The 115,343-nt window shown below is 70.0% G+C and carries 87 protein-coding genes and 1 other RNA gene (2 of these 88 only partly in view); 44 read left to right on the forward strand and 44 right to left on the reverse strand.

Annotation, left to right across the window (positions count from 1 at the left end; genetic code table 11):
- The 4 genes in view from ACYQ78_RS24605 to ACYQ78_RS24620 are tightly spaced (each overlapping or abutting the next) and all read right to left on the reverse strand, a layout consistent with a single transcriptional unit that may run on beyond the window.
- Positions 1-367, reverse strand: partial view of a non-ribosomal peptide synthetase gene (locus ACYQ78_RS24605; RefSeq protein WP_459803255.1) — the start only. Its footprint begins 2,669 nt before the window's first position; only the first 367 of its 3,036 coding nucleotides appear in the window; the start codon lies at positions 365-367; its stop codon lies off the left edge, out of view.
- Positions 364-1,602 carry a glycosyltransferase gene (locus ACYQ78_RS24610; RefSeq protein ID WP_459803256.1) on the reverse strand — a complete coding sequence of 413 codons (1,239 nt, stop codon included), beginning with the start codon at positions 1,600-1,602 and terminating at the stop codon, positions 364-366. The genes ACYQ78_RS24605 and ACYQ78_RS24610 overlap by 4 nt, the downstream gene beginning before the upstream one ends.
- A complete protein-coding gene (locus tag ACYQ78_RS24615; protein WP_459803257.1) occupies positions 1,590-1,910 on the reverse strand; it encodes an acyl carrier protein in 321 nt (106 codons plus the stop codon). The genes ACYQ78_RS24610 and ACYQ78_RS24615 overlap by 13 nt, the downstream gene beginning before the upstream one ends.
- A complete protein-coding gene (locus ACYQ78_RS24620; RefSeq protein ID WP_459803258.1) occupies positions 1,907-7,234 on the reverse strand; it encodes a non-ribosomal peptide synthetase/MFS transporter in 5,328 nt (1,775 codons plus the stop codon). The genes ACYQ78_RS24615 and ACYQ78_RS24620 overlap by 4 nt, the downstream gene beginning before the upstream one ends.
- A 517-nt stretch (positions 7,235-7,751) precedes the next feature.
- Here ACYQ78_RS24620 and ACYQ78_RS24625 point away from each other — a divergent pair.
- Positions 7,752-11,141, forward strand: coding sequence for a discoidin domain-containing protein (locus tag ACYQ78_RS24625; protein WP_459803259.1), 3,390 nt, complete (start codon positions 7,752-7,754; stop codon positions 11,139-11,141).
- 282 nt (positions 11,142-11,423) lie between these two features.
- The gene (gene ppgK, locus ACYQ78_RS24630; protein WP_459803260.1) at positions 11,424-12,692 is read left to right on the forward strand and encodes a polyphosphate--glucose phosphotransferase; all 1,269 of its coding nucleotides are present in this window, start codon (positions 11,424-11,426) and stop codon (positions 12,690-12,692) included.
- Positions 12,693-12,766: 74 nt separating this feature from the next.
- On the opposite strand, the gene ACYQ78_RS24635 is transcribed toward ppgK, so the two are convergent.
- Complete coding sequence (locus ACYQ78_RS24635) at positions 12,767-13,666, reverse strand: diacylglycerol/lipid kinase family protein (protein ID WP_459803261.1); 900 nt, start codon at positions 13,664-13,666, stop codon at positions 12,767-12,769.
- A gap of 102 nt (positions 13,667-13,768) precedes the next feature.
- On the opposite strand from ACYQ78_RS24635, the gene ACYQ78_RS24640 reads away from it, so the two are divergent.
- The 5 genes from ACYQ78_RS24640 (at position 13,769) to ACYQ78_RS24660 (ending at position 20,739) form a co-directional block, all read left to right on the forward strand.
- Positions 13,769-14,224, forward strand: a complete 456-nt coding sequence (locus tag ACYQ78_RS24640; protein WP_459803262.1) for a winged helix-turn-helix domain-containing protein — start codon at positions 13,769-13,771, stop codon at positions 14,222-14,224.
- A gap of 47 nt (positions 14,225-14,271) precedes the next feature.
- The gene (hrpA, locus tag ACYQ78_RS24645; protein ID WP_459803263.1) at positions 14,272-18,105 is read left to right on the forward strand and encodes an ATP-dependent RNA helicase HrpA; all 3,834 of its coding nucleotides are present in this window, start codon (positions 14,272-14,274) and stop codon (positions 18,103-18,105) included.
- Entirely contained in the window at positions 18,102-18,752 is a 651-nt protein-coding gene (locus tag ACYQ78_RS24650) for an HAD family hydrolase (protein WP_459803264.1), read from the forward strand. The genes hrpA and ACYQ78_RS24650 overlap by 4 nt, the downstream gene beginning before the upstream one ends.
- Before the next feature lie 66 nt (positions 18,753-18,818).
- Complete coding sequence (locus ACYQ78_RS24655; protein WP_459803265.1) at positions 18,819-20,057, forward strand: AAA family ATPase; 1,239 nt, start codon at positions 18,819-18,821, stop codon at positions 20,055-20,057.
- A 58-nt stretch (positions 20,058-20,115) separates the two neighbouring features.
- A complete protein-coding gene (locus ACYQ78_RS24660; protein WP_459803266.1) occupies positions 20,116-20,739 on the forward strand; it encodes an RloB family protein in 624 nt (207 codons plus the stop codon).
- 1 nt (position 20,740) lies between these two features.
- Here the strand turns inward: ACYQ78_RS24660 and ACYQ78_RS24665 are convergent, their stop codons facing one another.
- From ACYQ78_RS24665 to ACYQ78_RS24675, 3 genes are all read right to left on the reverse strand, one after another.
- Positions 20,741-22,276 (reverse strand): serine/threonine protein kinase, encoded by a 1,536-nt coding sequence (locus ACYQ78_RS24665; RefSeq protein WP_459803267.1) that lies wholly within the window; start codon positions 22,274-22,276, stop codon positions 20,741-20,743.
- Positions 22,277-22,294: 18 nt separating this feature from the next.
- On the reverse strand, positions 22,295-23,827 hold the full coding sequence (locus ACYQ78_RS24670) for a choice-of-anchor I family protein (protein WP_459803268.1): 1,533 nt from the start codon (positions 23,825-23,827) through the stop codon (positions 22,295-22,297).
- Between the two features lie 70 nt (positions 23,828-23,897).
- Positions 23,898-25,052 carry an SGNH/GDSL hydrolase family protein gene (locus ACYQ78_RS24675; protein ID WP_459803269.1) on the reverse strand — a complete coding sequence of 385 codons (1,155 nt, stop codon included), beginning with the start codon at positions 25,050-25,052 and terminating at the stop codon, positions 23,898-23,900.
- Positions 25,053-25,207: 155 nt separating this feature from the next.
- Here ACYQ78_RS24675 and ACYQ78_RS24680 point away from each other — a divergent pair, with 155 nt between their 5' ends.
- Together ACYQ78_RS24680 and ACYQ78_RS24685 are read left to right on the forward strand one after the other, a co-directional pair.
- Positions 25,208-27,748, forward strand: coding sequence for a tetratricopeptide repeat protein (locus ACYQ78_RS24680; protein WP_459803270.1), 2,541 nt, complete (start codon positions 25,208-25,210; stop codon positions 27,746-27,748).
- A gap of 66 nt (positions 27,749-27,814) precedes the next feature.
- The gene (locus ACYQ78_RS24685; protein WP_459803271.1) at positions 27,815-28,624 is read left to right on the forward strand and encodes a tyrosine-protein phosphatase; all 810 of its coding nucleotides are present in this window, start codon (positions 27,815-27,817) and stop codon (positions 28,622-28,624) included.
- A gap of 7 nt (positions 28,625-28,631) precedes the next feature.
- Here ACYQ78_RS24685 and ACYQ78_RS24690 read toward each other — a convergent pair whose 3' ends face one another.
- The 3 genes from ACYQ78_RS24690 to ACYQ78_RS24700 form a co-directional block, all read right to left on the reverse strand.
- On the reverse strand, positions 28,632-29,321 hold the full coding sequence (locus ACYQ78_RS24690) for an alpha/beta fold hydrolase (RefSeq protein WP_459803272.1): 690 nt from the start codon (positions 29,319-29,321) through the stop codon (positions 28,632-28,634).
- Positions 29,322-29,409: 88 nt separating this feature from the next.
- A complete protein-coding gene (locus ACYQ78_RS24695) occupies positions 29,410-30,420 on the reverse strand; it encodes a Gfo/Idh/MocA family oxidoreductase (protein WP_459803273.1) in 1,011 nt (336 codons plus the stop codon).
- A complete protein-coding gene (locus ACYQ78_RS24700) occupies positions 30,413-31,312 on the reverse strand; it encodes a proteasome assembly chaperone family protein (RefSeq protein WP_459803274.1) in 900 nt (299 codons plus the stop codon). The genes ACYQ78_RS24695 and ACYQ78_RS24700 overlap by 8 nt, the downstream gene beginning before the upstream one ends.
- Before the next feature lie 102 nt (positions 31,313-31,414).
- On the opposite strand from ACYQ78_RS24700, the gene ACYQ78_RS24705 reads away from it, so the two are divergent.
- The gene (locus ACYQ78_RS24705) at positions 31,415-31,813 is read left to right on the forward strand and encodes an ankyrin repeat domain-containing protein (protein ID WP_459803275.1); all 399 of its coding nucleotides are present in this window, start codon (positions 31,415-31,417) and stop codon (positions 31,811-31,813) included.
- On the opposite strand, the gene ACYQ78_RS24710 is transcribed toward ACYQ78_RS24705, so the two are convergent.
- Positions 31,810-33,918, reverse strand: coding sequence for an ATP-binding protein (locus ACYQ78_RS24710; protein WP_459803276.1), 2,109 nt, complete (start codon positions 33,916-33,918; stop codon positions 31,810-31,812). The two genes, ACYQ78_RS24705 and ACYQ78_RS24710, sit on opposite strands and share 4 nt — an antisense overlap.
- A gap of 124 nt (positions 33,919-34,042) precedes the next feature.
- Between ACYQ78_RS24710 and ACYQ78_RS24715 the strand changes: the two genes are divergently transcribed.
- Complete coding sequence (locus ACYQ78_RS24715; protein WP_459803277.1) at positions 34,043-34,207, forward strand: hypothetical protein; 165 nt, start codon at positions 34,043-34,045, stop codon at positions 34,205-34,207.
- A 3-nt stretch (positions 34,208-34,210) separates the two neighbouring features.
- On the opposite strand, the gene ACYQ78_RS24720 is transcribed toward ACYQ78_RS24715, so the two are convergent.
- From ACYQ78_RS24720 to ACYQ78_RS24735, 4 genes are all read right to left on the reverse strand, one after another.
- Positions 34,211-35,320, reverse strand: coding sequence for a terpene synthase family protein (locus ACYQ78_RS24720; protein ID WP_459803278.1), 1,110 nt, complete (start codon positions 35,318-35,320; stop codon positions 34,211-34,213).
- 188 nt (positions 35,321-35,508) lie between these two features.
- Entirely contained in the window at positions 35,509-36,354 is an 846-nt protein-coding gene (locus ACYQ78_RS24725; RefSeq protein ID WP_459803279.1) for an ABC transporter permease, read from the reverse strand.
- Complete coding sequence (locus tag ACYQ78_RS24730; protein WP_459803280.1) at positions 36,351-38,918, reverse strand: alpha/beta fold hydrolase; 2,568 nt, start codon at positions 38,916-38,918, stop codon at positions 36,351-36,353. The genes ACYQ78_RS24725 and ACYQ78_RS24730 overlap by 4 nt, the downstream gene beginning before the upstream one ends.
- Entirely contained in the window at positions 38,915-41,215 is a 2,301-nt protein-coding gene (locus ACYQ78_RS24735) for a beta-glucosidase family protein (protein ID WP_459803281.1), read from the reverse strand. Before ACYQ78_RS24735 ends, ACYQ78_RS24730 begins: the two co-directional genes overlap by 4 nt.
- Positions 41,216-41,271: 56 nt before the next feature.
- On the opposite strand from ACYQ78_RS24735, the gene ACYQ78_RS24740 reads away from it, so the two are divergent.
- Positions 41,272-42,393: a hypothetical protein gene (locus ACYQ78_RS24740; RefSeq protein ID WP_459803282.1), complete on the forward strand. Its 1,122-nt coding sequence runs from the start codon at positions 41,272-41,274 to the stop codon at positions 42,391-42,393.
- Here ACYQ78_RS24740 and ACYQ78_RS24745 read toward each other — a convergent pair.
- From ACYQ78_RS24745 to ACYQ78_RS24770, 6 genes are all read right to left on the reverse strand, one after another.
- Positions 42,374-43,396 (reverse strand): copper resistance D family protein, encoded by a 1,023-nt coding sequence (locus ACYQ78_RS24745; protein ID WP_459803283.1) that lies wholly within the window; start codon positions 43,394-43,396, stop codon positions 42,374-42,376. The genes ACYQ78_RS24740 and ACYQ78_RS24745 overlap by 20 nt on opposite strands.
- Complete coding sequence (locus ACYQ78_RS24750) at positions 43,393-43,956, reverse strand: copper resistance CopC family protein (protein ID WP_459803284.1); 564 nt, start codon at positions 43,954-43,956, stop codon at positions 43,393-43,395. The genes ACYQ78_RS24745 and ACYQ78_RS24750 overlap by 4 nt, the downstream gene beginning before the upstream one ends.
- A gap of 181 nt (positions 43,957-44,137) precedes the next feature.
- Positions 44,138-44,776, reverse strand: a complete 639-nt coding sequence (locus tag ACYQ78_RS24755; protein WP_459803285.1) for a cupin domain-containing protein — start codon at positions 44,774-44,776, stop codon at positions 44,138-44,140.
- Positions 44,764-45,603: a DUF6807 domain-containing protein gene (locus ACYQ78_RS24760; protein WP_459803286.1), complete on the reverse strand. Its 840-nt coding sequence runs from the start codon at positions 45,601-45,603 to the stop codon at positions 44,764-44,766. The genes ACYQ78_RS24755 and ACYQ78_RS24760 overlap by 13 nt, the downstream gene beginning before the upstream one ends.
- A complete protein-coding gene (locus ACYQ78_RS24765) occupies positions 45,591-46,616 on the reverse strand; it encodes a Gfo/Idh/MocA family protein (RefSeq protein ID WP_459803287.1) in 1,026 nt (341 codons plus the stop codon). Before ACYQ78_RS24765 ends, ACYQ78_RS24760 begins: the two co-directional genes overlap by 13 nt.
- A gap of 215 nt (positions 46,617-46,831) precedes the next feature.
- Positions 46,832-48,571 carry an alpha/beta fold hydrolase gene (locus tag ACYQ78_RS24770; RefSeq protein ID WP_459803288.1) on the reverse strand — a complete coding sequence of 580 codons (1,740 nt, stop codon included), beginning with the start codon at positions 48,569-48,571 and terminating at the stop codon, positions 46,832-46,834.
- 229 nt (positions 48,572-48,800) lie between these two features.
- On the opposite strand from ACYQ78_RS24770, the gene ACYQ78_RS24775 reads away from it, so the two are divergent.
- From ACYQ78_RS24775 to ACYQ78_RS24785, 3 genes are all read left to right on the forward strand, one after another.
- Positions 48,801-50,096: an extracellular solute-binding protein gene (locus ACYQ78_RS24775; RefSeq protein WP_459803289.1), complete on the forward strand. Its 1,296-nt coding sequence runs from the start codon at positions 48,801-48,803 to the stop codon at positions 50,094-50,096.
- Between the two features lie 64 nt (positions 50,097-50,160).
- Complete coding sequence (locus ACYQ78_RS24780; RefSeq protein WP_459803290.1) at positions 50,161-51,105, forward strand: carbohydrate ABC transporter permease; 945 nt, start codon at positions 50,161-50,163, stop codon at positions 51,103-51,105.
- A complete protein-coding gene (locus ACYQ78_RS24785) occupies positions 51,102-51,959 on the forward strand; it encodes a carbohydrate ABC transporter permease (protein ID WP_459803291.1) in 858 nt (285 codons plus the stop codon). The genes ACYQ78_RS24780 and ACYQ78_RS24785 overlap by 4 nt, the downstream gene beginning before the upstream one ends.
- Here the strand turns inward: ACYQ78_RS24785 and ACYQ78_RS24790 are convergent.
- Complete coding sequence (locus ACYQ78_RS24790; RefSeq protein WP_459803292.1) at positions 51,949-52,962, reverse strand: LacI family DNA-binding transcriptional regulator; 1,014 nt, start codon at positions 52,960-52,962, stop codon at positions 51,949-51,951. The two genes, ACYQ78_RS24785 and ACYQ78_RS24790, sit on opposite strands and share 11 nt — an antisense overlap.
- A 157-nt stretch (positions 52,963-53,119) precedes the next feature.
- Here ACYQ78_RS24790 and ACYQ78_RS24795 point away from each other — a divergent pair, with 157 nt between their 5' ends.
- The 5 genes from ACYQ78_RS24795 (at position 53,120) to ACYQ78_RS24815 (ending at position 60,204) form a co-directional block, all read left to right on the forward strand.
- Positions 53,120-54,490, forward strand: coding sequence for a glycoside hydrolase family 5 protein (locus ACYQ78_RS24795; protein ID WP_459803293.1), 1,371 nt, complete (start codon positions 53,120-53,122; stop codon positions 54,488-54,490).
- Between the two features lie 12 nt (positions 54,491-54,502).
- Positions 54,503-57,379: an endo-1,4-beta-xylanase gene (locus tag ACYQ78_RS24800; RefSeq protein WP_459803294.1), complete on the forward strand. Its 2,877-nt coding sequence runs from the start codon at positions 54,503-54,505 to the stop codon at positions 57,377-57,379.
- An 85-nt stretch (positions 57,380-57,464) separates the two neighbouring features.
- Complete coding sequence (locus ACYQ78_RS24805) at positions 57,465-58,997, forward strand: glycoside hydrolase family 43 protein (RefSeq protein ID WP_459803295.1); 1,533 nt, start codon at positions 57,465-57,467, stop codon at positions 58,995-58,997.
- Positions 58,998-59,155: 158 nt separating this feature from the next.
- Positions 59,156-59,905, forward strand: coding sequence for a hypothetical protein (locus ACYQ78_RS24810; RefSeq protein ID WP_459803296.1), 750 nt, complete (start codon positions 59,156-59,158; stop codon positions 59,903-59,905).
- On the forward strand, positions 59,902-60,204 hold the full coding sequence (locus ACYQ78_RS24815) for a hypothetical protein (protein ID WP_459803297.1): 303 nt from the start codon (positions 59,902-59,904) through the stop codon (positions 60,202-60,204). The genes ACYQ78_RS24810 and ACYQ78_RS24815 overlap by 4 nt, the downstream gene beginning before the upstream one ends.
- Here ACYQ78_RS24815 and ACYQ78_RS24820 read toward each other — a convergent pair.
- The gene (locus ACYQ78_RS24820) at positions 60,201-61,979 is read right to left on the reverse strand and encodes a S9 family peptidase (RefSeq protein WP_459803298.1); all 1,779 of its coding nucleotides are present in this window, start codon (positions 61,977-61,979) and stop codon (positions 60,201-60,203) included. The two genes, ACYQ78_RS24815 and ACYQ78_RS24820, sit on opposite strands and share 4 nt — an antisense overlap.
- 75 nt (positions 61,980-62,054) lie before the next feature.
- Here ACYQ78_RS24820 and ACYQ78_RS24825 point away from each other — a divergent pair, with 75 nt between their 5' ends.
- From ACYQ78_RS24825 to ACYQ78_RS24850, 6 genes are all read left to right on the forward strand, one after another.
- On the forward strand, positions 62,055-63,278 hold the full coding sequence (locus ACYQ78_RS24825) for a metal-dependent hydrolase family protein (RefSeq protein WP_459803299.1): 1,224 nt from the start codon (positions 62,055-62,057) through the stop codon (positions 63,276-63,278).
- 116 nt (positions 63,279-63,394) lie between these two features.
- Positions 63,395-64,270 carry a DMT family transporter gene (locus tag ACYQ78_RS24830; protein WP_459803300.1) on the forward strand — a complete coding sequence of 292 codons (876 nt, stop codon included), beginning with the start codon at positions 63,395-63,397 and terminating at the stop codon, positions 64,268-64,270.
- Positions 64,237-65,403: an acyl-CoA dehydrogenase family protein gene (locus tag ACYQ78_RS24835; protein ID WP_459803301.1), complete on the forward strand. Its 1,167-nt coding sequence runs from the start codon at positions 64,237-64,239 to the stop codon at positions 65,401-65,403. Before ACYQ78_RS24830 ends, ACYQ78_RS24835 begins: the two co-directional genes overlap by 34 nt.
- Complete coding sequence (locus ACYQ78_RS24840) at positions 65,400-67,199, forward strand: thiamine pyrophosphate-binding protein (protein WP_459803302.1); 1,800 nt, start codon at positions 65,400-65,402, stop codon at positions 67,197-67,199. Before ACYQ78_RS24835 ends, ACYQ78_RS24840 begins: the two co-directional genes overlap by 4 nt.
- Entirely contained in the window at positions 67,196-68,314 is a 1,119-nt protein-coding gene (locus tag ACYQ78_RS24845; protein ID WP_459803303.1) for a Glu/Leu/Phe/Val dehydrogenase dimerization domain-containing protein, read from the forward strand. The genes ACYQ78_RS24840 and ACYQ78_RS24845 overlap by 4 nt, the downstream gene beginning before the upstream one ends.
- Entirely contained in the window at positions 68,311-70,305 is a 1,995-nt protein-coding gene (locus ACYQ78_RS24850; protein ID WP_459803304.1) for an acetate--CoA ligase family protein, read from the forward strand. The genes ACYQ78_RS24845 and ACYQ78_RS24850 overlap by 4 nt, the downstream gene beginning before the upstream one ends.
- On the opposite strand, the gene ACYQ78_RS24855 is transcribed toward ACYQ78_RS24850, so the two are convergent.
- Positions 70,293-70,895, reverse strand: a complete 603-nt coding sequence (locus tag ACYQ78_RS24855) for a TetR/AcrR family transcriptional regulator (RefSeq protein ID WP_459803305.1) — start codon at positions 70,893-70,895, stop codon at positions 70,293-70,295. The two genes, ACYQ78_RS24850 and ACYQ78_RS24855, sit on opposite strands and share 13 nt — an antisense overlap.
- A 9-nt stretch (positions 70,896-70,904) precedes the next feature.
- Positions 70,905-72,248: a sensor histidine kinase gene (locus ACYQ78_RS24860; RefSeq protein ID WP_459803306.1), complete on the reverse strand. Its 1,344-nt coding sequence runs from the start codon at positions 72,246-72,248 to the stop codon at positions 70,905-70,907.
- A gap of 102 nt (positions 72,249-72,350) precedes the next feature.
- On the opposite strand from ACYQ78_RS24860, the gene ACYQ78_RS24865 reads away from it, so the two are divergent.
- Positions 72,351-73,793: an AMP-binding protein gene (locus tag ACYQ78_RS24865; RefSeq protein ID WP_459803307.1), complete on the forward strand. Its 1,443-nt coding sequence runs from the start codon at positions 72,351-72,353 to the stop codon at positions 73,791-73,793.
- A 28-nt stretch (positions 73,794-73,821) separates the two neighbouring features.
- Here the strand turns inward: ACYQ78_RS24865 and ACYQ78_RS24870 are convergent, their stop codons facing one another.
- Genes ACYQ78_RS24870 through ACYQ78_RS24885 form a run of 4 tightly spaced genes read right to left on the reverse strand, consistent with a single transcriptional unit; the run spans position 73,822 to position 78,114 of the window.
- Positions 73,822-74,559: a GNAT family N-acetyltransferase gene (locus ACYQ78_RS24870; protein ID WP_459803308.1), complete on the reverse strand. Its 738-nt coding sequence runs from the start codon at positions 74,557-74,559 to the stop codon at positions 73,822-73,824.
- Positions 74,556-75,659: a M20 family metallopeptidase gene (locus ACYQ78_RS24875; protein WP_459803309.1), complete on the reverse strand. Its 1,104-nt coding sequence runs from the start codon at positions 75,657-75,659 to the stop codon at positions 74,556-74,558. Before ACYQ78_RS24875 ends, ACYQ78_RS24870 begins: the two co-directional genes overlap by 4 nt.
- Complete coding sequence (locus tag ACYQ78_RS24880) at positions 75,656-76,681, reverse strand: dipeptidase (RefSeq protein WP_459803310.1); 1,026 nt, start codon at positions 76,679-76,681, stop codon at positions 75,656-75,658. Before ACYQ78_RS24880 ends, ACYQ78_RS24875 begins: the two co-directional genes overlap by 4 nt.
- Positions 76,682-76,692: 11 nt before the next feature.
- The gene (locus ACYQ78_RS24885) at positions 76,693-78,114 is read right to left on the reverse strand and encodes a flavin-containing monooxygenase (protein WP_459803311.1); all 1,422 of its coding nucleotides are present in this window, start codon (positions 78,112-78,114) and stop codon (positions 76,693-76,695) included.
- A gap of 38 nt (positions 78,115-78,152) precedes the next feature.
- Here ACYQ78_RS24885 and ACYQ78_RS24890 point away from each other — a divergent pair, with 38 nt between their 5' ends.
- From ACYQ78_RS24890 to ACYQ78_RS24900, 3 genes are read left to right on the forward strand one after another with little or no spacing between them, the layout of a single operon-like run.
- Complete coding sequence (locus ACYQ78_RS24890; RefSeq protein ID WP_459803312.1) at positions 78,153-78,983, forward strand: Nif3-like dinuclear metal center hexameric protein; 831 nt, start codon at positions 78,153-78,155, stop codon at positions 78,981-78,983.
- 2 nt (positions 78,984-78,985) lie between these two features.
- Positions 78,986-79,726 carry a zinc ribbon domain-containing protein gene (locus ACYQ78_RS24895; protein WP_459803313.1) on the forward strand — a complete coding sequence of 247 codons (741 nt, stop codon included), beginning with the start codon at positions 78,986-78,988 and terminating at the stop codon, positions 79,724-79,726.
- The gene (locus tag ACYQ78_RS24900; RefSeq protein WP_459803314.1) at positions 79,723-80,994 is read left to right on the forward strand and encodes a bifunctional RNase H/acid phosphatase; all 1,272 of its coding nucleotides are present in this window, start codon (positions 79,723-79,725) and stop codon (positions 80,992-80,994) included. The genes ACYQ78_RS24895 and ACYQ78_RS24900 overlap by 4 nt, the downstream gene beginning before the upstream one ends.
- Here the strand turns inward: ACYQ78_RS24900 and ACYQ78_RS24905 are convergent.
- Entirely contained in the window at positions 80,960-81,538 is a 579-nt protein-coding gene (locus tag ACYQ78_RS24905; protein ID WP_459803315.1) for an N-acetyltransferase family protein, read from the reverse strand. The two genes, ACYQ78_RS24900 and ACYQ78_RS24905, sit on opposite strands and share 35 nt — an antisense overlap.
- A 238-nt stretch (positions 81,539-81,776) precedes the next feature.
- On the opposite strand from ACYQ78_RS24905, the gene rnpB reads away from it, so the two are divergent.
- The 3 genes from rnpB to ACYQ78_RS24920 all read left to right on the forward strand — a co-directional run bounded on the left by rnpB (position 81,777) and on the right by ACYQ78_RS24920 (position 84,396).
- An RNA gene (gene rnpB, locus ACYQ78_RS24910) (RNase P RNA component class A) lies at positions 81,777-82,166 on the forward strand.
- 536 nt (positions 82,167-82,702) lie between these two features.
- Positions 82,703-83,407 (forward strand): TauD/TfdA family dioxygenase, encoded by a 705-nt coding sequence (locus ACYQ78_RS24915; RefSeq protein WP_459803316.1) that lies wholly within the window; start codon positions 82,703-82,705, stop codon positions 83,405-83,407.
- Between the two features lie 104 nt (positions 83,408-83,511).
- Complete coding sequence (locus ACYQ78_RS24920) at positions 83,512-84,396, forward strand: hypothetical protein (protein WP_459803317.1); 885 nt, start codon at positions 83,512-83,514, stop codon at positions 84,394-84,396.
- On the opposite strand, the gene ACYQ78_RS24925 is transcribed toward ACYQ78_RS24920, so the two are convergent.
- Positions 84,393-86,588, reverse strand: coding sequence for a hypothetical protein (locus tag ACYQ78_RS24925; RefSeq protein ID WP_459803318.1), 2,196 nt, complete (start codon positions 86,586-86,588; stop codon positions 84,393-84,395). The genes ACYQ78_RS24920 and ACYQ78_RS24925 overlap by 4 nt on opposite strands.
- A gap of 72 nt (positions 86,589-86,660) precedes the next feature.
- On the reverse strand, positions 86,661-87,041 hold the full coding sequence (locus tag ACYQ78_RS24930; RefSeq protein WP_459803319.1) for a hypothetical protein: 381 nt from the start codon (positions 87,039-87,041) through the stop codon (positions 86,661-86,663).
- A 660-nt stretch (positions 87,042-87,701) separates the two neighbouring features.
- Between ACYQ78_RS24930 and ACYQ78_RS24935 the strand changes: the two genes are divergently transcribed.
- Positions 87,702-88,889: an MFS transporter gene (locus ACYQ78_RS24935; RefSeq protein ID WP_459803320.1), complete on the forward strand. Its 1,188-nt coding sequence runs from the start codon at positions 87,702-87,704 to the stop codon at positions 88,887-88,889.
- Position 88,890: 1 nt separating this feature from the next.
- Here ACYQ78_RS24935 and ACYQ78_RS24940 read toward each other — a convergent pair whose 3' ends face one another.
- Entirely contained in the window at positions 88,891-89,091 is a 201-nt protein-coding gene (locus ACYQ78_RS24940) for a hypothetical protein (RefSeq protein ID WP_459803321.1), read from the reverse strand.
- 345 nt (positions 89,092-89,436) lie between these two features.
- On the opposite strand from ACYQ78_RS24940, the gene ACYQ78_RS24945 reads away from it, so the two are divergent.
- The 3 genes from ACYQ78_RS24945 (at position 89,437) to ACYQ78_RS24955 (ending at position 94,928) form a co-directional block, all read left to right on the forward strand.
- The gene (locus ACYQ78_RS24945; RefSeq protein ID WP_459803322.1) at positions 89,437-92,787 is read left to right on the forward strand and encodes a beta-L-arabinofuranosidase domain-containing protein; all 3,351 of its coding nucleotides are present in this window, start codon (positions 89,437-89,439) and stop codon (positions 92,785-92,787) included.
- A 35-nt stretch (positions 92,788-92,822) separates the two neighbouring features.
- Positions 92,823-94,019, forward strand: a complete 1,197-nt coding sequence (locus ACYQ78_RS24950) for a cytochrome P450 (RefSeq protein WP_459803323.1) — start codon at positions 92,823-92,825, stop codon at positions 94,017-94,019.
- A 126-nt stretch (positions 94,020-94,145) separates the two neighbouring features.
- Positions 94,146-94,928 (forward strand): hypothetical protein, encoded by a 783-nt coding sequence (locus tag ACYQ78_RS24955; protein ID WP_459803324.1) that lies wholly within the window; start codon positions 94,146-94,148, stop codon positions 94,926-94,928.
- Here ACYQ78_RS24955 and ACYQ78_RS24960 read toward each other — a convergent pair.
- Positions 94,925-95,380 carry a MarR family winged helix-turn-helix transcriptional regulator gene (locus ACYQ78_RS24960; protein ID WP_459803325.1) on the reverse strand — a complete coding sequence of 152 codons (456 nt, stop codon included), beginning with the start codon at positions 95,378-95,380 and terminating at the stop codon, positions 94,925-94,927. The two genes, ACYQ78_RS24955 and ACYQ78_RS24960, sit on opposite strands and share 4 nt — an antisense overlap.
- A 58-nt stretch (positions 95,381-95,438) precedes the next feature.
- On the opposite strand from ACYQ78_RS24960, the gene ACYQ78_RS24965 reads away from it, so the two are divergent.
- Positions 95,439-95,813 (forward strand): cupin domain-containing protein, encoded by a 375-nt coding sequence (locus ACYQ78_RS24965; RefSeq protein WP_459803326.1) that lies wholly within the window; start codon positions 95,439-95,441, stop codon positions 95,811-95,813.
- 8 nt (positions 95,814-95,821) lie between these two features.
- Here the strand turns inward: ACYQ78_RS24965 and ACYQ78_RS24970 are convergent, their stop codons facing one another.
- The 5 genes from ACYQ78_RS24970 to ACYQ78_RS24990 all read right to left on the reverse strand — a co-directional run bounded on the left by ACYQ78_RS24970 (position 95,822) and on the right by ACYQ78_RS24990 (position 103,234).
- Complete coding sequence (locus tag ACYQ78_RS24970; protein WP_459803327.1) at positions 95,822-97,573, reverse strand: hypothetical protein; 1,752 nt, start codon at positions 97,571-97,573, stop codon at positions 95,822-95,824.
- A 103-nt stretch (positions 97,574-97,676) separates the two neighbouring features.
- Positions 97,677-98,678 (reverse strand): NAD-dependent epimerase/dehydratase family protein, encoded by a 1,002-nt coding sequence (locus tag ACYQ78_RS24975; protein ID WP_459803328.1) that lies wholly within the window; start codon positions 98,676-98,678, stop codon positions 97,677-97,679.
- Between the two features lie 73 nt (positions 98,679-98,751).
- A complete protein-coding gene (locus ACYQ78_RS24980; protein ID WP_459803329.1) occupies positions 98,752-100,926 on the reverse strand; it encodes a SulP family inorganic anion transporter in 2,175 nt (724 codons plus the stop codon).
- A gap of 50 nt (positions 100,927-100,976) precedes the next feature.
- Entirely contained in the window at positions 100,977-102,449 is a 1,473-nt protein-coding gene (locus ACYQ78_RS24985) for a DNA polymerase III subunit gamma/tau domain-containing protein (protein ID WP_459803330.1), read from the reverse strand.
- Between the two features lie 227 nt (positions 102,450-102,676).
- Positions 102,677-103,234 (reverse strand): YbhB/YbcL family Raf kinase inhibitor-like protein, encoded by a 558-nt coding sequence (locus tag ACYQ78_RS24990; protein ID WP_459803331.1) that lies wholly within the window; start codon positions 103,232-103,234, stop codon positions 102,677-102,679.
- Positions 103,235-103,473: 239 nt separating this feature from the next.
- Here ACYQ78_RS24990 and ACYQ78_RS24995 point away from each other — a divergent pair, with 239 nt between their 5' ends.
- A complete protein-coding gene (locus ACYQ78_RS24995) occupies positions 103,474-103,983 on the forward strand; it encodes a PH domain-containing protein (RefSeq protein ID WP_459803332.1) in 510 nt (169 codons plus the stop codon).
- Entirely contained in the window at positions 103,980-105,437 is a 1,458-nt protein-coding gene (locus ACYQ78_RS25000; RefSeq protein ID WP_459803333.1) for a PH domain-containing protein, read from the forward strand. The genes ACYQ78_RS24995 and ACYQ78_RS25000 overlap by 4 nt, the downstream gene beginning before the upstream one ends.
- On the opposite strand, the gene sepH is transcribed toward ACYQ78_RS25000, so the two are convergent.
- The 3 genes from sepH to ACYQ78_RS25015 form a co-directional block, all read right to left on the reverse strand.
- A complete protein-coding gene (gene sepH, locus ACYQ78_RS25005; RefSeq protein WP_459803334.1) occupies positions 105,434-106,996 on the reverse strand; it encodes a septation protein SepH in 1,563 nt (520 codons plus the stop codon). The genes ACYQ78_RS25000 and sepH overlap by 4 nt on opposite strands.
- Positions 106,997-107,252: 256 nt before the next feature.
- The gene (locus tag ACYQ78_RS25010) at positions 107,253-108,530 is read right to left on the reverse strand and encodes a D-arabinono-1,4-lactone oxidase (protein WP_459803335.1); all 1,278 of its coding nucleotides are present in this window, start codon (positions 108,528-108,530) and stop codon (positions 107,253-107,255) included.
- Entirely contained in the window at positions 108,527-109,729 is a 1,203-nt protein-coding gene (locus tag ACYQ78_RS25015; RefSeq protein WP_459803336.1) for an MFS transporter, read from the reverse strand. Before ACYQ78_RS25015 ends, ACYQ78_RS25010 begins: the two co-directional genes overlap by 4 nt.
- Before the next feature lie 173 nt (positions 109,730-109,902).
- Here ACYQ78_RS25015 and ACYQ78_RS25020 point away from each other — a divergent pair, with 173 nt between their 5' ends.
- Positions 109,903-111,045 (forward strand): lytic transglycosylase domain-containing protein, encoded by a 1,143-nt coding sequence (locus ACYQ78_RS25020; RefSeq protein ID WP_459803337.1) that lies wholly within the window; start codon positions 109,903-109,905, stop codon positions 111,043-111,045.
- Here the strand turns inward: ACYQ78_RS25020 and ACYQ78_RS25025 are convergent.
- Entirely contained in the window at positions 111,007-111,999 is a 993-nt protein-coding gene (locus ACYQ78_RS25025) for a ferrochelatase (RefSeq protein WP_459803338.1), read from the reverse strand. The two genes, ACYQ78_RS25020 and ACYQ78_RS25025, sit on opposite strands and share 39 nt — an antisense overlap.
- 30 nt (positions 112,000-112,029) lie before the next feature.
- Between ACYQ78_RS25025 and ACYQ78_RS25030 the strand changes: the two genes are divergently transcribed.
- From ACYQ78_RS25030 to ACYQ78_RS25040, 3 genes are all read left to right on the forward strand, one after another.
- On the forward strand, positions 112,030-113,955 hold the full coding sequence (locus ACYQ78_RS25030) for a S9 family peptidase (RefSeq protein WP_459803339.1): 1,926 nt from the start codon (positions 112,030-112,032) through the stop codon (positions 113,953-113,955).
- Positions 113,956-114,147: 192 nt separating this feature from the next.
- Positions 114,148-115,212: a DNA methyltransferase gene (locus ACYQ78_RS25035; protein ID WP_459803340.1), complete on the forward strand. Its 1,065-nt coding sequence runs from the start codon at positions 114,148-114,150 to the stop codon at positions 115,210-115,212.
- Positions 115,213-115,215: 3 nt separating this feature from the next.
- A protein-coding gene (locus ACYQ78_RS25040; RefSeq protein ID WP_459803341.1) for a hypothetical protein crosses the window boundary here: on the forward strand, positions 115,216-115,343 show its 5' end (the start). 1,000 nt of this gene lie beyond the right edge of the window; 128 of the gene's 1,128 nt are visible here — the first part of the coding sequence; its start codon is at positions 115,216-115,218; its stop codon lies off the right edge, out of view.

Below are 115,343 nucleotides of genomic sequence, written 5' to 3' on the forward strand. Positions count from 1 at the left end.
CCAGCACCAGCACGTGGCGCTCGGGCGCGAGCCCGACCACCGCCACCCGGAACGGCAGGTCGGAGACGAGGTCGAACGGCCGGTTGGTCCGCTCGGCGACCAGCCTCTCCGCCTCTTCCGTGGACGACGCCCGCAGCCACTCCACCTCGACCGGCGCGGCCGGTTCGACGACGAGCGCGGGCCGCCCGTCGACGGCGGGGAAGCGGGTCCGCAGCGTCTCGTGCCGCCGGGCCAGCGCGGTCAGCGCCCCTTCGAGCGCGACCGGGTCGAGCGGCCCGGTCAGCAGCCGCACCCGGTGCAGGTTGAAGGCGGCGTCCTCGGGGTCGAACTGCTGGAGGAACCAGGTGCGTAACTGGGCCGGCGTCATGCCGCATCTCCTGAACGCAGTCGGCGGGCGAGCGCCAGGCGCTCCTCCCGGGTGAGCAGATGTCGGGCCGAATAGGGCGTCGTGCTCCCGGCCAGCCTCTCGATGGCCTCGGCCGCCGAGGCGAGCCCGCCGTCTTCTTCGACGGTGACGCGTGGCCCGGTGAGCGCGGTCTTGAGCAGCGTCGCGGCCTCGTCGGCGGACCACCGCTGCTCGGGCAGCCACGACCCGAGCCCGGCCGCCGCGACGCGGGCCCCGTTCTCGGCCCGGTCGAACCCGTGGGCCAGCACGACCTGGGGCGTCCCCGAGGTGGCCGCCCTGATCAGGGTGCCGATGCCGCCGTGGTGCAGAATCGCCCCCACTCTCGGTACGACCCGGGCGAACGGCAGCCCCGGGAACCAGCGCATGCCGTCGGGCAATGTCTCCGGCACGAGATCGCGGTGCCGCACGGCCAGCAGCGCGGGCCGCCCGACCGCCCGGCACGCCTCGATCGCGACCTCGTAGAACCGGCCGTGCAGCATCCGCCCGGTGCCGCCGGTGACCAGGACGGTGCCCCGGTCGAGCAGCTCCTCCGCCTCCGGCGGCAGATCATGATCACTGGACGAGTCCCCGAGCGGCGCCCCGGTGAGCGTCACCCGCTTGGGCGCCGGAGTCCCCGCCTTGTCGAACCACGACGGCCAGAGCGCCACGTCGAGGTGGGCCGAGGCGAACCAGGCGGCCCAGTCCCGCACGGGCGGCAGCCCGATCCCCGCGCGGACCCCGTCGAGGGGATCGGCCATCGTCTTCGCGTACGTGTGCGCGATGCCGCGCTCCGACATGTACTGGATCGGCGTCACCGCGACCCACGCCGCCGGGGCGTCGAGCGCCTCGGCCGCGAACAGTGTCGAGATCGCGGTCGTGTGCCGCCCGACCAGGATGGTCTCGCCCGGAACGTAGCGTTCCATCGTGTGCCGGGTCTCGAACGCGATCTGCTCGAACAGCCCGTTGGCCTCGTAGTAGGCCCGCCACCGGTCGAGGCCCGCGCCCAGCAGCGGGGGAGTGTCCGCCAGGTTCGCGTCGTACGCCTCGGCCGTGTCGATCGCCGTGAACTCCAGGCCCTCGCGTTCGGCCAGGTCGCGGAACGGCGCGTGGGTGAGCAGCTCGACCGCGTGACCACGGTCGCGCAGCGCCCGCCCGAGGGCCACGAACGGCAGCACGTCACCATGGCTGCCGTGCGTGGACATGATCACTCGTGCCACGAGCGGTCTCCCATGAGCGCCTTGATCTCGCCGCTCGGCAGGGCGTCGACCTCGGCGAGCAGCGCGTCGACGTCCTCGCCCTCCTCGTCGAGGACCTCCTGGATGGCCCGTGCCGCCCCGGACGCGGTCAGGTCGCCCGCGAACAGCACCTCGATCGGCAGCACGACGCCGAACTCGCTCTCCACCCGGGCTAAGAACTGCACCATCGAGAGCGACTGACCGCCGAGGTCGAAGAAGTCGTCGTCCGGTGAGGTGACCGGAACTCCGAGAATCTCGCCCCAGAGCCGCATGACCCGCTCTTCGTTCACTTTTCCTCCGTGCTGTGTGCTTTTGCATGAAGTGCTGCGAATCCCAGGACATCGTCAGGGATGGCGTCCGGAACCTCCAGATCGAAATTCCATATCCGCCGCATCCGTGTACCGACGATGACCGTCGCCGCCATGACCAGCGCGAACAGGACGTACATGAGAGCGATCCCACGCCCGTCGCCGGTCCCGATGATCACTCCAATTGTGCTGGCCAAAGCACCGTCATCCGCCATCAGCGGCTCGAAGACCGCAGTTCCATACGGGGCGAGAAGCCCATAACCGATCGGCAGTGTCGAAAAGGCCACAAGCTGGTTCAGCGCGAAGACCCGGCCGTGGAACCGCTGCGGAACCTTGACCTGGATGATCGTGTTGTAGATCCCGTTCAGCACGGTCAGCGAGGCGAACATCCCGAACACGCCGATCGCGATCACGACCAGGTTCTCGCGCACCCCGATCACCAGCGCGAAGCACGACAGCGCCAGCGTCGCGAGCAGCTGACCCCGCAGCCTGAGCCGGCGCGGCCCGCCCCAGAACGTCATGGCCAGGCCGCCGAGGAACACCCCGAGCCCGCCGAAGAACGTCACCCGGCCCACGTCGCCCATCCCGGCGAAGCTGAGCACCAGCGGCGAGACCAGCAGGAACAGCGGCGACATGAACAGGTTGACCACCGCGAAGAACAGCAGCATCCGCCGGATGCCCAGGTGCCCCCACGTGTAGCGGAACCCCTCGGCCATCTCCTTGAGCACGCTCTCGCGCCGCTTCCACGCCATCGTCTTCGGGAACCGGATGATCGCCAGGATCAGGATCGCCACGGCGTAGCTGACGACGTCGATGAGCAGGATCCCGCCGAGCCCGACCACGGCCAGCAACCCGGCCGCGACCAGCGGAACCACGAGCTGGGCGACCCCGGTGGCCATCCCGACGACGCCGTTGGCATGCCCGAGGAACCGTTTCGGCACGAGCTGCGGAATGGCCGAGGCGTAGGCGACCCGCTGGAGGGTGAGCGCGATCGAGAGCGTGACGAGCAACGGGTAGATATGCCAGATCTGTATGGTTCCAGTCCAGACCAGGATCCCGAGCCCGAGCTGCGTGCTCCCCGCCGCGACGTCGGCGCACAGCAGCACGGTCCGCCGGTTGAACCGGTCGACGACCGCCCCCGCGAGAGGCGCCGCGAGCAGCCCCGGGACGAGCGCCAGCACCGAGAACAGCGCGAAGTTCGCGAGCGACCCGGTCTCCAGGTAGATCCAGAGCGGGATGGCGAACTCGGTCAGCGCCGACCCGGTCATCGACACGAGCTGCCCGGCCGCGAGCACGAGGAACCGCCGCAGGCTGGGCGCGGGCCCGATCGAACCGGGCATCCCCGCCGACCGATCCGGCGGAGTGCCGTCGGTACCCATGTGGGAGACACCCTCCACCCACCAGGTCCCCGACTTCTCCGACGGCTCCAGGTCGGTGTGGACGGTGGTCACGATGGTGGCGAGTTCTTCGGCCCGATATTTCAGGAAATAGTGCGCCGCCTCGTCCAAGACCACACAGGCGGTCGTCGCGGACAGGCAGTGCCATTCGCGGAAGCGTTCCTGGTAGAACTCCATGACCGGGTCGCGTTCCCCGGCCACCGCGATCACCGGGGCCGACAGCGGGGCCGCGCCCTCCTCGAAGAGGCGGGCGAAGTAGCGTTCCGCCTCGCGGGTGCCGTGGCGCCGGTTCCTGACGATGAGCTCCAGTTCGGCCTGGTCGAACTCGGCGACGTCGAGGCCCGCGGCCACCAGGCCGTTGATGCGCGACTGGTCGCTGCCGTGCTCCTCCAGCCACTCGCCGACCTTGGCGAACAGGCTTCTTGGACGGGTGAAGGGGAACGTCCCGCCGAGGTAGATCGCCTCGGCCGGGCGCCCGGCCTCCTCGAGTCTGCGGGCGATGGAGGAGACGATCGTGGTGCCCGCGCCGCAGTGGCCGTACAGGACCATGGGGCCCTCGACGGTGGCGAGGATCTCGGCGGCGGCGCGCTCGGCGACCTCCTCGAAGGGCTGGGTGTCCTCGCCGAGCTCGTTGCCCGGGACGGCGAGTGAGTGGAGCGCCCAGTCGGCCGGCATCGCGTCGGCGAGCGGCTTGAACACGACCGCGCTGCCACCGCCGTAGGGCACGCAGACCAGCGACTTCGTCACCGCGCGGGCGGGGGTCAGCCGGTGCAGCAGGCCGCCGGAGCCCGGCGCCGAGCGGGCCAGGTCGCGCACGGTCGGATGGGTGAACAGCTGCATCAGCGTGATCGGGTGGCCCGCCTTGCGCATCCGGGCCACGACCTGCATGGCGAGTAGCGAATGGCCGCCGAGGTCGAAGAAGTCGTCGGTCACGCCGACCCGCTCCAGCCCCAGCACGGCGGCCCAGATCGCCGCGATCGTGCTCTCGGCCTCCGTCTCGGGCTCGGCCAGGCCGGTCGCCGGCGGCTCGTCGGCGGCCGGGAGCGCCGCGCGGTCGACCTTGCCGTGCGACTTGAACGGCAGCGCGTCGAGCCACACCCACCGCGCCGGGACCATGTAGTCGGGCAGCCGCTCCTTCGCCCAGGCCCGCAGGTCGGCGCCCTGGACCCCGACCAGGTAGGCGACCAGCCGCTGGTCGCGCAGCTCCACCACCGCCTGGGTGACGTCGGGGTGCTCGGCGAGCACCGTCTCGACCTCGCTCAGCTCGACCCGGTAGCCCCGGATCTTGACCTGGAGGTCCCGCCGGCCGAGGAACTGGAGCACCCCGTCGCGGGTCCATCGGCCCAGGTCACCGGTCTGGTAGACGCGGGAGCCGGGCGGCCCGTAGGGGTCGGGCAGGAACTTCTCCGCCGTGAGGCCGGGCTTGCCGAGATAGCCCCGCGCGAGCCGGTCGCCACCCAGATAGATCTCCCCGGTCACCCCGGCGGGCACCGGCCGCATGTGCTCGTCGAGGACATAGACCCGCGCGCCTGGCAGAGGGCGGCCGATAGGGGTGGTCGTCTGCGCGGCCTGAACGGTCGAGGCCCCGGAAGCGCCACCCGACGATGGGGAGGCCGGCCGTGAAGGGGCGGGGACCTCGAAGGTGGTCATGCCCACCGTGGCCTCGGTGGGGCCGTAGTGGTTGATCACCCGGCAGTGTCCGGCCAGCTCACTCGCCCAGCCGAGGGTCGAGGCCTCGCCGCCCAGGATGAGCAGCTCCTTCGGGAGTTCGACGTCGAGGGCGGCCAGATGGGAGGGCGTCATCTTCAGGTAGTCGGGGCGGACCGGCCACGGGTCGGTCGACTTCGGCGGGATCAGGTGCAGTGTGCCGCCGGTCATCAGCGACAGGTAGAAGATCGTCACCCCGAAGTCGAAGGCCAGCGACTGCGGCAGCGCGAAGACCTTCCCCTCCTCGATCCCGAACCGCTCCCGCACCCCGGACAGGTAGGTCAGCACCTCCCGGTGCTGCACCGCCACGCCCTTGGGCCGCCCGGTCGTCCCCGAGGTGTAGATCACGTAGGCGAGGTCCTCGGGTGTGACCTCGGTATCCGGAGGCCGCAGAGAGAAGGCATCCTCGGCCGGAAGATCGACGTGGCCGGAGTCCGAACCGGCCGCCTCCAGCTGGAATCCGCCAAGTCCGGAAAAGTCGGTGTGAGTGCGGACTTCTATGGTTCCGCCGGGCAGCGGGCGGCCGGTGATCGAGACGCGGACACCCGAGTCGCGGAGCAGGTAGGCCAGCCGGTCGTCCGGCTGCTCCGGGTCCAGCGGCACATAGGCGGCCCCGGCCTTCAGCACCCCGAGGAGCGCGACCGCCAGCCCCGTCGACTGTTCCAGGCAGACCGCCACGCGGTCGCCGGGGCGTACACCCAAGGACCGGAGCCCGTGGGCCAGGCGGTTGGAGCGGCGGTCCAGTTCCGTGTACGACACCACATCGCCCCCGAACACCACCGCCGGGGCGTCGACGACCGGCAGGAGTTCGTGCAGCAGCCGGGCGGAGAGAGGCAGGGCCGGGGCGGCGACACCGAGGGCCAGCACCTCGGCGGCGTCCGGGACCCAGGCCACCTGCGACAGCGGAGTCCCGGGCGCGGAGTGCAGGACCGTCGTCAGCGATTCGGTCAGCCGGGCGACCGTGTCGAGGTGGAACAGGTCGGGGTTGTAGATGACCAGCCCGTCGTCCTCCCACAGGTAGAAGGCCAGGTCGAAGCGGCTGACCGTCACCTCGGGGTGGAAGGCCGACACCTCCAGGCCGCGCCCGACCGGCGGCGCGTAGTTCTGCACCGCCAGCAGCACCTGGAACACCGCCGAGCGGCTCACGTCACGCTCGACCTTGAGCTCGCCGACCAGCAGGTCGAACGGCACCTGCTGGTGGGCGTAGGCGTCGAGGCAGGAGTCGCGGACCCGGACCAGGAACTCCTCGAACGTCAGGTCCCCCGACAGGTCGGCCCGCATCGCCAGCGTGTTGACGAACATCCCCGCCAGCGGTTCGAGCTCCGGCAGGTCCCGCCCGCCGACCGGGGAGCCGATCGCGAAGTCGCGCTGGCCCGACCACTTGCCGAGGGTGATCTGGAGCGCGGCCAGCAGCGCCATGTAGGGCGTCACGCCCAGGTCGGCGAAGCGCGCCAGCAGATCGGGGTCGAGCGAGAAGCGGTGGCCGCGCCCGGTGGTCGTCTGCTCGGCCGGGCGGGGCAGGTCGAGCGGGAGCTCCAGCGGCGGCACCCCGGCCAGGTGGGTGCGCCAGTAGGCGAGGTCGCCGGTGTGGTCGCGGGTGCGTTCCCACAGGGCGTAGTCGCCGTACTGGATCGGCAGCGGGTCGAGCGCGTCGCCCGCGTGCAGGGTCAGCAGCTCGCGCAGCAGGATCTCGCCCGACCAGCCGTCGGTGACCGCGTGGTGGGCGGCCATCAGCAGCACGTGGTCGCCGGGGGCGAGCCGGACGAGCAGGACCCGGAGCAGCCCTCCGGCCGACAGGTCGAACGGCCGGGCCAGGGTCGCGGTGAACAGCTCCCGGGCGGTCCGCTCGTCGGGCGCCGACGTGAACGTGAACTCGGTCGACGGCTCCTCGTCGACGACCACCTCGGGGATCCCGTCGTCGGAGGCGAGGAAGCGCATGCGCAGGCTCTCGTGCCGCCGGGACACCTCGGTCACCGCGTCGGCGAACGCCCTCTCGTCGAGGTCGCCGGTGAGGCGGGCGGTGAAGGGGATCGTGTACGCCGTCGTCCCGGCCCGGTAGTGCTCCAGGAACCAGAGGCGCTCCTGCGCGTGGGACAGCGGCGGGGTCGTGCCGGGAGATCGTGGAGCGATGGTCTCGGCGACCGTCCGGCGCTGCAGCCGGCGGGCGAGAAGTGCCTGTTTGGCCGGGGAGAGACTGGTCAACAGATGGCTCCGGATTCGTAGGCCTGTCTTGGCGGCGGATTCACAGCGCGAACCACGACCGGCCTCCGGCCGTCCGCGTCTCGCTTCGCGGACAGCACGAGCCAACGCGCCCCGCGACCGCTTGGGAGCGCTCCCACTACGCCCTCCTGTGAGGCTATGGACGCGTTTTCTGAGGGGTCAAGGAAAAGGCGATATTTCATTACGTTTCATGACATCGCGGTAACGGCCTGCAGTTTCACCCCCGATTCCCGCCCGGCACTTGACAGCCCGAAGCCGGTGCGCAGGTCGTCAGATCCGGTCTTACCGCAGGTCAATGTGGGTGTTTCCGGTACGCGCCCCATGCGATGGAGAGCGCTCTCCACCTGCGTGGATCCACCCTCGCGACCCCGTCAGGTGTTTCCGGGGTGTTTCCCCGAGGGGGATTGGGCCCTTGACACCTGTCAGCACCCCAAGCGAGTCTCTTGTTTTGGAGAGCGCTCTCCAACCGTGAAGCCCCTTCACCCCCCAAGGAGCGGCCGTGTCCCGCTTAGGCCTGTTCATCGCCACCCTGGTCGCGCTCCTCGCGACCGGGCTGGCCGTCACCCCACCGGCGGCGGCCGCCGACCCGCCGATCTCGCAGGGCAAGCCCGCGACCGCCTCCTCATCGGAAGGCGCGTTCCTCCCCGGCGCGGCCTTCGACGGCGACCTCACCACCCGGTGGGCGTCCAACTTCAGTGACCCGCAGTGGATCCAGGCCGACCTCGGCACCACGCAGCAGATCACCCAGGTCGTCCTCCACTGGGAGGCCGCCTACGGCCGCGCCTTCACCATCCAGACCAGCGACAACGGCACGACCTGGACCAATGTCTACTCGACCACCACCGGCACCGGCGGCGTGCAGACCCTCGCGGTGACCGGCTCGGGGCGCTACGTGCGGCTGAACGGCACCCAGCGCGGCACCGGTTACGGCTACTCGCTCTGGGAGTTCCAGGTCTTCGGCCCCGGGGGAACCACCAACCCGGGTGGCACCTGCGGAACCACGAACGTCGCCCAGGGCAAGACCGCCACCGCCTCCAGCCTGGAGAACGCCGGCACTCCGGCGAGCGCCGCGTTCGACGGCTCGGCGACCACCCGGTGGTCCAGCGCCTACAGCGACCCGCAGTGGCTCCAGGTCGACCTGGGCTCGGCACTGCCGGTCTGCAAGGTGACGCTGACCTGGGAGGGGGCCTACGCGACCGCGTACAAGATCCAGTCGAGCACCAACGGCACGACCTGGGCCGACCTCCACAGCACCACGACCGGCACCGGCGGCACCCAGACGATCAACGTCAGCGGCACCGGCCGCTACCTCCGCATGTACGGCACCGCGCGCAACTCCGGCTGGGGCTACAGCCTCTGGGAGATGGCCGTCTACTCCGGCGGCGGCACCCAGGAACCGGAGGAGCCCGAGGAGCCGGGCGACTGGACCGAGGTCTGGCGTGACGACTTCACCGGCGGCGCCGGAACCTCCCCGAGCGCGGCCAACTGGCTGCTGCGCACCGGCACCCAGTACCCCGGCGGCGCCGCCAACTGGGGCACCGGCGAGGTCGAGACGATGAGCGCCTCCACCGCGAACGTCGCCCTCAACGGCCAGGGCTTCCTGGAGATCAAGGCCCTGCGCGACGGCGCCGGAGCCTGGACCTCCGGCCGGGTCGAGACCCAGCGCACCGACTTCGCCCCGCTGCCCGGCCAGATGCTCCGCTTCAGCGCCCGCCTCAAGCAGCCCGACGTCGCCAACGCCCTCGGCTACTGGCCCGGCTTCCGTGCCACCGGAGCCGCATACCGGGGCAACTACAACAACTGGCCCGGTGTCGGCGAGACCGACATCATGACCAACGTCAACGGCCGCAGCCAGCTCGCCCAGACCCTCCACTGCGGCACCGCGCCGCAGGGCGTCTGCAACGAGTACGACGGCCGGACCAGCGGTTTCGCCTCGTGTACGGGCTGCCAGACCGGCTACCACGACTACGCGCAGGTCATCGACCGCACCAAGACCGACGAGGAGATCCGGTTCTACCTCGACGGCCGGCAGACCTGGGTCATCAGGGAGTCCCAGGTCGGTGTGGCGGCCTGGCAGGCGGCCCTTCATCACGGGTTCTACCTGCGCTTCGACCTGGCCATCGGCGGTTCGCTGCCGAACGCGCTGGCCGGTCAGACGACCCCGACGGCCGCGACCACGCCGGGGGGCGTGCTGAGCGTCGACTGGGTCCAGGTCGCCCGCCAGACCGGTACGACCCCGCCCGCCATGACCGACCCCGCGACCCCGGCGGGCCCCTCGGTCGTGCGGGTCACCGGCACCCAGGGCAACTGGCAGCTCCAGGTGAACGGCCAGCCGTGGGAGGTCAAGGGCCTCACCTACGGCCCGCCGCAGGGCGCCGGTGACGGCTACATGCGCGACCTGAAGAACATGGGCGTCAACACGATCCGCATCTGGGGCGTCGACGACGCCACCCCGGCGCTGCTCGACAAGGCCGCCCAGCACGGCATGAAGGTGATCGTCGGCCACTGGCTCAACCAGGGCGCCGACTACGTGAACGACACGGCCTACAAGACCGCGGTGAAGGCCGAGATCGTGGCCCGGGTGAACGCGCTGAAGGGCCGCCAGGGCGTTCTGATGTGGGACGTCGGCAACGAGGTCATCCTCACCATGCAGGACCACGGCCTGCCGGCCGCGACCGTCGAGGCGCGCCGGATCGCCTACGCCCAGTTCGTGAACGAGGTCGCGGTGGCCATCAAGGCGGCCGACCCGAACCACCCGGTGACCTCGACCGACGCGTACACCTTCGCGTGGACCTACTACAAGGCCCACTCGCCCGCCCTCGACCTGCTGGCGGTCAACTCCTACGGCGCCATCCACACCGTCCGCACCGACTGGATCGCCGGCAACTACACCAAGCCCTACATCGTCACCGAGGCCGGACCCGACGGCGAGTGGGAGGTCCCCAACGACGTCAACGGGGTGCCGACCGAGCCGACCGACCTGCAGAAACGCGACATGTACACGGCCAGCTACAACGCCATCCACGGCCACACCGGCGTCGCCCTGGGCGCCACCCAGTTCCACTACGGCCTGGAGAACGACTTCGGCGGCGTCTGGCTCAACACCCTCACGGGCGGCTGGCGGCGGCACGGCTACCACTCGCTGAAGAAGGCGTACACGGGCGTGGCCTCGGCGAACACCCCGCCGGAGATCAACTCGATGACCGTGCAGAACCAGACGGCGGTGCCCGCCGGTTCGCAGTTCGTCGTCGAGACCAACACGACCGACCCGAACGGCGACCTGATCCGCTACAACCTGATGTTCTCCAACAAGCACGTCAACGGGAACCGCGGCTTCGACCACGTGCGCTTCACCGAGACGGCCCCCGGCCGGTTCTCGGTGACGGCGCCGCAGGCCATGGGCGTCTGGAAGGTGTACGTGTACGCCTACGACGGCCACGGCAACGTCGGCATCGAGACGAAGTCGTTCCGCGTCACCCCGCCCACCGCGCCCGGCACCAACGTGGCCGTCGGCAAGACCACCACCGCGTCGACCTTCCAGGCGACCGGCGACGGCGGCCCGTTCAACGCCGCGCGGGCGACCGACGGCAGCTACACGAGCCGCTGGGCCAGTGAGTGGGCCGACCCGCAGTGGATCCAGGTCGACCTGGGCTCCAACCAGGCGGTCAAGCACGTGCAGCTGGCCTGGGAGGGGGCGTTCGGGAAGTCGTACCGGATCCTGACCAGCACCAACGGAACCACGTGGACCGAGTCGTACGCGACCACCACGGGTGACGGCGGCTTCGACAGCCTGAACCTGACGGCGACCGCCCGGTACGTGCGGGTGGAGATGACGCAGCGCGGCACACCGTGGGGCTACTCACTCTGGGAGTTCGGGGTGTACGTCTAGGCCCCGCCCCGAGGGGAACCGCCGGGTCGGCGCCCGGCGGTTTCCCCCGGGAATGGTCAAGCCCGTTCCCGGAATCGATCGACCCCGGATCGGGGGGAGCGGCGCTGAGGGAAGGTGAACCGACCGACCGCGCCGTCACCGGAAACCTCGTGCCCGACGAGAAAACCACGCTTCCCGCGTCTTCGCGGAAAAGTGCGTGACCGGCCGCGCGGTGTCCGTTACCCGAGACGGAGGCGCTGGTATGGGGGAATGACGGTGTTACTTCCGGGTAACGCTCCGAGTATGAACGTTCTCGGCATCGACATCGGCGGCTCCGGAATCAAGGGCGCGCCCGTTGACACGAAAACGGGCGAACTCATGGCGGAGCGCCTGCGAATCCCGACCCCGCAGCCGGCCACGCCGAAGGCGATCGCGGAGGTCGTATCCCTGGTCGTCGACCACTTCAAGTGGACCGGCCCGGTGGGAATCACCTTCCCGGGGGTGGTGGTCGACGGAGAGATCCGTTCGGCCGCGAACGTCGACAAGTCGTGGATCGGCGTCAACGCCCAGAAGCTCTTCGGCAAGAAACTCAAGAGCGTCATGGTCATCAACGACGCCGACGCCGCCGGCATGGCGGAGATGGCGTTCGGCGCCGGAAAGAACAACCAGGGCGTCGTCCTGGTCCTCACCATCGGCACCGGCATCGGCAGCGCCCTGTTCATGGGCGGAAAGCTGGTGCCCAACACCGAGTTCGGCCACCTCGAACTCAAGGGTAAGGAAGCCGAGTCGAGGGCGTCCGACGCCGCCCGCGACAAACGCGACATGTCATGGGACAAATACGCCAAGCGCATCGGTCAGTACCTGCGCCACATGGAAATGCTCTTCAGCCCGGCCCTGATGGTCCTCGGCGGTGGCATCAGCAAGAAGAGCGACAAGTACCTGCCGATGATCGACCTGCGGACCAAGGTCGTCCCGGCCAAGCTCCTGAACGAGGCCGGCATCATCGGCGCCGCGCTGGCCGCCGACTCGATGGGTGCGCCCACCCGTTCCCGCACCACCACGCGCCGTTCCACCACTGCCTCATCGCGGCCCCGCACCGCCCGCGCCACCACGGGTGCCACCCGCAGCGCCGCCCGCAGGACCACCACGAAGACCACCCCGAACCGGCGCTCGACCACGACCGGTGGCCGCAAGGCGGCGACGTCCGGCACGTCCCGCAGGACCGCCGCGACCGCCTCGACCCGCCGCACGCCGGCGAAGAGCCGGATCGCCACGTCGACCACCTACGGCACGTCCAAGAGCACGACGGGCCGCTCGACCACCGGCTCGACGGGGACCTCACGGACGCCGCGGACGTCGACGACCCGCTCGACGGGGACCTCTCGGACCTCGGCGGCACGCTCGAACGGATCCTCGCGGACCTCGTCGAGCCGCTCGACCGGGGCGTCGAAGTCCGGCGGCACCACGCGGTCGAACGCGCGCCGCACCGCCGGTTCCGCGGGCGGGACCACGCGGCGGACGGCGACGCCGTCGCGGCGGACGACCGGAGGTTCCCGCCGTATGAAGGGCTGACCTGGGGCCCGGGTCAACCGGCCGGGCCCTTATTACCCCAGGTCCCGGCCGCCCGGCCGGGACCTTTCCATTGTTCAGGCCGACTTCGCGTAGGGCGCCGCGTCCGGAACGCAGAAGGTGATCGCCTTGGGGACGACCTTCACCTTGAGCTTGGTGGCCCGTCCCCGGGCGCCGCCGTCCATCTCGTACGTGGTGGGCGCCGCGAACCGGACCGTCACCTTCTTCGCCCGGGTGATGCGCAGGAACGGCGACTCGTCGGAGCGTCCCGACGACATCTGGCCGAGGGTCCGCGCCCACTCGATCGGCCCCTTGGCCGTCGACACGCCGACCTCCAGCCACCCGTCGTCGGGTTTGGCGTCGTCGAAGGCCTCGATGCCGCCGCCGACCGTGCCGACGTTCCCGAACAGCACGCAGCTCGCGTCGCCCTCGAACCAGCGCTCGCCGTCGAGGTCGACGCGGGTGGCGACCACGCTGGAACCGGCGTGCCGCAGGCCCGTCCACCAGTAGGCGAACTTGCCCATCCGCTCCTTCAGCCCCCGGTCGGCGTCGGCGATCATCTCGGCGTCGAACCCGGCCCCGGCCATCACGGCGAAGTGCTCGCCGTTGAGTTTGCCGAGGTCGAGCCGCTCGCGCCGCCCGTGGAACCCGATGCGGACGGCCTCGTCGAGGTCGGTGGGGACGCCCAGGTTGTGGGCGAGCAGGTTGGCCGTCCCGGCGGGCAGGATGGCGACCGCGGCCTTCGATCCGGCCAGCACGTCGACGCAGCGCTGCACGGTCCCGTCGCCGCCCCAGACGAAGACCAGTTCGGCCCCGTTCTTCAGGGCCTTCCTGGCCGCCTTGGGCGCCTTCTTGCTCTTCGGGACCTCGTACCAGAGCAGTTCACCGTCGTGGTGCTCGGCCAACAGCGACCGGAGCCGGTCGAGACCCCCGCCGAGCGTCTTCTTCTGATGCGCGACAACAGCGATCGTCTTCACGGAGGCCCGTGCTACCCCGCAGAAAGAGGGTCAGTCTTAACCCTTAATTCCTACTGGGATAGGTGGTATTGTTTCCTCCAACTACTAGGAAAGGGGACGACCATGACCCATGCGACTGTCATCGATCTCATGGCTCGCCAGCGCGACATCGCAGGAGCCGGAGCCGAGCCCGGCGAGGGCGCCGTGCTGGGTGTCATCCCCCTGCCCGAGACGGGAGCCTCGCTCGTGGTCGTCGGATACATCGTCGGCGCGACGGGCAAGCCGTCGCAGTCCACCGGTCAGCGTGAGGTCCAGATCGACCGCGAGAGCCGCACCGTCGTGGCCGACGGCGCCGAGATCGACCTGACCTACCGGGAGTTCGAGCTGCTCGACTACCTGGCCGCCGCGCCGGGCCGGGTCTACAACCGGCGCCAGCTGCTCGCCGCCGTGTGGGACCGCTACGACGACGCGGGGGCGCGGACGGTCGACGTCCACATCCTGAGACTGCGCCGCAAGCTGGGCCGGCACGCCGCGCGGATCGTCACGGTACGCAACGTGGGGTACAAGTACGCCGGTTAAAACCAGTGGCCGGAGGCCTGGGCGGGCTGCCTATCCTTGAGGATGGGATGAACACGCTCTCCGATCTCCAGACCCGCCTGTCCGGCCTCATGCTGCGCGACCAGCGCCGGTTGCGCCGTCGCGTCGACGGCGTGCGCAAGGTACGCGACCCGAAGGCACGCCAGAAGATTCTCACCGAGCTGTCGGGCGAGGTCGAGGCCGCGGAAACGCGGGTCGCGGCCCGCCGGGCGGCGCTGCCCGCGATCACCTACCCCGAGCAGCTGCCCGTCAGCCAGCGGCGCGACGACCTGCTCGAAGCCGTCCGCGACCACCAGGTCGTGATCGTCGCGGGCGAGACGGGGTCGGGCAAGACCACCCAGCTCCCCAAGATCTGCCTCGAACTCGGGCGGGGCGTGCAGGGCCAGATCGGCCACACGCAGCCGCGCCGCCTGGCCGCCCGCACCGTCGCCGAGCGCATCGCCGAAGAGCTGAACATCGAGCTCGGCGAGGCGGTCGGCTACAAGGTCAGGTTCACCGACAAGTCGAGCGACCACACCCTGGTCAAACTGATGACCGACGGCATCCTGCTGGCCGAGATGCAGACCGACCGCTTCCTGAGCCAGTACGACACCCTCATCATCGACGAGGCCCACGAGCGCAGCCTCAACATCGACTTCATCCTCGGCTACCTGAAACAGCTCCTGCCGAAGCGCCCCGACCTCAAGGTCATCATCACCTCGGCCACCATCGACCCCGAGCGCTTCTCGCGCCATTTCGGCGACGCCCCGATCGTCGAGGTCAGCGGCCGCACCTATCCGGTCGAGGTCCGCTACCGCCCCATCGACGACGATCAGGACGACCAGACCCAGGCCATCGTCGACGCCGTCGACGAGCTGGTGGCCGAGGGCCCCGGCGACATCCTGGTCTTCCTCAGCGGCGAACGCGAGATCCGCGACACCGCCGACGCGTTGAAGGGCCGCCGAGAGGAGGTGCTGCCGCTCTACGCCCGCCTGTCGGCCGCCGAGCAGCACCTGGTCTTCCAGCGGGGGTCGCGGCGCCGGATCGTCCTGTCGACCAACGTCGCCGAGACCTCGCTGACCGTGCCGGGCATCAAATACGTCATCGACCCCGGCAACGCCCGCATCTCCCGCTACAGCCACCGCCTGAAGGTGCAGCGGCTGCCGATCGAGGCGATCTCCCAGGCGTCGGCGAACCAGCGGAAGGGGCGGTGCGGCCGTACGAGCGACGGCATCTGCATCCGCCTCTACAGCGAAGAGGATTTCATCGGGCGCCCGGAGTTCACCGACCCCGAGATCCTGCGCACCAACCTGGCCAGCGTCATCCTCCAGATGACGAGCCTGGGCCTCGGCGACATCTCGGCGTTCCCGTTCGTCGAGCCGCCCGACCAGCGCCAGGTCAAAGACGGCGTGAACCTGCTCCAGGAGCTCGGCGCCCTCGACTCCGGCGGCCTCACCTCGATGGGCCGCAAGCTGGCCCAGCTCCCGGTCGACCCCCGCCTGGCCCGCATGATCCTGGAGGCGCAGACCAACGGCTGCGCCCGCGAAGTGATGATCATCACCGCCGCGCTGTCGATCCAGGACCCGCGCGAGAGACCCGCCGAGAAGCAGCAGGCCGCAGACGAGAAGCACCGTCGGTTCTCCGACAAGGAGTCCGACTTCATGACCTACCTGAACCTGTGGCGCTACCTGCGCGAACAGCAGAAGGAACTGTCGTCGGGCGCGTTCCGGAGATTGTGCAAGGCGGAATACCTCAACTACCTGCGCGTCCGCGAATGGCAGGACATCGACGCGCAGCTCCGCTCGGTCGCCCGCACTCTGGGCGTGGTGCTCAACACGGCCGACGCCGACCCGCAGCGGGTGCACCTGTCGCTGCTGTCGGGCCTGCTGTCCCACATCGGCGTGAAGGACGTCGCGAAGAAAGACCAGCCCGGCGGCCGCCGCCCGATGACCGAGTACATCGGCGCCAGGAACGCCCGCTTCGCCATCTTCCCCGGCTCGGCCCTGGCCCGGCAGCAGCCGCAGTGGGTCATGTCGGCCGAACTGGTGGAGACCTCCCGCCTGTGGGCGCGGGTCAACGCCAAGATCGAACCGGCCTGGGTCGAACCGCTCGCCCAGCACTTGGTCAAACGCACCTACAGCGAGCCCCACTGGGAAAAAGACCAGGCCGCCGTGGTCGCCTACGAGAAGGTCACCCTCTACGGCGTCCCGATCGTCACCGAGCGCAAGGTCAACTACGGCCGCATCGACCCCGAGCTCTCCCGCGAGCTGTTCATCCGCAACGCCCTGGTCGAGGGCGACTGGCGCACCCACCACCGCTTCTTCCACGAGAACCGCAAACTCCTCGCCGAAGCGGCCGAGCTGGAGGAGAAGGCCCGCCGCCGCGACATCGTCGTCGACGACGAGACCCTGTTCGACTTCTACGACCAGCGCATCCCCTCCGACGTGGTCTCGGGCGCCCACTTCGACGCGTGGTGGAAGAAGGAACCCGACAAGTCGTCGCTGACCTTCACCCCCGAGATGCTCGTCAACGAGAACTCGGGCGTCTCGGCCCGCGACTATCCCGACGCCGTCCGCCAGGGCGGCCACCGGATGAAGCTGACCTACCAGTTCGAACCCGGCACCGAGGCCGACGGCGTGACGGTGCACGTGCCGCTGTCGGTCCTCAACCAGGTGACCGACACGGGCCTCGACTGGCAGATCCCCGGCCTGCGCGAGGAGCTCGTGACGGCCCTGATCCGCTCGCTGCCCAAGCACATCCGCCGCAACTTCGTCCCCGCCCCGAACTACGCGAAGGCGGTGTTGGCCGAGGTCAAGCCGGGCAGCGAACCGCTGCTCGACGCCCTCGAGCGCGAGCTCTACCGGCAGACCGGCGTGAGCGTCCCCCGCGAGGCGTGGAACATCGACGCCCTGCCCGACCACCTGCGGGTCACCTACCGGGTCGTCGACGACAAACGCCACACGGTCGCCGAAGACAAGGACCTCCAGGGCCTCAAGCGCCGCCTGGCCCCGAAGATCCGCGAGACGCTGTCCGAGGCCGCCGACTCCCTGGAACAGGCCGGGGTCACCAAGTGGACCATCGGCACCCTCCCGAAGGTCTTCGAACAGGGCCGCCTCAAGGCCTACCCGGCCCTGACCGACCAGGGGACCTCGGTTTCCGTCCGCATGTACGAAACCGCGGAGGAACAGGAGCGCGCCATGTGGACCGGGACTCGCCGCCTGGTCCTGCTCAACGTGGTCTCACCGTCGAAGCAGATCCTGCGGGGCCTGTCGACGTCCGAGAAACTGTCCCTGTCGCGCAGCCCCCACGGGGGCGCGCCGGCCCTGTTCGACGACTGCGTCGCGTGCGCCGCCGACAAGCTCATCGCCGACGCGAAGGGCCCCGTGTGGGATGAGTTGTCCTTCACGTCCCTGCTCGACCAGGTCCGCGGAGACCTCTACGAAGTGACCTGGGAGACCGTGCTCCGGGTGGAGAAGGTGCTGGGCGTCTGGCATGCCGTCCAGAACAAACTGGCGGGCCCGCCCGACATCAAGACCGACATCGAAGACCAGCTGAAGTCCCTCATCCACACGGGCTTCGTGACGGAGACCGGCTACCGCCGCCTCCCCGACCTGCACCGCTACCTCCGCGCGGTCGAACGCCGCCTGGAGAAGCTTCCCGACGACGTCCACCGCGACCGCACCCTGATGCACCAGGTCCACGACCTGGAAGACGACTACCGCGACCTGGTGGCGAGCCTGCCCCCGGCCCGGCGGAACGCGGCGGCGGTGGGCGAGATCCGCTGGATGCTCGAAGAACTACGGGTGAGCTTCTTCGCCCAGACACTCGGCACCCCCACCCCGGTGTCGGAGAAACGCATCAGAAAGGCGATGGCCCAGCTATGACGATCCGCTCCGTGGTGCTCGACGTCGGCGAGACCCTGATCGACGAGTCGCGCATCTGGTGGCGCTGGGCCGAGCGCCTCGGCGTGACCCCGATGACGCTGATGGGCGTCCTGGGCGCGATGGCCGCCACCAACGGCTCCTACCGGGCCGCCTTCGAGATCGTCCGCCCGGGGTTCGACTTCGCGGGCGAACTGGCGGCCTGGGAGAAGGACGACCCCGACGGCCTGCGCGAGAACTTCGACGCCGACGACCTCTACCCCGACGTGCGGTCGTCGCTTTCCGCGATGCGCGACGCGGGCTACCAGGTGGTGATCGCCGGGAACCAGCCCATCCAGGCCTACACCCAGCTCGCCGCCATGGACCTGCCCCACGACGGCATCTACACGAGCGCTGGCTGGGGCGTCTCCAAGCCCGACCCGGTGTTCTTCGACAAGGTCCTCGCGGTGACCGGCCACGCCCCCGACGAGATCCTCTACGTGGGCGACCGCGTCGACAACGACGTGCTCCCGGCCCTGGCGGCGGGGATGCAGACGGCTTTGATCCGCCGCGGCCCCTGGGGCTTCCTGCACGCCCGCCGCGACGACGCCGCCAAGGCCGACATGATCGTCGACAGCCTCACCGAACTGGCCGAGCGGCTCGGGCGATGATTTGAGGCCCTCTCGTGCGGGAAATCCGCATGAGAGGGCTATTCTTTGGCGGGGGAGGTGCCTGTCGTGCTGCTCAACTTCCGGCTGGCCAATGTGCTGTCGTTGCGTGACGAACAGCAACTCTCGCTGATCGCCACCGAGCTCAACGAAGGTTCCGCGCGCCCGATCTCCACCCGTGAAGGGGGCAAGGCCCTCGCGGTGCTGCCCGTGGTGGCCATCTACGGCGCCAATGCCTCGGGCAAGACCAACATCATCAGCGGGCTGGAACTCATGCGACAGGTGGTCCTCTCGAGCGTGGGCTGGTTCAACGACCCTGCACCCGAACGGCGGATCGCGTTCGCGCTCGACGACGCCATCTCAGGCACGCCGTCCTATTTCGAGGCCGACCTGGAGATCCTTGGCGTCCGCTACACCTATGGGTTCGAGATCGACGACGAGAGGGTCAGGGGGGAGTGGCTGCACGCCTATCCCCGGGGGCGACGGCAGGTGTGGTTCGACCGCGCCGACGACGACTTCCAGTTCCCCGGATCACTCAAGGGCGACAAGCAGGATCTCGTACGCAAGACCCGGGCTGACGCGCTGTTCCTCTCGGTGGCCGCAGAATGGAACAACGAGCAGCTCACGCCGGTGTTCAGCTGGTTCCTCGGCATACCTCCGGTGCTGACTCCGGCGAGACAGTCGCGGTGGTTTCTTCGGGAGGCACCCAGGCTGTCCCTCTACACGGGCAGATTGATCGCCAGCCAGGCCTACCGTGACCGGATCACCCGGCTGCTGACCGTCGCAGACCAGGGGATCACGGGTTTCGACTCCCGGGCACTCGCCGAGAGCAGGATCCAGTTCCTTCATAGCGGCAAGCCGTTGCGGTTCGATCAGGAGTCACTCGGCACACGGGCCTGGTTCGGCCTGCTCAGCCCTCTGCTCGACGCTCTCGATCAGGGCTTGGTCCTGCTCGTCGATGAACTCGACGCCAGCCTCCACCCGGTGCTGGTCACCGAAGTCATCCGCATGTTCGAGGATCCTGAGGTGAATCGGTCGGGCGCCCAGTTGATCTTCACGACGCACGACGCCACCCTCCTGCGCCCGCTCCCCGGCGGTGGCCGCATCCTCGACCGCGACGCGGTCTGGATGACCGAGAAGAACGCCTCCGGCGCCACGGAGCTCTACGCCGTGTCGGGGCTCCAGCCGCCACCGCGCAAGGACGAGAACCTCGAACGCGGCTACCTGGTGGGCCGCTATGGCGGCACCCCTCGCGTCACTCCGGGGGAACTGGGCCGGGGCGTTTCCGAGGTCGCCGGTGAGTCCTGACCGGACGGACCGCAGACGCAGGCGCGGTTCCAGCCTCACTGCGGGCAGGCGTCCACGGGTGGCCGATCGGGTGTTCTTCGCCGTCTGCGAGGGACGCGTGACCGAATACGACTACCTGACGCTGTTACAGAACCTCTATGGCGCCACCTGCTCGTTCCGGATAGACATGCCCTCGCCCGGCTCCAGACGCGACGACATGACACCGGAGCAGGTCGCCGAATTCGCCATCCGGGTCGCTGGATCGGATGGCGATCAGTACACGGAGATCTGGGCAATTTTCGATCGTGACCAGCATTCGGGGATCCCCCTGGCGCTCGAACGGCTGGCACGGCAGGCCCCCAAGGTCCGGGTGGCGTTCTCCCACCCCTCCTTCGAGTTCTGGCTGTATCTCCATTTCTCCGCCTACGACGTGCCGCAGAACGGGTCGAGCCGGGAGATCGTCAGGCGGCTCACCCAGCGGGAGGCCTGGGCGGGCTTCGAGCGGGCCAAGCGCATCACCGATGCCCGCGCGGCCGACTTGGCCCCGAACATCGTCAACGCCGCCGATCGTGCCCGTCGGCTGGAGAAGAGGTGCGCCGACGACGGCTGCACCCATGTCCGGGCCGGAGCGGCGTGCGGTCCCATGGAGCGTGATCCCGGTAGTGGCATGGGCGCGCTGATCGAGAGTCTCGGGATCCGCTGAGCTATTTGCGGGTCAGTTGGCCGGTGTACGTGACGAGGCCGAGGTCGTCGTTCCAGACGTAGTCGATCCGGTCGCCCTTCAGGGTCAGGGTCACGTCGCCCGGGATGCAGGCGCCGCCCAGGTCGTCGAGGCGGAACTCGGTGGTGTCGGCGGAGGAGGAGGTGAGGGTCAGGGTGCCCTCGCACGGGTCCTCGCGCCACTTCCCCGTCTTCTCGCCCGCGTCGAGGTCGATCTCGATGTCGTGCTCGCTCATCGCCGGGGTGGTCGGCACGATGTGGCCCTCCCACGTCCCCGCGAACGCTGCGGGGATCCCCTTGTCCGAGGGGAACGAGGTCCCCGTGCCGGTGGGCTTCGGGGTGGGGATGGGCGCCACCGAGTAGACCTCCGTGGCCGTCACGGTCACCGCGGGCTTCGGAGTCGGCTCTGGGTCATCGGTTGGTGCGAGCAGCGGCGGCACGACGAGGGTCGCCACCGCGAACAGAGCCGCCCCGATCGCGGCGAAGGCGAACGCCAGCGCCTTGCGGCTCGCCGGCGGGGCTGGGGCGGGCGGTCCGCCCGGGGTGCCGTTGGTCGCGGGGCCCGCCCACGAAGGTGGCTGGGTGAACTGCCGCCGATCGGGATCACCGGCCCACAAGCCGGGCGCCGGGTCGTAAGCCGATCCGTGGGGCGCGGGTTCTCTCCCGAAAGCCGGTGCCGGGTGACCGGCGGGCGCGTGGGCCGCCGCCTCGCCCGCCCTCAGCGGGTCGGGGGCCGCGCCCACCAGGGTCAGCAACACCTCCTGCGCCGTCGGACGCTGAGCCGGGTCTTTCGCCACGCACCGCGTCACCAGGCCCCGCAACGCCACGGGCACGCCCGACACGTCCGGTTCCACGGTCATGATGCGGTGCAGGACCGAGGCCACCGAATCGGCGCCGAAGGCCGCCCGGCCCGTCGCCGCGTAGACGATCGTCACGCCCCACGCGAACACGTCGGAGGCGCCCGAGGCGGGCTGGCCCGCGATCTGCTCGGGCGCCATGTAGGCGGGCGTTCCGATGAGGCCGCCCGTGATCGTGTCGCTCTGGCTCGGGCGGGCGATCCCGAAGTCGACCACCCGAGGGCCGTCGGGGCCCAGCAGCACGTTGCCCGGCTTGAAGTCCCGGTGCACCACCCCAGCCGCGTGGATGGCCGCCAGGGCGGTCGCCGTGCCCACGGCCAGGCGCTCCAGCTCGCCGCCCGCCAGCGGCCCGGCCGAGGCCACCCGCTCCTGGAGGGACGGCCCCTCGACGTACTCCGACACCACGTAAGGCCGCCGCCCGGCCACGTCGGCGGCCAGGACGCGGGCCGTGCAGAACGGCGCCACGTTCCGCAGAGCGGCGAGTTCGCGGGACAGCGCGTGGCGGACGCCGTCGTCGGCGCCCCGGAGCAGTTTGACCGCCACGAGGAGACCCGACGGCGCCACGCCCAGGTACACGATCCCCTGACCGCCCTCCCCGAGGCGTCCGGTCAGCCGGTAGTCGCCCAGGGAGCGCGGGTCGTCAGGGTCGAGCGGGGTCACCATGCCCCAAACCGTAATCCGTCAGCGGATCTCGTAAACGGCGGTCGTGCCGGAAATCTCGTGACCGACCACGAGAAGCGGCTTGTGGGTGGGGCTGTCGGAGGCGGGGATGAACAGGACGCCCTCGGGGCCCGAGTCGCCGCCGGTGCCGCCCTCGACCGAGCCGGTGAAGTCGCGGCTGTTCACGTAGTCGACGATCTTCGGGTGGCGGGGGTCGCTCACGTCGAAGGCCACGATGCCGCCGACGCGCTCCAGGCCGGCGAAGGCGTAGGTGCGGCCACGGATGTCACCGACGGCCACGCCCTCGGGCTCGGGGCCCTTGTTGTCGCTGCGGGTGTCGAAGGACTTGTTCTCCTGGTCGGAGTTGAACTCGGCCGGGAGCTCCTTGGCGACGAGCTTCTCGATCTGGTCGCCCGAGTCCCACACGAGGCGGCCTTCGGTGTCGCGGATCGAGACCGAACGGCCGCCCATGGCGTGCAGTTCGGTGGTGACGCCCTCGGCGTTCTTCGGCGAGGTCGAGGTGACGGTCAGGCGGCCCAGCTCGGCGTCGGCCTTGAGCGCGTCGGGCAGCGTGGTCTTGAGGTCCTTGACGCGGACCTCCTCGGCGAAGCACTCCCAGTCGCGGGCGTCGCCCTCGTTGGCGGCGACGATGTAGGTGCGGCCGCGGGCCTGGTAGGAGGCCAGGGCGTCGGGCTGGTACATGCCCTTGACCGGACGCGGCACGATGTTGATCTTGCCGTCCTTGTCGGAGGCGTCCAGGCCGTTGCCGGGGCGGCTGTGGTCCTTCAGGCCGAGCGGGACGACGTCCTCGACGCGGCCCGAGCGCAGGTCGACGACGGCGAACGCGTTGTTCTCCTGGAGCGAGACCCAGGCGGTGCGGCCCCACTTGTCGGTGGTGATGTACTCGGGCTCGAAGTCCTGGGCGGCGTTGGCCTTCGGGCCGTAGATACGGATGCCCTGGGCGCGGAGCCGGTCCTCGCGGCCGATGTACTTCTTGAAGTCGGCCGTCTTCACCGAGCCGCGGCGCACGTCGATGATGCTGATCGAGCCCTCGGGGTCGACGTTGCCCTCGCAGTAGCCCTCGGGCTCGCCCTCGTTGGCGACCAGGACCTTCGAGCCGTCGGGGGTGAAGGTCACCATGTCGGGCAGCGCGCCGACGGTGACCGACCGCGACTTGCGGAGCGTCGACGCCGAGAAGAAGCTCACCGTGCCGGGCTTGGTCTTGTCGTCGGCCTGCTGGGCGACCGCGATGAGGCCGTTCTTGACGGCGACGCTGTTGGCGCCGGGCGTCGCCAGGGTGCCGACCTTCTTGGGGGCCCTCGGGTTGCGGATGTCGAGCACGTCGACGGTGCCGGCCTGGGCGTTGACGACGAAGACCCGGCGGGTCCTGGCGTCGTACGCGGTGATCTCCGACGCGCCGGCGTCGAAGGCGCCGGTGGTGTAACGGCCGAGGAACTGGAGCGAGAGCCCCTTGTGGGCGGTCGCGGCCTCGGCGGGAGTGGCGGCGAGCAGTCCGGCGACGAGCACGCCGGTGAGGAGGGTCCTGTTGTGCATGCGCGAAAGCGTGGCGAAACCCGGTGACGCCACGCTGAACGCGCGGTGATCCACACGTGAACCGGATGTCTCAGACGATCTGGGACAACCGGATCGAATAGGCCAGTTTCCGGCGGCCCGCGTCACTCAGGTGGATGTGGTCACCCGAATCATAGGAGGCCCGCAGCTGGTCGGGGTAGGTGGGGTCGCGCAGCGCCGCGTCGAAGTCGGCCACGGCGTCGAAGGCGCCGCTGGTGCGGATCCACTGGTTCACCTGCTGCCGCACCGCCTCGCGGTCCTCCGTCCAGGCGGGATAGCCGTAGAAGGGGGTCAGCGTGGCGCCGACGACCTTCACCTTGTGCCGGTGGGCGAACCTGATGAGGTTCTTGTACGCCCTGATGAACGGCGCCGCCGAGGTGTAGGCACCCTTGGTGATGTCGTTGATGCCGGCGTACACGACCACCGTTCTGACCCCCGGCTGGCCGAGGGCGTCGCGGCCGAAACGGGAGTAGACGCTGGGCCCGGTCACCGGCTGGAGCAGGCGGTTGCCCGCGATGCCCATGTTCAGCACCGCCGCCTTGCCCTTGAGGCGCTGGTTGAGGAAGTCGGTCCAGCGGCGGTTGGAGTCGGTCGGCTGGCCCGCGCCGTCGGTGAGCGAGTCGCCGATGGCGACCACGGAGGGCACGGCCGTGGGTGCGGTGACCGCGACGCGGTCGAGGAAATACCACTGCGTGCTGGTGTACGTGAACTTCCAGCCGTCGTCCTTGGCGGCGTGGTCGCCGGGGTCGGACAGGAAGGTCGTCGCGTAGGCCCGCTCGTGGCCCGTCACCCGCGAGTGGTTGCCGGGGACGAACACGCTGACCACCAGGTCACTGCCGCGCACGTACCTCCCCGGGAGCGGATCGCTCCACGCCGCCTGGCCGGCCGGGATGCGTACATAGTTCCTGCCCTTGAAGAGCACCGGGCGGTTGGTGCCGGTCTCGATCTCGGCGCCGTAGGCCTGGAGCCCGGCGTGCACCGAGCGCAGCACGATCGCGCCCGATCCGTAAACATTCGACAGCCGGATGCGCAGTCCCGGGCCGCCCACCGACAACCTGACGATCATGCGCACGGTCTGCCCGCCGATCGCCGTCGGCAGCCGATCCACCGCGGCCGACCACGTTCCCACCAGGTGGGTCTTGGGGGCGGCGGCAGCGGGCTGCGCGGTGAGTAACCCCGCGACCAGCATCGATACCAGAACGATCATCCGGACGACCGGCCGCGACATCCCTCTCCCCAGAACGTTCGATCACTGAACGCCATACATTACGGCCATTTCGTCCAACAGACTCGGAGTTGCGGATGAATGGTGATACGCGTGCTTGAATCCTGACTAGATCACCTTCCTGAGGGGACCACAGGATGTCGGAAGCCCCCCGCGACGACGACGGCGATCGCTCGCCGTCGCGCCGCACGTCCTTCGCCGCCCCGGCCGCCGTGGGCGTGGTGGCCGCCGTGGCGAGCGCGATGGCGGCCGTCACCAACATCTGGGACCTCCCGGTCGCCGCCGGACTCGGCATCACCGGCGCCGCCGCGGTGATGGCGGGGGTGCTCGCCTGGGCCACCGCCGACCCCGCGGGCCGCCGCGACCGCAAGGCCAAGCCGGGCGGCACGCCCACTCCCGCCGAACTGCCGCCCGTGATCGCCCACTTCACCGGCCGGGCCGAGCTCCTGGCCACCCTGCGCGGCCTGTTCGCCGAGCGGGACGGCGACTCCCCGATCGTGGCCTCCCTCTACGGCCAGGGCGGCGTCGGCAAGTCGGCGCTGGCCGCCCGCTTCGCCCACGAGATGGCCCCCCGCTACCCCGACGGCCAGCTCTACTTCGACCTGCGCGGCGCCGACGGCGCGGTCCGTCCCGAGGAGGTGCTGATGGCCTTCCTGCGGGCGCTGGGCGCCCGCCTCACCACCGACGTCGGGAGCCTGCGCGAACTGCAGAAACTCTGGTGGACGTGGACCGCCGGCCGCCGCCTGCTGATCTTCCTCGACAACGCCCAGGACGGCGACCAGGTCAAGGACCTCATCCCGACCGAGCCGGGCTGCGCCGTCATCGTCACCTCCCGCAGGTCGCTGATGCTGCGCAACACCTACGACGAGCAGGTGACCGCCTTCACCGAGGCCCAGGGCGTCGAACTGCTGGCCCGCCTGGCGGGCTCCGAACGGGTGGCCGCCGACCTCGACGCCGCGCTCGGCATCGTCCGGGCCTGCGACCGGCTGCCCCTGGCCATCAGCATCTGCGGCGGCCGGCTGGCCACCCGCACCCACTGGTCCCTGTTCGATCTGTACGACCGCCTCGAACTCGAGAGCCGCCGCCTCGACAACCTGGAGGTCGGCAAGGAGCTCGACAAGAGCGTCCGGGCCTCGCTGCAGCTGTCCTACGACGAGTGCACCGGCACCCAGCGCCGCCTGTTACGCCTGCTGGCGCGCTTCCCGGCCCCCGACGTCCCCGACTGGGTGGCCGGCGACCTGCTCGACGTCTCCGAGACCGACGGAGCCGACCAGCTCGAAGCGCTCGTGGCCAGCCACCTCGCCGAAGTGACCGGCCGCGACCTGGCCGGGCAGACCCGCTACCGCCTCCACGACCTGGTCCGCCTGTTCGCCCAGGAGCAGCGCGCCGACCACGCCCCCGCCCGCCACAACGCCATGGAACGCGTCCTGTACGGCTACCGCCGCCGCGCCGAGGCCGCCGCCGCCACCCGCTGGCCCCAGGACTGGAGCCCCCGCCCCGGACGCGCCGAGCCGGCCGTCCGGCTCTCGAAGAGTCCCGAGATCACCTCGGGCACCTGGTTCTCCGCCGAACGCCTGTCGCTGCTGTCGGCCGTGCACACCGCCCAGCAGCTGGAGCAGTGGGACCTGGCGTGGGGCATCGGCCGGGCCTTCTGCTCCCTGTGCCACTCGCTGCGCGCCTACTGGTCCGACTGGCAGGCCGTCGCCGACGTCATCTGCCAGGCCGCCGAACGCATGGACGACCCCCGCGCCCTCGGCATCGCCCTGCTGGAGCGGTCGGCCGTCGCCGGGGGAGTCGGCCGGGGCGAGGAGGCGCTGCGCGACGCCCAGCGCGCCCTCGACCTGCTCACCGAGCAGAACGAGGCCTGGTGGGCGGCCCGCGCCATGCGCGCGGTCGGGATGACCCTGTTCACCAGTGGCCACCTCGACCGGGGCCAGGACTACCTGATCGGCGCCATCACCGCCTTCAAGGCCGGGGGAGACGGGTGGTGGACCGCCCGCACCCAGCGCAACCTGGCCGAGCTCCGCCTGGCCCAGCGCGGCTACACCGAGGCCCGCGAACTGCTGGAGGAGGCGCTCGACACCTTCCAGCGCGCCGGGAACCGCTACTCGGAGGCGCAGACCCAGCGGGCCCTCGGCGAGGTGCTGGCCGCCGAGGCCCGCATGCTCCTCAACCGGGGCGACGCCCCGGGCGCGGAACGCAACTTCATACTGGCCGGGAACGCGCTCGGGTTCGCCGTGCGCTCGTTCCGCGACCGCGGCGAGGAGTGGGAACAGGCCCGCAGCCTGCGCGCCGCCGGGGAGATCGGCGACCCCGCCAACATGCTCACCGAGTACGCCAACGTCCGCGACGCCAAGGAGATGCTGGGCAAGCTGGGCGACTCGTGGGGCGTGGCCCGGTCGGAGGTGAGCCAGGGCCGGGTCCTGGAACGCCTGGGCCGGGTGAACGAGGCGGTGGAGATGCTCCGCGGGGCCGTCCACGACTTCGAGGCCCTGGGCGACCGGTGGTGGCAGGCGCGCGGGCTGCGCACGGTGGCGGAGGTCCTGATCCGGGCCGGGCGGCTGTCCGAGGCCTACGATCCGGCCCGCCACGCCCTGGAGATGTACCAGAGCCTCGGCAACGAGGCGGGGGTCCAGCGCGCCCAGGACGTCCTGAACCAGGCCCGGCCACCGCGCTGATCGGGGTACGGAGATTCATGTAGCTGCCATGTGGCCGACATTTTCCGACAGATAGGCTGATACGTGATGAATGAGAATGGGCGCTGGATAGCACTCGAAGGCGCGGTCAACGTCCGCGACCTGGGGGGCCTGCCGACCGTCGACGGCGGCCTCACCAAGTCGGGCCGGATCCTGCGCGCCGACAACCTGCAGGACCTGACCCCGGCCGATGTGAACCTGCTGGTGACGGAGCTGAAGCTGCGCGACGTCATCGACCTGCGGTCCAACACCGAGGTCCGGTTGGAGGGCCCCGGCCCGATCGTCGACGAACCCGACGTGGAGATCCACCACCACACGCTGTTCGCCGAAGGCGGCCTGTTCACCGACGCCGCCAGCGACGACCCCGACGAGTCGGACGAACTCGACGAGCGGGCGCTGCCCTGGAACGACGCCGAGCGGCTCGACCCCGAACTGCGCGTCACCGGCCACTACTACGGCTACCTGCGCGACCGCCCCGACTCGGTGGTGGCCGCGCTCCGCGTGATGGCCCACGGCGACGGCGCCGCGCTGGTCCACTGCGCGGCGGGCAAGGACCGCACCGGTGTGCTGTGCGCGCTGGCCGAGGAGGTCGCCGGGGTCACCCGCGAGGCGGTCATCGCCGACTACGCGGCCACCGGCGAGCGCATCGCCGCGATCCTGGAGCGCCTCCGCTCCAGCGACACCTACCGCGTCGACCTCGACTCCAAGCCCGCCGACAGCCACATCCCCAGGCCCGAGTACATCGAGCACTTCCTGGAGATCCTCGACACCCGCTACGGCGGCCCGATGGGCTGGCTGGAACAGCATGGCTGGACCGAGGCCGACACGGCGGCGCTGCGCTCCCGCCTGCGCGACTGACCGGACGTCAGACGCCGGCGGCCGCCTTCCTGATCAGGTCGGCGACGACCTCCGGCCGGGAGATGTAGATCGCGTGGCTGCCGGCGGCCTCCACCACGGTGGAGCCCGCGCGCCCGGACATGGCCCGCTGCGCGTCCGGCGGGATCGTCCGGTCCTCCGTGGCGACCAGATACCAGCTCGGCCTGGTGCGCCAGGCGGCCTCGGTGACGGCGCCGCCGAGCGCGTTGACACTCCATGGGACCTGCGAATCGGCCATGAACGCGGCCTCCTCGGCCGGCAGGTCGCCCGCGAAGGCGCCGGCGAACTTGTCCCGGTCGAGGAGCAGGAACCCGTCGACCGGGGGCAGGATCGGCGGGACCGGCGCGCCCGGCGGCGGCGTCTCGGGGATCAGGCTGCTCACCGACTCGCCCGTGTCGGGCGCGAACGCGGCGACGTAGACCAGCGCCGACACCTTCGGGTGGGTGCCGGCCTCACTGATCACCGCGCCACCGTAGGAGTGCCCGACGAGCACGGTGGGCCCTTCCTGCCGGTCGAGGACCTGCCGGGTCGCCGCGGCGTCCCCCTCCAGTGACAACGTGGGGTTCTGGACGATGCTGACCTGGTAGCCGTCCTGCTTCAGCAGGTCGTACACGCCCCGCCAGCCCGACCCGTCGGCGAAGGCGCCGTGCACCAGCACGACGCTGACCGAAGAACTCATGATCTTCCTCCTTGACCGCCCTATGGCGCCGAAGCTAGTCGGCTCGACTGGACGGACACTGAACAGATCGTGGACCGGCGCCGCGGCGTCAGATGACGGTGATCACGCGGCGTTCGTCGGCCGACACGCGGGCCGCGCGGAGCACGGTCAACGTCTCGGCGGCCGATTCGGGGGTCACGGGAGGCGGGCCCTCGCCGCGCAGGGCCGTGACGACGCCCTCGTAGAAGGCGCGGTAGTTTCCGGGCTCGGTCGGGACCGGCTCGTTGCCGAGGAGACCGGGGTCGCCGTCGCCGAAACCCGGGTCGGCCGGGCTGCGCCCCGCGCGGAGACGCTCCTCCTGCGGGTCCATGCCCCACTTCACGTAGGCGTTCTCGGAGCCCAGCACACGGAAGCGCGGGCCCAGGTTCGCCGCGACCGCGCTCACCCACAGGTGGGAGTGCGCGCCGCCCACGTGGGTCAGCGCGATGAAGCTGTCGTCGTCGGCCCGCACGCCCTCGCGCCGCACGTCGGCCTCGGCGTACACCGATGTCACCGGGCCCAGGAGCTGGAGGGCCTGGTCGACCAGGTGGCTGCCGAGGTCGTAGAGGAGACCGGCCAGGTCTTCCGGGCCGCCCTGTTCGCGCCAGCCGCCCTTCGGCACCGGGCGCCAGCGTTCGAAGCGCGACTCGAAGCGGCGGATCTCGCCCAGGCGGGGGCGGAGCGTCCCGATCGTCAGGAAGTCGCCGTCCCAGCGCCGGTTGTGGAAGACCGTCAGCAGCAGGCCGCGTTCGCGGGCCAGCGCGGCCAGCTCCAGCGCCTCTTCGGCGGTCGCGGCCAAAGGCTTGTCGACCACGACCGGAAGGCCCGCGCGCAGCGCCTCGGAGGCGATCGGCACGTGGGTGCGGTTCGGGGAGGCGACCACGACCAGGTCGACCAGCGGGTGGAGATCGGCGGCGTGGCGGACCACCGCGACGCCGGGGCCGATGCGGGCGGCCTTCCCGGGGTCGCCGGTCACCACGGCGGCCAGCCGCAGGCCGGGGGTGGCCGTGATCAGCGGGGCGTGGAAGAACTCGCCGGCCGGCCCGTAGCCGACCAGCCCGACCCGGAGATCGTCAGCCATCTCGATCGTCGCGTTCGGCCAGGAACGCCTCGAACTGGGCGGCCAGTTCGTCGCCGGTGGGCATCGGGGTCGACTCGGCCAGCAGGTTGTCCTTGCCCGCGGTGAAGGCGTCGTACTGCTGCTCCAGGCCCGCGATGGCGCCCGAGAGCTCGGCGCTGGCCTGTATCTGCTCCTCGATCTCGGTCGTGGTCTTGTCGGCGGCGTCGCGGAGGGCGTCCATCGGGAAGACCAGGCCGGTGCCCCTCGTGATCGCCTCAAGGGCGGTCACCGCGGCCTGCGGGTATTCCGCCTGGGCCAGGTAGTGGGGGACGTGGATCGAGTAGCCGAGGGCGTCGTGGCCCTTGGCGCCGAGCCGCAGTTCGAGCAGGGCGGCCACGCTGCCGGGGACCTGCACCTTGCCGAACGGGCTCACCTGGCCGTTGATCAGCTCGGGACGGCTGCCGTGGGCGGTCAGGCCGATCGGGCGGGTGTGCGGGACGCCCATCGGGATGCCGTGGATCGTCACCATCTTGCCGATGTTCAGCCGGGTCGCGAGCATGCCGATCGCCTCGGTGAACAGCTCCCACTCGCGGTCGGGCTCGGGGCCGGTGAGCAGCAGGAACGGGGTTCCCGTTAGATCATGGGCCAGGTGGAGCGTCAGCTCGGGCATGTCGGCCTCGACCCAGCGGTCGGTGTCGAACACCATGACCGGCCGCCGCGACCGGTAGTCGAGCAGTCGATCGACGTCGAAGGTGGCCACGACCCGGTGGTCCAGCTCGGTCATCAGGTGCCCGAGCGCCAGCCGCCCGGCTCCGCCCGCGTCGACGAAGCCTTCGAAGTGGTAGAGCAGCACCGGATCGGTCAGCTCGGGGGCGTCACCGTCGAGCCGGTAGAGATCCGTCGGGTCGTACACGACTGGAAGCCTTTCTCACGGTCTGTTTCATCTACAGAACCTACGGCGAGGTGAATCGATTCCACGCCGTTTCGGGGACCCTACCGGGCGACAATAGGGCGCATGGAGCCGGATCAAGAACTCGTCGACTTCGCCACCCGGCTCTTCGCCCTCGCCCGGGAGGGACGGACCGGCGAACTGGCCGCCTACGTCGACGCGGGCGTCCCCGCCGACCTGCACAACGACAACGGCGACACCCTGCTCATGCTGGCCGCCTACCACGGCCACGCCGACACGGTACGGGCGCTGCTCGACCGGGGCGCCGACCCCGGCAGGCCCAACGACCGGGGGCAGCTCCCCCTGGCCGGGGCGGTGTTCAAGAAGAACCACGACGTGGTCAGGGCGCTGGTCGAGGCGGGCGCCGACCCCCATGAGGGCCGGCCGTCGGCCGCCGACACCGCGCGGATGTTCGGCGACACCACCTCGCTCGAGATCTTCGGCCTCGGTGACGACGGGGCCTAGAGGTCGTCGAAGACCTCGAGCTCGCCGAGGGCGACCGCGATGGTGTCCTCCAGCGACAGGGCCTGCCCGGCTGTGAACACGCGCTCGAACTCGTCGATGCCCATGGTCTCCTTGCACTCCTTGATGGTGCGCTCGAAGTCCTCGCTCAGGAAGGGGGATCCCAGCTGGGCCAGGCCCGAGGCGCGCCAGTTGTGCTCCGAGGCGCCCAGCAGGTAGGCCGCGTGGGCGACCTCGCCGGTCGAGGCGGCGTGGCGGGCCATCGTCTCGAGGGTCAGCAGCACGCCCGGCACGTCGTGGAAGTGGCGCTTGATCCGCAGCGCCTCACGCGCGCTGGTCTTGACCTTGTCGGGCCTGCCGGTCTCGATCTCCAGCAGCGCCTGGATCCATACGGCGTAGGAGCGGATCCACAGCTCGCCCCGCTCGTTGCAGATCTTCAGGCAGTCCTGTACGAGGGATTCGGCCTCGGGGAAGTCGCCCTGCCGCGTGAAGACCAGCGCCAGCTCGGCCACCGCCGGGAGCAGTCCGGGGTTGAGCTCCCGGCCGCTGCGGTGGAACTCGATCGCCACGCCGAGCAGCGCGGTGGCCCGCTTGAAGTCGCCCTTCAGCATCGCGCTGGTGCCGAGCATCTTGGTCGCGAAGATCACCGCGCTCGAGTCGCCGACCTCCAGCGCCTCCGACGAGCACCGCTCGGCCGCCTCGGTGGCGGCGTCGTGGTCGCCCTGCATGTTGCAGACGTAGGCGAGCGTCCACAGCGCCCGGCAGCGCTCCTTGCTGGCCTGGCGGGAGATGCCGAGGGCACGCTCCAGGTAGTGGCGCCCCTCGCGCATGAAGCCGCACGCCACCCACATGAACCACAGCGACGAGAGCAGTTCGAGGCCGATGCGGACCTCGCCCGGCGCCGACAGGCAGTAGTCGACGGCCGTGCGGACGTTGTCGTGCTCCTGGCGCATCCGGACGAACCAGTGCACCTGGCGCGGGCCCGACCAGGCGTGCTCGCCGCGTTCGGCGAGCTGGAGGTAGTAGTCGCGGTGGCGGCGCTTGAGGTTGTCGGTCTCGCCGAGCTTGCCGAGCCACGCCTCGCCGTATTCACGCAGGGTGTCGATCAGGCGGTAGCGCTGGCCCGAGACGGTGTTGTAGCTGATCAGTACCGACTTGTCGACGAGGCCGGTGATGACGTCCATGATCCGGTCGGGCGGCAGCGTGTCGCCGGCGCAGACGTAGCGCGCGGCGTCGAGTTCGAAGTCGCCGTAGAACACCGACAGGCGGGCCCAGAGCAGCCGTTCGGCCGGTTCGCACAGCTCGTGGCTCCAGCCGATCGCGGCCCGGAGCGTCTGGTGGCGCGGTAACGCGGTGCGGGAGGCGCCCGCCAGCAGCGAGAACCGGTCGGTCAGCAGGCCGAGGATCTGCTCCACCGACAGGGCGCGCAGCCGGACCGCCGCCAGCTCGATCGCCAGCGGGATGCCGTCGAGCCGCACGCACAGCTCGGCCACGGCGGTGATGTTGTTCTCCTCGACCGTGAAGTCGGGCACCACCGCGGTCGCCCGCTGCCGGAACAGCTCGACGGCCTCGTTGTTGTACGGGGACTCGCCCGGATCCTGCCCCGGCACCGTCAGCGGCGTGATCGAGACGACCGACTCGCCGGTCATGTCGAGGGAGCGGCGGCTGGTGGCCAGCACCCGCAGGTTGGGGTTGCGGGCCAGCAGGTCGTCGATCAGCTCGGCGCACGCCTGGACCATGTGCTCGCACGTGTCGAGGATGAGCAGCACGTTGCGCTCGCCCATCCAGTCGGCCAGCGTGTCGCCGCTGGTGCGGCTCGACTGGTCGGCCAGGCCCAGGGCGGTGCGGACGGTGTGGTGGAGCATCGACGGATCCTGGAGGCGGGCCAGGTCGACGTACCAGATCCCGTCGTCGAACTGGGGGCGCAACTGGTGGGCGATGCGCAGAGCCGTGCGGGTCTTGCCGACGCCGCCGATCCCGGTCACCGTGACCAGGCGCGACTGCTGTATGCGCTGCCTGATCGTGGTCAGTAACCGTGACCGCCCGACGAAGCTCGTGAGCTCCGCCGGAAGATTGCCCTCTCTGCGCCTACCTGCTGGGGTCGCCATGCCGCCTCACGGGGGTCGCGTTCCGGCTTGCACCTGCCTCGGCATCGTACCTTTGTTGGCATTTGGCCGTGGGAGCGTGGTGGAGATACCTCATCCGGACCCCGCCCTTCGCTAGGCTGAAACCATGTCCGAGCCGCAGCCCGATGAACTGCGCCCCGTCGACCTGTCCGACGACGGCCTTCCGGTGCTTCCCGACCAGACCCTCGACGACACCGACCACGGGTGGGGCGAGTGGCGCGAGTCCGACGACGACGCCAGGCTCCTGGAAGACCGCCCGCCCCACTGGTGACCCCTACTTGGTCGCCAGCTGATCCCACCACCAGGTGATGGCGGGGACCGGAAGCGGGTCGAGGCGGTCGTCGCTGGCCCGTTCCTTCCAGCTTCCCGGCATCGTGACCGGGTCGGCCGCGACGCGGTCGGTGGGGTTGCGCGGATCCAGGTAGCGGCCGGTGCTCATGGCCCACGCCAGGTAGCCCCTGATCCACTCGCCGAGGCCGTGCACGTAGCGGTCGAGTTCGGGGGTGGCGCCGGCCCGCACCTCGTCGCCGACCTTGAGGAACAGGGTCATCACCCGGTCGCGCATGCGCACCGCCTCGGCGGAGGCCTCCTCGACCGAGCGGCCGCCGGAGGTCAGCACGCTGACCAGGTTCTGGATCTGCGGATAGCCGTAGCGGTGCTGCCGGTACGACTCCTTGTTGAACGAGATCAGGTCGTTGTCCCAGGCGATGATCGCGTTGGCCATCTCGGTCAGCGCCCGCACCCGGGGGTCGGCCATGTCGTCGGCGCTGACCTCGTATCCGGCGCTGATGTCGACGAACATCACGCTGGCGCCGCACGCGCTGGCGTTCAGCCACATGGTCACGTAGTCGTCGACGGCCGGGATCCGGCCCTCCAGCCGGTTGGCCGTCTCCCAGATCAGCCCGAACAGATACTTGCGCTGCTCCTCGACCCAGCGGGCGAGCTGGACCGGGGTCGCGGTCCGTTCGAGGCGTAAGCGGATGTCGCGCAGGCCCTCGGCCCACGGGTCGTCGGTGAGGATCCGCGCGGTGGGCGCCTCGACGATGCGGGTCAGCTTGCTGACGAACTGGACGAACGCGTCGAGCGACATCTCGTCGACGCGTTCGTCGCAGTACATGTCGTCGAAGGTGAACAGCCAGAAGACGTAGTCGGCGGCCAGGCGCAGCCCCTCACCGCGCCCGTGGGGGAGCGCCAGCGCGGCGCAGTGGCCGATGCGCTGCGCGGCGAGGTACTCGCGTTGTTCGGGGGAGCGGAAGAGGCCGAAGTCGTCCATCCACTGGACTGTGGCACGGTCCACTTCGTCGGCTTCGGGGGAGATGGCGTAGGGGAAGGGGCAGTAGAACGAGGGGACGTCCATCCGGGGCGACGAAACGACACTGGTCACGAGCAGGTCCTTCCGGTTCGTCTGGCCGGGCGCGACAAAAGTTGGGCGGCGTTGGCACGGTCCCAAGAGCGCAGGAATTTTCGGCCCGGTGAGTTGTGTGGGCGTGATTGCGCTTAATTAAAGCGTCCGAGCTTAAATGAGCCTTTTGTCCCATCGATTCCTACACGAAATCGGAGGCCTGTCAATCGTCAGGAGACGACGTCCTTCCGGCGGAAGCGGCGGAACGCGAAGGCCAGCAGGACCGCCGCGTAGGTGACCGCGACGGCCGATCCCTTGATCATGCCGCTGTAGTCGGGGACCGGCGCCAGGGCGTCGAGCCAGGCGGTGTTCCAGAAGGTCGGCAGGAACTCCCGCAGTCCACCCAGGGCCTCCACGGCCTGCAGGATCGTGCTGACGATCACCAGGCCCACCGCGCCGCCCACGGCGCCCAGGGGCGAGTCGGTGCTCACCGAGAGCAGGAACGCCAGCGATGCGACGACCAGGTTGGTGACCATCGCGTACAGGATGACGATTCCGAATTTGGGCAGCACGTCGACGGCCGCGATGACCTCGCCGGTGCCGGGCACCCGCACGTCGTTCCAGCCGAACGCGACCGTGCCGGCCAGCACCGCCATCACCGGCACGACCGTGACCGCCGCCGCCGAGTAGGTCAGCGCGACGATCAGCTTCTGGCGCAGCAGCCGGTCGCGCGGGATCGGCGCGGCCAGCAGGTAGCGCAGCGACGACCAGTTGGCCTCGCTGGCCACGGTGTCGCCGCAGAACAGCGCCACCGCGACCATCAGCAGGAAGCTGGCGGAGACCGACAGGGCGAACGCGGCGAAGTTGAGGCCGCCCTGGGTGGCCAGGTCGGAGATCCGCAGGCCGCTGCCGCCGTTGTTGTTGTTATTGGGGCCGAACTGGAAGGCGATCACCAGGATCCACGGCAGCGCCGCCAGCAGGCCGAACATGACCATCGTCCGGCGGCGCCGGAACTGGCGGACGAACTCGACCCGCAGCGGGAGGGTGCGCCCGGGGGCGTAGCCGGTCGCGGTCACGCTTTCTCTCCGATCAGGTCGAGGAACACGTCCTCCAGGCGGGTGGAGCCGTTGAGGTCGCCGCGGCTGAGCAGCTCCTTGACGGGACCGGCCGAGACCAGGCGGCCCCGGTGCATGACGACGGCGTGGCTGCACACCTGCTCGACCTCGCCCAGCAGGTGGCTCGACACGATGACGGTCCGCCCCCCGGTGGCGTAGGAGCGCAGCACCCGCCGCATCTCGGCGATCTGGGGCGGGTCGAGCCCGTTGGTGGGTTCGTCGAGCACGAGCAGGTCGGGCAGGCCGAGCATGGCCTGGGCGATGGCCAGGCGCTGCCGCATGCCCTGCGAGTAGGTGCGGGTGGCCCTTTCGACGGCGGCGCCGAGACCGGCGATCTCCAGCGCCTCGTCCATGTGGGCGTCGGCGGCCGGGCGGCCGGTCGCCTGCCAGTAGAGCTCCAGGTTGGCCCGGCCCGACAGGTGGGGCAGGAAGCCCGGCCCCTCGACGAACGACCCCAGCCGCGACAGCACCGGGGCGCCCGGCACGACCTTGTCGCCGAAGATGCGGATCTCGCCGTCGTCGGGGTGGATGAGGCCCATCATCATCCGCATCGTGGTGGTCTTGCCCGCGCCGTTGGGCCCGAGCAGGCCCAGGACCTGGCCCTTCTCGACGCGGAACGCCAGGTCGTCGACCGCCTTGTGGCCGTTCTTGTAGCGCTTGGTCAGCCCGGTGATCGCCAGCGGCACCTCGGCCAGCTCGGGATCGGGCGCGATGGCGGCCCGGCGCGGACGGCCGGTCAGCAGGATCACCGCCGCCGCCAGGACCGAGGCGAGCGGGAACGCCCACGTCCACCAGGCGGGGCCCTGCGGCGGGGGGACCAGCCCGGCGTCGACCGGCATCGTCAGCGTGGAGGAGCCCAGGCCGACCCGGTGAACGCTCGGCTCGGCCGGCAGCGCGTAGGCCATGTCGGTCGTGGTGACCGACAGGCGCAGCACGTGGCCGGGCTCGATGCGGCGGTCGACGGCCGGGAGGGTCACCTTGACCGGCGTGCCCGCGGGGGTGGCGGTGACGCGCAGGGGCGCGGCCAGGCCGCCGGGGAGCACGGCGAGCTGCCCGGAGGCGGCGTCGTAGAGCTTGGCGAACAGGGTGACCTCGCCCTCGCCGTACACCTTGATGTCGGCGGTGGGGGAGCCGGTCACGGTGAGCGCGGTGTCGAGCGGCCGGGTCTCGAACGTCGCGACCTGGCCGGGCAGGTCGAGCGAGGCGCCCGCCGAACCGCCGCCGCCGTTGCCGCCGAGCAGGCCGCCGAGGCCGGGGACCGAGGAGATCGCGGCGGGGCTGCCGCCGGGCGGGGTCGCCACCTCCTGGTCGGGGCCGAGCAGGTCGAGCTGCGTCGTCACGGTGCCGGTGATCCCCGAGTAGGAGGGGCCCTCGGCGTGCAGCAGGACGTTCTGCCGGGTGCCGGGGTCGCGGCCGCCGTCGCGGGAGACGGTGAAGCCCGGCCCGGTGGCCGTTCCGGTCTTCTTCAGGTAGGTGTCGAACCAGTTGAGGGTCTGGCCGAAGACGAAGTCGGCCTCGGTGTCGCCGCCGTCGTGGCCCCCGGCGATCCAGGCGACCTCGACCGGGGCGCCGGTGGCCCTGATCGCCGCGGCGTTGAGGTCGGCGTGGCCGAGCGGGAACAGCGAGTCGCGCTGGCCCTGGATGATCAGTGACGGGACCTTGATCTTCCCCTGGACGGAGACCGGCGACGACTTCCTGAGCAGGTCGATCGCGGCGGGAGTGGCCTTCCCGGTGGCCGCGATCTCCTGGTAGACCGTGCAGATCGCGGGCAGGAACCGGCCGCACTGCGCCTGCTCGGGGGTGATCGTGTCGGGCGCGGGCTGTCCCGAGGAGCCGCCCAGCAGCCGGGCGAGGCCGTCGGCCTGGCTCGCGGGGTTGAGGCCGGAGCCGCCGGCGCTGAAGAAGATCCCGGCCCACATCTTCTTGAACACGCCCGAGGCCGGACCGGCGCCGGACGCCTCGGGGAACAGGGCGTCGGCCAGGTCGTACCACGTGATCGACGGCGCGATGGCGTCGACGCGGGGGTCGTGGGCGGCGGTCATCAGGGCGATCGCGCCGCCGTAGGAGCCGCCCGCCATGCCGACGCGCGGGTCGCCCGCGGCGTCGAGCAGCACCTCGGGCTTCTTGGCGAGCCAGTCGATGAGCTGCCGGACGTCCTTGACCTCGTAGTCGGGCGAGTTCAGCGCGATCTCACCGGTGGAGCGGCCGAAACCGCGCGCCGACCAGGTGAGCACCGCGTAGCCCTGCTCGGCGAGCTGCCCCGCCTGGTCGCGGACGCTGTTCTTGCTGCCGCCGAACCCGTGACCGAGCAGCACCGCCGGCGCCCTGCCGCCGCCCTCGGGCGGGTAGTAGGCGGCGTCGATGAGCACCTTCTGGTCGTCGGCCGGGCCGTCGACGACGGGGATGACGACGTCCTCCCCCCGGGGGAGACCGTCGGACGGCCAGGCGATCCAGATGATTCCGGCGGCGGCCACGAGCACGGCGACGAGCACGGCGAGGCCGCGCCGGCCCCCGGGAAACGTCATATCGCGAGCCTATCGGCGCTGACTGAGAGTCCGCTGAGGACCCGATACGCGCCGGGGACGGCCGCCCAGCCCTTTTCGGTCCAGATTTCCACCGCCCGTGCGGGGATCTCCACGGTGACCGAAACCGTCTCGCCCGCCTCCGCCTCACCGACCGTGAACGCGGCCAGCCAGCGGGCCGGGCGGTCGCCCGGTTCCTCGGGGGCGAGGTAGACCTGCACGACCTCCCGCCCAGGTCGCGGGCCCGTGTTGGTGAGGGTGACGGTGACCTGGAGGCCGTCGACGGTGATCTCGTCGTACGACCACGTCGTGTAGCCGAGGCCGTGGCCGAACGGGAACGCGGGGGCGGTCTCCGCCCGGTCCCAGGCGCGGTAGCCGACGAAGCGGCCCTCGTCGTAGGAGAGCACCCCGTCGTCGGGTGTGACGTTGATCACCGGGCAGTCGTCCAGGGCAGCGGGCCAGGTCGTGGGGAGGCGGCCGCCGGGTTCGGTGACGCCGGTCAGCACGTCGGCGAGCGCGTGGCCGCCCTCCTGGCCGGGGAACCACGTCAGCAGGATCGCGGCGACGTCGTCGCGCCACGGCATCTCGACCGGCGACCCGGCGTTGACCACGACGACCGTGCGCGGGTTCACCTCGGCGACCCTGAGCACCAGTTCGTTCTGGCGGCCGGGCAGCCGCAGGGAGGTCCGGTCGAAGCCCTCGCTCTCGACCTCCTTCGAGGTGCCGACCACCACGACGGCCACGTCGGCGTCGCGGGCCGCCTCGACCGCCTGGGCGATCATCCGGCCCGTGGTGGGCCTCGGCTCGCGGTGGCAGAGCGCGAAGCCGACGAAGGCCGGCGGCTCAGGCGAGTGGTGGACGGTGTGGATCAGGCTGACCACCACGGGACCGGGCAGGTCGGCGAGCACCTCGTGCTGGGGCGGGAAGAAGAACGCGGCCATCGGGTCGTCGCCGGTCGGGTGGACCACGCCGTCGAACAGGGTCTCGCCGTCGGCCTCCAGGGTGAACCGCCCGGCGCCCTCGACGGCCAGGGTGTTCCAGCCCGGCGCCGCGTCGAGGATGCCGCTGATCTCGACGGTGTGCAGCTCCTCGTAGGGCACCGGCACCGTGCCCAGCCAGGACAGCGCGCCGTCGTGGAGCGTGAACTCGCCGAGCACCCGGCCGTCGGCGGCGCGGGCGGTCGCGGTCGCCGCCATGATCGCCGGGTTGACCCTCCTGCTCGCGTCGGCGCCCCGGCTGAACGTGACGTCGAGCCCGGCGGCGGTCAGCCCTTCGAGGGGCGAGACGGCGTGCTCGGGGAACACCATCGCGCTGCCGCCGCCCATGATCCGGGCGTCGGTGGCCAGGCCGCCGATGAGGGCGATCTTCCGTTCGGGGGCGAGCGGCAGCACGCCGTCGTTGGTCAGCAGGGTGAACGACCGCGCCGCGATCTCCCGCGCCAGCGCGACCCCGTCTTCGGCGGGCCGGTCGCCCAGGTCGTCCAGGTCGACCCGTTCGTGCAGCGCCTTCAGCCGGGCCACCTTGAGATCCAGGAGCTCTTCCGGTACGTCCCCCGCCAGCACCGCCCGCGCCAGCGGTGCACCGAACACGCTCCCCGGACCCGGCATGGCCACGTCGAGCCCGCCGAGCGCGCACCGCACCGCGTCGCGGGCGGCGGTCCAGTCGGACATCACGATCCCGTCGAACCCCCACTCGCCGCGCAGCACCCCTTCGATCAGCTCGGTGTGCTCGCACATCGGGACCCCGTTCACGCGGTTGTACGCCGCCATCACCCCCCACGGCGCCGCCTTACGCACCACCAGCTCGAACGGCGCCAGGTAGACCTCCCGCAGGGTGCGCTCGTCCACCCGGACGTCGACCGTCATGCGGTCGGTCTCGGAGTCGTTGGCCACGAAGTGCTTCACCGTCACGCCGACCCCGCCCGACTGCACCCCGGCCACGTAGGCCGCCCCGATCTCCCCGGTCAGCAGCGGGTCTTCGGAGAAGCACTCGAAGTGCCGCCCGCCCACCGGCGTGCGGTGCAGGTTCACGGTCGGCGCGAGCAGCACGTGCACGCCCTTGCGGCGGCACTCGGCGGCCAGCGCCTCCCCGGCCCGGCGGACCAGGTCGACGTCCCACGTGGCGGCCAGGGCGGTCGGCGACGGCAGCGCGAGGGCCGGATCGCCCGCCATCCAGCTCGCGCCGCGAACCCCGATCGGCCCGTCGGAGGTCACCAGGGAGGGCAGCCCGATCTCGGGTGCGGACGGAAGCGTCCACATGTCCCGTCCGCCGAGAAGCGAGGCCTTGCGGTCGAGGTTCATTCGCTCACCTCATCGTTTGATTGCGCCGTGAGTAAAGGGAACGGCACAATTCGCGCGTGGCGACTGGAACAACGATGCTCACGCGGGTGCCCCGCCAGGTTGTGGCCTGGGGTCTGCCGCTTTGGTCGCGTGGCCTGCCCGGCCGCCCGACCCCGCCCGACCTTTTCCGGGTGCTCTACTCGGCCTGGCTCGTGGCGTTCGTGCTCAAGGTGCTCGGCGCGTCGTGGGACGTCTCGTGGCACTTCCGCTGGCTGCGCGACGACCTCGCGCCGCCCCATCTGATCAACACCGTCGGCACGATGATCGTGGTCGGCCTGACGATCGTGCACTGGTACACCGGCTACGGCGTCGATAGGGCCGCCCAGCGGCTCATCCTGTGGGGGACCGGCACCTTCCTGGTGGCGATCCCGCTCGACCTGATCAACCACAAGGTCAACGGCCTCGACATCACCGCGTGGAGCCCGTCGCACGCGCTGCTGTTCATCGGCACCGCGTTCATGATCGCCGGAGTGATCCGGGGCTGGTACGTCGGCGCCGAACCGGGCCGCCTGCGGACCGTCGTGCTGGCGGCGCTGTTCGGCTTCTTCCTGGAGAACGCCATCTTCCCGAGCGAGCACCAGGAGTACGGGGTCGTCAGCCTCGCCGCCTGGCTGCGCGGGGAGCCGGAGGCCGAGCCGTCGCTGCTGGCCTTCGCTGCCGCCGACCTCGGGCGGCCGGTCGACACGATCGCGGTGCAGAACTTCGCGCTGCCGGTGCCCGACGCGGTCTACTCGCTGTGGGCCGGGATCGTCGGCATGGCGATCCTGGTCGCGGCCCGCAAGGCCACCGGCTACCGGTTCACCGCGACGCTCATCGCGGTGGGCTACGTGGCCTACCGGATGCTGATCTGGCCGATCCTCGGCGGGATCGGCTTCCCGACCTCGGCGATCCCGTTCTTCCTGATCCTCGGGGCGGTCTGCGTCGACCTGGTGTTCCTGGTCCCGCGGATGTACGGGCGGATCGTCATCGGCGGCCTGGTCGTCACCGGTGGCGTCTTCGGCGGGCTCTGGCTCCAGGACGCCTACGTGATCGCGCCGCCCTACGCGCCGTGGGCGTGGCCCTACGCGGTCGCCGGGCTCACGGTGGCCTGGCTCGTCGTGGAACTGTCCGGGAAGGTGCTCAGCCGCCCGTCCGCGTGATGACCACGGCCACGCCGTAGGCGAGGCCCATCACGGTCAGCTCGACCGCCGCCCAGGCCGCGAACGCGGTCGGGCGGCGGGCGACCACCCCCGGCAGCAGCCGGTAACGCATGTTGGCGCCCGCCAGGGCGACCACCCCGGCCAGCACGGTCTTGACGACCACCAGCAGGCCGTAGTGGGTCGTCACCAGCGACCCGGGGAACGCGTGGTTGGGGGAGAGCAGCAGCTCGACGATCCCGGTGAACAGGCCCGACAGGCTCACCACGATCAGCGCCGTGGTGGCCAGCTTCGAGAACCTCGGCAGGGTGCGGGCCAGCAGTTCGCGGTCGGAGGCCAGCAGCAGGGCCAGCGCCAGCAGCCCGCCGGTCCACAGGGCGGCGCCGATGACGTGGAGCTCCATGGCGACCATGCTCAGGTCGTGCCAGTACCAGTTCGAGGCGTGCCCGGTCACCGGCAGCGGCAGCAGGCCGAACACCGCCGCGCCGACCCGCAGCTCGGCCGGGACCTTCTCGCCGAACCTGACCGCGAACATCCCGATGGCCGCGCTGAACGTCGCCGCCGCCGCGCTCACCACCAGACCCTGGCCGGAGCCGATCGCGTCCACGTACAGGGGAAGATCGGGGAAGCGGCCCGGCATCACCTCGGCGGCGCTCAGCAGAGCCGACACCAGCGCGGCGAAGGCCCACACGACGGCCGAATACACGGCCCACCGGCGGGCCCGGGACGCGGCCTCCTCGGTCGCCTCGGGGTGGTCGAACCCCAGCAGCTTCGGCAAGAGGCTGAGACCGACGGTGACGAGCGCAGCGACATCCAGGACAAACCGGGCCACCGGGAGCCCGAACTCGACCCAGGGGCCCGCTGAGGGCAGCCCGAAGGGTGGTTCCGGGAGCGTGGCCCACGTCGCGACGATGAGCGCGGTCAGCCCGGCGCCGATGAGGCCCGCGAGGGGGAGGGCGCGCAGCCGCCGGTCGATGGCGGCGGGCCGGGAGGCGAGCAGGGTCATGCGGGCGTCCTGTCACGGGCCGGGGCGGCGGTGCCCGCCGGGCGGGGGCGGGTGCCGTGGCGGTGCAGGACCCAGGTCGACAGGGCCAGCATCAGCAGGGCGAAGATCAGCAGGCCCCAGACCCAGCTCCCGCCCGAGGCGGCCGGGATCGGCGCCGACACCGCGCCGGGCCGCGGCGCGAGGGTCGCCGGGGCGCCGGTGAAGGCGCCGGTGCCGGTGTAGGTGAACCTGATCGTGCCCGTCACCGGGTGGCCGTCGTTGGAGACGATCTGCCAGCCGATGACGTACACACCGGCGGAGGTGAGGGGTTTCACCGTCGCGGTCACGACCTCGTCGCGGACCGTCAGACCCGCGTCGTGACGCGCCCCGTCGGGCCCGGTGAGGGCCAGTTTCGCGAAATCGGCGCGGACGGGCTGGTCGAAGGTCAGGGTCACCCGGTCGAGCCGGGACACGGTCGCCCCGTCGGCCGGGTCACTCGTCTTGAGGACGTTGTGGGCCGACGCCGGCACCGGCCACAGGAGGGCCGCCAGGAGAACCAGCGAGACGGTGAGAAATCGCACGCTTGGCAGGGTAAGCCCGGGCCGCGTGAGCGTCACCTTTCTCACGCGGCCCGGACGCCTCGACGGGCAGAGTCGTTCCGCCCCGATGACCGTGAACCTAAGCCGCGTGATCAGGTGAGTCAATGTTTTCTTTTAAGAAAGTTTCCTGATAGTACTGCTTTAAGGCGCTCTTAAGCCTCGCTTAGCCGGGATACGTGAAAATGTGCCCGCACATGCCGTCGCGCGGCTCCCCGGACCCTTCTTGCACCCGGGCCTCGCGCAGATAGTCGTAGTCACCGCGCCGCAGCGACGCGAGCTGCTTCTCGGTGTCCTCGACCGCCTTCAGCGGGCCCTCGCGCCACAGGTCCTCGAAGTCGTCGAGACGGCCGCCGACCAGACGCACGGCGTGCTCCAGGAACTTCTCGAAACCCGGCTGCCCGGCCTCCTTCAGCTGCCGGAAACCCTCCAGCGCCAGATCGCGCCGCCAGCGCGGGGCCATGCCGGCCGCCCGCTCGTAGTCGCCGCTCAGCACCGCGTTGGGGAAGGTGAACACCGCGTCGCCCGCCTCGGGCAGCCCGCTGTTCTGCATCACCACGACGATCTTCAGATCGCCGTCGTTGACGAGCCGGTGGACGGTGCCCGGCGTGAACCACACCACCGCCCCGGGTATGAGGGGGGTCTCGTGGAAACCCTCCCAGGTCAGAGTCTGTACAGATCCGCTCCCGGCGACCACGACATAGGCCTCGGCGCACAGCGTGTGCAGGTGGGGCGAACCACCGCATCGGCCGTCGGCGCCGGGCCAGTCATAGACACTCAAGGCGGTGACGCCTATGCCGAACATGGGTGCTCCTTCACGTACGCGGCCAGCCGGGACCTATCCCAGCCCCCCGAGCAGACGACGACGCGATAGCCCAGCCGCATGCTCTCTCCACGCGGCAGGTTAACAACCTCGTCAAAGGCGATCGAGGGGTTGACCGCAGCGAATGGTGTCGTACGCACGAACCAGGTCACCGGGGCGGGGGTCTGGAACAGCAAAGTCGACGATCGGTCGACCCCGTCGTGGCGGCCGGCGTAGGCCAGCCATCGGGAGCTGCGGCCCATCATCTCAGGGCCCTCCCCGGTCTCGGCGATGACCTCGCCGTGCTCGAAGGAGCGCGGGCCGCGCCAGAACAGGCCGCAGTAACCGGCCATCGGGCGCCCGTTGGTCGTCGGGCTGCCGAACACGAGGTCGGCGCCGCGTACGTTGCGGAGCGTGGCGGTGAACTCCAGCGCCCACGAGTCGTCCTCGACGTCGGTGACGCGGAACTCGCGCAGTTCGTCGATCCAGTGCTCGCCGGCGAGGGTGTGCCAGCTCAGGTGCTGGGTGCCCGGTCCGTCGAATCCGTCGTGGCGGATCGTGCCGGTGTTGGGCAGGTCGACGTAGCCCCCGGTCTCGCGGACGTAGGTGCCGCCGCCCCAGAAGTTCTCGCCCGACAGGTCGGAGACCGTCATCGCCAGGCCCTTGTGCCAGCGGTGGTCGTGCGGCCGGAAGCCGCTGACGAGGTCGCCGTCGAGGGTCCTGATCGGGTGGAAGTAGGGCTTGGGCGACTCGAAGACGTCGGTGGTGCGGTCGTCGTACACGTAGCGCAGGATCTCCACGCCGCGTTCGTCGTAGATCAGCTCGTCCATGCGCCGCCGTCCAGCCGATGGTAGAAGGGGTCGTCGGCGGTGAGCTCCGACTTGGCCACGGGGCGCCTGCGGTGGGCCGAGGCGTAGATGCCGGTGGCCAGTTCCAGCGCCTGGCGGCCCTGGCGGGCGCTCATGGGCGGGCGTTCGTTCTTCTCGTAGGCGTCGAGCAGCACGTCGAGCTGTGCGGCGTGCGAGCTGGGCTCGTCGTCCGGGGGTTGCCACAGGTCGGTCGTGGCCGACCAGTTCTCGTTGCGGTAGCCGTACAGGTGACGCAGTTCGATCGTCGCGTCGGTGAAGTCGAAGCGCAGGTAGCTCTCCTCCCGGCGCGACAGCAGGCTCGTCACGACGGAGCCCAGCGCGCCGGTGGTGAAACGGACCGTGGCCATGGCGACGTCCTCGTACTCGACGTCGCGGTCGAGGGTCGCGGTCATCGCGCTCACCTCGCTCCAGTCGCCGAGGATCGAGAGCATGACGTCCATCTGATGGATCGCGTGGCCGACCGTCGGGCCGCCGCCCTCGGTCCGGAAGCGGCCACGCCACGGGACCGTGAAGTAACCGGGGTCGCGGTACCAGGCCGTCACGCACTGGGCCACCAGCGGGCGGCCCAGAAGGGGCGCGATCTCCTTCAGATGGCGGGCGCCGGAGCCGAAGCGGTGCTGCGAGACCACGGAGGCGTAGCCGGGTCCCTCGGCGGCGGTGATGGCGTCCCACTCAGCAAGTGAACGACATGCGGGCTTCTCGATCCACACCCAAGCGCCCGATTTGAGACATTCGATCGCCTGGACGGCGTGTCCGCCCGGTGGCGTGCACAGGTGAACCAGGTCCGGACGTGCGTTTTCGAGTAACTCGGTGACCGATCCGTAGAACCTGGGGATGCCGTGTTCCCTCGCGAACACGGCGGCCCTGGCCCGGTCGACGTCGGCGACCGCGACCACCTCGGCCCGATGGGCCTGGGCGCGCAGCGCGGGCAGATGGCAGACGCCGGCGATCCCGACGACGGCGACCCGGATCATCCGGCCCCACCTTCCGTTGTTGTGACCCAGGCGGGCGCCCACGCTCCCAGGGGCGCCCGCCCGGGCGTCTCACCTCACGACGAGAGCCGCGAGAGAACGGTACGGGGCATGCGGAAACCCGCTTCCGAAAGTTTCATAAGATTACCGAGACTTTTCGTTGCGGGTAACGTAAAGGCTGCACACGGCGCGCGTCAACGCCGTGAGTCGGAAAAGAGTCAGAGAACCCATCCGACGAGCCAGGCGGTGAAAATCAGCCCGGTGGCGGTCGGCAGGATGAGCACCCCGGGGGCGTCGTCGCGGAACACCGCCACCACCGACAGGCAGGCCGACACGACCACGAGCACGCTCGCCCAGAAGATGATCGGCGGGATCCCGACGGTGAACGCCACCGGATCGGACACCATCGACACGCTCCACGCCGCCACGGCGCAGAACAGCGTCCCGGCGACACCGGCCAGCAGGGTCAGCAGGCCGCCCCGGCGGATCGTGATCGCGCCGCCGGCCACCTGGAAGAGCGACAGCAGCGCGAACGCGCCCAGCGGCGCCAGCGCCCACGGGAAGCCGGTGGCCGTGTAGGCGGCGGGGGTCAGGTGCACGTCGCCCGGCTCGACCAGCGCCCGGGGCGCCTGGGCCGCGTCGCAGGGCGCGGGCGCGCCCGGGTCGGCCAGGAAGGCGCCGATGGTCCTGCGGCCGCAGTCGCTGACCTGGAAGACGCCGTAGCCGACCCCGGCGAACTCCTGGAACCGGGCGGCGGGCAGCTTCTCGGTGGCGGTCCTGACGGTGGCGGCGGGGATCGCCGGGTCGTACTGCCCGGCCAGGACGAGCACCGGGGCCTGGGTGAGCGCGCCCTCCTCGCCGGAGGCGGGCAGCCGCCACTCGGCGCAGGTGGTGGCGTCGTTGAACGTCGTGAACAGGGCCTTGGACGTGAACAGGTTGGTCGGCCACTCGTCCTGGCACTGCACGGCATAGTAGAGCCCCCACTCGCGGCCGGTCATCGTCGCGGCGGCGGCGTCGACCAGGGGCGAGAGCAGGTCGGTGTGCCCGGAGGCCAGGCCGTCGACCAGGGCGGGCAGGATCGGCAGGACCTCGGGGTCGGAGACCGACCCGGCCAGCAGGGTGGCGACGTCGTCGCCGGTCAGGGTGACCTCGATGCGCTTGCGGGTGAGCGGGTCGCGGGTGGCCAGCGAGACCGGCTCGGCGTTGAGGTTCTTGACCATGAGGTCGTAGCGGTCGGCCACACCGAGCCGCTCGAGCATGGCGCGCAGGGCGGCCGGGGCCTCGTCGTAGGCGGCGTAGGACTCCGGCAGGTAGGAGTCGAGCACGACCGAGGTGGCGCCCTCGGGGTCCATCGCGGCGGCCAGCAGCATCGTGCGGGTCGAGTAGCCGACGCCGAACAGGCTCCACTTCTCGTAGCCGAGGGTGCGGCGCAGCTCGACCACGTCTGCGGCGATCTCCTGGGTGCGGTAGCCGCGCAGATCGGCGGTGAGCCGCGCCCGGCAGGCGCGGGCCGCCAGCGCCATGTCGCCCTTGGAGGGACCGGCGGCGGCGAGCTCCTTGAGGGCCCCGGCGACGATCTCGGGACACTCCAGGCGCGGTTCGGAGAAGGCCCCGCCGCGCTGCTCCATGACGACGACGTCGCGGTCGGGCGCGATCTCGGCGATCGTCTGCGTCAGCTGGATGGAGGAGGCCCCGGGACCGCCGTTGGTGAACACCACGGGATCACCCTTGGGCGCGTCGACCCGGCGTACCGCGAACCCCACCCTGATCGTGTCGCTCTGGTAGGCGTCGCGCCTCTCGGGCACCAGCAGATAGCCGCACGTCGTGTCCGCGGGAACGGGCGCCGGACAGGCGTGCTCCTCGACCGACGCGCGCGCCTGCGCCTGCGCGGGTGCTGAAAGTCCCATGAGCATGACGGAAGCCGCGAACAGGCTCACCGCCGTCTTCCATCCGGGCACCCGTCAACCTCACTGCTAAATCTGCACTTGATGGGGGATAGCACGCTTTTTCGCGTGATCTCCGCCCGGACCACGGCAGAACCCTAGCGGCACAGGCCGAGTAACAGCTCCACAACGGCCGTTGATCCCGTGGAAAACGCGATGTAACCTCCCTGCCATCAAGGGAAACTATCGGAACTTCATCGAAAGTTTCTTGGACTGTATTCCCGGGACGGAAGGAACCACCGATATGTCGTTGACACGACGCGCAGTGGTGACGGCGGCGGCGGCCGCACTGCTACTGGCGGGCTGCGGAACCGGAGACGAGGCACCGCCCGCCGCAGGGGGATCGGCGCCGGCGGCGCAGGAGAAGGTCGTCATCGACTGGTGGCACATCCAGAACATCGAGCCCATGAAGCCGGTGTGGGACGCGATGGCCAAGGAGTACATGACGGCCCATCCCAATGTGACGATCAACATCAACCCGCTGGAGAACGAGGCCTTCAAGGCCAAGATGACCACGGTGGCGCAGTCGGGTGAGGGCCCCGACATCTACCAGACGTGGGGCGGCGGCGTCTTACAGCAGCAGGCCGACGGAGGCATCGCCAAGGACATCACCGGCGACATCGCCGACTGGTCGGGCACCTTCAACCCGGCCGCTCTCGCCGCCTACCAGCTGGGCGGCAAGACCTACGGCGTCCCGTACGACATCGGCATGGTCGGGTTCTGGTACAACAAGGACCTCTTCAAGAAGGCCGGCGTCGAGCAGCCGCCCGCGACCTGGACCGAGTTCCTCGACGCCGTCAAGAAGCTGAAGGCCGCCGGCATCACCCCGATCGCCCTGGGCGGCAAGGCCAAGTGGCCCGGCCACTACTACTGGACCTACCTCGCGATGCGGATCGCCGGGCTGCCCGCGCTCCAGGAGGCGGCGTCCGCCAAGTCGTTCGAGAACCCCGACTTCGTCGCGGCCGGTCAGAAGCTCAAGGAGCTCGCCGAGCTCGAACCGTTCCAGAGCGGCTTCCTGGGCGCCCCCTACGACACCCCCGACGGCCAGGCCGCGGCGATGGGTGGCGGCAAGGCGGCCATGGAGCTGATGGGCCAGTGGGCGCCGACCGTCCAGAAGGACACCGCCGGTGACCTCGGCGAGGCGCTCGGCTTCTTCCCCTTCCCCTCGGTCGAGGGCGGCAAGGGCGCGGCCACCGAGGCGCTCGGCGGCGGTGGCGGCTTCGCCGTCGGCGTGGACGCGCCGAAGGAGGCCACCGACTTCCTGAAGTTCATCCTGTCGGCCGACAACAGCCGTAAGGAGATCGCCACCGGCGCCGTCCTGCCCGTCGTCAAGGGCACCGAGGACGCCGTCACCGACCCCCGCGGCAAGATGGTCGTCGACGTGCTCAAGGGAGCGACCGGCTTCCAGCTCTACCTCGACCAGGCCTACCCGCCGGCCGTCGGCGCGCAGGTCAACGACAGCGTGGCCGAGCTGATCGCCGGGACCAAGTCGCCGGAAGAAGTGGTCAAGGCCATCACCGAGACCGCGCAGTCGGAGTAGTCGCGGCGTGAAGACGACAAAAGGACCGGAGAGTGCCGTCACGGCCTCTCCGGTCCCGCGACGCTTGATCCCCCCGCCACAGCCCCTGAGGCCCAAGAACCGGGGCAAGGCGCGGAAGCGGATCACCATCCTCCTGTTCCTGCTACCCGGCGTCCTGCTGTTCTCGTTCCTGGTGCTGGCGCCGATCCTGCTGGCGATGTACTCCAGCGTCTTCAAGTGGAACGGCTTCGGCCTGCTGCCGAAGAACTACGTCGGGCTGGACAACTTCACCCGGCTGTTCGACAACGAGATCTTCCTGGGCGACCTGCGGCGCGGCGCGCTCCTGATCGTGCTGGGGCTGGTGGTCCAGCTGCCGCTGGCCCTGGCCATCGCGCTGCTGCTGAACCAGAAGATGAAGCTGCGGGCCCTCTACCGGCTGCTGTTCTTCATGCCGTACGTGCTCAGCGAGGTCATCGCGGCGGTGCTGTTCAGCATGCTGCTGTCGCCGGAGCGCGGGTTCGCCAACGAGGTCCTCGGCTTCCTGGGACTCGGCGAGTCGAGCTTCCTGTCCGAGCCCGACACGGTCATGACCTCGCTGTTCGTCGTGATCACCTGGAAGTACTTCGGCTTCTACATGATCCTCTACCTGGCCGGCCGGCAGAGCATCCCCAAGGAGCTCACCGAGGCGGCCCAGATCGACGGGTGCGGCCCCTGGCACGTGTTCCGCTACGTGACGCTGCCGCTGCTCGGCCCGACGATCCGGATCACGGTCTTCCTGTCGGTGATCGGCACCATCCAGCTCTTCGACCTCGTGTACGTGCTGACCGGGGGCGGTCCCGTCCACGCCTCGGAGACCCTCGGTGTGACGATGTACGACTTCGGTTTCAAACGCTTCCAGGTCGGTTACGCCAGCGCGATCAGCGTGGTGATGTTCCTGCTCAGCCTGGTCTTCGCCATCGGTTACCAGCGGTTCGTGCTCAGGCGCGACCTCGACGGGGCCACCACGACCATGGGAGGTGGCCGCCGATGAGCGTCCACGCGCGGGAACGCCGGAGCACGCCGGGACGGATCGCCAGGCCGATCGCCCTGCACACGATCGTCATCATCATCGGCGTGTTCATCCTGGTCCCGATCGTCTACGGGATCCTGGGCGGCTTCAAGGACAACCAGCAGCTGGCCAACAACCCGATCGGGCTGCCGGCGCCGTGGGTGCCGGAGAACTACACGAACGTGCTCGCCTCGTCGGACTTCTGGCGGCAGGTGTTCAACAGCTCGCTGATCGCGCTGACCACGGCGTTCATCACCGTCGCGGTCTCCGCGCTGGCGGCGTTCGTGTTCGCCCGCTTCGCGTTCCGGGGCCGGGAGTTCATCTTCACCGTCTTCGCGGCCGGGCTGATGTTCCCGTTCGCGGTGGCGATCCTGCCGCTGTTCATCATCCTGCGGTTCTTCGGCCTGCTGAACAATCCGCTGGGGGTGATCCTGCCCCAGGCGGCGTTCGGCCTGGCGTTGACGATCATCATCCTGCGGTCGTTCTTCCGGTCGATCCCGCACGAGGTGGAGGAGGCCGCCATCCTCGACGGCTGCTCGCCGTTCGGGTTCTTCTGGCGGATCCTGCTGCCGATGGCGCGCCCGGCCCTGGCGACGGTGTCGGTGCTGGCGGTCGTCAACAGCTGGAACAACTTCTTCCTGCCGCTGGTGGTCTTCAACGACAAGGACTGGTGGACGCTCCCCGTGGGCGTGCAGCAGTTCACCGGCCAGTATTCGGCCGACACCGCCAAGATCCTCGCGTACGTGGTGCTGGCGATGATCCCGGCGCTGGCCTTCTACGCGGTCGCCGAGAGGCAGCTCATCGGCGGCCTCACGGCGGGGGCGACTAAAGGGTGATCGGCGCGGTGCTCTCACGGACCACCAGATCGGTGGCCAGCTCGACCCGGCGGGCCTCGGGGTGTTCCCCGCGGCCCATCGCCAGCACCATGCGGGTGGCCAGCGCGGCCATGTCCTGGAGCGGCTGGCGGACCGTGGTGAGCGGCGGCCACGCCGACTGGGCCAGCGGCAGGTCGTCGAAGCCGACCACGCTGAGGTCCTCGGGCACCCGCAGCCCGCGCTGCCGGGCCGCCTCGAACACCCCGAACGCCTGCATGTCGCTGCCGGCGAAGATGGCGGTCGGGCGGTCGGGCAGCGACAGCAGGGCATGACCGTGGTCGTGACCGGCGTCGGCGAGGAAGCTGCCGTAACGGATCAGGCCCGGCTCGACGGGCACCCCGGCGGTCTCCAGGGCGGCCCGGTAGCCGTCTATGCGGGCCCGGCTGCACAGCATGTCGGCCGGGCCGCCGATCATCCCGATGCGGCGGTGGCCCAGCTCCAGCAGGTGCCGGGTGGCGGCCAGGCCGCCGTGCCAGTTGGTGGCGCCCACGGAGGCGACGCCACCGGCGGGCTCACCCTCGGGGTCGACCACGACGAACGGCATCGAGCGGGCGGCGAGCTGGTTCTGCAGCCCGGACGACAGCCGCGAGGCGACGACGACGACGCCGTCGGTGCGGCGGGCGGCGATGCGCTCCAGCCAGTCGCGGCCGGGCCCGGCGTGCGTGTGGAGCACGGAGATGACGACGCTCGCCTCCGACTCGCGCGCGGCCGTTTCGGCGCCGCGCACGATCTCCATCGCCCACGGGCTCTCGATCTCGGCGAACACCAGGTCGATGAGCCCGACGGGGCCGTCGCCGGGGCTGACCCGGCGCTGGTAGCCGTGCTTGTGCAGCAGCCGTTCCACCCGCTGCCGGGTCTCCGGCGCGACTTCGGGACGGCCGTTGATGACCTTGGACACCGTGGGGACCGACACACCCGCCTCTTGGGCGATTACGGCGATCGTCACCCGCCTTTTCGCTGGCATGGCCGGAAGTGTATCCGAAAGGTTTCGGATGCGCGTACCAGGGGCGTCATTCCCGGTGGTAGCGCTCCCAGCTCTTTGTTGACGGTCCGTCAGCAGGATATCTATGCTGCGGCTTGCGAAATATTCGGTAACACTCCGAAACTTTCAAGGGGAATCGATGCCCGACCTGCGCGTGTCCGGATCTCACCTCGTCGACCCGTCCGGGCGTCCGGTGCGCCTTCGTGGCGTCGGGCTCGGCGGCTGGCTCAACATGGAGAACTTCATCACCGGCTACTCGGCCAACGAGTCGACCATGCGGTCGGCCGTGCGCGAGGTGCTGGGTGAGGAACGCTCCGAGCTGTTCTTCGACCGCCTGTTAACCTCCTTCTTCGGCCCCGCCGACGCCGACCTGCTGCGTGACCTGGGCATGAACTGCGTCCGCATCCCGGTGAACTACCACCACTTCGAGTCGGACGACCGCCCGTTCGAGATCATCGAACACGGCTTCCGCCACCTCGACCGGGTCATCGGCCTGCTGGGCGAACGCGGCATCTACAGCGTCATCGACCTGCACGCCCTGCCCGGCGCGCAGAACCAGCACTGGCACTCCGACAACCCCACCCACATCGCGGCGTTCTGGAACTTCCGCCAGTTCCAGGACCGGGCCGTCCACCTGTGGGAGGTCATGGCCGACCGCTACAAGGACAACCCCTGGGTGGCCGGCTACAACCCGATCAACGAGCCCGGCGACGTGCACGGCCGGGTCGTCGGCCCGTTCTACGACCGGCTGGTCAAGGCGATCCGCGCCGTCGACCCCGGCCACGTGCTGTTCCTCGACGGCAACACCTACTCGACCGACTTCTCGATCTTCCGAGAGGTGTACGAGAACACGGTCTTCGTCTGCCACGACTACGCCCTGGCGGGCTTCGCCCACGGCGGCCCCTACCCCGGCGAGACGCGCGGCGAGTGGGTCGACCGCTCGACCCTGGAGGCCGCCTTCGAGAAGCGCACGGTCTTCCAGCGCGAGACCGGCACCCCCATCTGGGTGGGCGAGTTCGGGCCCGTCTACACGGGTGACGCCGCCAAGGACGAGATGCGCTACCAGATCCTGCGCGACCAGCTGGAGATCTTCGACGCGCACTCCGCGGGTTGGTCGCTGTGGACGTACAAGGACGTGGGTCTTCAGGGGCTCGTCACGGCCGGTGAACCGTACATCGGAACCTTCGCCGATTTCATCGCCAAGAAGGGCCGTCTCGGGGCCGACCGGTGGGGCTCGACGATGGAGGAGAGCGCGGCCGAGATCTCCCCGCTGCACCAGCTGATGGAGACCGAGTTCCCCACCTGGGACCCCTACCCGTGGGGCGCCCGCTACCAGATCGACGACCTCATCCGGCACGTCCTGATCGCCCAGGCCCTCCTGCCCGAATACGCCGAGGTGTTCCGCGGCCGCAGCGACGAGGAGCTGCTGGCCCTGGCCGACTCCTTCGCCCTGGCCTCCTGCGCCCGGCGCCAGCCCCTGCTCGACCTGCTCAGCGCGAACCTGCACTAGGAGATCCGTTCCATGTTCCGAGCCGTGACGGCCCTCACACTCCTCCTGTTATGTCTGGTGGCCGTCCCGGCCCGGGCCGACGTCACCACCATCGCCAGCTACGACTTCTCCTCCGGCACCCAGGGCTGGGGCCCGCGCGGCGGCGGGGTCGTCCTCGACACCTCCACGGGCGCGCTGCGCGTCACCGGGCGCACCCAGAACTGGATGGGCGCCCAGATCACCCCGCCCTTCGAGAAGGGCGTCACCTACAACGTCACCGCGCGCGTCACCGGGAACGTCGCGCTGACCGTCGAGCGCACCCCGGCGGGCGGCTCGACCACCTGGGAGCGGGTCGGCGCCGCCAGCGGCACGTCCGTGGAGCTGGCCGGGTCCTACAGCTACGCCGTGGACTCCACCCTGAACCTCTACTTCGAGAGCGCCGACGCGACGGCCGACTTCACGGTCGACGACATCGTCATCACGTCGGACAGCGATCCCACGCAGTCGGGCCTGTCCACCGATTTCGAGACCGGGACCGCGCAGGGCTGGAACCCCAGAGGGGGCGCGACACTGACCGCTCTGGGTTCGGCGGCGCACGCCGGTTCCTACGGGCTCGCCGTCACCAACCGGCAGGCCAACTGGGACGGGCCGTCGCTGAACGTCCTCGGCAAGCTGGCCAAGGGGTCCAAGTACACCGTGTCGGTCTGGGTCAGGTCCGCCCAGGCGCAGTCGCTGGGTCTGTCGATCGAGCGGCGGCAGAACGGCACACCGTCCTACGAGCGGATCGTCGCGCCGTCGTCCATCACCGGCTGGACCCGGCTGACCGGCACCTACACCCTCGCCCACGACGTCGACTTCCTGAGCGTCTACGTCGAGTCGGCCGAGGGCACCCTGCCGTTCGAGATCGACGACTTCGTCCTGGAGTACGTCGCCCCCAAGCCCATCCAGACCGACATCCCGTCGCTCAAGGACACGGTGCCCTTCACGATCGGCGCGGCCTTCTACCGGGGCGCCTCCCTCGGCGAGCACGCCAAGCTCATCAACAAGCACTACGAGAGCGTCACCCCGGGCAACGCGCTGAAGTGGGACGCGACCGAGCCCTCCGAGGGCCAGTTCACCTTCGCGGAAGGTGACGCGCTCGTCGACTTCGCCACCGAGAACGACCTCCAGTTCCGGGGCCACACCCTCGTCTGGCACAGCCAGACCCCCGCGTGGGTGTTCGAGGGCGCCACCAAGGAGGTCCTGCTCCAGCGCATCGAGAACCACATCCGCGCCGTGATGGGCCGCTACAAGGGCCGCATCGGCACCTGGGACGTCGTCAACGAGGTCATCGACGAGAACCAGCCCGACGGCCTGCGCCGCTCGCCGTGGTTCGAGATCGCCGGCCTCGACTACATCCGCACCGCGTTCCGTGTCGCCCGCGAGGTCGACCCGGACGCCACGCTGGTCTTCAACGACTACAACACCGAGTTCCCGCGCAAGCGCGAGGCGATGTACAAGGTCGTGAAGCAGCTCCGCGACGAGGGCGTGCCGATCGACGCCGTCGGTCACCAGCTCCACGTCAACATCGAGCACCCGCCCGCCTACTTCATCGAGGACAGCATCGAGCGCTTCGCCTCCCTGGGCGTGGAGCAGCAGGTCACCGAGCTCGACGTGTCGGTCTACACCGACTTCGTGTCGACCTACGCGACCGTCCCCGCCGAGGTGCTGGCCCAGCAGGGCCACCGCTACAAGGAGATCTTCGACGTCTTCCGCCGCCAGGCCGCCAAGCTGACGTCGGTGACGATCTGGGGCGTGGCCGACGACGCGACCTGGCTGTCGACCTTCCCGATCAACCGCCTCAACCCGCCGCTGCCCTTCGACGACGAACTCCAGGCGAAGCCCGCCTTCTGGGGCATCGCCGACCCGACGAGGCTCCCGCCGGTGAATCTTTCACAGGTCGTCCCCGCCGGAACCGTCACCGTCGACGGCAAGCGCGACCCCGCGTGGGACCGCCTGCCGGACACGCCGGTGGCCCGGGTCGGGAACCTGTCGGCCTCCTTCCAACTGCGCAAAGCCCCTTCGGGTGTGTACGTCTTCGCGAACGTCACCGATGCGACCAACGACACGACCGACTCCCTGTCACTGAAGGTGGGATCGGCGACGTACAGGATTCAGCGCGGCGGGACCCACGCGCAGGGCTTCAAGGCCCACACCAAGAAGACCGACACGGGCTGGCAGGCCGAGGCGCTGCTGCCCTCGGGCGGCGCCACGGCGCTGGCTCTCACGGTCGACGACGTGAGCTCCGGCCCCGACGCGACGTGGACCGGCACGATGACCTTCGTCCCCGAGGTCAGGGAGTTCTCCGCCCCCAAGGAGACCCCCGTGATCGACGGCGTCGCCGACGCCGTCTGGAACAAGGCCACCCCCGTCGAGACCGGCACGTGGATCCAGGGCACCTCCGGCGCCACCGCCAAGGTCCGCGCGCTCTGGTCGCCCTCGGGAGTCCTCTACGTCCTGGCGAAGGTGACCGACCCCGTGCTCAGCGACGCGTCGCCGAACCCGTGGGAGGAGGACAGCGTCGAGATCTTCGTCGACCCCGAGAACAACAAGAACAAGGGCTACGACGATGACGACGGCCAGTACCGGATCTCCTTCACCGGCGCCGAGTCGATCGGCGGCACCTTCGACGCCTTCGGCGTCAGGGACAACCTGACCAGCGCCGTCTCCCGCACGTCGACGGGCTACATCGTGGAGGCGGCGATCAGGCTGCCGACCGTGACCCTGTCGAAGGACCGGGTGCTCGGCTTCGACGTGCAGATCAACGACGCGACCGGAACCGCTCGTACCGCGGCGGTGACCTGGCAGGACCCGACCGGACAGAGCTATCTGTCCACGGCGCGATGGGGAGCGCTACGGCTCGGTAAGTAGTGCATGGTCCAATAGGTTCTGGCGCCGGGCCCCGCCTTCCGCAGCGTGCGGGGCCCGGCGCCACTCTTCCCGGAGGCTCCCGCCGGTGTCCGCGAACCCGATCATCCCCGGATTCCACCCCGATCCGTCCATCTGCCGGGTCGGCGACGACTACTACGTGGTGACGTCGTCGTTCGAGTGGTTCCCCGGCGTCCCGATCTTCCACAGCCGTGACCTGGTGCACTGGCGCCAGCTCGGCCACGTGTGCCACTCACTGGATCTCGATGGTGTCCGCCCCTCCGGCGGCATCTACGCCCCCACCCTGCGCCACCACGACGGCGTGTTCTACATGGTCACGACGCTCATGGACGAGCCGGGAAACTTCCTGGTGACGTCCACCTCCCCCGAGGGGCCGTGGAGCGAGCCGGTCTGGTTCCCCGAGGCGCGCGGCTTCGACCCGTCGCTGTTCTTCGACGACGACGGCCGCTGCTGGATGCACGGCTCGCGCGAGCGGGAGGACAAGACCTATCCCGGGGACACCGAGATCTGGCTCCGCGAACTCGACCTGGCCTCGTTGAAGCTGGTCGGCGAGGAGTACGTCATCTGGACGCCGCACCTGAGAGGCGGCATCTGGACCGAGGGCCCGCACATCTACAGGGCCCACGGCTGGTACTACCTGGTGACCTCCGAGGGCGGCACCGCCGAAGACCACGCGGTCATGGTCGCCCGCTCCCGCATGGTGACCGGCCCCTACGAGGGGAACTCCCGCAATCCCGTGCTGACCCACCGCCATCTGGGCCTGCGCCACCCCATCACCTCGACGGGCCACCCCGACCTGGTGGAGACGCCGTCGGGGGAGTGGTGGTCGGTCCTGCTCGCCACCCGGCCCTACGGCGGCACCGACTCGACCCCTTTGGAGATGTCGGCGGTCCGGCGGGAGCACGGCTACAACCTGGGTCGCGAGACCTTCCTGACCCGGGTGACCTGGGAGGACGAGTGGCCCGTCTTCGACCAGGTGACCCCCGCCTTCACGGGCCCTTCGCTGCCGGTGCACCGCTGGCCGGCCGGTCCGTCGTGCGACCACTTCGACCGCCTGGCCCCCGAGTGGCAGTTCCTCCGGACCCCGCGCGAGACGTTCTGGTCCGTCGGCGACGGGCTGACGTTGAAGGTGCGCCCTCCCGCGCTGACCGAACGGGGGAACCCGAGCCTGGTGGCCCGCCCCCAGACCGACATCGACTTCGCCGCCCACACCGAACTCACCTTCTCGCCGGGGCGCGGGGAGCACGCGGGCCTGGCGCTGATCCAGAACGACGACTTCCACATCCGCCTGTCCCTGAGACCGGACGGCCTCGAACTCGTCCACCGCGCCGAGGGCATCGACACCCTGATCGCCTGGGCCGACGCGTCCGGGGGGCGGGTGTGGCTGGGCTTCGAGGCGTGGGGGCAGTCGTACCAGGCCCGATACGCGCTCTCCCCGGGCGACTGGCTCCCGCTGGGCCCGCCGGTCGACGGGCGGATCCTGAGCTCGACGGTGGCCGGGGGGTTCATCGGCACGATGATCGCCTTGTACGCGACTTCCGAGGGGCGTACGAGTTCGAATTCCGCTGCTTTCGCCTGGTTCGACTACCGCGCACTCTGAAATTCGATTGGCTGTTCTACTGAATCGAGTGCGCGGACGGTAATCAGTCGGTAACGTCCTGACACGTGCCAACGAAAGAACATGACCTACTCAATCAGCTCTTCCGAGAGAGGCCCCGGCTCGCTCTCGACCTGGTCAAACGAGCGAAGCTGCTGGAGATGCCGGATGACATCCCCGTCCGCACCGACCTGCTCGAACTGAGCGACCGCGTCTCGAAAGAGCTCCGCCCCGACCTCCTGCTCACGCTGGGGCCCGAGCAGGATCCCCACGCCGCACTGATCGTCGAGATGCAGCTTCAGCCTTCGGAGGCGAAGGCCCAGCAGTTACCGCGCTACGCGGCGGCGGTGTGGCTGCACCTGAACTGTCCCGTCCACGTCGTGGTCGTCTGCCCCACGCGGCGCACCGCCCGGTGGGCCGCCAAGCGCATGCCCACCAACCTCGAAACCTTCTACATCGAGCCCCTGGCCATCGGACCGGACGACATCCCCGTCGTCGGCTGGGAGCAGACGGCGGAGAACCCGTCGCTGGCGGTGCTCTCCCTGATGGCCCACGGCTCCGACGAGGACATCGCGGCGGGCATCCTGGGCGGTCTCGGAGAGCTGCCTCCCGGTGACACAGCGTCGTACTATGAATACATCCATAAAGTCTCCGCCCTGGCGGTGAAGTCGAACATGGAGGACTTCATGCTCTTCAACGTGCCCATCAGCACTCCGCTCGGTCTGAAGTACGTCGGCGTGGGCAAGCTCGAACAGGCCATCTCAGACGTCCTCGAAGTGCTCGAACTCCGGGAGATCACCCTCACCGCCAGCCAGCGCGCCCGCATCACCGGATGTAACGACGTCCACGACGTGCAGAGGCTGCTGAGGCGAGCCGTTCTCGCGGACGACGCCGCAGAGTTGTTCACGTGACCGATGAGGAGGTCGAACCGGTCTGGCCCTGTGGGGTGGTGCACTTCGCGCGAGGCGCGATCGCCGGCGAGGCCACAGGAGTCGTCAAAGGGAAGCTCGCGGCGCTGCTCGCCATCCTCGAAGTACGCGGGCTGACCCTCGACAAGGAGAAGTACGGCTGGGTCGAAGAATACGGCGGCGATCCCGAGGAGATGCTCGGCTGGATCAAACGGGCCGTCGTGGTCGACGATGTGGACGACCTCTTCCGCCACTTCTCAGGCCCGGCGAGCCTGTATCGACGCTGTCCCCATCGTCACTAGCCCAGGTGGCGATCGAGCCAGGTGAGCATTCTCTCTGAGCGGTCGATGCGGCGGTCCAGGCGGGCGTCGTGGGTCATCGAGTGGCCCGAGTCCGGATAGAGGATGTACTCCACTTCCGCTCCCAACCTTCGTAGCGCTACGAAGAGCTGTTCCGCGTCCGACGGTGGGCAGCGTAGGTCCTGTTCCCCTTGCAGGAGGAGCAGCGGGGTGCTGATGTTCGCCACGTTGCGCAGCGGGCTGATCTTCCAGAGGTGGTTCACCCCCTCTTCCGTCCAGGTGTCGCCCAGGCCCGAGTCGACGTCGTAGACGGCTCCTAGGTCGCAGGCGGCGAACCCCGACACCTGGTTGGTCACGCCGTTCTGGCTGATGGCCGCAGCGAAGCGGTCGCTCGTGCCGATGAGCCAGTTGACCAGGAAGCCCCCGTAGGAATTGCCGTAGCAGGCCAGCCGTCCGGGATCGGACAGGCCTTCGGCGATCAGGTGGTCGAGCACCGTGTGACAGTCGTCGGCGTCCGGGCCGCCCCAATCCGCACCCAGAGCCGTGCCCCATGCGTGGCCACGGTGGAAGGAGCCGCGGATGTTGGGACGGACGACCAGGTATCCCGCCGACGCCAGCAACAGGGCGTCGGAGTCGGGGGCGATCGGCCAGGCCCACGCCGGGCCTCCGTGCAGGACCAGCACTGTCGGGAGGTTCGTTTCCCGGTCGGTGCCGGGTGGGAACGTGAGGAAAACCTGGATGCCGTTGATGTCCACCTCTCGGTTGACCACCTCAGGAGGGTCGGGGAAGCCCGAGGGCATGAGGCGGGTCGGCGGGTCGAGGCGGTAGAGGTCGGGGCGGCTTACCGGGCCGAAGCTCGCTATGGCGCAGATGACGCCGCCTCCCTCGGCCAGCGCGTGGACGACGGGGTCGGTGGCGGGGTCGGTGAGGTCCACGCCGGTGCGCAGGTCGTGGGCGTATTCGCGGCCGTTGTCGCAGATGACGGTCAGGCGTTCGTCGGTAGTGGGGGCCTGGCCGGCGAATCTGTCCAGGGCCAGGGTCAGCGGGTTCGATTCGTGCCAGACGGTTTCCGGGTCCCAGTCGGTCGGGCGGCGGACCGGGGGTGCGACGGCGATGACGTCGCCTTCTTCCGTGTATGTGAAGCGGATGACCGCGCCCGGCAACGAGGTGCGCTGGGTGAGGGCGCCGGTCAGGGTCACCTCGTGGACCTGGGGGTTCGGGTCGCGGTCGTCGCCATCCGGGTCGGCGATGAAGCCGATCTTCTCGCCGTGGACGCGCAGGCACGACGCCCACCAGTCGCCCCCGGTCAGGCGGCGCACCTCGTCGCCGACCACGTGGACGTGGGTGGGATGCAGGCGCAGGCCGTGGCCCTCCTCGCGCCAGTCGAGGCGGCGGATCACCCGGGCGATGTCGCCGCGCATCACCGGGGACTCGTCGTCGGGGGCCAGGACGACGAAGCGGGTGTCGTCGAGCCAGGCGTATTCGACGACTCCCCGATTGAAGGAGGTCACCGTGCGGGCGGGGCCGCCTGCGGAAGGTCGTACATGGACCTGGTTCTTGTGCAGGTAGGCGATGGACGTACCGGAAGGAGAGAACGAAGGCGAAGAGGCGTCGGCGGTGAGGACCCGGGGGCGGCCGCCGGTCGTCGGGACGACGAGCAGGCGGTGGCGTTCGCGGCCCGCGACCACGCGGCGCTCGATGACGGCGACCTGCGATCCGTCGGGGGAGACGGCCAGTTCGGTGAGCAGACGGTCGGTCGCCAGGTCCTTCGGTTGCATCGGCGCTCCCGTTATTGCCAAGGTAAAGCCTGCTGTGTTTGAGTAGCGACTCAGTAAAACAGGAGGGGAGGACCGGTGGCCAGAGCGGTGCGGTGCGCGCGGCTCGTCGATGTCGTCGGCGAGCGGGTGCTGACCGATCAGCTCATCGTCATCGAGGGGGATCGGGTCGTTTCCGTCGGTCCCTTCCAGGGGTTCGACGGGGAGCTCCTCGACCTCGGGGATGCGACCGTGGCGCCGGGGCTGATCGATCTGCACACCCATCTGGTCGGGGTGGCGGCGTGCGGCGACTACGCGCAGGAGCTCAAGTACAGCGCCGCCCGGCAGGCCTTCGCCTCTCTTCCGAACGCCCGCGACACGCTGCTCGCGGGGTTCACGACGGTCCGCGATGTCGGGACGTTTCGCGCTTTCATCGACGTCGCGCTACGGGACGCCATCGACGCCGGGCAGGTCCTCGGGCCGCGGATGGCCGTCGCCGGGGCCTATGTGACGGTGAGGGGCGGCGGGGGGATGCTGACCGGGTTCGCCCACGACGTCGAGGTGCCCCGGGAGTTCCGGTTCGGGGAGACGCGGTCGGTCGACGACATCCGGGAACGGGTCCGCGAGATCATCTTTCACGGCGCCGACCTGATCAAGCTGATCGCGACGGGCGCGGTGCTGGCCAACGGGACCGTCCCCGGCGCGCCCGAGCTGACCGAGGCGCAGATGCGCGCCGCCGTCGAGGAGGCGTCCTGGTACGGGCGGTACGTCGCCGCGCACGCCCATGGGACCGAGGGCATCAAGAGGGCCGTGCGGGCCGGGGTGCGGTCGATCGAGCACGCCTGCTACCTCGACGACGAGGGCGCCGAGCTCATGGCGGCCCACGGGACCTACCTGTCGGCGGACATCTGGTGGGCCGACTGGATCAGCGAGACCGGGCCCTCGCAGGGTTACGACGCCGAGCAGCTCCGCAAGAACGACGAGACCGCCGAGGCGCAGCGCGAAGGCTTCCGCAGGGCGGTGAAGGCGGGGGTCAAGATCGGGTTCGGTACGGACGCCGGCGGGTTCCCCCACGGTCTTCAGGGGCGGCAGCTGGCCACGATGGTCGAGCACGGGCTGTCGCCTGTGGGCGCTTTGAAGGCGGCGACGCTGACTAGCGCCGAGTGCATGGGGTGGGAGGACCGGGTCGGTTCGATCGCGCCGGGGCGGTTCGCGGATCTGGTGGCGGTGCCCGGGGAGCTCGACATCACGAAGTTCGCCGAGGTGGCGTTCGTGATGAAGGGCGGCGAAGTCGTGAAGAACACCCTGAGGGGTGTCGCGTGACTTCCGGGCCCGGGTCTGTGAGCGCCGCAGAAACCGCTCAGCCGACTTCGCCTTCCCAGAGGGCCGGGACGCCCGCGACCGGTGCAGGTTCCTCGAAACGCCATTACCACTTGGGCGTGCTCGCGCTCGTCTCGGTCACGGCCATCTGGGGATCCACGTTCCCGCTGACCAAAGACCTCGTCGCGCGGCTGCCCATCGCCGATCTCTACGCGGCCAGGTTCCTGATCGCGGTGCTCGTTCTCATCGCGATCCGGCCCCGGGCTCTCGCCAACCTCACGCCGCGCCTCTGGGGCACCGGCGCCCTCCTCGGGGTCGTCTACGGCATCGCGCTCACCCTGCAGACCATCGGCCTGGCCGAGTTGCCGTCGTCGGTGTCGGGGTTCGTCACCGGGTCGTACCTGGTCATGACGCCGCTCATCGCGCTCGTCTGGCTGAAGACGCGGGTCTCACGTTCCACCTGGGCGGCGGTCGGGCTCGCCACCGTCGGTACCGCCTCGTTCAGTCTGCTCAGCGGGCCCGCCAGTGCTCCCGTTCAGGCGGTCGCGCTGACGGCCGTGTCGGCCGCGCTCTATGCCGTGCATCTGGTCGCGCTCGGGAAGTGGTCGCGGCCGGAGGATGCGTACGGGCTCTCGGTCGTGCAGATTCTCACGCTGGCCGTCGTGATGACCGTGGCCGCCGCGCCCGACGGGATCACTCTGCCGCAGAGCGCCGGTGACTGGACCGGGGTGGTCTACCTCGCCACCATCGCCGGCGCCGGGACCTTCCTCGCCCAGACGTGGGCGCAGGCGCACGTGCCGCCGACCGCCGCCGCCGTCGTCATCGCGGTCGAGCCCGTGTGGGCGACCGCGTTCGCCGCCGTCCTGTACGGCGAGCCGCTGACCTGGACCGTCCTCGTCGGGGGCGGCTGCATGCTGGCCGCCATGGGGATCGTGGCCCGGCCCGTACCCGAGGAGACGAAATGCGCAGAGTCCCCCGTCTCGGCCGTGAGCTGAGCCCGGAGCAGGCCGACGCCGTCGCGCTGGCGCGGGAGTTCGCCGCCGCCGAGATCCGGCCGCGCGCCCGGGAGGTCGACGAGGCCGACCACGTGTTCCCGGGTGACCTGTGGAAGAAGGCGGCCGAGGCGGGGCTGACCTCGTTCATGATCCCCGAGGAATATGGCGGGGGTGGGGTCACCGACCTGGTCACCCAATGTCTCGTCCAGGAGGAGTTGTGCCACGGCGACATCTCCCTCGGCAACCTCATCACCTCCGGGGGGTTCTTCGCGTCCCCCGTACTGGAACTCGGCACCGACGAACAGAAGCGGCGCCTGCTCGCGCCGCTGACCGGCGACGATCCGCCCCTGACCGCGCTGGCGACGACCGAACCGGGCGTTGGATCCGACGCGGCGGCGATCACCACCCGGGCCGAGCGCGACGGTGACCACTATGTGCTGACCGGCCAGAAGACCTGGATCTCCAACGCGCCCTTCGCCGAGTGGTTCGTCGTGTTCGCCACGGTCGCGCCCGGCACCCGCTCCAAAGGGGTGACCGCCTTCGTCGTCCACCGGGACACTCCGGGTCTTTCGGTCGGGTCGCCGATGCCGAAGATGGGGCAGCGCGGCATCGCGTGCGCGGAACTGTTCCTCGATCGTGTACGCATCCCGCTCACCGACCGCCTCGGAGCCGAGGGCCAGGGGTTCTACGGGCTCATGCGCACGTTCGACGCCTCCCGCGTGTTGATCGCCGCCGCCTGCACGGGGCTGTCGCGGGCGGCCACGGACGCCGCGGTGACGTACGCGAAGGAAAGAGAGCAGTTCGGCACCCCCATCATCGGCCACCAGGCGGTGGCGTTCCGGCTGGCCGACATGGCCGCGAAGACCGACGTGTCGGCGCTGCTGACCCGCCGCGCCGCCGACCTGTACGACAACGGCGAGCCGATCACCGAAGAGGCCGCGATCGCCAAGCTGACGGCGTCGGAGAACGCGGTGTGGTGCGCGTGGGCGGCGATGCAGACGTTCGGCGGGTGGGGGTACTCGCGGGAGTTCCTCGTGGAGAAGTGGCTGCGCGATGCGAAACTGGAGGAGCTCGAAGAGGGCACTTCGGACATCCAGCGGTTGATCATCTCCCGCTCGCTGGCCCGGTCATGACGGGGGCCGAAGCGGTGGCGGCCACTCTGGCCTCTTACGGTGTCGACACGGTGTTCGGCATTCCGGGGACCCACAACCTTCCTCTGTACGACGCTCTTTTCGCCCGCGGGATGCGGTTGGTCACCCCTCGGCATGAACAGGGCGCCGGGTATGCGGCCGATGGGTATGCGCGGATCTCCGGGCGTCCGGGGGTGGTTCTGACCACTACCGGACCGGGGATTCTCAACGCTGCCGCCGCTGCCGGGCAGGCCTATTCCGACTCGGTTCCGATGTTGCTGCTGTCGCCTGGCGTTCCGACGACGCATCCGCGCCGGAGCACCGGCTACCTGCACGAGACGAAGAACCAGACGGCGGCCATGGACGCGATCTGCGCCTGGAGCCACCGTGTTACGACGGTCGCGGAGATCCCGTCGGCGCTGGCTGCGGCCTTCACCTTCTTCGCTGGAGGGCGTCCCCGGCCCGTCCACATCGAGATCCCCGCCGACCTTCTCGACGCTCCGGGTTCCTTCACCGTTCCTGTACGAGGGAGCCTTACCGACGCGGCGGCGGTGCTGGCCGGGGCGCGGCGCGTGGGGATCGTCCTGGGCGGGGGAGCCAGGAACGCGGGCGGCTCGGGCCTCCGACTGGCCGAGACCCTGAACGCCCTGGTCGTCACCACCATCAATGGGACCGGGATCCTCCCACCCACCCACCACCGCAACCTCGGCCCTGTCCTCTATCTGCAGGCCACCCAGACATGGCTGAAGTCCTGCGACGTGCTGCTTGCGGTGGGAACCGAGCTGGCCCCCTCAGACCTGTGGACCGACTTCGTTTACGAGGGCACCCTCATCCGCATCGACCTCGACCCGTCCCAGGCAATGGAATCGACGCTCCCGATCGTGGCCCGCGCGGAGGACGCCCTCCCGACACTGGCAGACCTGGTCGAGTCCACACGAAACCCCGCCAGGCTGCAGGGAATGCTGCCACCCGACGGGCCACAGCAAGAAACCGGCGCTGCTAGTACCCCCGGGGACCCGGCGGCCGGTGAGCGGATGCACGGGGAGCCAATCAACGAGAGGTCCGTGCCTGGTGAGTCGGTCAACGGGGAGCCCGTGCCCGGAGAGCTGACGCCCGGGAAACCGGCGCGCGAGGAGCTTCCAGACTTCTCCGGAAATACCGCAAGCCATCCCCGCTCGACCGCGATGACCTCACCGACCAGCGGATTGCCAGATCCCCTCAGCGCCATCTCGAACGACCCAGACCTGGCGACACTCGTCCACCAGATCGCCGACGAACGCGCCGCCCTCTCCGCCCGCTGGCGCACCGACCTCGACTCCATCGCCCAAGCCCTCCCCACCCGCACCGTCATCGCCGCCGACAACTCGATGTTCTGCTACTACGGCGCCCTCCCCACCCTCAGAAACCGCTTCCTCTTCCCCACCGGTTTCGGCACCCTCGGCTACGCCCTCCCCGCCGCCATCGGCGCCAAGGTCGCCGCCCCGGACCTCCCCGTCCTGGTCCTGGCGGGCGACGGCGCCCTCCAGTTCACCGTCCAAGAACTGGCCACCGCCGTCGAACTGGGCCTCAACCTCCCCATCGTCGTCTCCGTCAACGGCGGTTACGGCGAGATCAGAGCCGAGATGAAGGCCCGCCCGATGCCCCCGGTAGCCGTCGACCTCCACCAACCTGACTTCGTAAAGCTGGCAGAAGCGTTCGGCGCCCAAGCGGTCGACCAGCCGACAGACCTGGGCGCCGAGATCGGCAAGGCGTTCGCCGCCGACGTCCCCACGGTGATCGTCATCCAGGAGCAGTCATGACCCCGTTCCTCCAGGTCGTCTGGACCGACGACGTCACCGGACGCCCCGGCTACCTGGTCATCGACCGCCTCGGCCGGGGTGTCAGCAGCGGCGGACTCAGGATGCGCGCCGGAGTGACCCTGGAGGAGGTCGCCGACCTGGCCAGGGGCATGTCCCGCAAAGAGGCCATCGCCTACGAACCCGGCCTGGCCTACCAACCTCTGGGCGGCGCCAAGGGCGGCATCGACTGCGACCCCCTCGACCCGGACGCGACCGGCATGCTCCACCGCTACATCGCCGCCATGAAACCCCTGCTCACCACCTACTGGGCCACCGGCGAAGACCTCGGGCTACGCCAGGAGTCGATCGAGGAGGCCTGCCACGCTGCCGGTCTGCGCACCTCGATCGACGCCGTCCTCCCGCTCCTCGGCGACCCCGACACCGCCCTGAAACGCCTCGACGCCGCGTTCGCCGTCACGGTCGACGGCATCGGCCTGGGCGACCTCGCGGGCGGCTGCGGTGTGGCCGAATCGGCGCTGACCGCCCTCGACCGCCTGGGCCTGCGGAATCCGACCGCCGTCATCCAGGGCTTCGGTTCCATGGGCGGCGCCACCGCCCGGTTCCTGGCCAGGGCCGGGGTGCGCGTCGTCGGCGTCGCCGACGCCGACGGTCTCCTGACCGACCCAAATGGCCTGGACGTCGAGGGCCTCCTCCGCACCCGTGATGTCTTCGGCCGGGTGGCGGGCGACAAACGTCCACGAGAAGAGTGGCTCGACGTCGACTGTGACCTGCTGATCCCCGCCGCCGTCTCCTACGCGATCGGCGCAGCCGAGGCCGGGCGGGTGCGGGCGAAACTGGTGGTGGAAGCGGCGAACGTGCCGGTCACCCCGGAGGCCGAACGCGTATTGACCGAGCGGGGGATCGTCGTCATCCCCGACGTGGTGGCCAACTCGGCGACCAACTCGTGGTGGTGGTGGACGCTCTTCGGCGACATCCCCGCCGACGCCGACGCGTCGTTCGCCAAGATCCGCTCGTGGATGCGCCGGGTGACCACCGACGTCATGTCCGACCCGTCCCGCACCCCGCGCGAAGTCGCCCACGCCCTCAGCGCCCGCAACATGGCGGCTCAGAGGTGAGCGACGCCCTGTTCGACCCCCGCACCGTCGCCGTGGTCGGCGCCTCCGACGACCCCGCCAAATGGGGTTACTGGCTGGCGAAAGGCGCGTTGAGCGGTGCGTCGCGACGCCCCGTCCACCTGGTCAACGCCCGCGGCGCCGACGTGCTCGGCCACCCGACCCACCGCACCCTCACCGACCTCCCGGACGTTCCCGACCTGGTCGCGATAGCCACCCCGCCGCACACCTACGAGCAGGTCATCACCGACGCCCTCGACGCCGGCGCCCGCCACATCGTCGCGATCACCGCCGGCGTCGTCTACCCGGGCGGCCTGCCCGCGCTGGCCGAGCGGGTGCGCTCAGCGGGCGCCCGTCTCGTGGGCCCGACCAGCATGGGTGTGTACGACTCCGCCTCCTCCCTCGCCCTCACCTGGGGCACCCTGACCCCCGGCCCGATCGGCGTCGTCTCCCAGAGCGGCTCGGTCGGCCTGGAGATCGGCTACCTGGCCGCGCGGGAAGGCCTGGGCCTGTCCCGTTTCGTCTCCGTCGGCGCCGCCGCAGACCTGGACGTGAGAGAACTGGCCGAAGCGGTCATGGCGGCCCCGCACACCCGTGCTGTCATCCTCTACCTGGAAGACCTGTCGATCGGCCGCGACCTGATCGCCCTGGCCGGGGACAAACCCGTCATCCTCCTGACCGTAGGCGGCTCGGCCGCGGGCCGCCGCGCCGTCACCTCCCACACCGGCGCCCTGGCCACCCCCGACGCGATCGTCGACGCCCTGTGCCGGGCGGCGGGCGTCCTCCGCGCGCGGACTCCACAGGAGGCCGTCCACATGGCCCAGGCCTGCCTGGCCGTCACGAGGCCGGTTCGCCGGGTGGCGGTCGTCGCCGACAGTGGGGGCCAGGGCGCCATCGCCGCCGAACTGGCCGAACGGCTCGGCCTGGAGGTCCCGGCGTTCACCCCGTCCACGATCGAGGCCCTGGCCGCCTTCCTCCCACCGGAGGCGGGCCTGTCGAACCCGGTGGACCTGGCGGGCGCGGGGGAGTCCGACCTGGCGACCTACCCGAAAGTCGTGCAAACCGTCGCCCACGAGGTCGACGCCGTCGTCCTGACCGGCTACTTCGCCAGCTACGCCGCCGACAGCCCCTCCCTGGAAGCGCCGGAACTCACCGCCGCCGCCCACCTGACCGAAACGACCACCGCCACGCCGTGCCTCATCCACACGATGCGCCCCGAGGGCCCGACCGTGGACTTCCTGAGAGCGGCCGGCATCCCCATCCACGGCACCATCGACGCTTTGCTGACCGGCCTGAGCGCCCTGACACCACGGCAGCCGCAGGCCATGGGCGAAATTTCGCGATATTCGATGGAGGTGTCGCGGATCAAGGGCGAACCTCTGTCGCCGGACCTGGCATCGGCATCGGTTGATATTTCTGGATTTATCGCTCTACGCGAGACCCTCATGGCTCAGGGCGTCGCCTTCCCCGGTGGTCACCTCTACGAAGGAACTGACCCCGCCCTGACCTACCCCGTGGTCCTCAAGGCCCTGGGTCCGGCGCACAAGACCGAGATAGGCGGTGTCGTTCTCGACCTCGCCACCCCGGAGGAGCTCCACCGCGCCGCGGAGCGGATGCGCGCCCGGCTCGGTCTCCCCCTCTGGGTCGAGGAACAGGTCGCGACCCAGGGAGTGGAACTGATCGTCGGGGCGCATCGGGATCCGCACGTCGGGGTCGTGGTCACGTTCGGTGCCGGGGGAGTGCTGGCCGAGCTTATCGGCGACACTGTTACCGCCCTCGCGCCGCTGAACCACGGCCAGGCCATGGAGCTGATCGCCGCGACGAGAGTTTCGCGTTTGCTCGACGGCTGGCGGGGCTCACCACCCGCCGATATTGGCGCCATCGCCCACGTCATCGTCGTCCTGGGAAACATTCTCGGCGCCCATCCCGAGCTCGCCGAAATCGAAATCAATCCGCTGAAAGGCGGTGTCGCGCTCGACGCCTATGCCAGCTGATCGGGCTTCAGGCCGAGTTCGTGTGCCGCCGCCGTGCGGACCAATTCGAACAGCCGGGCGCGGGTCAACATCCGTTTGTGGACGGTCACCTGAACCGTCAGCCCGTCGATCAGCGACATCAACCGCCATGCCGCCCCTTCGGGGTCGGGGCACTGGAATACCCCGTCGGCCGCCCCGGCGGTGAGAATGCCGCGAAGGGCATCCTTCCACCGCAGGTCAAGCGCCCGGGACACATCCTCCAGGGCCGGGTTGCGCATCGATTCGGACCACGCGTCGATCCACAGGGCCCACGATTTCGATTTGCCGCTCGGCGAATAGAGTTTCAGCATCGCCCGCAGTTTCTCCAGCGGTCCCCCGGCCGATTCGAGAAGCGCCTCAAGGTTGTCAAGGTCGCGTTCGGCCGCGTATCCGAATGCCGAGGCGAAAAGCTTCTCCTTCGTTTCGAAATGGTAGAAGAGCAGCGCCTGGCTCACCCCGGCCGCCTGGGCGATGTCGACCGTTCGAGTATGCCCGAATCCCTGGGCCGCGATGACCTCGCAGGCGACCTTGAGCAGATCCTCCCGGCGCATTCGGCTGATTCCCCGTGCCACATCGGAACCCTAGCGCGAGACGGGGATTCGCAGTACGAATCGGGCGCCTTTGGGGCTGTCCTCGATCTCCAGGGTGCCGCCGTGGCCTTCGGAGATCTGGCGGGCGATGGCCAGGCCGAGGCCGGTGCCGCCGGCGTCGCGGGAGCGGGCGGCGTCGAGGCGGGTGAAGCGCTGGAAGACCATCTCGCGCTTGTCGGGCGGGACGCCGGCGCCGTCGTCCAGGACCTCCATGACGGCCTCGTCGCCCTCCCAGTAGACCTTGACGGTGACGATCGAGTTGGCGTGCCGTTCGGCGTTGTCGACCAGGTTGGTGAGGACCCGCCCGAGGCGCAGCCGGTCGCCGGGGATGACCACGCCCGACTGGAGGACGCGGACGATCCTCATCCGGCGGCGGCGCCGGTCGAGCTCCATCGCGGCCAGCTGCCCCAGGTCGACGGGGTCGCTCCGGCCCTGGGCGCCGGAATCGAGGCGGGCGATCTGGAGGAGGTCGTCCACCAGCGCCTGAAGGCGGTCGATGCTGGCCAGGATGGCCTCGCCGGTCTCGGCCCAGTCGGTGGCCTCGATGTCGAGCAGGGCGCTCTCGACCTCGGCGCGCATGGCGGTCAGGGGGCTGCGCAGGTCGTGGGAGGCGTCGGAGGCGAAACGCCGCTGCTGCTCGACGGCCTCCTCCAGGCGGTCGAGGGTGGCGTTCGCGGTCTCGGCCAGGCGGTGGATCTCGTCGCGGTAGCGCGGCACCGGCACCCGGTGGCCCAGGTCGCTGACGGTGATCGCGGTGAGTTCGCGGCTGATCGCGTCCACCGGGCCGAGGGCGCGGCCGAGCAGCCAGTACGTCCCCGCCGCCGTGAACCCGACGAGCGCCGCCCCGCCGAGCACCAGCAGCATGTCGATCCGGGGATCGACCCACCAGGGGACCGACGGGTCGGTGCCGTACACCATCCATTCGCCGTCGGGCTCGTAGACGCGGATGGCGACGACGGTCATGCACGTGTTGGGGAAGTCCGGCAGGTCACAGATGATCCGGTCCTGGCGGACGGACGTCTGCGGCGGTTCGAACGTCGCGATCGGCGGGCGGCCCTCCAGGCCGGGGCTGGCCGCCTTGACCTGCCCGTCGGGCTGGAGCACCTGGACGCCGGCGATGCCCTGGGCGGGCAGGTTCGGCGGAATCTGGTCGAGCTTCACCAGGCGGACGGTCTTCAGCGCGGCGCTGACGATCCGGTCGACGTTGTACTGCCCGGCCAGGCCGCGGATCCCGACGAGGACGGTGGCCGCCACGGCAAGGCACAGGAGCGTCATGACCAGACCGGCGACCAACGTCAACCGGCCCCGCAGCGACCATCGGTGCCATCCGAACAACCTGTTCCCCCTGATGTCCCACATGATCACAGAAAGTCGGACGACGGCTACTCGTAGTGGTCAAGGCTGGGCAAACAGGTCGTCTGGCGCAATGCTCGATATATGGACCCGAGCTTCTACCTGATCGCCCGGAAAGATCCCGACCGCCTAGCGGTGATCGACGTCGACGGTACGAAGGTCCGCGCGGGCGACCTGCTCGCCCTCGCCAACCAGGTCTCCCACGGCCTGCGCGACCAGGGCCTCAAAGCGGGCGACGTCGTCGCCGGCACCCTGCGCAACGGCCTGGACGCCCTGGTCATGCTGCTGGCCATCGGCCAGACGGGCCTGCTGTACGTACCGGTCAACTGGCACCTGACCGAGGCCGAGATCGGCTACATCGTCACCGACAGCGACGCCAAACTCGTGATCAGGGGCCCCGAGGACGTCGCTGCCCTGGCCCTCGGGCACCCGATCACCGACCCGCCGGACCGGACCTACGGCCAGATCATGTGGTACACCAGCGGCACGACCGGCTTCCCGAAGGGCGTGCAGCGCCCGACGACGTCCAAGACCCCGGAAGAGGCCCTGCCGGTGGGCATCTGGTTCGTCGGCGAGGTCCTGGACCTGCGGCCGGGCAACGACGTGCACCTGGTGACCTCACCGATGTACCACTCGGCGCCCTGCGCCCACGCCTGGTTCGCCCTCCACCTGGGCCACACGGTGGTGATCGCGCCCCGCTTCGACCCCGAGCCGGTGCTGGAGCTGATCGAGAAGTACCGGGTCACCAACGCGATGATGGTCCCGACGATGTTCCACCGCATGCTGCGGCTGCCGGAGAAGGTCCGTTCGGCGTACGACGTCTCGTCGCTGCGCCAGGTGATCCACACGGGCGCGACCTGTCCGGTGCACGTGAAGCAGGCCATGATCGACTGGCTGGGCCCGGTCCTGTACGAGTACTACGGCTCGACCGAGTCGGCCATCGCCTTCGCGGTGAAACCGCAGGAGTGGCTCGCCCACGTGGGCACGGTCGGCAGGGTCGCTCCCGGATTCGAGGCCAAGATCCTCGACGACGAGGGCGGCGTGGTCCCGGCGGGGGTGCCGGGCATGGTGTACGTGAAGTCGGTCAACACCTTCGAATACCGGAAGGACCCGGAGAAGACCAAAGCCTCCAAACGAGGCGAGTGGTACGCGCCGGGGGACATCGGCTACCTCGACGCCGAGGGGTACCTGTTCCTGCTCGACCGGCGGACGGACCTGATCGTGAGCGGCGGGGTGAACATCTACCCGGCCGAGATCGAGGCGGCGCTGCTGACCCATCCCGCCGTGGTCGACGCGGCGGTGATCGGGGTGCCCGACGAGGAGTGGGGCCACTCGGTGGTGGCCCTGGTCGAGGTCTCGGACGAGGTGCAGGAGGAGGAACTCAGGGAGCACCTCGGGCCCAGGCTGGCGAAGTTCAAGCATCCCCGCGTGATCGAGTTCCGGACCGACCTACCCCGCACCCCCACGGGAAAGCTGTCGCGGACGAAGGTCCGGGAGCGCTATCTGGGGGAAGCCTCCACCCCGTAGTCACAGTCGCGGATCGGAGGGCGGGCTGCTAGCCGGTCGGCCGCTCCACCACGTAACCGCCGTCGCGGAACCCGATCACCCGCCAGCCCTGCCGGAGCCGTCCGCCCAGTTCCTCCCGGATGGTCACCCGCCACCGCTTGGCCGTGATCGGGTCTTCCCGCCGCAGCCGCTCGATGTCCTCCGGCAACTCGATGTGCACCACGGGCGCGTCGACTTCACGTACAGAAGGACCGTCGGTGTCGGCCGCCACGGCGACCACGGCTTGCTTCATGACCTCCGGTGAAGGACCGGAGGCGATCCGCCACACCGCCAGCGCCCGATCCGACTCGTCCCCGGCGTTCACCGCGTCGGCCATCGCCCCGTAGAAGTTCTCGTAGTACCTCTCCGGCCGCGCCCCCAGCTTCACCAGGTTGAAGTAGGCGTTCCGCCGCACCAGCGGGTCGAACGTCCACGTGATGGTGGAGATCCCCCGCGCCAGCGCCCACGACCGCTGATGCCGCTTCAAAGCCAGCCCGGCCCCAGGCGTCACCACCCCGGTCACATGCGAGTGAAGCGAAGCCTCCCGAGGCGGCGAGCAGAACCCGACCGAGCCCCCCGCGAGACGCCCGTCGACGAAGGCCCCCGCCACGTAGTTCCCGACGTGCGAGAAGGCCCGCATCAGCTCCACCGTCACCGGCGGATTGGCCGGGTCGGGCCGCCAGATCTCGTCGAACACCGCGTAGAGCGCCTCGAACTCCGCGAGGGTCGTCAGTTCCCGCACGTTCACGCCAGCACCGATCGCACCAGTTCCGTCAGCAGCCGGGCCCGTACGGGCATGTGCTCCACGAAGACGTGTTCCTCGGGCGCGTGCGCCCCACCACCGAGGGCGCCCAGCCCGTCGAGCGTGGGGGTCCCCACCCCGGCGGTGAAGTTCCCGTCGGAGGCCCCGCCCACCGACACCCCGGTCAGCGGCGGCATCCCGAGCGAGGCGGCGATCTCCACGGCTCGCTCGAACAGTTCGGCGGACGCGGCCCCGTCGAAGGGCGGCCGGTTGGGCCCGCCGAGGAGCTCCAGCCGGGTTCCCTCAAGGACGGGCGTCAGGGCCCGCATCAGCTCGTCGACCCGCTGCTGTGAGGCCACATCGGGCACCCGCACGTCGATCGCCACCCGCCCCAGCGCGGGAATCGTGTTGGTCGAGGTCCCGGCCGACATGAGGGAGGGCGTCACCGACAGCGACCCGGGCCGCGACGAGGAGGACACCTGACCGGCCATCTGCGTGATGGCGATGATCTGGTGCGCCAGCTCGATCCCGGCGTTGGCCCCCTTCTCGGGCTCCAGGCCGGCGTGTGCGGCCCGGCCGTGCACGACCAGTTCGTACCGCGAAATGCCCTTCCTGGCCAGTTTCAACGCCCCGCCATCGGCGCTGGCCTCCAGGACGAAAGCGGCAGAAAGCCCCCGCGCCGCCTCCTCGATCAGCGGCCGTGAGGTCGGGGAGCCGAGCTCCTCGTCGCCGACGACCATCACCGACACCCCGTCGAGGGAGGGCAGCGCGGACAGGGCGTGGAAGAGCTGGACCAGCCCCGCCTTCATGTCGAACACGCCGGGCCCGCGCGCGATCCCGTCGCGGTAGCTCCACGGCATGTCGCGCAGGGTCCCGACCGGCCACACCGTGTCGTGGTGGCCCAGCAGCAGGACGCGCGGGGTGCCGAAGGTCCACAGCAGGTGGGAGACCCCGCCGACGGTCACCCGCTCGGGCAGGGCACCCAGCCGCCGGTCGCCGACTTCGGCGACCACGTCGGCGCTCTTGGCCACCGCCGCGTGGTCGGAGGAGAAGGACTCGCAGCTGACCAGTTCCTCCAGGTCGGCCACCATCTCGACCAGATTCACCGGCGAACCCCCAGCTCGGCGCGGAACAGGCGCAGCACGTTGTCGCCCAGGATCAGGCGGATCTCCTCGGGGGAGAAGCCGTGCTTCTCCAGCGCCTCGGTCACCAGCGGGAGGCCGCGCGGGCCGTCGAGGTCGGGGATGACGGCGTCGACGTCGAGGCCGCTCGTGCCGTTGGTCTCGCAGCAGGGCGGGGTGACGTCTGCGAGGACCTCGCGGATGAAGTCGGGGCCCAGGCCCACGTGGTCGATGCCGGCCACAGAGGCGATGTGGGCGATGTGGTCGACCAGGTTGTCGACGCTGACGCTGCGGGGGTGTTCGGTGAGGAAGGCCGGGAGGAAGTTCACGCAGATCACGCCGCCGGTGGCGGCGACGCCGCGCAGCTGGTCGTCGGTCAGGTTGCGGTGGTGGTCGAGGAGGGCGCGGGCCGAGGAGTGGGTGGCCATCACCGGGCGTCTCGCGCGTTCCAGCACGTGGGCGACGCCGGAGGCGCTGAGGTGGGAGACGTCGAAGACGATGCCGAGGTCTTCCATGATCTCCAGGGCCTCGACGCCCGCCGCGGTCAGGCGGGAGCCGGTGGCGTCCTCGCCGCTGCCGTCGGCCAGCGGGGTGCGGCCCCAGTGGGCGATCGAGGCGACCCGCACGCCGAGCCGGTGGAGGGTCGGGATCAGCTCGACGCTCGCGTCGAGGCCGGGCATGCTCTCCAGGGCCAGCACGAGCGCGATCTTCCCGTCGGCCAGCGCGGCGTCGATGTCGGCGCCGTCGAGGCAGAGACGGACCTCGTCGACCTCGGCGGCGATCACATGGGCCGATTCGATCATGCGGAGGGTGTGCCGCAGGGCGCCCTCGGGACGGTACCACTCGTCGATGAACACCGGCAGGACCTGCAGGTTCACCCCGCCCTCGGTGAGCTGGGGGAGCCAGTTGTCGCGGAAGTACCGGGCCCAGAGCTTCGGCGGGCGGGCGGCCACGGCCATCAGGAGATCGTTGTGGGTGTCGGCCACCACCGCGTCGAAGTGCAGCATGCCACCGGACGTTACCCTCCCGCCCCGAACTTGTATGCCCCTGGCCTGGGGTTCCGGGTGACGCGCCGGTAGTCGCGGGCGTTCCTCGGCCAGTTGTTGGTGATCCTTCCGGTCTCCGTCTTGTACCAGCTCCGGCAGCCGCCGTTCCAGACCGTGGCGGCCAGTGCCCTGTTCAAAGCGGTTGTGTACGTGTTGAGCGCCCCCTCCGTCACCTCCATCTGACCCCTCGCGGCGATCAGGTCGAGGCAGCCCATCACGTAGCCGACCTGGGCCTCCAGCATGTGGACGATGGAGTTGTGCCCCAGGTTGGTGTTGGGGCCGTACAGGAAGAAGAGATTGGGGAAACCGGGCGCGGCCAGGCCCAGATACGCCTCGGCGCCCGCGCGCCACTGGTCGTGCAGGTCGCGACCGCCGGTTCCGGTGACGGTCATCGGGAGGAGGAATTCGGTGGAGTGGAAGCCGGTGGCGTACACGATCGCGTCGGCCCTTCTGACCCCCGACGGCGTCTCCACCCCCTCGGGGACGATCCGGGTGATCGGGTCGGTGATCAGCTCGACGTCGGGCCGGTTCAGGGCCGGATAGAAGAGGCTGTCGAGGACGATCCGGCGGCAGCCGGGCGCGTAGCCGGGGGTCAGCTTCCGGCGCAGCCCGGGATCCCGGATCACGCGGTGGAGGTGGGCCAGCGCCATCCTCCTGATCAGCCCGGCGCTCCACCCGCCGACGAAGGCCGGGAACACCGTGGCCTCGAGATAGGCGAACAGCCATTCCCGATATGCCCGGTGCACCCCCGGCACCCGGCGGAAGACCGCCCTGGCCAGCGGGGAGAACTCGCCGTCGGCCTTGGGCAGCACCCAGTTGGGGGTGCGCTGGTAGACGTCCACCTGAAGGGCGGTCTCGGCCACCGGCGGCACGAGCTGGGCGGCGGACGAACCGGTGCCGATGACGGCGACCCGCTTCCCGGACAGGTCGCGGGTCCCCCAGCGGGCAGAGTGGAAGGCGTCCCCCGCGAAGGTCTCGGCGCCCGGGAGGTCGGGGATCGACGGCCGGTCGAGCTGCCCCACCGCCGTCACGACCACGTCGAACCGCTCGACGCCCTGCGAGGTCACCACCAGCCAGCCGGTGCTGTCGTGGGCGAGCTCGGTCACCTCGGTGCCGAACCGGGGCCTGATGTCGTGCTTGGCGGCGATCATCTCAAGGTAGGCGAGGATCTCCGGCTGCTCCGGATAACGCCGTGACCAGTCGCAATAGGGCTCGAACGAATACGAGTAGAGGTGCGAGGGGATGTCGCAGCCCGCCCCGGGATAGGTGTTGACGCGCCAGGTCCCGCCGACCCCGCCGCCCTTCTCGAACACGACGAAGGGGATGCCCTTGGCGGCCAGCTTCACGGCCATGCAGAGACCGCCGAATCCGGCTCCGATGATGGCCACTCGCATGGAATCACGCTAACCCGGAGGGCCGGTAACCTCCCAGAGTGACTGAGACGATCCTGCACACGGTGATCCGCTCCCTGGAGTCCTTTTATGATCCGGCCACCGCAGAATCGTGGGACGCCGTCGGCCTCGTCTGCGGCGACCCGGGCCAGACCGTGGGCAAGGTGCTGTTCGCCGTCGACCCGGTGACGGCCGTCGCCGAGGAGGCCCTCGACTGGGGCGCCGACCTGATCGTCACGCACCACCCCCTCTATCTGAAGGGCGTCACCTCGGTCGCCGCGACCACCCCCAAGGGCCGCATCGTCCACCGACTGATCAAGGCGGGCGTCGCCCTCTACACCGCCCACACCAACGCCGACGTCGCCGACCCCGGCGTCTCCGACGCCCTCGCCCGCGCGGTCGGCCTGAGCGGTCCGCTCCGCCCGCTGGCCCCGCTGCCCGACCGGCCCCACCTGGGTCTCGGCCGGGTGGGGGAGCTGCCGGTGTCGATGAGCCTGGCCAAGTTCGCCGCCCTGGCCGCCCACGGCCTGCCCCGCACGTCCGGCGGCCTGCGCGTCTCCGGCGACCCCGACCGCGTGGTGAAGACCGTCGCCGTCTCGGGCGGTTCGGGAGACTCCCTGCTCAGGGCCGCCAGGCGGGCCAACGTCGACGTGTTCCTCACCGCCGACCTGCGCCACCACCCCGCCAGCGAATACGCGGAAGACGACGGTCCCGCCCTCATCGACGCCGCCCACTGGGCGACCGAGTGGCCCTGGCTGGCCGAGGCGGCCGAACGACTGACCCAGGCTCTCGCGGCGACGGGCAATAATGTGGAGGCGCGCGTCTCCGAGAGGGTCACCGACGCCTGGACCACAACAGCACAGCGAGGATAGGGATGAAAGCCGCACCGGACGCACAGAAGCGCCTCCTTGACCTGGCTGAGCAAGACGCAGCCCTCGACCGGCTCCGCCACCGCCGCCGCACCCTCCCCGAACTGGCCGGCATCGACGACCTGACCAAGCGTCTGGCGCAGATCGCCACCCAGATGATCGCCGCCGAGACCGAGGCCACCGACCTGGGCCGCGAGCAGGCGAAGGCCGAATCCGACGTCGACGCCGTCCGCCAGCGGGCCGAGCGCGACCAGAAGCGCCTCGACTCCGGCGCCGTCTCCTCGCCCCGCGACCTGGCCGGTCTCCAGTCCGAGATCGCCTCTCTCCACCGCCGTCAGGGTGACCTCGAAGAGGTCGTCCTGGAGATCATGGAACGCCGCGAGTCCGCCGACGCCAAGGTCGACGCCCTCCGCGTCGAACGCGAGACCGTCACCGCCGACCTGGTCGGCGCCGAGAGCCGCCGCGACACCGCCTTCGCCGAGATCGACAAAGACGGCTCCGAGGTCACCACCCGGCGCAAGACCATCTCCGGCGAGATCCCCGCAGACCTCCTCGCCCTGTACGAGAAGCTGCGCGAATCCAGCGGCATGGGCGCCGCCCTGCTGAGCGGCGGCCGCTGCCTCGGCTGCCGCACGACGATGTCGATCGCCGACCTCAACGTCATCAAGGCCGCCAAGCCCGACGAGGTCGTGCGCTGTGAGGAGTGCCGCCGGATCCTCGTCCGGACCAACGAGTCGGGCCTGTGACGACCTACTCGATCGAGGCCGACGGCGGTTCGAGGGGTAACCCGGGCCCCGCGGGCTACGGCGCCGTCGTCTTCCACCCCGACGGCGCGGTCGCCGCCGAGGCGGCCGAGTCGATCGGCGTGACCACGAACAACGTGGCCGAATACCGCGGCCTGATCGCCGGCCTGACCGCCCTGACGAACCTGGGCCTCGACGGCGTCGCGGTGGAAGTGCGCATGGACTCGAAGCTGGTCATCGAGCAGATGGCCGGCCGCTGGAAGATCAAGAACGAGGGGCTTCGGCCCTTGGCCACCGAGGCGGCCGCTTTGGCGCGGCGCTTCCGGGTGACGTGGACGTGGATCCCCCGAGAGCGGAACACCCACGCCGACGGCCTGGCCAACGAGGCGATGGATGCGGCGGCACGTGGCGAAAAATGGTCGAGTACGAGTACGCATACGACGACGCGGTTCGTCGACCCGGATCCAGATCAGGAACGGGAAACAACGGATCAGAATCCGGAAGCGGAGCGGCAGGAAACGCCGGGGCCTGAAGGGCCTGCTGATGCGCCTGCTCAGACGTCTCTTCTAGGAGAGACGTCGTCGGTTTCCGTCACCTCTACGTCGACCGTCTCCACCGGCCGCACCGGGAACCCGTGGACCGGCGCCACCCGTGTCGCCACCACGTTGATCCTGCTGCGCCACGGCCAGACCGCCTTGTCGGTCGAGAAGCGGTTCTCCGGCCTGGGCGATCCCGCCCTCACGGAACTGGGGGAGTCGCAGGCCGCCAAGGCCGCCGAACGCCTGGCCGGAGCCAAGCTCGACGCCATCGTCTCGTCCCCGCTGGGCCGGGCGAGGCAGACCGCCGAGGCGGTCGCCAAGACGACCGGGCTCCCCGTCCACGTCGACGAAGACCTGCGCGAGACCGACTTCGGCGCCTGGGAAGGCCGCACCTTCGCCGAGATCCAGGAACGCTGGCCCCACGAGATGACCGCCTGGCTCAACGACCCGGCAGTGGCCCCACCCGGCGGCGAGAGCTTCCAGACGGCCGGCCACCGCGTCCAGCGGGCACGCGAACGCCTCCTGGCCGGTCACCCGGGAGAGACGGTCCTCGTCGTCTCCCACGTGACCCCGATCAAACTGCTCGTCCGCTACGCCCTCAACGCGCCCCCCGAGGCGCTCTACCGCATGCACCTCGACCTGGCGTGCCTGTCGGCCATCGACTACTACAGCGACGGCCCGTCGGTCCTGCGCGTGTTCAACGACACGGCGCATCTGACCTTTCCACGCTGACCCCAGAAGAGCTGAGCGGGAGCCGCACGTCGAGGATCAACCCGGTCATCGACGGCTTCTCGGCCCCCGCGCTCTTCAGAATCGAGAGCATGCGGTTGTTGGACGCGTACACACTGGCGGTGATCACCCGCGCCCGCCTCGACGGCGCGAGAGCGAGCGCATAGCGCATCAGCACCCGCCCGAGCCCGAGCCCCTGCCACCCGTCCTCGACGAGCAGCGCGACCTCCGCCTCACCGGGCTCGAGATCCATCAGGTTGGTCATCGCGATGATCTTCTCCGGCTCCCCCTCGGGATGGGTGACCAGCGTGACCCCCCGCTCGGGATTGGTGAACATCCGCATGACCGCGTCACTCAGCCGCGGCAGCGGCCCGAAGTACCGCGACCGGATGGTCTCCGGTGTGCACCTTTCGTGCATCTCCCGTACGCCCTGGGCGTCCTCCAGCGTCATGGGCCGCGTGACCAGGTCCGTCCCGTCGACACGCAGACGAGGATGCGCCTGCTGGGTGACCCTGATCGGCCGTGGCCCTCTCGGCGGCCTGTTCATTTCCGACTACCCCCTCAGTGGTTTCGTGCGACTCCGGTTGTAGCCGCCCCCGCGGCCACCGTCTGTGCCATTGGACGCGGTCACGCTTGCCGCGTCCTTGGGGCGCACTTGAGGATCGGGCCACTTTGACGGGGACCACTAGGCGTCTTGCCAGCTCCGGGGCACGTTGCCCGATGGACCACTTGGAGAGGGCCACAAGGGTGGCTTGGAGAGCCGATAGGGTTGGACGTACGGCGGACGAGCCGGCCGGACGGCCGCGTCGGAACCTTCACGGGTTCCGCCGAGGAAGGTCCGGGCTCCACAGGGCAGGGTGGTCGGTAACGCCGACCCGGGGCGACCCGCGGGACAGTGCCACAGAGAACAGACCGCCTTTCCCCCACGGGAGAGGTAAGGGTGAAACGGTGGTGTAAGAGACCACCAGCGCCCCCGGTGACGGGGGCGGCTAGGTAAACCCCACCCGGAGCAAGGTCAAGAAGGGAGTCTCCGGACTCCCGCGCGCGCCGCTTGAGGGCTGCCCGTCCGATGGTGCGCGGGTAGACCGCTTGAGGTCACGAGCAATCGTGGTCCTAGATGGATGGCCGTCGGTCAGCAATGACCACAGAACCCGGCCTATAGGCCGACTCGTCCGCCTTTTGACCGATCTCCCAACGTCAATGGAGATCGTTCACCCGCCAGGCCGACCGATTCCGGCACAGGCGACAAGATCACCTCGCGACTCCGGCTCGCCGTAGCCAGGTACCGTCCACATGCGATCATGCACGAATGATCGAGCCGCAACTGGACGCATCCTTGTCGCGAGCGAGGCCCGGCCTGCGAATGGTCATGGCGGGCGCGGTCGGGATCGTCCTTCCCGCACTTCTCCTGACGTGGGTGGCCGTGCCGTGCATCCCCCGAAGACTGCTCGCTGTGGTCGTCGGATCGTCTCTCGCGCTCTACGTCTAGGCCTTCCTGCTCGGCTACTACATCGGACGGCTCAGGATCCGGAGATTTCCGCGAAATATGGATGCGCAAGCTTCGCGTGAGTGAATTGGCGGTCCCCGTTCGCCCGCCTACCTACTTAGTCCAAGTACATATGTCAACTTCAGAAACAGTGGCCGACTGCTGACGGCCCTTAGAGTGTTTCCGATCAAGCAGGAAGAATCGGAAAGGACTCAACGCGCCGCAATGATCCCCAAGGAATCACTCCGGGCACTCGCCGAGGCGAAGGGCCGGCTCGCGACGCACGGGTGGGCGGTGCTCACCGAGATGGGATTCACCGACGGCGAAGAGGTGGATCTGGGGCTGGTTCGCGCCATGGTCGGCAAGCTGGGGAACATCACCGCGCGCGACGGCTCGACCGAGATCTGGCCTGTTCGAGCAGACACCTCCGACTCCGCAGAGACTTTCAGCCGGCGCACCGGACCTGCCCTGCTCCATACGGACGCCGCCTACCAGCCCGACCCCGAACCACTCCTGATGCTCTTTTGTGTACGACCTGCGGACGTAGGCGGCCACACGAGGATGCTCACCTGTCAGGATGCGATCACCGGCCTGCCTGAGAACGTCGATGCGGCGCTCCGCGAACCGCAGTGGCGCTGGACGCCGCCGAAAGTCTTCGATACTCCACCAGACGAATGTCACCCGGTGCTGTCCGCAGACGACAGGGTGCGGTGGCGTTATGACAACCTCGATGTCCCGGAAACCCTGAAAACAGTGGCCTGGTTGTTCTCCGAACATATTGAGAGCCATCCGGCCGTCATTGAATTCCCGCTGAAAAGCGACTCGATATTGATATGCGACAACCACAGGGTCATGCACGGGCGAACATCTTTCGGCGACACGGAGCGGCTGCTGCTGCGTGCGAGCGTGAAACTCGGGCCTGCGAACTGACGAAGCTGGCCCTGGAGGTTCCCGCCGAAGGGGCGGAGGCCGACGCGTGGCGGTTGCGAGGACTGGCCGAACTCCTCCTGGTCGCCGTCTCCACAGGGGATGAGGTGCTCATCCGTGCCGTCGACCGTGCTGCGGCGATGATCGAGAAGGGCCCGACGCTCTTCGTCGAGCGACTGCGCGCTCTGCGCGCCTACGCCGGTCCGGTCCCTCGTCGCTATCCGGTCCCGAGCTATGAGCGGCGCGACATCGCTCCGGCACGAAAGACGGTCGAAGCCGTCGTGGCGCTCGGGAAACTGATCGACTCGATCGAGGTCATCCGACCGGCGACCGGCCAGGTCCGGACTCCCGCTCGACTGTCCGACGTAGCGGCCGCACTGGACCAGATGAAGTCGATACGTCCGCTGTCCGGCGGAGTTCACCGTTGCCGGCGGGTGACCGTCGACCGAACGCTGGTATGGCGCGGCTGGTTCGGCCAGAGCGGGTCACCGGTCATGCTCTTCGTCGAGCAAGATCTCGCCCAGGTGGAACTGGAGCTGATGTACGGGCTGCACGCCGGAACTCACCTCGACCATCTGACCGAGGTCCTCCAATCCACCGGGCCGGCTGCGGCGGCACGACTTGAATACGGCAGCGGACTGCTGGTCGCCGAAAGCGTTGCCATGGCTGCGGAATTCATTGCATTCGCCTCGCAGAAGCACGAACTGGCAGAACAGGCGCGGTCTTTTCTCCGACGATCCCTGATCGAACGCATCGCGCGCATCCCGAATCTCAGGGATCACCTTCCGCCGGAGAGTCGGTTCTCTCCCGCCGTGTGCGATGCCATGGACCTCACTCCGGCACATGAGTTCGCCGCCCTGCCCACTCTCGCGGGGTCATACGTGAGCGGGCCGTTCGAACTGGCCAGGCGCAGATTCAGGCATCCGCTGATTCCACCCGCGTGTGCGGAGGCGCTTACCCGGGCTTGGGCCGAGGTCATCGGGGGACGCTAGGAATCGTTCCAGGTGTGGTCGTCGTCATCGTATTTCGCCGTTTGCAGGCCGATCCTCTGAGCGAGTGTGCGGGCCGACACAAGAAGCGGATGACCGTCGGCCAACGCGGCCAGGCCGTGTGCCAACGGCGTTCTCTCGAGCAGAGGCGCCAGAACGCCCTGCGCGGCGGCCGTGTCCTCCCGGGAAAGGCACCGAAGGGCCTCATCCTGGCGAAGGCCGAGGATGACGGGATGGGTTGCGTCCATCCCGTGCTCCGTGAGCTGCAATGCCCTGCGGAAGTAGTTCCTGGCGGCGGCGTGATCGGCCAGTTCATGGGCGACCCTTGCCAGCAGTTGGAGCGTCACCGCGTGAGCGGGAGGGGCCAGTCCGCCCGCGACCTCTGCTTCCTGCTCGTCGATGAGGGAGAGAACGGTGTGTGCCCGTGCGTACTGTCCCATTTTGAGCAGGATGTAGGCCTGCTCTCTCTGGAAGCTGAGGACCAGAGGGTCCGCAGGGGGCAATCGGAACGCTCCGAGGAGCTTGCCCAGGTCGGCCGTGAGCCGCCGCATGCCGTCGCGAGGGTCACCGGATTCTGCGATGGCAGCGGCATACCGGTATCGCGCCTCGTAGGACAGCCGGAACGACACCCTTTCGGCGAACCAGTCGGTCATGACCGGCGCGCTTTCGAGGAGTTCGGCGGCCTTCTGGTGATCACCGAGCGCTGTCGCCGCGCGGCTGGCGAGTAGGAGGTCGTACTGCGGCCAGTGGCTCATCGGAGACATCCGGGCCAGGCGGAACTTGCCGGCCTCGGAGATGTGCTGACTGGCTTCGTGCGGATGGCCGGCATCCAGGAGTGCTTCTCCCAGGGTGAGACGCGCGGATGCCGTGTTGAGGTTGTCCAGACCTCCGAGGCGGGAGCGGCGGTCTTCCACCAGGGCCGTGCCGCGCCGGACGGCATCGATCACCTTGCCCGCTTTACAGGCGACGACCGCCCACGCCTGTTCGGTGAGAGTGAGCCGCCGCCATTCGGCGTTGTGGTTCCGCGAGTCCCCCGCGAGGCGCACTCGGATGGCGAGTGCCCGCTCGATGAAGAAGGACGCCTTTTCGATGTCACCGGCTTCACACCAGGCTTCTCCCAGGTTGCTGTCCGCCCTGGCCATACGCGACTCTTCGCCACCGAGGTGATGTTCGGCCAGCGTGTGTGATCGCGAGAGTGCCTGCCTGGCCCCCGCATGATCGCCCCATCTCAGCAGCGAGAGACCCAATCGGCTGGTCGTGTCGCACAGGGCTTCCGCGTCGAGCCTGAGGCGCGCGGGGGTCGGATTCTGCACCGCTTCATCGAGCATGGTCGCGACCGACGTGCCTTCTTCCGCGCTGCGGCGGTGCAACACGCTGTTCTCCAGCAGCAATCGTGCCAGTGTGCCGCGTGCGGATATTTCCGCGTGGGAATCGGTGCCGCGCTGCCGGATCGTGGCGACATGGCGCTCCGTGCTCTCCAGGTTGTGGATCCACGGGCCGGACAGTCGGACCAGGTGCCGCTCGAACCAGAAGGCGGCGATACCCGCCGCGAGGCGATCGACGTCTCCCACAGGGTCGGCCAGCGACGCCCGGAAGGATAGATCGGAGAGGAACCTGGCCTGTTCCTCCACCTCGTTGTTCGTGATGTGAGCGACGGACTCCGTGGCCGCGCGGAGAGTGGGCGCCAGGTACTCGGCGAAAACGCCGCACCTGCAGTTCCACCCGTCGGACGCCACCTTTCCCCAGAGCCCATTGCCCCATCGAGGCGCCCGCTGCCCGGATTCCCTGGTGGTGGCCCTGCTCTTCTCAGTCGTGGCGATGTCCCCGATACCGCGGCCGATCTGGGTCATCAAGAAGCGTTCTTCCCGATGGAACCTGACGATCTCCTCGATGCATCGGGAGACGGCGAACCGGGCGGTGACCACCGACTCGATTGCCGGAGGCGTATCCATGCGGCGGGATTTAGAAAATTCACGCCAGGCATGAAATCCCGCTAAAGCTACCCAAACCCGGCGACTCTTGGTTTCGCTATGAAGCCATACCGTGCTTCGTGGCTGATCACCCGATCCTCGGCTGTCATGCACGGCGGGCAATCGGACGGCTGCGGCGACTTGTTCGACCCGTGCGGCGTCGTACTCGGTGTTTCTCAGTACGGAAGCGGCTGCCGCGCCGATGGCGGCCAGGCGAGTCTCCACCGCCGATATGGCAGGCACTACCGGTCTTCCTCCCAACAGGGCCGACCCGATGTCCGAGTTACTACTACCACATCATGACCTTCGGCCGGTGTCGTCGTCCAAGTCTGCGCTGTCCTTCCCATTAATGTGCGCGACGGCGACGAGGATAATCCCTGACCCGAACACCATGAGAAAGAAAATCAATGATGCCGCGATCGCTATATGGCGCAAATCGGGGAGAAAACCACCGAGCAAAGCCAGTGCCAATGCCGGAAGCGTGGCTGCGGCCGTCACGATGAGCACCGCCACGGCCAGTTCGCCCGCCGTCTCGGCGGCCCCTGAGGCATGCACGTCCACTCCGATGCCGCGAACCCTGACGTGCAAATCCCGGCGCGGCTCATCCGCCGGAGTCGGCGCCGAGTACGAATTTCCTGAGCCGTCACCGATACGTCGATGGCGCCTTTTCCTGCCCATACCCCAGCCTCCCATCAGAGCCGATTGATCCGACTAAGCGGAGGCTACAAGTGACCCTGCGGGGTCATATAGCCATCGAGACCTGGCCGCTGCACCCAACCGGCCTCGCACTGTTACGCCGCGTTACTCCGCTGAGTTCCATCCCCCGGGTATGAAGTTGGGTTGTGAACCTGCGGAACGTCCTTGAACAGTAGGTCGAGCACACGGTTGCGGAGCACCGGCTCGGCGATGCTTGAAGCGACCGGTTCCGAGAGAGTCGAGCCCGAGAGTATTCCGCACACAGAATAAGAAGGTCCGGACGTTGTGCGTGGTGGCAGAGCTATCTCGCCCGCTCTGAAAGCCCGCGGGCACCTCGGGGCTCGCTGATCGAGCCCCGATGCGTGGCCAGAGTTGGCGGGGCGAGAGAAGATGACAGACGCACTCGGGAAACCAGCATCGACAGAAGGGAGGGCATCGCTCAATGAAGTCAGTGTTTTCCCGGTTCAGATGATCCGGGAAAAGACGACGCGGAACCAGGGCCCGTCCCTCACCGTTTGGCGGGACGGTCATCTTGCGAGCCACTCCGGAGGGTTGCTCCGCCAGGTTGTCACCGGGTGGTGACACCCTTTCCGGGCGCGACGAGCATTCGAGCGGCCGCGAACACCGAGCGAAAGAGGGACCGTGAAATCCAACCCAGTTCACGACACACCCGTCGCCCCCACGCAATGGGCGACCATCTCCGTCGTCTACCTCGGCGGTGTCGTCGCGGCCATGAGCCTCGGCAAGTTCGCCCCGGTCGGCCCGGTCGTCACCGACCAGCTGGAGCTGTCGTTATCCCAGCTGGGCTGGATCATCTCGGCCGTCGTCGGCGTCGGCGCCGTCTTCGGCCTCCCCGGCGGATATCTGGTCCGCCGCTTCAGCGCCCAGCGGTCGCTCGTCTACGGCCTGGCCCTCGTCGCCGTCGCGAGCGCCGCGGGCGTCGGAGCGAGTGACTTCACCTGGCTCCTCACCGCGAGGATCGTCGAAGGCGTCGGCTATCTCCTGGTCACCATCGCGGGTCCCGTCCTGGTTCTGCGGCTGGCCGCCGAACGCGACCGGAGCGCGGCCCTGTCGGTCTGGGCCACGTTCGTCTCCGTCGGCCTGTTCGCCGGCACGCTCGTCGGTGGTGTCGCGGGGGAGGCCCTCGGCTGGCGGGGGTGGGTCGGGGCGCTCGCCGCGGCCACGCTGGTCATGGCGGTCGTCCTATGGCTGTGCCTGCCGCGGGCGGGAGCGGGTCCGCAGACGGCCGGGTCCGTGCCGCGGTTGCGGGCGCTGCGGTGGCCGGGGGTGCTGGCCGCGTCGTTCTGCCTGACCGCGCTGGTGACCATTCCGGTCATCGTGCTGCTGCCCACGCTGCTCATCGACCAGCACGAGCAGTCGGCCGCGGCCGCGGGCGTCAGCACTTCGGTCATCTCGCTGCTCAGTGCGGTCGGCGGGCTGCTCGCGGGCATGCTGCTGCGGCGTGGGTCGCGGGTCGGGGTCCTGGGTCTGTTCGGTCTGTTCGCGGTGCCCGCCGCCTGGCTCGTGTACGGCGGGGGCCCGCTCGCCGGGGTGCTCGGGGGCGCCGGGGCGTTGTCGCTGGCCAACGGGTTCCTGGCGGCCATCGTGTTCGCGGCCCTGCCGCTGATCCTGGAGCGGCTCGACCACGCCGACGTCGGCAGCGGCCTGGTCGCCCAAGGGGGCAGCCTCGGCTCGCTGCTCGGGCCGCCGCTGTTCGGGGAGGTCGCGGCCGCTTTCGGCTTCGCGGCGCTCGCGCCGGTCATCGCCGCCGGTCTCGTCGTCGCCGTCGGCGCGCTGGTGCTGGCAGGGCGGCGCTCACCGGGGCGCTGAGTCATATCGCGTCCAGCACCTCCTGGCGCAGGCGTTCGACCTGGGCGCGGACCTCGTCGTAATCGCCCGGCGGGCCGCACGCCGAGAGTGGCAGGAGAAAGATCTTTAATCGTATGAAGTAAACAGCATTTGATTTATTCGCCGGAATTGCCGCGAATAAGGCTGTGAAGTTATATCTGACCTCTTCGTCACTGTCTGTCATGCTTCGGTTGCTCGCAATCCATCCGTAACGTATCGGTAACGGTTAGAGCCGCCGCACTGGTGTGTTCATCGTGTGAACGCTAACAATTCCATCAGATGTCCCCTCGAGTGAGCGGCTTCACATGCCTCTGGGTCCTGAGAGCCCTGGGTGCCGTGGCGCCGCAGTACTTGCCCTGCTCGAACCCTCGGGCCGGCGGTGCGGTTCGCCGTGCCGCCGACGCGTGTGGGCCGGTCCGGCATGTACTGAATTTGTTAACGCTAACATTCCGTGGCGCGATCACGTGTTCATACGAGGGCCAAGCTTGCAAGTGAAGGGAAGGCCATGACGGCATCCGAGAAGTCAGGAATGAGCCGCCGCAACTTCGTGCGGACGTCGGCAATCGGAGTGGCGTTAGCCGCGACGGCCAACAGTGTTCAGACAGGGGTGGCCGAGGCCGCGCCCGCGAACGTCACCCAGTCCCTGGCCGGAATCCCGTACGTCGGTGCCGGCAGCAACACCGCGGTCAAGCCGTTCTGGCTGCACGAGGTCAGCCTCAACGCCGGTCTGCTGCAGGAGAAGCGCGACCGGATGAAGGCGTTCCTGCAGGCGTTCGACGAGCGCCGCTTCCTGTTCCTCTTCAACAACCAGGCCGGCCGGCCCAACCCCTCGGGCGTCACCGCGCCCGGCGGCTGGGAGGACGGCGGCCTGCTGAGCGGTCACTGGGCCGGTCACTACATGAGCGCCCTGGCCCAGGCCTACGCCGACAAGGGCGAGGCGGCGTACAAGACCAAGCTCGACTGGATGATCACCGAGCTCGGTGCCTGCCAGGACGCCATCACCGCGCGGATGACCGCCGGTGGCGGCGGCGAGGAGCCGCAGGCCCTGCCCATCGGGCGGGTGGCCGGCAAGTTCGGCAACGCGCTCAAGCTCAACGGCGGCAGCAACGCCGAGCACATCAAGCTTCCCCAGGAAGCGGTGTCGCAGCTCACCAACTTCACCATCGCGACGTGGGTCAACCTGGCCGCGGCGCAGAGCTGGAGCCGGATCTTCGACTTCGGCCAGAGCACCGCGATCAACATGTTCCTGACCGCACGTTCGAGCGGCACCGGGACGCCCCCGCGGTTCGCCATCACCACCACCGGCACCGGCGGCGAGCAGCAGATCAACGGCACCGCGGCCATCCCGACCGGCCAGTGGGTGCACATCGCCGTCTCGCTCTCGGGCACCGTCGGCACCATGTACGTCAACGGCGCCGTCGTCGGCACCAACGCCAACATGACGCTGAACCCGACCAACCTCGGCGTGCCGGGCAACGTCTGGATCGGCCGCTCGGCGTACGGCGACCCGATGCTGAACGCGAGCATCGACGAGTTCCACATCTTCGACCGGGCCCTGTCCCAGGCCGAGATCGACTCGCTGCAGACCTCCCCGGCGGGCACCACCGGCGGCGGCAACATCGCCTGGTACAAGTTCGACGAGACCGACGGCGCCTCCGCCGTCGACTCCTCGCCCAACAACCGCCCGGCCGGCATCGTCTCGATCCCGCAGTCCGGCGGCACCCTCTGGAAGCCCGTCTACGCCGGCTACCTCGGGGCCATCCCCGAAGACGCCGTCATCCGCGTCGGCCCGCCCCGCTACGCCCAGTACGGCGGCAACGCCAGCACCAACGTGTGGGCGCCCTGGTACACGCAGCACAAGATCATTCGTGGTCTGCTGGACGCGTACACCCTCACCGGCAACACCAAGGCCCGTGAGATCGCGGTCAAGATGGCCGACTGGGCGCACAACGCCCTGACCACCGGCGACAAGAACCACGCGAACTACACCGGCCCGATCACCCGCGACAACCTCAACCTGATGTGGGACACCTACATCGCGGGCGAGCTCGGCGGCGCCAACGAGGTGTTCGCGGAGATCCACGCGCTCACCGGCGACGCCAAGCACCTTGAGACGGCGAAGCTGTTCGACAACCGCGAGTCGCTCTTCGGCGCCACGGTCGAGAACCGCGACATTCTCACGGTGACCAACCCGACCGCCTACGGCCGCAAGCGCCCGGCCCGCCTGCACGTCAACCAGCACGTGCCCGGCTTCTCCGGCTACATGCGGATCTTCGAGCAGGGCGGCGGCGAGGACTACCTCAAGGCGGCGAAGAACTTCTTCGGCATGCTGGTCCCGCACCGCATGTTCACCCACGGTGGTCTCGGCGGCAACTACCCCGGTTCGAACAACAACATCGAGATGTTCCAGAACCGGGACAACATCGCCAACGCGATCGCCCAGGGCGGCGCGGAGACGTGCTCGATCTACAACGTGTCCAAGCTGGCCAGGAACCTGTTCTTCCACACGCAGGACCCGGCCTACATGGACTACTACGAGCGGGCGCTGTTCAACCAGCTCGCCGGTTCGCGCGCCGACTCGGCGTCCACGAGCAACCCGCAGGTCACCTACTTCCAGCCGCTGACGCCGGGCGCCGCCAAGTCGTACGGCAACACCGGCACCTGCTGCGGCGGCACCGGCCTGGAGATCCACACCAAGTACCAGGACGCCGTCTACTTCAAGTCGGCCGACGGCTCGGCTCTGTGGGTCAACCTGTTCGTGCCCGCGAGCGTGAACTGGACCGAGAAGAACTTCACCCTCACCCAGGAGACGAACTTCCCGCGCCAGGCGAGCACCAAGCTGACGGTCACCGGCAGCGGCCAGCTCGACATCAAGCTGCGCGTGCCCAAGTGGGCCGTGAACGGCTACACGGTGAAGATCAACGGCATCACCCAGCTCCTCACCACCCCGACCCCGGGCACGTACGTGACCCTGAGCCGGAACTGGAGCAACGGCGACGTCATCGACATCGCGTTCCCGTTCAGCATCCACATCGAGCGCGCCATCGACCGGCCCGACACCCAGTCGATCCTGTGGGGCCCGCTGCTCATGCCGATCCTCGGCAACCCGGGTGGCGGCGCCTACCGTGAGCTGACCCTCTACAAGCACCTCAAGCGCGACGGCGACTACTCCCGGGCGGCCGTCACGGCGGCCGGCGTCAACGCCGCGGGCGACCCGCTGTTCACCACGAGCGGCTTCAACCTGCGCCCGTGGTACGTCGGCGACACCCAGGCCCACTCGGCGTACTTCCGCCGGGTCGAGCCGAAGATCGTCTTCGGCAGCGTGGACTCGGGCGTGCCGAACGTGAAGCGCAACGACGGCCTGCCGAACTACGACGTGCCGGTCACCGGCATCGTCTCGCCCGGCACCGACGGCCCGACGTTCCTGGACCTGCTCTGGGACAACGCGCCGTTCGCCACCCACGCGGCGTTCATGGCCAAGGTCAACTCCACGGCCGACGCGTTCGTGGCGGCCGGGACCCTGACCGCCGAGCAGAAGGCCGCGATCGTGGCCGCCGCCGACAGCGCGCGCGCCGAGCTCGCGCCCGGCGCCGAGATCCCGGTCACGGTCGCTCCGGAGGCCCGTTTCATCGCCGGTACGGCCTACCTGGCCGTCCGCGTGACGAACGACCACGACGCCCCCGTGGACGTCGTGATCGAGACCGCCTACGGTACGAAGACCTTCACCGACGTCGCCCCCGGCAAGTCGGCGTTCCAGCAGTTCAACGTCCGCGCCGCGGCCCTGCCCGCGGGCGAGGTCACGGTCACGGTCACCGGTACGGTCGACGGCGACGAGGTCACCACCGAGGTCGTCAAGCCCTACGCGGCCAAGTCCAACTAGATCACCCCTCAGGTCTCCCGCAGTGAAGGTGGCACATGACAGCCGAGTTCAGGCCATCGGAGCTGTGGGAGCCTGACACCCGCCGCGACCCGCACGCGTTCTACGCGCGCGTGCGGGCCGCGGGCGGGCCCGTGCCCCAGATCGACCCGGCGGGCGACCGCTTCTGGGTCGTGGCGGGCCACGCCGACGTCCTCGAAGGTCTCCAGCACCCGGAGATCGGCCACGAGGTGCACCGGCACCAGAGCGGCGGCTGCCCCGTCGCCCACGGGCAGGGCGAGGCCGAGCGCATCGCCGCCCGCCAGCTCATCTCCCTCGACCCGCCCGACCACACCCGCCTGCGCGGCCTGGTCAGCCGGGCCTTCACCCCCCGCATGGTCGCCCGCCTCGAACCGTGGATCGCCGACGTCGCCGACGAACTCGTCGCCCGCGCCCTCCACCTGGGCACCTTCGACGGCGTCGCCGATTTGGCCGACCCACTGCCTGTGAATGTCATCGCCCAGCTCGTCGGCGTCCCCGAGAACGACCGCCCCCAGTTCCGCGCCTGGTCGGCGACCATCGTGTCCGGTTCCGACTACGACGGCATGGCGACGCTGGCGTTCGCCAACTACATCGACGAACTGGCCGCCCGCCGCCGCATGGCCCCAGAAGACGACCTGCTCTCCGAGTTGGTGGCCCTGGAGGCCCAGGGCGACGCCCTCGACCGCGACGAACTCGTCGCCATGGTGCAGCTCCTGCTCATCGCCGGCCAGGAGACGACCGTGGACGTCATCGTCAACGGCATCCGCCTCCTGCTCACCCACCCCGACCAGTGGAACGACCTGCGCAAGGACCCGTCCCTGGCCGAGCTGGCCGTCGAGGAGACCCTCCGCTTCCGCGGCCCCGTCGAGATCGTGCCTCCACGCTTCACCTTCCGCGCGCTCGACCTCGCGGGCGGCACCATCCCCGCCTTCGAACGCGTAGCCCTGTCGTTGTGGGGCGCCAACCGCGACCCCTCGATCTTCACCAACCCCGACGTGTTCGACATCCACCGCCCGGACGTCCACCGCCACATCGCCTTCGGCCACGGCACCCACTTCTGCCTGGGCGCGTCATTGGGCCGCCTGGAGGCCCGCATCATGTTCGACCGCATCGCCCGAGAACTCGGCAACCTGGAACTCGCCGTCCACCCCGACGACGTCGACGGCTTCCGCCTCCACCACGGCATCATGCCTTTGCGCCTCGGCACCGCCTGATCGGCGGGTTCCTGGAACGGTCCGACAGACCTTATGGTGGAACTCCAGGTTGGTGCGGAGCGTGGTTTCGAACCTCGGGTGCCCTGAATCCGTCTCTTCGGGTGGGATCCCGACACGGGAGGCGTCATGCGCAGGTTCCTCACGCTCCTGTTCGTCGTCCTCGCGCTCGTCTCCTGCACCCCCGACCCGAAGGCCCCGCCGAAGGCTCCCGGCCCGAAGGTGGCCGATCTGTGGCGCGACTTCCCCGTCACCTCCGCGCTCGACCGGCCGCTGATCGTCCTCGATCCTCTCCCGCTCACCAACGAGACGGCCCGGGGGCGGGTCCCCGCGCCAGCCTCGCTGCCCGCCACCGTCCCGCCGTCGAGGCAGCTCACCGTTCAAGGGCTGTCCCGGTACGTCACCCTCACCAGCTCCCGCGACGCCCTGTCGGCCATCCGGTCCCATGTCACGGCCGGTCAGCCGGAGGTGCGGGTCACGGCGACCGAGCTCACCGAATCGCCCTTCACGACCGACCGGGGGCCGGTGGAGCTGCCCGCCTGGGAGTTCCGGCTGGCCGACGGCGGCACGCTGACCTGGCCGGCCCTCACGGCGGGGTATTTCTGGCGGCTGGGGTCGGTGGTGCCGTCCACGCTCGTCAGTGACCTGTCGGTCGAGGGGCGGACGATGTCGGCGACCTTCATGGTGAGCTGGGGGATGCCGTGCCCGGGGGTGGCGGCTCCGCAGATCGTGCCGACGGCGGTCGAGTTCCCCTCGTTCGTGCAGATCGGGCTGAAGGTGTCGAGCACCGAGACGGGCGACTGCGACCAGCGGGTGGGTGTGCCGGTGAAGAAGGCCACGCTGGCGTTGCGGGAGCCTCTCGGGAACCGCGTCGTGGTCGACTTCACCGGACGCGTGATCCGGCGGGCCTAGCCGAACCAGCCGGGCACGTCGAGGCGGAACGGGTCGCCCGGCGTCATCCGGCGCAGCGCCTCCTCCAGGTCGTCGAGCCTCTCTTCGCCGAGCTCCGCAGCCCACTGCGCGCGCAGAGCGTCGAACACCTCCGCCGAGCGCCGCAGGGCGTCGAGGCCGAAATCGGTCAGGACCACCGTCTTGCGGCGCGAGTCGGCCGGATCGGGGACGCGGGTGACGTAGCCCAGGCCCTCCAGGGTCTCGATGGTCTTCCCGGCGGCCTGTTTCGACACGCCCAGCGTGCGGCCGAGCGCGGCGGCCGAGTCGGCGCCCCGGGCGACGGCCTGGAGGACGAACCCGTGCATGGGACGCATGTCGGGGTGCCCCTGCACCGCCAGCTCCTCGTGGAGGGCGTCGATGAGCACGCGGAAGGCCATCAGCAGCCGCAGCGGCAGCTCGAACCCGTTTGACATAAAAGACAACCTCGTTGACTATATGGACAACGACATTGTCTATCTTAGGGGATCAGAAATGACCGTCATCCGCGCCGCGGCCGCCCGCCGCTCCGAGACCCCCGGCGGGGTCATGACCACCTTCGCCTCGCCCACCCAGGGCGGAGCTGGACGTTCCCTCTGGAAGGTGGAGGTCCCGGCGGGCGTCGCCGGGCCGAGGCACGACTTCGACAGCGAGCAGATCTGGGCGTTCGTCACCGGCGGCGCCACGGTCGAACTCGGCGGCGAGACCTTCGAGGTCGCGGGCGGCGACACCGTGGTGATGCCGCCGCACACCGCCCGCCGGGTCACCGCCGCGGGAGAGGGGTTCACCGCCGTCGTCACGGCCGCCGGGGGAGCCCAGGTGATACTGGCCGACGGGACCGTCCACGGCACCCCGCCCTGGATCGCCTAAGGGATCGCCTAAGGGCTGGTCTCCCGTAGCACCGTCGTCGTGCCCGCCGTCACGGTGACCTCGCCGGCCGGCTGGGTGCCGCCCTTCGGGCCGAGGGCGGCGATCAGGCCGCGTCCGTCGACGACGTCCTTCACCGAGGCGCCCGTCACGGTGATGCGCAGGACGTCGCGGCTGCCCGCGACCAGGTAGTACCACTGGCCCGACGGCGCCTGCCACCAGGTCGCCGACACCACGTGGCGCTTCAGCCGGGAGCAGTCCCACGTGCCGGTGAGGCTGCCCGTCGGGATCGTCACGGTCCGGCCGGGGGTGGCGACGGCGAGGATGCCGCGCACCGCGCTCGTGCCGTCGGCGTTGGCGAACCGGGCGCACATCCAGCGCGCCCGCGCCGCCTCGGGCAGCTCGCCCGACCAGAACTCCCAGGCCGTCGCCGCCTCGGCCTCGGCCGCCGGGAACGGCAGCGCGCACGACAGGTGCGCCCACGCGCTGAACCCGCCCGGCGACACGTCGATCTCCTCGGGCCCGAGCCGGTTGATCTCCGCGGGCGGCGGCGCCTGGTGCGTCACGTTCGCGAGCGCGAGCCGTCCCAGATCGAGCATGGTGTACGGCATTCCGTGCGCCACCTGCGGCGCGCGCAGCCGCAGCACCGGGCCGCGCCAGCACGGCCCGACCGTGACCTGGGGCACCGGATCGGTCACGCCGCCCGTCACTGTGATCGGCCGCCACTTGGCGCCGAGACGGCTCAGGTTGGCCGCCGACACCTCGGTCACCCACGGCGGCAGCAGATAACGGCCACCCGACAGCTTCAGCGGGCTCGACCCGTCGGGCTTCAGCCGGGGCTCGGGGAACACCTCCAGCGACCGCGACCGGCCGTCTTCGGCGTAGCGGGCGACCCGGCCCGAGTCGCGCAGCAGCACGACCGTGGTGCCGTCGAGACGGCCCGCGAACAGCAGCTGGGGTGCCACCGGCGGGGTGGGCAGCGCGCCCGACACCGGTTGCGCGGTGACCTCGCCCTGCCAGGCCCGGACCACCCGGGTGATCAGGCCGTCGTCGTCGGTCAGGTCGCCCCGGGGTTCCCAGGTGTGCAGGTCGAGGGTGGTGGTGGTCCGCCAGGTGCCGGGGGAGACCCTGCTGACCTCGGGTAAGGCGGGTTCGGCGGTGGTGGCGGCGCTGACGTCGTACAGGCCCAGCAGGTGGGGGACGCCCGAGACGGCGAGGAGGCCCCCGGCGGCGAGCAGCGCCATCAGGACCTTGGACGGGCCCCGGCCGTAGATGCGGGCCAGCGTCGGATCGGCGGCCGGGCGGTGGTCGGCGAAGCGGCCGTGCTCGTCGTCGAGAGCCTCCAGCAGCGCCAGCGCGATCGTCGGCTCGGCCACCCCGGCGGCGGCCAGCAGGCGCCGGGCCTCACCGGCGTCGAGGCCCTCGATGCGGGTGAGCGCGTATCCGGCGCGCGCGGCGGGCGGCAGCTCCTCCAGCGCCGCGGTGAACGCGCGTTCGTCGCTGCGGACGACGGCGGGCACCACCTCAAGGCGGCGCCCGAACCCGATCAACGGGTAGGGACGCCGCTTCAGCACCCGTTTCAGCACGTCGAGACGGGCCTGGGCGGGGTCGTCGGGACGGCGCAGGAGCGCCTTCGCGGCGAGGCGGTGGGCGAGCAGCACCCGCCGCTCGCCGCTGTCGGGCGGCAGCGTCAGATAGGCGAGCCACACGAGGTCGCGGTAGGGCCGGGCAAGGGCGGAGTTCCCCTTGATGGACCTTGCCATGGAAACGAATCTCCCCGAGTCATCACGCGGTGTAGCCGCCTGAACGCGGCTCGTGAATCCTAGGGGCAGGGTCCCACTCTCGGTGGGGATGCCGGGAAAGTCGTCAGGCCCGCTTGTCCCAGTCGGCCAGGATCGCGGCCTCCTTGTCGGGATCGATCCCGTGCTGGAACCGCGCCCCGAACACCCGATCTTCGACCGGGACGTGCCGCAGCCACTCCCACGTGTCGCGCACGGTCTCGCTCACCGGGCGGCACGTCAGCCCCGCCGCGTGGGCCTTGGAGGAGTCGGTCAGCCACGTGCCGGGCATGCTGTCGTCGGCCCAGAGGGGGAACTCGGTCCACATCTGCACCCCGTGCTCGTGCAGGACCGCGTCGTCGACCCAGACCAGCTCGGCGTCCGACCCGGTCACCTCGATGCAGTCGCGCAGCCACCGCCCATAGGTGGTGTTCGCCGGGACGCCACCGGTCATGAACTTGCCCGTCGCGCCCTTCTCGAGCTGGGAGATCGTGAACGCGGCGATGTCGCGGGCGTCGATGAGCTGCATCTCGCGGTCGGGGTTCCCCGGCGCGACCACCCGGCCGCCGCGCTCGATGCGGGTCAGCCACCAGGGCAGGCGCCCGACGTTCTCGTGGGGGCCCAGGATCAGGCCCGGCTGGACGATGAGCGTGCCGCCCTCGAAGAACTCGCTGACGGCCAGCTCACAGCCCGACTTCGCGGTGCCGTAGTCGCCCTCGGTCGCCTCGGGGTCGCCAGGGAACTGCTCGGACTCCTCGGTGATCCCGATCTCGCCCGGGAACCCCTTGTAGACGCTGATGCTGGAGATGAACGCGTAGAGGGGCGCGTGCCCGTTGAACACGCGCACCCCGTCGAGCACCGTCGCCGGCGTGTAGCCGCACACGTCGACGATGGCGTCCCACTCGCGTCCTTCGACGAGCCGCACCAGGTCGTCGTGGTTCTCACGGTCGCCGTGGACGATCTCGACGCCGGGGCGGTCACTGCGGCTCACGCCCCGGTTGAACATGGTCACCTCGTGGCCCCGGGCGAGGGCCTCGTCGACGTGGGCCCGGCCGAGGAAGACCGAGCCGCCGATCACCAGAATTCTCATGGCCCCATCTTGGGCGCCCGATACCTTCCGCTCCGAGCGGTTTCACGCCAAGCCGATTTCACCCTGTGCGAATTCAGAGACTGCGAAGTTCCGGCACCGGGCTGAAGCCTTCCTCATCGAGAACGTGTACTCGTGCCGTCGCGATGTCGAAGTAGAGCCCCGACAGCTCCAGTTTCCCGGCACGTTCCAAACGGTCGACCATCGGATGGCTGCGCAGGTTCTCGAGCTGCTGGATCACGTTGATCCGGCACAGGTGGTCGAGCGCCGGCTCGTCGGGCCCCGCAGGGCTGCCCTCGAACCGCTCGACCGTGTGGTGGCCGTGGCGCAGCCAGTTGCCCACCGCCGTCAGGCCCGTGGGCGCCTCGCCGAGCAGCGCCGCCATGGCGCCGCACCCCGAGTGTCCGCACACCGTGATGGTGGAGACGCCGAGCACGCCGACGGCGTATTCGATCGCCGCCGCCACCGAGTCGTCGGACGGCACCGACTCGAACCTCGGCACCAGGTTGCCGACGTTGCGCACCATGAACAGGTCGCCAGGACCGCTCGCGGTGATCACCGACGGCATCACCCGCGAGTCGGCGCACGTGATGAACAGATGGGACGGCGACTGCGCGCGCGCCATGCGGGTCAGCAGCGGCCGGATCAGTGGAGCGGTCCGGCGCTGGTATTCGCGGGTGCCCTCCAGCAGGTCGGCCTGGTCGGCCGGGGGCCTGCGGTGCGACCACGGCAGCCACGACCAGTCCTGCTTCGGCGGCGTCTTGGCTGGGAAGACCCGGGTTCCGCTGGCGGCGGCCATGTACCAGTTGTCGTGCAGCTCGTCGATGTCGACCGTGCCGCCCGCCCGCTCGTGTTCGAGCCGCCAGTTGTGCAGCGCCTCGAACGCCGCGTTGTCCATGAAGTCGACGTTGAGCAGCAGGTCGACGTTGGCGCCGCGCGGGATCGTGCGCAGCGACTCGGTGAGCCTGGGCACCCCGATGAAGATGAGCGAGCCGGTCACCACGACCCGCCAGCGCCCGCCGCCGGGGGTGACCTCGACCGACACCCAGGTCAGCCGCCGCAGCGCCAGCAGCGCCGCCAGGCCCAGCCCGATGACGATGCCCTCGGCCAGCCCGATCAGCACGACCGCGCCCATGGTCAGGAAGTAGATCGGCATCTCGCCGTGGCCGCGCAGCCCGCGCGCGGTGCCCAGGTTGACCATCTTCACGCCGATGAACAGCAGCAGCGCGGCCAGCGCCTCCATCGGGATCAGCCCGAGCGCGGAGGCGAACGCGACCGTCGCGATCAGCACCCACACGCCGTGGAGCACCGTCGACCAGCGGCTGCGCGCCCCGGCCCGGACGTTCGTGGTGGTGCGGACCACCACACCCGACACCGGCAGGCCGCCGAGACCGCCGGACACGACGTTGGCGACGCCCTGCGCGCACAGCTCCCGGTCGAGGTCGGCGCGCGGGCCGTCGTGCATGCGGTCGGCCGCCACGCAGGTCAGCAGCGACTCGACCCCGGCGAGCACGGCGACGAGCAGGATCGAGGCGGCGATGGCGTGCCAGTCGCCGGTGGGCAGGATCGGCCCGGCGAGCTGGCTCAGCCCGTTGGCGAGGTCGACCTCGGTGAACTGCCAGCCCGCCACCGCCGCCGTCGCCGTCGCGATGGCGAGCGCGGCCAGCGGCGCGGGCACGAACCGGACCTTCGGAATGCGGTCCCAGATGAGCAGCACCCCGATCGTCAGCAGCCCGATCATGACGGCGTCGCCGTGGAGACCGGCCACCTGGGCCGGTATCTCGAGCAGGTTGTCGAGGGCGGACCGCTGTGGGCTGCCGCCCAGCACGATGTGGAGCTGCGAGAGCGCGATGACGACGCCGACCCCGGCCAGCATGCCGTGGATGACGGCGGGCGAGACCCCCAGAGCGGCCCTCGCCACCCGGAACGCGCCAAGGACGATCTGCAGCAGCCCCGCCGCGAGAGTGATGGCACAGGTGGCCCGCCAGCCGTACACCTGGACGAGATCGGCCACCACCAGCGACAACCCGGCCGCCGGGCCGCTCACCTGGACGACGGAGCCGCCCAGGGCCCCCGCGACGATGCCGCCGACGATGGCCGCCACGAGCCCGGCCGCGATCGGCGCCCCGGACGCGACCGCGATGCCCAGTGACAGCGGAACCGCCACCAGGAACACCACGAGCGAGGCCGGAACGTCATGCCGCAGCACATCAAGGAAACGCTGCGTGGTCGAACTGTTACCCCCGGTCATGCGGCGACCTTATGCCAAGGTCAGCCGGGGGGCCTACAAGGACGGGGAAATCAGCGGTAATAGTCGGGTTGGTCGGTCTCGGGGTTGTTCCGGTGGGTGCCGCGCCGCCCGCCACCGCTGCGGGTGGTCTGCTCGGGATAGAGCTCGTCGTAGGAGGGCCAGCTGCCGCCGGTGTTCTGCGGCGGTGCGGGCTGGCCGGGCGGGACCGCGCCGCCGGGGTAACCCTGCTGGTCGTAGCCGTAGGCACCGGCCACCGAGTCGGAGTCGTCGATGGTCGCCCACCCGGCGCTGACCTCGTAGGAGCCGGGCGCCGGGGTCGCCGGGATGTTCCCGGTCTGGTAGGCGCCGGTCGAGAAGTCGTTGTAGGAGGGCGGCGGGGCCGGCATCTGGTAGCCCGCGGCGTCGCCGGCCGCCCAGGTCGCGTTGCTGCCCTGGAGAGGCTGGGGGTCGTCGAACACGTCGCCGCTTCCGCCCCACGCCGGGGGCGTGGAACCGGCCGGGGGCTGCGGATAGGACGGCGCGGGCTGGACCGGCCAGCCGGTCGGCTCGGGGTAGGCCGGGGGGATCGGCTCGGGCTGCGGAGCCGGGAAGGAACCGCTGCCGTAACCCGTGTCGTAGCCGGGACGGCTGGGGAACGGTCCGGTCGGGGGCTGGTCGTAGGCGCCCGGCCGGGTCTCGAACATGCCGGTCGAAGGGCCCGCCGCGAAGGGGTCGGTCGAGGCGCCCGGCGGGGTGAACGGTCCGGTCGCGGGGCTGGTCAGATCGGGGGTCGGCGCGGAGAAGGTGACCGTCTTCTGCTCGGCGAGCTGCGATGAGGGGGTCGCGCGCAGGCCGTCGACCCGGCCGGTGTCGGGCGAGAAGAAACCGTTGGAGGGGGTGCCCGTGTTGAGCGGGCCGGTGATCGGGGTGACCACACCCGGGGTGAGCGTGGCCGCGATCGGGGTCACGACACCGGGGACCGGAGCGACGGGAAGAGGCTGCACGGGCGGAGCGGCGGCCGGGCGCTGAGGGAGGACGCCCTGAACGGTCGCGGCGTTGGGGTCGACGGCGGAGACGGGAGCGGGGGCCGCCGGCGTGGAGGCTGCGGGCTCGGGCTCGACCGGGCGGGGGGTGGCCATGCGCTGCCGGATGGTGCCGCCGAACGCACCGTCATCGGCGCGTACGCGCGACCAGTAGTCGTCGTCGTAGTCGTCGTTGGAACCCCACTCGTCGACGCCGCGTTTGCCCCGGGGGGCGTTGGCTCCGGCGGGCGCCTTGGCGCCGCGCTGCGGGGGTTTGGCACCCTGGCGGCTGCCCGGACGGGGCGGGCCTGCGGGTTTTCCGGCCGGTTTGGCCGGGGGCTTCTTCGAAGGCTCCTCGAAAGCGTCGAAACCCTCGGGAAAACTCTCGAAAAACGTTTCTTCGGCCGGCCGGCTGCCCTTCTTCTTCGCGGCGCCCTCGGCCATCGCCTTGATGCGCTCGGAGGAGAGCGCGCTCTCTCTCCGGTTCATCGACCGCATGCCGAGTGCCACGACTATCAGCACCAACAGCACAACGGCGACAAGGCCCAAAATGACCGCGGTCATAGCACCACCCTCAAGGCCATGGCCTTCCAGCGGCGCCGGTGAGATCGCGCGGCCATCGACGCGACCTGCCCCCTGTGATCACCTGCGCTCAGCAATTCAGGATCCGATTCTGCTCGACCACAATGACCGTTGTCACACCCTAGGCGAAGATTGGTCCACCACTACTACCTCCGGTCATCAGCATGTCACTCGATGTCAGTCGCAGTGAGCCGACCTCGGGCGATGGTGTGGGACGCGATGGTGGCCAGACTCTCCGAGAGGGGGGCGCCCTGCGGGAGGTCCAGTTTCTTGTTCAGGGCGTAGACGGTGAAACGGTAGCTGTCATCAGGCTGGCATGGGGGCACAAATCCGACTTTTCCATCAGTTGTCTGCCCCTGCCGTGCACCCCGGGGGGTGCTGTTCTCCGCGAGTTCGGTGGTGTCGGGCTCGATGTTGAAGACCACCCAGTGCACCATCGCTTTCTCGCCGTCGGCGTTGTCGTCGACCACGAGGGCCACCGACTTGGCGCCCGACGTACCCGACCAGCGGAGGGGCGGATTGCCCAGGTCTCCCGTGCACGAGTAGCCGGACGGCAGCGGGTCGCCGTCACGGAACTGCGGGCTCGACACACTGATCACGTCGAGGTTGGCGGGCGAACCGCCGCCCACGATCCCGCAGCCCGAGGCCGATGCCGTCAGCGCCACGACCGCCGCCGGAATGAGAGCGGCTCGGCGCGTGCGAACGGACTTCGTCAGCGACCCCATGCCCGATGATGCTACGCGGATCCCGCTGGTGCGCCGACCGGATCGCGATGATCCGCCGCGAGAAGAAACTCCAGATACGCCGGGTTCGTTCGTCCGGCCCGATCGCGTGAGACCGTGTGACCTGGGATTCCTATGGTTCTGGTGGGGAACGGGTACTCGCCGGTAGAAATCTTCAAGCGCGGGTTGGGGGGTGACCAACGGCACATCCCGACGATTTAGGGTGGGATCCGTGATGCCAGATGCGTGACGCGCTGCGTGACCCCGCCAACCAGGTGTCGCCGAGGGCCAGGTCGTTGTGGTTCGCGGAGGCCGTCATCGTGACGGTGCTGCTGGTGGGCGGGCTGGTGCTGCTGTCCATGTGGATGAGGGGCTGGGAGTTCCTGCCCCAGTGGCTGCTCGACCGCACCTGGGTCGTCCCGCTCGCGCTCGGCCTGCTGTCGGTGCCGTTCGTGCTCGCCGAGCCGATCGTCCGGTTCTCGGTGCACCGGTGGGAGCTGGCCGCCGACGTCGTCTACGCGCGGTCGGGCTGGCTGTCGCGCGAGTGGGTGTTCGTGCCCGTGTCCCGCATCCAGACGGTCGACAAGGAACAGGGCTGGCTGGAGCGCTTCTTCGGGCTGGCCACAGTGGAGATCCGAACCGCGTCCTACGCGGGGTCGTCCACCATCAAGGGGCTCGATTTCGAGGTGGCCGCGCGGCTGGCCGAGGAGCTGTCGCGCCGGGCCCAGGAACTCAGGGACGACGCCACGTGAGCATCCCCGTCCAGGAGCCGGTGCCCGAGGCGGCCCGGCTCAGCCCCCGGCTGCTGCTCATCGACCCGATCCGGGTGCTGCCCTCGCTGCTCGTGCCGCTCGCCGGTGTGCTGGTCGCGGGCGGTTTCTCGCCGCGTTCGTTCATCTGGGCCGCGTTCGGGGTCGCCGGTTCGGTCCTGTACGCCGTGGTCCGCTGGGCCACCTTCTCCTACACCATCACCGGCGGCAGGCTGGAGCTGTCCCGCGCCTTCATCGGCCGCTCCACCCGCGTCATCCCGCTGGAGCGCATCCGGGGGGTCGACGTCACCACCCCGTTCCTCCACCGGCTGCTGGGCCTGGCGGTGCTGAAGCTCGACACCGGCGCCGGGGGCGACAAGCAGGAGGGCGAGCTCGACGGCATCACCGTCGAGGAGGCCGAGCGCCTGCGCGCGGTGCTGCTGTCGCGTCACGACGTCGCCGTCCCCGAGCAGCAGGCCGCCGCCGTCGCGCCGCAGGACCACGTGTTCCTGCGGGCGCCGAGGGCGTGGCTGCGCTACGGCCCGCTCTCCGGCGCGTTCCTGTTCACGCCGTTCGCGCTGGTCGCCGGTGCGGTCGGCCTCGCGTTCCAGTGGGGCGGCGAGCTCGGGCTCGACGAAGACGACGCCGTCGCCGTCGGCTCGTGGCTCTGGGGCCACCCGCTGCTGCTCGTCGGCGTCGCGGTCGCGCTGGTCGTGCTGATGCCGTTCCTCGGCGCCGCGATGTACGCCGTGTTCAACTGGAACTTCGTGCTGCTCGGCCGGGGCGACCACCTGGTGGCCGAGCGCGGGCTCGTCAACCGGCGCGTGGTCTCCCTCGAACGCCGCCGCATCCGGGGCTACGAGATCGCCGAGAGCCCGTTGGAGCGCCAGGCCAAGGTGGCCCGTCTCTGGGCCGTGGTGACCGGTCTCGGCGACTCCGAGACCCGTGGGCAGCTCCTGCCGGTGGCCCCCCGCGCCGCCGTCGACGACATCGCCGCCGAGGCGGTCGGCCCGTTCAGCGAGGCGCTGCGCCCGCATCCGCCCGCCGCCCGGCGCCGCCGCCTGTTCCGGGCGATCGCGCCGTGGCTGGTCGCGGCCCTGGTCCTGTACGTCTTGGGCCACACCATCATCGCCACCATCGCCACCGTGCTGGCCGTGGCCGGAATCGCGCTGGGCCTCGACCGATACCGCTCGCTCGGCCACACCTACGACGGCACCCGCCTGTCGGTCCGGTCGGGTTCGCTGCGCCGCGCGCAGGCGGTCGTCGAACGCCGCGCGGTGGTCGGCTGGACCATCGAGCAGTCGTGGTTCCAGCGCAGGTCCCGGCTGGTGACGGTGATCGCCGGAGTCGGCGCGGGCAGCGGCGGCTACAAGGCGATCGACGCGGGCGAGACCCAGGCGGCCGCCTTCGCCGCCGAGGTCACCCCCGAGTGGATGGCGCCCTTCCTCAAGCGTTAGTCCTGCTTGGGCGCCCCGAACATGATCTCGTCCCACGACGGGACGGACGCCCGGCGGGCCCGCGACTTGCGGCGCGGCGCGGGCTTGGGCGCCGGGGCGGCACCCGCGGGCACCGGCTCGGCCGGGCTCTCCTCCTTGGGCGCCGGCCGCTGCGCGGGCGGCTTGGCCCGCGGCGGACCGGGCCGGGGCGCGACCGTCTTCGGCATGACCGCCGGGGTCGGCGGCTCCTCAGCGGGCTCCTCGGCGACCGGCTCCGGCACGGGGGCCTGAGCCGCCGCCGGAACGGACTCGGCGGCGGGCGTGGCCTGCTGCGGCACGGCCGGCGCCTCGGGCGCGACGAACGCCGCCGCCTCTTCCGCGGCACGGTCCATGATCGGAACGGCGGGCTCGACCGGACGCGCCTCCGCCGCAGGCGCGGCGGGCGTGGCAGCGGCGGCCGGGGGCTCCGGCGCGACCTGCGGGGCCTCTTCGACGACGGGCTCGGGCTCGGGGTCGGCCTCCTGCACCGCCGGGGCTTCGGGCTCGGCCGGGCGGGCCTCCTGCGCGGCGGGTGCGGCAGGCTCGGCGGCCGGTGTTTCTGGCGCGCTGACCTGCGGCTCCGGCTCCGCCTGGGCGGGGGCCGGTGCCTCGGGAACGGGGGTCGCCTGGACCTCCTGCGCGGCGACCGGCGGGCTGGCCGGGGGCTCGGGCGCCTGGACGACCGGGGGTTCGGGCGCGGAGTAGCGCGGTTCCTGGGGGGCGGGCGGCTCGGGGATCGCGTAGTGCGGGGGTGCGGGAGGCTCGTGGAAGGCGGCCGGGAGCGCGGGGGGCTCGGGGGTGAAACGCGGGGAGAAGTGGTCGGGCAGGTTGCCGTTGGGGGCGACTCTTAACGGCGGGGCCTCGGCGAGGTCGTAGTCGAAGTCGGGCGGCGGGACCGGAGCGAGTTTGCCCGCTATTCGGGGCACGAACGGGCGCACCGTCGTGTCTTCGGCCTGGGGGTCGACGTAGTCGTCGGCCGACAGGCGCATCGCCTCGTCGTCGTAGGGGGAGACGTGACGGCGGCGGGGGTCGAAGAGCCACTCGGCGTGGCGGGTGTGGCCGTTCCACACGTAACCGAGCTTGATGCGCCACAGGTTGTCGTCGCGCTTGCAGGAGTCCCAGTCGATCTCGTCGACGGGGACGCCGCGCCGGGTGAGGCGTTCGGCGACGAGCTCGCCGAGCGTGGGGCGGGCGACGGTCTCGCCGGGGAGGCGGACGGCGACGCGCTGGGCCTGCTGGGCGATGTATTCGCGTTCCTGGAGCACCGGCCCCTCGAACCAGCGCACGCGCTCGACGGGGATGCCCGCCGTGGCGGCGATCTCCTCGGCGGTCTCACCGGCACGGATGCGGGCCTGGATCTCCTTGGGGCGCAACGGGCTCTCCACTTCGATCTCATATTGACCGAGACGGGAGAAGTTGCCGCGGACGGCAGCACGGAGCCGGTCGTCGACGGGCAGCGTGAAGCGGGTACCCCTCCCGGCCGTGGCCAGGACGAGGTAAGTGCCGTCCTCACTCACCGCGACGAGACGGAGCTCCTGCATGCGAGTCCCTTCGTCGTGCTGAATCTTCCCCCGGACCCTTGAGTCTCTCGCGTGAGCCGGTTGCCTTCCAAGCACCGTACCCGGCATGTCCGAACATCGCCTTCTCCAGGGGTCGCGGAGGCGACATGACACCCATCACATTGTCGCGTTCACCCTGCTATAGACAGGCTGGTTGAGCAAGCGATTCAGGGTCCTCGTCGGATTCTCCCGGTAGACGTACCCGATGGAGGTGAACTTGGGTCAACTCGACAGAGAACTAGCCGCCCAGGACACGGTCCAGGTAGGCGTTGCCGAAGATCCGGTCCGGGTCGACGCGATCACGTAGGGCCACGAAGTCAGCGAAACGCGGATATACCTGGGAAAGATAGGTGGCGTCCTTGTTGTGCAGCTTGCCCCAGTGGGGCCGGCCGCCCAGCCCGGCCATGACCTCCTCGACCGCCGCGAAGTAGCCCGGGTTCGGAGTGCGCCGGTAGACGTGACACGCGATGTACGCCGAGTCGCGGTCGTAGGCGGTCGACAGCCAGGCCGTCGAGGGCGGCGTGACCCGCACCTCCACCGGGAACGTGACCCGCCACGGCGACCGGTCCATCAGGCGCCGCACCTCCCGGAGGGCGCCGGCCAGGTGACGGCGCGGGATCGCCCACTCGGTCTCCAGGAACTTCACGTCGCGCACGCTGGTGAACACCTTGTACGCCGTGTCGGCGCTATCGGACGCCCCCAGCACCAGCCCCGAGAGCCGGTTGACCGGCGGGATGAGCGCGGGGAACCGCGCCCCCATCCGGTTGGTGACCTCGAACAGGGTGTTCTCCACGAAGACCTCGTCGAGCCAGGTGCGGAACCGGCTCGGCGTGTGCTGCCCGCCGGCCGCCCGGTTGTTCCGCTTCACCAGGCACTGGTCGGTGTGCGGGAACCAGAAGAAGTCGAGGTGCTCGTTCTCCAGGGTGAACGCGTCGAGGGCGTCCAAGACCGCATCGAACTTCATCGGCGCCCTGCTGCTGTGCAGCAGGAACGCCGGTTCGACCCGGAACGTCACCGCCGTCAGCACGCCCAGCGCCCCCAGCCCGACCCGGGCCGCGTCGAACAGGTCGCCCTCCGAGACGGTCACGAGAGAGCCGTCGGCGAGCACGATCTCCAGCGCGGTCACCTGGTCGGCCAGCCCGCCGACCGACCGGCCGCTGCCGTGGGTGCCGGTCTGGATCGCCCCGGCCACGGTCTGCGCGGTGATGTCGCCCATGTTGGCCAGGGCCAGCCCGCGCCGGTCGAGTTCGACGTTCAGCACGTGGATCGGGGTCCCGGCGGCGACGGTGACGGTGTCGTCGCCGAACGCCAGGATCCCGGTCAGGCCCTCGGGCCGCAGGAGGATCCCGTCGGTGAGGGCCACCCCCGTGAAGGAGTGGCCCGTGCCGACCATGCGGATCCGGCGGCCCAGCCGTCGCGCGTCGCCGACGGCCCGGGCGACCTCGGCCGGCGAACCGGGCGTGCGCGTCTCAGCCGGAGTGATCGACTGGTTGCCCGCCCAGTTCGTGAACGTCATGAACGTGAACGATACTCAGAAACCACCGGCGTGCGCAGGGTGCTCGAACCGGCCAGTCCGACCACGGCCGCCAGCAGCGCGCAGCCGAAGGCGAACCCGTAGGCGTTGGAGGCGCCGAACGTCTCGGCGAGGTGCCCGCCCGCCCACGCGCCGACCGCCACGCCGAACCCGATCGACGTCGTCAGCCACGACATGCCCTCGTTGAGCTGGGTGGCCGGGACGAGCCGTTCGATCAGCGAGAAGCTGGTGATCAGGGTGGGCGAGATGGCCAGCCCGGCGAAGAACAGCGCGACCGCCATCGGGGCCAGCTCGCCGATCAGCACGATCGGGGTCAGGCCCACCGCGAACACGCCGAGCCCGCGCACGAACCGGCTGCGCAGGGTGATCTTCCAGGCGCGGGAGCCGTACCAGAGACCCGAGACCATCGACCCGGCGCTGAACGCGGCGAGCAGCAGCCCGGCCACGCCCTTGCTGCCGTGCTCCTGGGCGAAGGCCACCGTGACGATGTCGACCGTGCCGAACACCGAGCCCATCCCGAGCAGGACGACCGACAGCAGCGCCACCCCCGGGATCGCGATCGGGGAGCCCTTGTGCTCCCGCACCTTGACGACCGGCGGCTGGCTGCTCTTGAACAGCGCGAACGCCAAAGTGCCGGACACCGCCAGGACGACGGCGACGATGAGACCGGCGTACACATTGAGGGACGTGGCCACCAGCGCGGTGAAGGCCGGGCCGGTGACGAAGATCACCTCGTCGGCGACCGACTCGAACGAGAACGCGGTGTGCAGCCGCGCCGGGTCGTCGAGCAGGTGCGACCACCGGGCCCGCACCATCGACCCGAGCTGCACCGCCGCCAGGCCCGCGAGGGCGGCGGCCAGGAACAGCGTCCAGACCGGCGCCTCGGCGTGCGCCAGCAGCATGAGCGCCACGACCGCGCCGCCGTGCGCGAGCACCGCGGGCGCCGCGATGGCCGCCTGGCCGTAGCGGTCGCTCAGCCGTCCCATGACGGGGGCGCCGACCGCGGTGGAGAGGGCGAAGACGGCCGCTACCGCGCCCGCCGTCGCGATGGATCCGGTGACCGCCGAGACGAGCAGCGTGATGCCGATGCCCAGCATGGACATCGGGATGCGCCCGACGAAACCGGAGATGACGAAGCCCTTCGCACCTGGCGTGCGGAACAGACCCCGATACGTACGCATGAGAACAGACCTCTAACCCGTACCCTGCGTCCGGGCGAACCGAATTCGGCTGCGGCCATGGGGGATTGGGATGGCACGCGGACGACTACTGCTTACTCCCCTGGAAACTGCTCTGACCTTGTCTCACGGCCAGTCTTGATGGCAAGTGAGTTTCCGGTCGATAAGGTATCAACGTGAACAGGGCTCCCCGTCATCCCCGGTTCACGCCGCTTCGTGCGGTGGTGGCCGGGCTCGCCGCGACGATCGTGGTGACGGTGACCACGGGGAGCCTCTTCCTCCTCGGCACGGGCGAGGAGAAGCCCGTGGCCAGCGCGAACGTGCCGGACCTCGTGCCCGACCAGATCATCCCGACCTCTCCGCCGTCCATCGGCGGGCCGGGCGTCACGGTGACGCCGCCGCAGCTGCTCGGCATCGCGCCGCAGCCGGTGCCGCAGGAGACGGTGCTGCGGATCGCCAAGGTGAAGCACGTCGAGAAGGTCGCCCTCGTGGCGGGCGGCGGGGTGAAGATGTCGGGCCACCCGCTGCAGCTGCTCGCGGTCGAACCGGCCCAGTTCCGGGCGTGGACCCCGAAACCGGTCGCCGAACACCCCGAGGTGTGGAGTGCCATCGCGCGCGGCGAGGTCGTCGCCGACCCGGCCGTCATGAAGCGCCTCGGCATGGTGCTGGGCGAGGAATACCAGGTCGACAACGGCCCCCGCCTGCGGATCGCCGCCTCGGCCGCGCTCGGTTTCCCGAACATCGACGGCATCGTCTCCAAGGACCTCGGGTCGCGGCTCGGCTTCTCCGACGGCGTCGTCGTGCTCATCCACGGCGACGACGTCAGCGGCAACCGGGTGCGCAAGCTCATGGGCACCGGGTCGAGCGTCGTCCCGATCGGGGTGGTGAAGGAGGAGGCCGCCGAGCGCGAGGCGGCCCCCAAGCAGACCCTCGTCGGGCGCCCCGAGAGCTACCTGGAGCTCTACCAGCGCTCGGCCGCCGTCTGTCCCGGGCTGTCGTGGACGGTCCTCGCCGCGATCGGCCAGGTCGAGAGCAGCCACGGCCGCAACAACGGACCGTCGTCGGCCGGGGCGCTCGGCCCGATGCAGTTCATGCCGGCCACCTGGCGGGCCTACGGCGTCGACGGCGACGGCGACGGGAAGGCCGACATCTGGAGCGCGTACGACGCCGTGCCCGGCGCGGCCAACTACCTGTGCGCCACCGGCGCGGCCGGTGGTGGTGAGGCCCTCCGGAAGGCGGTGTGGGCCTACAACCACTCGTGGGACTACGTGAACAAGGTGCTAGGACTCGCCGGGGCCTACGCTCGCGCGTACCCCTGACATCGGCCGCACCGGCGCCGGGCAGCAGGTGAGCGGGCAGGCGGTCGGCTCGGGCTCGGCGACCAGGTCGCGGATCATCTCGACGAACTTCGGATGGGTGCCCGCCGTGCCCGCGCGGGCCATGCGCATGCCGAGATCGTCGGCGAGCGTGCGCGCCTCGACGTCGAGGTCGTAGAGGACCTCCATGTGGTCGGAGACGAACCCGATCGGCACCAGCACGACCGACTCGACGCCCTTGGCGTGGAGCGCCTCCAGGTGGTCGCAGACGTCGGGCTCCAGCCACGGGATGTGCGGCGGCCCGCTGCGGCTCTGCCACACCAGGTCGAAATCGGCCGCCCCGACCTCGGCCGCGACCAGCGCGGAGGCCTCGCGGAGCTGGCGCTCGTAGCCGTTGTCGGCCCGCGGCCCGGCCACGGTGGCCATCGACACCGGGATCGAGTGGGCCGTGAAGACCAGCCGGGCGTCGTCGCCCACGTCGGCGAGGGCCGCGCGGGTGCGGTCGGCCATGGCCGCGACGAAACCCGGATGGTCGTAGAAGTGGCGCATCTTGATCAGCTCGGGCCCGCCGGGCACCGCGGCGGCGGCCCGGGAGATGTCCTCGCGGTACTGCCGGCAGCTCGAATAGGAGGCCGTGGCCGCCGTCGCGAACGCCGCCGCCCTCTTGACGCCGTCGGCCTTCATCCGCGCGACGGTCTCCTCGAGGAAGGGGTGCCAGTTGCGGTTGCCCCAGTAGACCGGCAGGTCGAGGACCTTCTCCAGCTCGGCGACCAGCGCCCGGTTCTGGTCGTTGATCGGACTGGCCCCGCCCATCGCCTGGTAGTGGGCCTCCACCTCCAGCAGCCGCTCGCGCGGCACCCCCCGCCCGCGCACCACGTTCTCCAGGAACGGGAGCACGTCTTCCGGCCGCTCGGGCCCGCCGAACGACAGCACGACCACAGCGTCGTAGTTCCCCATGTGCCCAGCTTAGGGGGGTAGGTTCGACGGATGAGCTCGATCTTCCAGGATGTGCGTGACTACGTCGCCGTCCCCCGGACGGCCTCGCTGCGCCTGGCCCCCGACGGCTCCCGGCTCGTCGCTGTCACGCAGTCCCTGAACCCCGACCACAAGTCCTTCGGCACGGCTCTCTACGACATCCCCCTCGACCCCGATGGCGAGGCCACCCGGCTGACCCGCTCGGCGAAGGGAGAGGCGGGCGCGGTCTTCACCCCCGGCGGCGACCTGCTGTTCGTGTCCGCGCGACCCGATCCGACCGAGAAGGACGACAACGACAAACCGGCCCTGTGGCTCCTGCCGAAGACCGGTGAGCCCCGCCGTCTCGCCACCCGTCCGGGCGGCATCGGCGGCGTGAGGGCCGCAGGTTCCTCGATCGTGTACGTCTCCGACGTGCTCCCCGGCGACGAGGACACCGAGAAGGACCGCCGCAAGGAGCGCGAGGACGCCGGGATCAGCGCGATCCTCCACGAGGGCTACCCCGTCCGCTACTGGGACCAGGACATCGGCCCCGGCCAGACCCGGCTCTTCTCCGTCGAGCACGGCGAGCTGACCCCCGACGCGGGCGCCGCCCTCCGGAACTGCTCCTTCGACCTCACCCCCGACGGCGCCACCGTGATCACCCAGTGGCGTGAGCCGTTCGGCAACGGCGAGGAGCGCGTCCGCGTGGTCGCCCTGACCGGCGGCGAGCGCCGCACGCTGGCCGCCGACGACGGCTACGACTTCGAGGGTCCGATCGTGGTCTCGCCCGACGGCCGCCACGTGGTCTGCCACCGCGAGCGCATCACCTCCGAGACGATCTCGGGCGCCGTCGAACTGTGGCTGATCGACCTGGAGACCGGCGACCAGCGCGGCCTCGGCGACGCCGCCCACTCGGTCGCCTGGGCCCGCGACTCCCGGTCCGTGTACGCCGCCTGTGACCACCAGGGCCGCCGCCCGATCTTCCAGGTGGCCCTCGACGGCACCCGCACCCGGATCACCCCCGACCACGGCGCCTACATCGACGTCAACGTGGCCCCCGACGGCACGATCTACGCCCTGCGCGGCGCCGTCGACAGCCCGCCCGTCCCGGTCAAGCTCGTCGAGGGCGGCTGGGTCACCCTCCCGTCGGCCACCCCGGTCCCCGACCTGCCCGGCACCCTCACCGAGATCTCCGCCACCGCCGACGACGGCACCGAGATCCGCGCCTGGCTGGTCCTGCCCGCCACCGAGACCCCGGCCCCGCTGCTGCTGTGGATCCACGGCGGCCCGCTGGGCAGCTGGAACGACTGGTCGTGGCGCTGGAACCCGTGGATCATGGCCGCGAAGGGCTACGCGGTGCTGCTCCCCGACCCCGCCATGTCGACCGGCTACGGCCAGGCGATGATCGACCGCGGCTGGGGCGAATGGGGCCCGGTCACCCACGGCGACCTGATGGCCATCACCGACGCCGCCTGCAAGCTCCCCGAGATCGACGAGACCCGCACCGCCGCCATGGGCGGCTCGTTCGGCGGCTACATGGCCAACTGGGTGGCCGGCCACACCGACCGCTTCAAGGCGATCGTCACCCACGCCTCCCTGTGGAACCTCGACCAGTTCGCCGGCACGACCGACGTCTCGTCGTTCTGGCAGCGCGAGTTCGGCCCGCCCGGCTCCGACCGCTACCGCCGCCTGTCCCCGCACCACTCGCTCGACCGGATCACCACCCCGATGCTGGTCATCCACGGCGACCGCGACTACCGCGTCCCGATCGGCGAGGCCCTGCGGCTGTGGTGGGACCTCCAGCGCACCGGCGCCGAGGCCAAGTTCCTGTACTTCCCCGACGAGAACCACTGGATCCTCAAACCCGGCAACACGCTCGCCTGGTACGACACGGTCTCGGCCTTCCTGGCCCACCACGTGCTGGGAGAAGACTGGGTCAGACCCGGCACCGTGAGCTGACGAAAAGGGCCCGGCCCAAGAGCCGGGCCCGCCACATTCCTGGGAGGGCAATTCATGCGGCCCTTTAATGGCCGATCAAGGCTATACCCGGGCTGATTATCATTTTATGATCACCGTATGCCGGTAGCGGTGGACATGGAAGCATGGCCGGAAGACTGGCTCCGACTGAATGCGGTTTGCCCCTATTACACGATGTTCCCGCTGGATTTCCCGCTCCAGCAGATGGCCGAGTATCCCGAGGCCAAGCGCATCCTCGACCCTTTCTGTGGCCGGGGCACCACGTTGTACGCCGCCCGGTTGACCGGCCGGTCAGCCGTCGGCATTGATCTGAATCCGGTCGCGAGCGCGATCGCCCGGGCGAAACTCACGCGGGTGGGCCCCGCATCCGTGGTCCGCCTGGCCCGAGACCTGGTCGGGAAGCATGGCGGGGCCTCGGTTCCCACGGGTCATTTCTGGGACTGGGCTTTCCACGGCCGGACATTACGGGAACTCTCCGCGCTTCGCGCCGGGTTGCTCTCCCATCGCGACACGCCTACTTCGGTGATGCTCCGGGCGCTGATTCTCGGAATTCTCCACGGCCCCAGAAACAAGAGGCTGCCGTCGTATCTGTCCAATCAGATGCCGAGGACGTACGCCTCGAAACCCGGATATGCGGTCCGGTTCTGGCGTGAGCGGGATCTGTATCCCTTTCACGTCGACACGATTGAGGTGGTCGGGCGCCGGGCGGAGCGGATGCTGCGCAACCTCCCGCCTCGCACCGGCGGGCAGGTCCTGCTCGGGGACGCGGCCGCGACCGTGGGCCGGTTGCGGCGGCGTTTCGACCTCGTGGTCACCTCGCCGCCCTACTACGGAATGCGGACGTACGTTCCTGATCAGTGGCTCAGGAACTGGTTCCTCGGCGGCCCGCCGAACGTTCCCTACGGGACCGAAGGCCAGCTCGCCACGAAGAAGAACCAGGCGGCGTTCGTCTCGGCGATGGCCGACGTCTGGCGTGCGGTCGCGGGCCGATGCGCACCAGGGGCCCACCTGGTGATCCGGTTCGGTGCGCTCCCCTCGGCCGGCATCTCGCCCGAGAAGATGCTGCTCGCCTCACTGCGCGAGGCCGGATCGGGATGGCTCGTACGAGATGTCCACCCGGCGGGAGCGGCCAGGGGCCCACGGAGGCAGGCCGAGCAGTTCGCCGGCAAACAGCAGACGATGAGGCTCGCCGTCGACGAGATCGACGTCACCGCCGAACTGATCCGAAGACGCGGGTGATCGATGATGTTCGATCCGGACCGGCTCCCCGAGCTGAAAGAGTTGATTCGGCACGCGACGTTCGGAGACGCCAACCTCCTCGCCGAGGTGATGGACGACGTCGCCCTCCTGAAACAGGATGTCAGGACCAT

This window comes from Herbidospora sp. RD11066, assembly GCF_054661255.1.

Coding starts and splice junctions, on each gene's coding strand:
- ACYQ78_RS25030 (WP_459803339.1), top strand. CDS start 112,030: ATGAGCTCGATCTTCCAGGATGTGCGTGACTACGTCGCCGTCCCCCGG.
- ACYQ78_RS24995 (WP_459803332.1), top strand. CDS start 103,474: ATGCGTGACGCGCTGCGTGACCCCGCCAACCAGGTGTCGCCGAGGGCC.
- ACYQ78_RS24715 (WP_459803277.1), top strand. CDS start 34,043: ATGTCCGAGCCGCAGCCCGATGAACTGCGCCCCGTCGACCTGTCCGAC.
- ACYQ78_RS24955 (WP_459803324.1), top strand. CDS start 94,146: ATGCGCAGGTTCCTCACGCTCCTGTTCGTCGTCCTCGCGCTCGTCTCC.
- ACYQ78_RS24745 (WP_459803283.1), bottom strand. CDS start 43,396: ATGACCCTGCTCGCCTCCCGGCCCGCCGCCATCGACCGGCGGCTGCGC.
- ACYQ78_RS24695 (WP_459803273.1), bottom strand. CDS start 30,420: ATGGCTGACGATCTCCGGGTCGGGCTGGTCGGCTACGGGCCGGCCGGC.
- ACYQ78_RS24765 (WP_459803287.1), bottom strand. CDS start 46,616: ATGATCCGGGTCGCCGTCGTCGGGATCGCCGGCGTCTGCCATCTGCCC.
- ACYQ78_RS24865 (WP_459803307.1), top strand. CDS start 72,351: ATGGACCCGAGCTTCTACCTGATCGCCCGGAAAGATCCCGACCGCCTA.
- ACYQ78_RS24970 (WP_459803327.1), bottom strand. CDS start 97,573: ATGGCAAGGTCCATCAAGGGGAACTCCGCCCTTGCCCGGCCCTACCGC.
- ACYQ78_RS24710 (WP_459803276.1), bottom strand. CDS start 33,918: ATGGCGACCCCAGCAGGTAGGCGCAGAGAGGGCAATCTTCCGGCGGAG.
- ACYQ78_RS24675 (WP_459803269.1), bottom strand. CDS start 25,052: ATGATCGTTCTGGTATCGATGCTGGTCGCGGGGTTACTCACCGCGCAG.
- ACYQ78_RS24975 (WP_459803328.1), bottom strand. CDS start 98,678: ATGAGAATTCTGGTGATCGGCGGCTCGGTCTTCCTCGGCCGGGCCCAC.
- ACYQ78_RS24785 (WP_459803291.1), top strand. CDS start 51,102: ATGAGCGTCCACGCGCGGGAACGCCGGAGCACGCCGGGACGGATCGCC.
- ACYQ78_RS24810 (WP_459803296.1), top strand. CDS start 59,156: ATGCCGGATGACATCCCCGTCCGCACCGACCTGCTCGAACTGAGCGAC.
- ACYQ78_RS24905 (WP_459803315.1), bottom strand. CDS start 81,538: ATGAACAGGCCGCCGAGAGGGCCACGGCCGATCAGGGTCACCCAGCAG.
- ACYQ78_RS24895 (WP_459803313.1), top strand. CDS start 78,986: ATGAAAGCCGCACCGGACGCACAGAAGCGCCTCCTTGACCTGGCTGAG.
- ACYQ78_RS24670 (WP_459803268.1), bottom strand. CDS start 23,827: ATGCACAACAGGACCCTCCTCACCGGCGTGCTCGTCGCCGGACTGCTC.
- ACYQ78_RS24760 (WP_459803286.1), bottom strand. CDS start 45,603: ATGGACGAGCTGATCTACGACGAACGCGGCGTGGAGATCCTGCGCTAC.
- ACYQ78_RS25010 (WP_459803335.1), bottom strand. CDS start 108,530: ATGACGTTCACGAACTGGGCGGGCAACCAGTCGATCACTCCGGCTGAG.
- ACYQ78_RS24960 (WP_459803325.1), bottom strand. CDS start 95,380: ATGTCAAACGGGTTCGAGCTGCCGCTGCGGCTGCTGATGGCCTTCCGC.
- ACYQ78_RS24680 (WP_459803270.1), top strand. CDS start 25,208: ATGTCGGAAGCCCCCCGCGACGACGACGGCGATCGCTCGCCGTCGCGC.
- ACYQ78_RS24730 (WP_459803280.1), bottom strand. CDS start 38,918: ATGACGTTTCCCGGGGGCCGGCGCGGCCTCGCCGTGCTCGTCGCCGTG.
- ACYQ78_RS24845 (WP_459803303.1), top strand. CDS start 67,196: ATGACCCCGTTCCTCCAGGTCGTCTGGACCGACGACGTCACCGGACGC.
- hrpA (WP_459803263.1), top strand. CDS start 14,272: ATGAACACGCTCTCCGATCTCCAGACCCGCCTGTCCGGCCTCATGCTG.
- ACYQ78_RS24775 (WP_459803289.1), top strand. CDS start 48,801: ATGTCGTTGACACGACGCGCAGTGGTGACGGCGGCGGCGGCCGCACTG.
- ACYQ78_RS24880 (WP_459803310.1), bottom strand. CDS start 76,681: ATGCTGCACTTCGACGCGGTGGTGGCCGACACCCACAACGATCTCCTG.
- ACYQ78_RS25015 (WP_459803336.1), bottom strand. CDS start 109,729: ATGCGTACGTATCGGGGTCTGTTCCGCACGCCAGGTGCGAAGGGCTTC.
- ACYQ78_RS24640 (WP_459803262.1), top strand. CDS start 13,769: ATGACCCATGCGACTGTCATCGATCTCATGGCTCGCCAGCGCGACATC.
- ACYQ78_RS24840 (WP_459803302.1), top strand. CDS start 65,400: ATGACGGGGGCCGAAGCGGTGGCGGCCACTCTGGCCTCTTACGGTGTC.
- ACYQ78_RS24990 (WP_459803331.1), bottom strand. CDS start 103,234: ATGGGGTCGCTGACGAAGTCCGTTCGCACGCGCCGAGCCGCTCTCATT.
- ppgK (WP_459803260.1), top strand. CDS start 11,424: ATGAACGTTCTCGGCATCGACATCGGCGGCTCCGGAATCAAGGGCGCG.
- ACYQ78_RS24965 (WP_459803326.1), top strand. CDS start 95,439: ATGACCGTCATCCGCGCCGCGGCCGCCCGCCGCTCCGAGACCCCCGGC.
- ACYQ78_RS24800 (WP_459803294.1), top strand. CDS start 54,503: ATGTTCCGAGCCGTGACGGCCCTCACACTCCTCCTGTTATGTCTGGTG.
- ACYQ78_RS24790 (WP_459803292.1), bottom strand. CDS start 52,962: ATGCCAGCGAAAAGGCGGGTGACGATCGCCGTAATCGCCCAAGAGGCG.
- ACYQ78_RS24685 (WP_459803271.1), top strand. CDS start 27,815: ATGAATGAGAATGGGCGCTGGATAGCACTCGAAGGCGCGGTCAACGTC.
- ACYQ78_RS24735 (WP_459803281.1), bottom strand. CDS start 41,215: ATGAACCTCGACCGCAAGGCCTCGCTTCTCGGCGGACGGGACATGTGG.
- ACYQ78_RS24885 (WP_459803311.1), bottom strand. CDS start 78,114: ATGCGAGTGGCCATCATCGGAGCCGGATTCGGCGGTCTCTGCATGGCC.
- ACYQ78_RS24930 (WP_459803319.1), bottom strand. CDS start 87,041: ATGGGCAGGAAAAGGCGCCATCGACGTATCGGTGACGGCTCAGGAAAT.
- ACYQ78_RS24755 (WP_459803285.1), bottom strand. CDS start 44,776: ATGTTCGGCATAGGCGTCACCGCCTTGAGTGTCTATGACTGGCCCGGC.
- ACYQ78_RS24820 (WP_459803298.1), bottom strand. CDS start 61,979: ATGCAACCGAAGGACCTGGCGACCGACCGTCTGCTCACCGAACTGGCC.
- sepH (WP_459803334.1), bottom strand. CDS start 106,996: ATGCAGGAGCTCCGTCTCGTCGCGGTGAGTGAGGACGGCACTTACCTC.
- ACYQ78_RS25025 (WP_459803338.1), bottom strand. CDS start 111,999: ATGGGGAACTACGACGCTGTGGTCGTGCTGTCGTTCGGCGGGCCCGAG.
- ACYQ78_RS24650 (WP_459803264.1), top strand. CDS start 18,102: ATGACGATCCGCTCCGTGGTGCTCGACGTCGGCGAGACCCTGATCGAC.
- ACYQ78_RS24835 (WP_459803301.1), top strand. CDS start 64,237: ATGCGCAGAGTCCCCCGTCTCGGCCGTGAGCTGAGCCCGGAGCAGGCC.
- ACYQ78_RS24795 (WP_459803293.1), top strand. CDS start 53,120: ATGCCCGACCTGCGCGTGTCCGGATCTCACCTCGTCGACCCGTCCGGG.
- ACYQ78_RS24665 (WP_459803267.1), bottom strand. CDS start 22,276: ATGGTGACCCCGCTCGACCCTGACGACCCGCGCTCCCTGGGCGACTAC.
- ACYQ78_RS24950 (WP_459803323.1), top strand. CDS start 92,823: ATGACAGCCGAGTTCAGGCCATCGGAGCTGTGGGAGCCTGACACCCGC.
- ACYQ78_RS25035 (WP_459803340.1), top strand. CDS start 114,148: ATGTTCCCGCTGGATTTCCCGCTCCAGCAGATGGCCGAGTATCCCGAG.
- ACYQ78_RS24690 (WP_459803272.1), bottom strand. CDS start 29,321: ATGAGTTCTTCGGTCAGCGTCGTGCTGGTGCACGGCGCCTTCGCCGAC.
- ACYQ78_RS24980 (WP_459803329.1), bottom strand. CDS start 100,926: ATGACCGGGGGTAACAGTTCGACCACGCAGCGTTTCCTTGATGTGCTG.
- ACYQ78_RS24705 (WP_459803275.1), top strand. CDS start 31,415: ATGGAGCCGGATCAAGAACTCGTCGACTTCGCCACCCGGCTCTTCGCC.
- ACYQ78_RS24940 (WP_459803321.1), bottom strand. CDS start 89,091: ATGACAGACAGTGACGAAGAGGTCAGATATAACTTCACAGCCTTATTC.
- ACYQ78_RS24915 (WP_459803316.1), top strand. CDS start 82,703: ATGATCCCCAAGGAATCACTCCGGGCACTCGCCGAGGCGAAGGGCCGG.
- ACYQ78_RS24945 (WP_459803322.1), top strand. CDS start 89,437: ATGAGCCGCCGCAACTTCGTGCGGACGTCGGCAATCGGAGTGGCGTTA.